We start from the raw sequence: 115,343 nt of genomic DNA on the forward strand, positions 1-115,343 counted from the left end.
GCGGGTGTAGTTTAGTGGTAAAACCTCAGCCTTCCAAGCTGATGATGAGGGTTCGATTCCCTTCACCCGCTCCAATTATTTATGGGCCTATAGCTCAGCTGGTTAGAGCGCACGCCTGATAAGCGTGAGGTCGGTGGTTCGAGTCCACTTAGGCCCACCATTTCATTATTCCGCAGTAGCTCAGTGGTAGAGCTATCGGCTGTTAACCGATCGGTCGCAAGTTCGAATCTTGCCTGCGGAGCCAATCATATGGGGAAGTACTCAAGTGGCTGAAGAGGCGCCCCTGCTAAGGGTGTAGGTCGGGCAACCGGCGCGAGGGTTCAAATCCCTCCTTCTCCGCCATATTATGGCCCATTGGTCAAGCGGTTAAGACACCGCCCTTTCACGGCGGTAACACGGGTTCGAATCCCGTATGGGTCATCTAAAAAAGACTATCATTTTTGATAGTCTTTTTTTATTGTACAAATTAGAATTAGTGGTCATTTTATTAAAAATATATTAAAAACATGACTAAATGAAGAGATTTAATTGAATGTGGAGCCAAATCGGAACTAAAATAAGCGGTTTTACATGTGAAAGAATGCTTCTACTTCTACGAGGGATATATTATCGACATTGCCCGCTTTATTATCGACTTTCCGACATATATTATCTACATTGAGCACTTTATTATCGACTTTCCCTATTATATTATCAACTTCTATACTCTTCTTTTCAGTTCAAATTTTTCAATACAATAAACGGAGGATTTGAGGGAACATCAGTCAGTGATCCTCGAAGAAAAAAATGCATCAACTATCTCTTAAATCTCCCCATTAATCTTCTCAAAGTATTCAATAACCCCGACCTCCTCATGCATGATTTCTCCATTATTGTCCATTAAAAAAGGTTTCATCCACCCTAAGCAAGTGACTGCCAGATTCCAACATCCATTCCTAATTGCTCCTTAATTCGACACGCCCATCCTTCTCACAACCAGCCAAAAACGATACATAATACCGGAATTCTTCTGCATTTCCCCGTAAATTTCACTTTTTTTAATTTAAAAACTTTCGACAAATTCCGCTATGAATTCAACACGTTTCCCCTATGTTCTTCCAATGTAAACCTTACCATTTAGTAATACTTTCCAAAAGTGAACCGTTTTATCATAAGTATGTAGGAAATTGTCGTAATTGAGCGACGATAATAAAGAGGATTTTGATGAAGTTGAAAGAAAGTAGTAAGTAGATTGAAAAATGTAGGTGAGATGATGAACGCAATGACCATATCAGATTATGATGTTTTTTTGTTTCATGAGGGAAATTTGCAGCAGGCCTATCAGTTTATGGGTTCACATGTGAGAAGAGATTCCACTGGGACCTATACAGAATTTTGCGTTTGGGCACCGAAAGCAAGACATGTTTCATTGGTTGGATCATTTAATCATTGGAATGGAGCCGGGTATGAACTTACACGGCGGAATAACGAAGGTTTATGGACAATTCGCATTGATGGGGATCTATCGGGTGAAACGTATAAGTACGAGATTACCACTCTATCAGGGTTGAAGAAACTGAAGGCGGATCCATATGGGTTTGCTTCTGAGAAGCGTCCAAATACTGCAAGCGTGGTGTATGAGCTGCAGGGATTTTCTTGGGAGGATGAGAAGTGGCTGGAGGATCGAGCCAGTTCGACGGTCTATGACAAGCCTATGGCAATTTATGAAGTGCATTTGGGCACATGGAAGAAGAAAGCTGGTAAATTTCTTTCTTATAAGGAATTAGCTCAGCAATTAATTCCTCATGTGAAAGAACAAGGATTTACACATATTGAGTTGCTGCCTGTCACGGAGCATCCGTTTGATCGTTCTTGGGGGTATCAGGGTACTGGTTATTATTCTCCGACTAGTCGCTACGGCTCACCTCATGAATTGATGGCGTTCGTAAATGAATGTCATTTACATAATATTGGCGTGATTCTGGATTGGGTCCCGGGTCATTTTTGTAAAGATGCCCACGGGTTATATGAATTTGATGGTTCGTTTGCTTATGAGTATGGAGAGGAACGGGACCGTGAGAATTATACGTGGGGAACGGCAAATTTTGATTTAGGCAAGGGGGAAGTGAGAAGCTTCCTGATTTCGAATGCACGTTTCTGGATGGATCTGTATCATATTGATGGTTTCCGGATTGATGCAGTGGCCAATATCATTTACTGGGCAAACCAGGGAGAGCTCGCTCCGAATGAGGGAGCCTTACAGTTTCTAAAAAACTTGAATAAGGCTGTTTTTGAGTATGACTCTTCGATATTGATGATAGCAGAGGATTCTACAGACTGGCCACAGGTGACGTCCCCTGTCCACTATGGAGGACTTGGCTTTAATTATAAGTGGAATATGGGATGGATGAATGACGTCCTTAAATATATGGAAACAGATACGTCTGAAAGAAGACATGTACATTCTCTTATAACATTTTCATTGTTATATGCGTATTCAGAGAATTATGTGCTTCCGTTTTCCCATGACGAGGTGGTACATGGGAAGAAGTCATTATTGAATAAAATGCCCGGTGATTACTGGCAGAAATTCGCTCAATATCGGCTGCTCCTGAGCTATATGATGGCTCATCCAGGTAAGAAGCTTCTGTTTATGGGAAGTGAACTTGCCCCGTTTTCAGAGTGGAAGGATTTAGAGGAGTTGGATTGGCATTTATTGGATTACGAATTTCATCACAAATTCAATTCATATTTTAAAGAGCTTATGCATTTATATAAAGGTGCTGAACCATTATTCCAAATGGATCATTGTTCAGAAGGCTTTGAATGGGTGGACGTGGATAATAGAGAACAGCAGATTTTCTCTTTTATCAGAAATGGGAAAGAGAAGGGAGATCATCTTGTAGTGATCTGTAATTTCAGCCCTCATGTGTATCACCAGTATAAGGTGGGTGTGAATAAGGTTTCTTCTTATGAAGAAATTTGGAATAGCGATGATGAACGATTTGGTGGATCACATCAGGTGAATCCGTTGCCTCTTACCGTGCACAATGAGTCGTACCATGGAAGAGATGGATATGTGGAAATGACAATCCCACCATACGCAGCCGTTTATTTAAAACCAATAGATTGAAAGGGGAGAGAAAAGGATGGGAAAAGGTAGATGTGTAGCGATGTTATTAGCAGGTGGAAAAGGGAGCAGGTTAAGCTCATTGACAAAGAGCCTGGCAAAACCAGCTGTACCGTTTGGAGGGAAATACCGCATTATAGATTTCACATTGAGCAATTGTACTAACTCCGGGATTGATACGGTGGGTGTCCTTACTCAGTACCAACCTTTAGTACTTAATTCTTATATCGGGATAGGAAGTGCATGGGATCTTGATCGTAAAAATGGTGGAGTGACCGTACTGCCGCCTTATGCGGAATCATCAGAGATGCGCTGGTATACGGGAACGGCAAGTGCAATCTATCAAAATATGAATTATCTTGAGCAATATGATCCTGAATATGTATTGATTCTATCTGGAGATCACATTTACAAGATGGATTACAGCAAAATGCTGGATTATCACATTGAGAAGAAAGCGGATGTCTCGATTTCTGTGATTGAAGTAGGCTGGGATGAGGCAAGCAGGTTCGGTCTTATGAACACAAATGAGGAAATGAGAATCACAGAGTTCGAGGAAAAACCGCCTTTTCCAAAGAGTAATCTAGCTTCGATGGGTATCTATATCTTCAATTATTCAGTGCTTAAAGATTATTTGGAGATGGATGAGCGTAATCCCGATTCCAGCCATGACTTTGGAAAAGATGTTATCCCTTTGCTTCTTGATGAGAAGAAGAAGCTGATGGCTTATCCGTTTAAAGGGTATTGGAAAGATGTCGGGACGGTTAAGAGCCTATGGGAAGCCAATATGGACTTGATTGATGAGGAAAATGAGCTGAATCTGTTCGATCACGATTGGAGAGTGTATTCGGTTAATCCAAATGAACCGCCTCAATATATTTCTGAAGAAGCTTCTGTGGAAGGATCTCTTGTGAACGAAGGTTGTACGATTGAAGGTACCATTCGCAAGTCCGTCCTGTTCCAAGGAACCACAGTGAAAAAGGGAGCGCATGTCAGTCGCTCAGTCATTATGCCGGATGCTGTCATTGGGGAAAACGCCTATATCGAGCAGGCAATCGTGCCGTCGAATGTCAAGGTTCCGAGCGGCCTATGCATTATGCCGGAAGAAGGATCGGATGAAATCATTTTGGTTACAGAATCATTCATTGAAACACTACTGGAACAAGAAAAAGTGTAAGGTTGAAGACCACATAACAACATAAGAGGAGGAAGTGTTTTGAAAAATACTATGCTTGGCGTTATTGATGCTACTAGTTACTATGATTCGTTGGAGGATTTACTGTTACATCGTTCATTAGCAGCCCTTCCGATTGCGGGCAGATACCGCCTGATCGACTTTGTGCTCTCCAATATGGTGAATTCAGATATTGGTTCCGTTGCGATTTTCCCTAAGTTTCAATACCGTTCCCTTATGGACCATCTTGGATCGGGGAAGAACTGGGATCTGAACCGGAAGCGTGATGGGTTGTTTTTCTTCCCTGCACCAGGCTTGGAAGCAAGTGAAGAGGGTGTGGGGTCATTTAATCACTTCGCCCATCACCTGGACTATTTTAATCGAAGCACACAGGAATACGCATTGATCAGCAATTGCTTTACGTTATGTAATATTGACTACCAACCGGTCCTTGAACGCCATATACGAATCGGCTGTGATATAACGGAAATGCGTCATAACGGAAACTCTTTAGACATGTACCTGGTGAAAACAAGTACACTCATTGACTTGATCCAGAAGCGACGTGAAACAGGCTATACATGTATGCAGGATGTCGTAGAGGACATGGATAGCGGCTTTAAGGTGTGCGGCTATGAGCATGATGGATTTGTTCAAACGATTGATTGCATTGAAGAATACTATGATGCCAGCATGAAGCTAATGAACTTATCATATTGGAAAGAGCTGTTCAAGAAAGATATGCCAATCTATACAAAGGTGAAGGATGAGCCGCCAACACGCTACACATCGGCTGCAAGTGTGAAAAATAGCATCATCGCCAATGGATGCTTCATCGAAGGCCAAGTGAAGAATTCTACGATGTTCAGAGCGGTGAAGGTTGGAAAAAATACAACGATTTCGGGCAGCATCATTATGCAGAAGAGCCAAATTGGAGATAACTGTGTACTAGAGAATGTGATCTTAGATAAAGATGTGAAAATCGAGGATGGCGTAAAGCTTATCGGAGATCCAAACAACCCAATAGTCATTCGCAAAGGGATGATTCAAGGAGCGCTGATGAATTCGTGAAAGTGTTATTTGTAGTATCCGAGTGTGTCCCTTTTATTAAATCTGGAGGCTTAGCGGACGTTGCAGGCGCCCTGCCTAAGGAGTTAAGAAGTTTAGGGACGGATGTCAGGGTGATTCTGCCTAAATACGGTGGAATCCCCCATGAGTTTCGTTCGAAAATGAAACGAAAGAAAGAGTTTTTCGTGTCAGTCGGCTGGCGAAATCAGTATTGTGGGATTGAAGAGTACACCGAAAGTGGAGTAACGTATTATTTTGTCGACAATGAATACTATTTTAATCGGGATCGTCTGTACGGATATTTTGATGATGGGGAGCGATTCGCGTATTTTACAAGAGCTGTCTTGGAAAGTATCGCTGTTCTTGATTTTTATCCGGATGTGATTCATTGTCATGACTGGCACACTGGCATGGTTCCGTTCTTGTTGAGAAGCGAGTATCAGGAGAGACCGGGCTATTCATTTATCCGCAGCGTGTTCACCATTCATAATCTGCAATTTCAAGGGATTTACCCTAAACAGGTGATGACTGACCTGTTAGGCATCTCCGAGAGGTATTTTCACCATGAATACCTCGAGTTTTATGGAAACATCAATTTCATGAAAGGGGCGCTCATTTCATCGGATTTTGTCACAACTGTGAGTCCTACATATAAAGAGGAAATCCTCACGCCATACTATGGAGAAAAGCTTCATAATATCCTTGGTCAACGGTATAACCAATTGTTGGGAATCCTCAATGGAATCGACGATGAAGTGTACAATCCTGATGAGGGGGAGTTTCCTTATTTCAGCGGCAATCTTCATGGAAAGAAGCAGGCAAAGCGCCATCTGCAAAAAAGTCTTGGACTGGAAGAGGACGAAGGAATCCCCCTTGTATCCATCATTTCAAGGTTAACGAACCAAAAGGGGCTTGAACTGGTCAGGGGCGTCTTTCATGAAATGATTCAGGAAAATGTTCAGTTTGTCCTGTTGGGAACAGGGGATTGGGAGTTTGAACAGTTCTTCAGGGAGATGGAATGGACGTATCCGGATAAGGTCAGGGTGCAAATCGGATTTAATGAGGAACTGGCAAAACAGATCTATTCTGCCAGTGATATATTCCTGATGCCTTCTAAGTTCGAGCCGTGCGGACTGGGTCAATTGATTGCCATGAGATATGGAGCCCTTCCGCTTGTCCGGGAGACTGGCGGATTGAACGATACGGTTGAATCCTATAATGAAGAAACGAAGACAGGGAACGGTTTTTCGTTTAAGAACTTTAATGCTCACGATATGCTCTACACGTATCGAAGAGCTCTATCGTATTTCTACGAAGATCCGGAAACATGGAATCATATTGTACGAACTGCAATGAATAAAGATTATAGTTGGGCCCAATCGGCCTTTAAGTATAATCAACTATATGCTGACCTGGTATCAAGGAGTGAAAGCCATGTTTTCTGATCCAATTGAATTTAAAGAAATGTTTCTGAAGAAGCTTGAAATGATGTATGGAAAGACGTTTCCTGAATCCACCAGTCAGGATCAGTTTTTTACATTAGGTCATCTTATACGGGAATACATCTCGATGAACTGGATTCATACGAATGAGCAGTACCGGTTCAGTAAACAAAAGCAGGTGTATTACTTATCGATTGAATTTCTCTTGGGACGCCTGCTTCGCCAGAACCTGATGAACTTAGGAATCTACGATATTGTGGATAAGGGATTAAAGGATTTAGGAATTGACCTTGCTGAAATGGAAGAGGTGGAGCACGATGCAGGACTCGGAAACGGTGGTCTGGGTCGCTTGGCTGCATGTTTCCTGGACTCATTGGCTTCCCTTAACTTACCGGGACATGGATATGGGATCCGTTACAAGCATGGATTATTTGAACAAAAGATTGTCAACGGTTTTCAGATGGAGCTTCCTGAGCAGTGGCTGCGTCATGGACATGTATGGGAAGTTCGAAAGTCAGATCTTACCGTCGAAGTACCTTTCTGGGGGAAGGTGGAGTCCTATACAGAAAATGATGTATTGAAGTTTCGCCATGTGGATGCAGAAGTAGTAGCCGCCGTTCCTTATGATATGCCTGTTGTGGGATATGAAACGTCGACGGTCAATACTCTGCGATTATGGAGTGCTGAACCTGCTGCCTATAAAGCCGGTAAAGATATGATGAAATACAAGCGTGATACTGAAGCGATCACCGAATTTCTTTATCCTGACGATACTCATGAGGAAGGGAAAATCCTGCGCTTGAAACAGCAATACTTCCTGGTATCAGCAAGCATCCGTTCTATTCTTGATTCCTACCTGTATCGTAACGGGGATTTGAAGGAGCTTCATGAAAACATTTCAATCCATATCAATGATACTCATCCTGTCCTCGCGATACCAGAACTGATGAGGGTCCTTCTTGATGAATATTCCTTTGAATGGGAAGAAGCGTGGAAAATCACGACGAATACATTTGCCTATACGAATCATACGACTCTATCAGAAGCATTGGAAAGATGGCCGATCCGTATTTTCCAACCCCTGCTCCCCCGCATTCACATGATCGTGAATGAGATCAACGAGCGATTCTGTCAGGAGTTGTGGAAGGAGTATCCCGGTGAATGGAAGCGGATAGAGGATATGGCGATCATCTCCCATGATGAAGTGAAAATGGCTCACCTGGCGATTGTAGGAAGCTTTAGTGTGAATGGAGTGGCAAAGATTCATACTGAAATCTTAAAGCTAAGAGAAATGAACTTATTCTATCAATATTATCCTGATAAATTTAATAGTAAAACAAATGGAATTACACATAGAAGATGGCTATTGAATAGCAACCCTTCTCTGTCGAATCTGATATCGTCTTCCATCGGGGATGGGTGGATTAAAGATCCAGGTAAGTTAGCGGACTTGAAAGAGTATCATCACGATACGGCGTTTCTTAAGGACCTGTATGATGTAAAACAGGAAAATAAACGGAAGCTTGCAGATCGAATATTTGAAAGTAATGGAATCGTCGTGGATCCTACTTCGATATTTGACATTCAAGTGAAGCGGCTACATGCGTATAAACGACAGCTCATGAATGTTTTACACATTCTTCACCTTTATAATCGTTGTGTGGAAGATCCAAGCTTTGATTTTCATCCGCGAACGTTCATTTTTGGAGCAAAAGCATCCCCGGGTTACTACTATGCGAAGAAAATCATTAAGTTGATTCACTCTGTAGCGGATCTGGTGAATGACCACCCGCTTGTAAAAGGGCGGATTAAAGTCGTATTCCTGGAAAATTACCGGGTATCATTAGCTGAAGAAATCATTCCCGCAGCTGATTTGTCTGAACAGATTTCAACTGCAAGCAAAGAAGCCTCCGGTACAGGAAATATGAAGTTCATGATGAACGGAGCCATGACCATTGGGACATTGGACGGGGCAAATATTGAGATTCTTGAGCAAGTAGGCAAAGAGAATATCTTTATATTTGGTTTAACAGCTGATGAAGTGATGAAATATCAGCATCACGGTGGATATTATGCAATGGAGTATTTTCACTATGATACCCGCATCAAGAGGGTGTTGAATCAATTGGTTGACGATACACTTCCTGATGCTGGTGACCATTTTGAAACCATTTATGACTCTTTATTGACGGAGAACGATCAATTCTTTGTCCTGAGGGATTTCGACTCTTATGTCAGGGCTCAAGAACAAGCAGGAAAAGCGTATGAAAATAAAGAGCATTGGTCAAGAATGTGCTTGCAGAATATTGCTAACTCCGGCTATTTCTCGAGTGACCGGACGATTGAGCAGTATGCGAAGGACATCTGGGGCATTGCACAAGGGAGTTTAATAAAGTAGAAAAAAGCTTGGGGAAATTTTCCCCAAGCTTTTTAAAATTATTTCTTCTTATCAGAAATATAACCGTCGCCATCTTTATACGGAATGTCACCTAATGTGGATTCCATATTGTTTTCATCCAGCATATCCTCATATTCTTCATGGGTTTTCGAAGGATATGCCTTGCGGTTGGAGCCTTCCATGTCGGTTCCGACAAAGGACTCGAAATCCTCTGTAAATCCTTCTGATGTGTCTTCATCCTGATACAATTCAGAATAGTCTTCATAATCCCCTTCGAAGTCAGAAGGAGTTTCGGATGTGCCGAAGCGGCCTACTTCCTGAAAGCTGTCATGGTCATCCCGGACATTTCCGTCTGTTTCGTGCCTGAATTCATTATCAACAGGCGGCTGCAGCACATCTTCTTCTACTGGTCTATCCTGGGGTGTCGATTGTTCCGGTGAATGGTCTTTACAATAGAGTGTGGTCGGAATGACTTCCAAACGCTCATAAGGAATTTCCTGACCGCATTCTTTACATTGTCCATATGTTCCTTGTTCGATCGCCTGCAGGGCATTGTGAATTTTATTTAGTTCCAGTTTGGCGTGATCATCTATGGCGAAATCCTTCTCCCGTTCATATAACTCTGTTCCCATGTCGGCAGGATGATTATCGTAAAGGGAGAGTTCACCTGAGTTATCACGTTCATTTGTATGGTGAAGATTATCTAAATCCTGATGTAAATGTTCTTGTAACTGTTTTTCCTGTTGAACCAATTCTTGTTTTAGTGTCTGTTTTTGGCTGTCTGTTAGCAATTTCTTCACATCCTTCATTATGTTCGCTTAAATAATGTACTAACCATACTTTATCCGAAAGTGGGGTTGTTAAAACATAAAAGGTTGTTTTATGTTGCTTTTTCAATTAGCGAGCGGTAGTTGATTTCCGCTCAAGATGCTCGCTTTCCGCGGGAGTGAGTTGAGCCTCCTCGGGCTTTGCCCTGCGGGGTCTCAACATTCCCGCTATTCCCGCAGGAGTCGAGCATCTTCCGCTCCAATCAACTTTCTATGCATAAGTCCAACTTTAATTATTGAAATTACCATATATTTAAAAAAATACATTTTTCAATGTGTATAATGGTCAATTTTTAGTGATGGAAGTACTTTTCTTATAGTTCTGGCACACAATCAACTATCAAACCGTTACTGTTTTTAGAAGATTTAGTACATTCAGGAATATAACAATCATTGTAAAAAGAGCATATAAAAAAGAGTCGAACCCTAAATGAAGAGTCGACTCACATTTTTTTAAAGCATATATGCAAGTAATAGTCCAATGGATAGCAGGAATCCAAAGATGGTATTCGTTTGTGCGGTGGCTTTCATGGCTGGCATCATTTCGATTGGCTGTGATTTTCCGATGAATCCTGTCGTGGCCTTGACGGCTTTCGGGATACTAAGAAAGGCAACGAACAGCCAAGGAGATGAAACGCCGGCAAGGACAAGCCCGATTATCCAGCCATAGGATACAACAAACATGCCGCCCAACAGGACGATGGCTCCTTTTCTTCCTAGAAGAATGGCGATGGTTTTACGGCCGTTTTCTTTATCACCGTCCAGGTCGCGGATGTTATTCGCTAATAGAATGGCGCCGACTAAAATAGATACGGGAACAGACAATAGGATGCTGTCACCATTGATATATTCAGTTTGAATGTAAAACGATATGAGAATGATCACTAGTCCCATAAAGAACCCTGCGACGATTTCTCCAAAAGGCGTGTAAGCAATTGGCATAGGTCCTCCAGTATAAAAGTACCCCGCTGCCATGCACACTATACCTATGAGTGCCAGCCACCATGTGCTATAAAGACAAATATAAATTCCTAATAAAAGGGCAATTCCGTACAGTGAAAAGGCGAGGTTTATGACCGTGGAGGGTTTGACCCCGTTCCGGACAATTGCTCCTCCGATACCTACAGAATGCTCTGTATCCAGGCCTCGCTTATAGTCATAATACTCGTTGAACATATTGGTAGCAGCCTGGATAAGCAAGCATGCAATAAGCATGGCTGCAAATAATGGTACGTTTACTGTAGTAAATTGAAGTGCAAGAACAGTGCCTAGTAAAACAGGTACAAATGCTGCTGTTAGTGTGTGTGGCCTTGTAAGCTGCCACCAGATTTTCCACCCTTTATCTGATTCCAAAACATTGGATGCTTGTTGTTCCATCATACTCTCTCCCTTACGCAATAAGGAATTTTCAGAAAACATTACAATTCCTTTACAGATTAAAGTGTAGGTAAAGGGAAGAGGACTGTCAATCATTTTCTTAAAATCCGCGAAGGTGCTATTTTCCAATAATTGAGTACTTTTACAACGCTTTTGGTTTCTCAAAAGGGGAAAAAGGGTTTATTATATAATAAGGATAAAAATTGTATCATGTCTTAAACTTCGTTGACACACCTTTAAGACAGGTGTATCTTATAATAAGTTTGAATATCGTACGTGATTTTGTTTGGGGGAATTCAATTGGTTACCATTCATAAAACCAAAATTGAAAAAGCATATGATACAGCCAAAATGAAGGCTAAACAAATACATCACCCCGTCCTTCTCAGCATAGTGGAGGAAGTAGATGCAGTGGATCCTCTTTCTTTTTATTATGGAGGAAGCTCTTTTATCGGAGAGCGTTTTTTATGGAAGGACCGTGATCATACCATCTCGCTGGTAGGGCTTGGAGCAGCTCATATCATGTCTGCAAATGATATAAATGACCGATTTTTTACGGTTGAGAAAGAGTGGAAGCGCTTAATTGAAGAGTCAGTGATTGTGACCGGGGAAGAATGGACAGGCACAGGTCCTTTGTTATTTGGGGGATTTAGCTTTGATCCGCTTAATGATATCGGGGAAGAGTGGGAGCAATTTTCGAACGGTGCGTTTCAATTACCGTTGTTTATGCTGACAAAGCCGGGGAAAACCAATTATTTAACGATGAATTTCATTTGTCATCCGGAAGAGTCGGAAGAAAGTTTATTTCATGACCTTTTCAGGATTAAAGAAGAGCTTCTTGAAAACGCGGGGATGCCAAATATACCTGAACAGCCCCGATGGCTGCAAAATAAGGATATGAAGCCTCAAGAATGGAAGGATTCTGTTCAAAATGTGGTGAATCGTTTAAAACAGGGCGAGATGGATAAAGTAGTGCTTGCTAGAAAATGTGAAGTGGCGTTTGATACGAAAGTGTCATCTGACTTTGTATTGGATAATTTGTGGAAGCAGCAGCCGGACAGCTTTGTTTTCAGTTTTGAAAGGGAAGAAAGCTGTTTTATTGGGGCCACACCTGAACGACTTGTCAAGAAAACAGGAGATGATGTTCTTTCCACCTGTTTAGCAGGATCGATTGCACGCGGGGATACGTTGGAAAACGACGAGAAACTGGGAACGGAGCTCCTCGAAGATGAGAAGAACCGTTACGAGCATCAGCTTGTTGTTGAAAGCATCCATGAGGCTCTTGCACCTTACTGTGAGTCGTTGACGATTCCATCATCGCCTCAATTGATGAAGCTGAAAGACATTCAGCATTTATATACTCCTGTCACAGGACAGGCATGTAAACATACATCCCTTTTGGAATTGGTGGGAAAATTACACCCGACTCCTGCATTAGGTGGAGTTCCAAGGGATAAAGCATTGCACGTAATCAGGGAAGAGGAAGAGATGGATCGAGGATTATATGCAGGCCCCGTAGGCTGGATCGATGCCTATGGAAATGGGGAGTATGCCGTTGCCCTTCGTTCGGGTCTCCTACAGGGAGATAAAGCCTATTTATATGCTGGGTGTGGAATTGTGGCAGACTCCGAACCTGAAAGTGAGTTTAAAGAAACACAAATGAAATTTCGACCGATGCTGAGAGCATTAGGGGGAAAAGTACATGATTGATGAACATCAGCAGAAGTTAACTCATTATTTAGCGGCATTTATTGAAGAATTGGTTGGAAATGGAGTAGACGAAGTAGTCATTAGCCCTGGCTCCCGTTCTACTCCTTTGGCTTTGTTATTCACCCATCATACTGAAGTGAAAACGTACATTAATGTAGATGAACGTTCTGCTGCTTTCTTTGCTTTAGGGGTTGCGAAAGCAAAGAAAAAGCCGGTCGCCATCCTCTGTACATCCGGAACGGCAGCAGCTAATTATTATCCGGCGATTATTGAAGCACGCTACGCGAAAGTGCCATTGCTCGTGTTGACGGCTGATCGTCCCCATGAGCTGCGGGAGGTAGGTGCCCCGCAAGCAATTGATCAGCTGGATCTATATGGAAAACATGTAAAATGGACAGTGGATATGGCACTGCCGGAAAATAGTCCGTCCATGCTTGAATATGCAAGGTCTTCAGCATCCAGAGGAATAGGACTTTCATTGGGAGAACCGAAAGGACCCGTTCACTTTAACTTTCCATTCAGGGAACCGTTAATTCCTGATTTAAAAAACGTTTCTTATTCAACAGATTCTAAAGCAAAAAGGGTCCTTCACGGAGAGAGAAGCCTGTCCCCCGCTGTCGCTCAAGAGCTTCAAGGGATACTCCGAAATAAAGAGAGAGGTCTGATTATTTGCGGGCCAGGGCTGAATAGTGATTCGATTGACTACATCGTTGAATTTAGTGAGCAATTCGGTTTTCCAATCGCAGCGGACCCCCTCTCCCAAATGAGGAGCGGTTCTCATTCGAAGGCACAAATTATCGATACCTATGATACGTTCTTGAAGATTGATGGAGTAAAGGAGAGCCTGCATCCTGAAATCGTGATTCGTTTCGGAGCAATGCCTGTATCAAAACCTCTCATGTTGTTTCTGAAAAGTCTTTCAGAAATCCCATACTGGATCGTAAGTCCGGGTGAAGAGTGGCAGGATCCCATATCGAAAGGGACGGAATACATCTATTGTGATGAGGGCTTATTCTGTCAAAGCATGATCATTGAGCCAAGCCGAGAGGGTTCTTATGATTGGATCAATCACTGGAAGAATGTGAATCATTCCACAAAGGAACTGCTTCTTAATGGTCATCATTCGTGGGATGAAGGAATGGCAGTAAGTGACCTTATTCAACATCTGCCTGAAAAGTCTAATGTATTTGTCAGCAACAGCATGCCGATACGGGACATCGATACGTTTTTCTTTAGTAATGATCGGTCAATCGGTATCTATGCCAATCGGGGAGCGAACGGAATTGATGGCGTGGTGTCGACAGCACTTGGGATGAGCACTTGCTCGGATTCCATGTATCTTTTGATTGGGGATCTTGCTTTCTTCCACGATTTAAACGGCCTTCTCGTTGGGAAAAAATATAAGCTGAATCTGACCATAGTAGTCCTTAATAATAATGGTGGGGGAATCTTTTCCTATCTTCCTCAAGCGAGTGAAGGTGAATACTTTGAAGAGCTGTTCGGCACGCCGATGGATCTGGATTTTTCTCATGCAGCCAAGCTTTACGAAGCCGGTTATTTCCGAGTGGAATCAGAAGAAGAATTTGCCAATGCTGTAACGGAAGCACAGCTCAGAAATGGCTTGAAAATCATCGAAGTGATGACGAACCGTGAAGAAAATGTAGCAAATCATCGTAATTTGTGGAATTTTGTTTCCCGGGAAATGATGAAGAAATATGAGGGTGAAAATCATTGATCCTGCAAGTGAATGATATTCGCTATTTTGTAGAAGTTAAAGGAGAAGGAGAGCCTTTGGTTTTTCTTCATGGTTTTACCGGGGATACGACAACATGGTCAGAAATCACCGATCAGTTATCTATTGCGTATAGGTGCATAACCATTGATTTGATTGGTCATGGCCGCACAGAATCCCCTGAAGATCCATCAAGATATACAATGGATCATGTATCAAGTGATCTTGATTCCATTTTGTCTGCACTTGAAGTGGACGAGGCGATCTTGATCGGCTATTCCATGGGAGGTCGGACGGCCCTTCACTTCACCATGAGCTATCCTCAAAAGGTGAAGACTTTGATTCTTGAAAGTGCCTCTCCCGGATTGAAAACGGGTGAAGAAAGAGTGGAACGGCGGAAAAAAGACCATGCGTTAGCCGACCGGATCATGAGAGAAGGAATGGAAGCATTTGTCGAACTTTGGGAGGAGATCCCTTTGTTTGCTTCTCAAAAAAGACTTACTGAAGATGAGCGTGCCGAGATTCGTAAGCAGCGCCTGAGTCAGTCTCCTTTAGGCTTATCAAATAGCTTGAAAGGAATGGGGACAGGGGCTCAAACCTCATGGTGGGACAAGCTTGGTCAGCTATCTCTTCCAGTCCATTTACTTGTAGGTGAGCTGGATCATAAGTTTGTTCATATTGCGGAAGAAATGAAAAAAATCAATCCGGACTTTCAAATCATGACAATTTCTAACACAGGTCATGCAATTCATGTGGAAGAACCGCGAAAGTTTGGTACAATAATAGAGGATCTACTGTTAACTACATAAAGGAGGAACAAACCAATGGCTTTTGAATGGGTTTCAGAAAGAAACTACGAAGATATTTTGTACGAAACATACAATGGGATCGCAAAAATCACGATCAATCGACCAGAAGTTCGCAACGCTTTTCGTCCTAAAACTGTAATGGAATTAATCGATGCATTTGCATATGCACGTGACGATTCCAAAGTCGGTGTCATCGTTTTAACAGGTGCTGGAGAAAAGGCATTCTGTTCAGGTGGAGACCAAAGAGTACGAGGACATGGCGGATACGTCGGGGAAGATGAAATTCCGCGACTGAATGTACTGGACTTACAGCGCCTGATCCGAGTGATCCCTAAGCCGGTCATCGCAATGGTAGCAGGTTATGCCATCGGAGGAGGACATGTCCTTCATGTCGTATGTGATATTACGATTGCTGCTGACAATGCAATCTTCGGACAAACTGGTCCTAAGGTAGGTAGCTTTGACGCCGGATACGGTGCAGGATATCTTGCACGCATCGTCGGTCACAAGAAAGCAAAGGAAATCTGGTACCTGTGCCGTCAGTATAACGCACAAGAAGCGCTTGAAATGGGTCTTGTCAATACAGTCGTTCCATATGAGCAGCTTGAAACGGAAACGGTTCAGTGGGCATCAGAAATGCTTGAAAAAAGTCCGACTGCCCTTCGTTTCTTAAAAGCTTCATTCAACGCAGATACAGATGGATTAGCGGGTCTGCAACAACTTGCAGGAGACGCTACACTTCTATACTACACAACGGAAGAAGCCAAGGAAGGCCGCGACGCATTCAAAGAAAAGCGTAAACCGGACTTTGGACAATTCCCTCGTTTCCCTTGATCTAAGGTGGCCTGATGAATCTTTATGGATTCGTCGGGCTTTTTTAAATAAAGGTTATAAAAAGCACAAACAAGAAAGGAATGGAGAATGACGGGATGACTACACAGCAACTGCCTAATTGGCTAAAACAAAGAGCGTTCTTAACCCCTGATCGAATGGCAATAAGTAATGGTGATGTTGAGTATACCTTCGGAGAGCTCTGGGAAAAATCAATTCACATCGGTGAGCAGCTTCATACCATAGTGAAATCTTCCAACCATCCATTTGTAGGACTCATGATAAAAAATAAAGTGGAATCTGTGTTGGTCGTTCATGCCATTCAACAGCTTGGATTCACGACTGTATTATTAAACAACAAACTGAGTTCGAATGAATTATCTTTTCAAATACAGGATATGGAGTTAACGACGGTCATTTATGACGATGAGTTTGAGGGGAAGCTGTCTTTTTTAGGGGAACACGTTGATGGAATACCATTTTCTCAATTGCTGCAAACAGCCCCTACACGCTTTAAAGTAAAGGATTATTTTCAGTTAGACCAAGCATGCTCGGTTATGTACACATCTGGTACGACCGGAGCACCCAAAGGAGTCCTTCAATCGTATGGAAACCATTGGTGGAGTGCCATTGGATCTTCTTTGAATCTCGGAATAAGTGAAAATGATGCCTGGCTTTGCTCGGTTCCTCTCTTTCATATAAGCGGATATTCGATCCTTATGAGAAGTGTGATTTATGGAATGAAGGTACGACTGTTTGAAACCTTCGACGTCGAGACCATCAATCATGAGCTTGAAAGTGGAAGGGTCACAATCATGTCGGTTGTAAGCAATATGCTTCAGCGTTTGATGAACGATGCAGGGAACCGAACGTATCACCCGAATTTCCGCTGTATGCTGTTAGGCGGCGGACCTGCACCACTTCCTTTACTTCAGGCTTGTAAGGATAAGGGAGTGCCCGTCTTTCAAACATATGGAATGACGGAAACGGCTTCTCAAATCGTGACGTTATCACCTGAATATAGTATGACGAAGCTGGGGTCAGCGGGTAAACCACTCTTTCCTTCAGAATTAAGAATCAAGAATGAAAAGGGTGCAGCTCAAGCAAATCAAGAGGGTGAAATTCTTGTGAAAGGCCCGAATGTGACGACCGGATATTACCAAAGAGAGGAAGCCAATGCGAAGAGCTTTGAAAATGGCTGGTTTCATACTGGGGATATCGGCTTTGTAGATGAAGATGGGTTCTTATTTGTATTGGACCGGCGATCAGACCTCATCATTTCCGGGGGAGAAAATGTGTATCCTGCCGAAATTGAAAGTGTGCTGTTGGGCTGTGAGGGAGTAGAGGATGCCGGGGTGGTTGGAATTCCAAATGACACATGGGGACAAATTCCCTGTGCGTTCATCGTTAAAAAAGAGCGTCTTACAAAAGAAGAGATCTTAAACTATTGCTCCGATAATCTGGCATCATATAAACAGCCGAAAAAAATAATCCAAGTAGATGAGTTACCACGAAATGCCTCGAACAAGCTGCTGAGAAGAGTGTTACGGGATCAATGGGAAAAAGGGCTGTATGCCGATGAAGATTAAATCCATTACCCTACACATCATATCGATGCCTTTGAAAAAGCCATTTGTGACACATCTGCAAACGGTTGAAAAACGGGAAGGGATCATCGTAGAGATTCAGGATGCCGACGGATTGATTGGGCTGGGAGAGGGAGTTGCTTTTTCCACTCCGTGGTATACAGAAGAAACCGTGAAAACATCCCATCATATGATCAAAGATGTATTAATTCCTTTAATGAACAGCCACCCATTTAAACACCCTAAAGAAATCGGAAGAAGATTCGAAGCTGTAAGGGGGAATTCAATGGCGAAGGCTGCACTTGAAATGGCTTTGTGGGATCTCTATGCCAGACAGCATAGCGTTCCTCTCTGGGAGATGATAGGGGGGACGCGTGCTGAAATTCTTGCTGGCGCCGTTGTGGGGGCCGACTCCGTGAAAGAGATGATCCATCAGGCTGAAGAACTTGTGCAAGAAGGATATCAACGCATAAAGCTGAAAATCTCTCCTGGAGCGGATGTGGAGATGGTGAAAGAGTTGAGGGACCATTTTCCTTCTCTTACGCTATTGGCTGATGCCAATTCAGCATACTCCCTTGAAGACAAAGCCCAACTACAGGCATTGGATGCGTATGGGCTGGAGATGATCGAACAGCCTTTGGGAGTTGACGATTTAGTGGAACACTCTCTTTTACAAAAAGAGTTGCAGACTCCGATTTGTTTGGATGAGAGCATCGTAACCACTCATGATATGAAGAGTGCCATCTATTTAAATAGCTGCGGAGTTGTCAATATCAAGCTTGGCAGAGTCGGAGGGTACACAAGTGCTTTGGAAATCTACCGGTTGTGCCAGGAGAATTACATCAAAGTATGGTGTGGGGGCATGATCGAGTTTGGGGTTTCCAGGGCTCATAATCTGGCCCTTGCCACTCTCGAGGGCTTCTCGATTCCCGGTGATATATCCTCTTCCTCGAAATATTGGGAAGAAGATATCATCACTTCTCCCATCGTTGTGAAAAATGGTGTGGCGGAACGCTTGGATGGTCCTGGGATAGGTGTGGAGTTGAACAGAAAACGATTAGGTCATGTGACAATAGGTAAAGAAATGTTTAACCAGTAATTACCCTCGATCAAAAAAAAGAATTTATCTATAAGCAGGTTCCATCTGGATCCTGCTTATTTCTCGTTCGATTGAATGATTAAAGGTGGCAACCAGTAGTTGCGGTGCAGTGCAACCAAGGTTATCTTTACTTTTTACATAGTGATGGAAATAATGAATGGTAGATGAATGAAAGGTGATTGGTAGAATGATCTTTGGAGAGAAGTTAAAAAGTGAGAGAAAGAGTAGAGGCTGGTCACAGGAAGAATTAGCAGAAAGGCTTTTTGTCAGTCGGCAATCGGTTTCTAAGTGGGAGACTGGTCAGAATTATCCAAGTATTGAAATCATCATTAAAGTAAGTGATCTATTCGGAGTGACAATCGATGAATTATTAAGGAGTGATGAGGAATTGACAGAGAAAGTAATCAAGGATAGTAAGCAATTGGCGCATCCAAAACTAAAGTCGATGTTTGAATTACTATTTTTAATTGGTGTTGTTTTATTGTTGGCCAAAATAGGAATTTTTCTTGTTAATAAATTTACTGCTTTTGATATACCTTTGATTGGAAATGCGATTATATGGAACTTTGGACCGTTGATTTTAATGATAGGAGGCGGGATCGGTACGGATGTTCTTAAAGAAAAATATAAGGAAGATTAAAGCGTGGGTTGAATAAACAAAAATGGTGAATGTTGTATTTTCCCAAAACCGGATCTATACTTAACCTATGAATTAAATCTTCATTACTATTAAGGAGGAATTATGAAACTAGGTGCATTTTCTGTAAGCTTAAGTGTTAAAGACATTAATAAATCAAAAGCATTTTATGAAAAACTTGGATTTCAAACTTTGGGAGGGGAAATGGCCCAAAATTGGCTTATCATGAAGAATGGAAGTACTGTTATCGGCCTGTTCGAAGGTATGTTTGACAAGAACATCCTGACCTTTAATCCAGGTTGGAACCAAAATGCCGAAAATCTTGATTCATTTACGGACATTCGGGATCTTCAAAAGCAGCTGAAAGAACAAGGGGTAAAAATATTGACTGAAGCAGATGAATCAAGTGAAGGCCCTGCAAGTTTCACGATTGAAGATCCTGATGGCAATCCTATTCTTGTGGATCAACACAGATAAAGATAAGGTTGAAAAGGAAAAGCTCAGAGGTGAATCTGAGCTTTTCCTTATGTTTATTAAAATGGATTCGTCGCCCACTGAAGAGACTGCTTGATAAAGATACGGGGGTGTAATTTTAGCTGAGAAACCATATGTTCCGCTAAATCCTCCGGCTGCATGTATTTGTCTTTGTCCACTTCATCGAGCTTATCCCCAAAGGTAAGATCCGTTGCCACCAGGCTTGGGTTCACAGTCATGACACGGATATTATGTGGTCGGACTTCCTGCATCAACGCTTCTGTCATCCCTTGAATGGCAAATTTCGAACCACTGTAAGCCGTGCTTTTTGCCGTGCCTTTTAATCCGCTGCTGGATGAAATAGTGATGACGTCTCCCCGGTTTTTCTCGATAAGCTGAGGGAGGACGGCACGCGTCACATGATACGTTCCAAATACATTGACCTCAAAGGTTCTCTTCCAATCTGCAGGATCGATTTCCAGAAAAGAGCCGTACGTTCCAATACCTGCATTATTGATCAGGATATCGGCTGGTCCGAGTTCATGTTTTAGTTTCGAAATGGCCTTTTCCACTTGCTCCATATCTGAGATATCAGCTACAGCCACACTGGCTTTCACACCAAGAGATCTTGCCTCCTCTGCCACTTGTTCCAGCGTACTTTGTGTACGTGCGATCAAACCGACATGAACTCCTTCTCGTGCAAGCTCTAATGTCGTTGCTTTTCCGATTCCCCGGGCAGCACCCGTAATATAAGCGATTTTACCTTTAATCGATTGTGCCACAATGGATCATCCTTTCAAATCAAATTTCTACCGTTAGTGTAAGGCCAAGGGAAAGGATAAGCAAATGATAAGAAAAATAGCTCCGAGAGTCTCGGAGCTATAGTGCAGTCATTCACTTTTTTGCCTCAAATATCGTTTATCATTCATAAACAAACTCCAAAAGTAGACAAAACCGGGAAACAGGATGATGAATCCGACAATATAGGTGATGAACACAGCCTTAAACGAGTTGGGATCCGTGAATCCGGACTGGATCGTGACTTCCGGGTAGATGATATAGGGCAGGTGTGCTTTACCGTATACATAGCTTGCCAGTACATATTGAAAAGTCACGGCGATGACAGCTACACGGGGCATTCCCTTCATACCCTCTTTGTTGGTGGGGAGAAATAATGCTCCCCCGGCAACCAGGAAGCCGATTAAGGAGACCCATAACAAAATCTGGTCTTCCATCATTCTTTCATAGATCCATGAAGCTTCATTTTTCATGGTGAACATAATGAAGAACGCCATTACCACAGAGATCGGACCGATGATCATGGCATCTCGCCGATACACTTTAAAAGCTTCGAATTCCTTGGAAGCTTTGGAGTAGTCAGCAAGAAGTAAAGATGAAAGGAACAACGTACTGGCAACGGCAAATCCGAAGAAGGCATATTCATGCGGACTCGTAAACAACTTCCCCAGAAGAAGCGTTTGTCCGTCTTCAAAATCGATGTAAGGTCCGTGAGAGATAGGAAGTACGCTGATAAGCAGACCTGGAATCAACAATCCTGTAATTCCAGTCACATAGGTCAGCGGCTTTCTGTAATCATCTGCCACGTGAGAGAATACCAGAAATGCACTTCGAAGAGCAAGAAGCAGCAGAATTAAACTTCCCGGGATGAGCAGCACCGTTCCTAATGAATAAGCAGCACCCGGAAACATACTATACACTGCGACTACCAGGGCAACGATGAATGTATTCGTCACCTCCCAGGTTGGTGACAGATACCGGTTGGCAATATTGGTTGCTTTTGTTTTGTCATGATTAATGTAGATCATCGACCAAAAGCCGGCCCCGAAATCCATCGTTGCCATGACGGCATAGATGAAGACGAATCCCCATAGTATCGTGATGGCAATCAATGCTTGTGTCATAACTTCACCTCCAATTCTTGCTGGTTATGTGGATAGAGGAATATCCTTATTCTTTCCTTCCGCTTTGTTGATGTCTTTTTCAGGCGGATTCCGTTTGAAGTAATACAATAGAACAAGAACGACGGACACGGCCAATATCGCATAAACCGATACGAACAGAACGAACAGTACGGCTAAGTTTCCTGACGTGGTAACTGAATCCTCTGTACTGAGAATGCGGTAAATCGTCCAAGGCTGACGTCCTGTACAGGCGAAAATCCATCCGAATTCGATGGCTAAGATCGATAGGGGGCCACCGGCTACAAACGACCACATCAACCATTTAGGGAACCGGTCTTTTTTCAATAATTTGTTCCATACGTAGGCAATGAGGGAAAGTAAAATGAGCAGGGAGCCGATTCCCACCATCGCGTTGAATAACGTATGAACGAAGAGAGGCGGCCAATATTCCTCAGGGAAGTCGTTTAAGCCGATAACTTCCGTATCGAAGCTGTTCCCGGCAAGGAAACTCAAGGCCCAGGGGATTTCGATCCCCCATTTTACTTCCCTCTCTACAGGATCCGTGAAGCCTCCAATGGAAAGTGGTGCATGGGTTTGGGTCTCAAACAAGCCTTCAGCTGCAGCCAGTTTCTCAGGCTGATACTCATGAAGCATTTGAGCCGATTCATGACCATTAATCGCCGTGAAGAAGGAGAAGACGCCTCCGACTAATAAACAAATCATAAGGGATTTTTGATGGAATTTATAAATCCTTGACCCAAATGATGTGCGGAGCATCTTAAATGCGGAAACTGTAGCAATCGTGAACGATCCCACTACATAAGCAGATAATGCTACATGGCCCGCAGTAACAAAAAAGCTTGGATTGAAGAAGGCTTTCCAAGGATCCACGTTGGTGATTTCTCCGTTCACCATTTCAAATCCGGCAGGTGTCCCTTCAAACGCATGTACATTTGTGATTAATACAGCTGAAGCCAGTCCACCGATGGCGACCAGGACAAGACTCACGATTCTCATCCAGGGAGCGATCCGATTCGCCGCATACACATAAATAGACATAAATAACGCTTCAACAAAAAAGGCATAGATTTCGATTTGGAAAGGCAATGCCATCACCCGCCCGATAACCTCCATGAATCCTGGCCATAGGAGCGACAATTGAACACCTGCAATCGTCCCTGTCGGAATACCTACCCCCAGCAGCACGGCGAACGCCTTCGTCCAGCGTTTTGCCATCACGGAATAATCCAGATCATTCGTCCGCTGATACATAATTTCTGCAACAAGAATCATTAACGGAATACCGACTCCGAGTGTGGCAAAAATGATATGAAAGGCCATTGTAGTGCCAAATAAGGAACGAGCAATTACTAATTCATCCATTCTCAAGTCTCCCTTACTAGTCTTTAACATTTCCTTATTGTCCACTTAATGGAAAATAATATTCATGATTTTTAGTAGGGGGAGAAAGTTTGATTGTTGATCTGAAATGCTGTTGGGGAATGTCGATTTTTGTAAGTTGATAATATAATAGGCAGAGTCGATAATATATGGGGGAAAGTCGATGATATAATCGGAAAGTCGATAATATAGCCGAAAATTTAATCGCAAAAACTAAAAAAGAGCAGCTCACCAGCTGCTCTCTCTCAAAAAGTTCTATTGTAATGCCTGTTTTAAAGTCTCGATGTTTTTATTCATGAGTGAAAAATAGTCTTCGTCATTGTTTCTATCTTCTTCGGTAAGGACAGATAGATTATGGAGGGTCAGGGCTTTTGCACCCAATTCGTTTTGAACGACTTCTGTTAAACGCGAAGAGACGTTTTGTTCAAAAAGGATGTATTGTACATTGTCTTCTTTCCCTTTTTCAATGATCTTCTTAAGCTCTTGCTGAGATGGCTCATCAGCCGTATTCAATCCGGCGATGGCTTCTTGATGCAGTCCGTAGCGTTCTTCCCAATAGCTGTAAGCAGCATGAGAAACGTAGAAGGTTTTCTTTGGCGCGCTTTCTGCCATGTCCTTAAATTCTGCGTCAAGCGCATCTAAATCTTTCGTTAATGCAGCGAGGTTCGCCTGGAAATCTTCCTTATGTTCCGGCATTTCTTTAGAAAGTGTATCTGCAATGGTTTTCGCCATTTCTTTAGAGTACACCGGGTCTAACCAGAGATGAGGGTCAACGTCATGGTTGTGCTCATCCCCGTGATCGTCCTCGTGAGAGTCGCCATGTTCTTCATGCTCTTCAGCACTTTCTTCACCATGATCTTCTTCATGGTTCAATTCAACATGTTCACTGGTCGGTACAACGACTACATCTTCGTTTTCTAGAATCGATTTCGATCCCTCAACGAATCCTTCAAGTCCCATTCCGATGTAGAAGAAAACATCTCCATCAGCCATTTTAATCATATCTTTTTGAGAAGGCTCGAACGTATGCTCATCGGCACCTGGAGGGTAAATGCTTTCCACCTCCACATGTTCCCCGCCAATTTTTTTCGTGAAATCCTCCAGTGGATACACGGTAGTGTACACTTCCAATTTATCTTTCTCTCCAGCGTCTTCCTGCTTAGAAGAAGCTCCGCAAGCGGACAATACTAAAATCAATAATAAAAATAAACTCATACGAATATAGTTCAAGAGGAATCCTCCTTTAAAGGTAATAGTTTAATAACTGTAATGATTACGATTTAGCACAAAGGTTATTTTACTACCGTTATGGGGAATAAGCAAGATATATGGATGGATTTTTAAATTTTTCTCTTTTAAAAAGGCTCTTTTCGCAAAGGTTGGGCTATTGTAGAGGAGAAAGTAATAGTTGATTTCCGCTCCAGGATGCTCGCTTTCCGCGGGGCTGGCGGTGAGCCTCCTCGGCTGCGCCTCCGGGGTCTCACCTGTCCAGCTATTCCCGCAGGAGTCGAGCATCCTGCAGCGAGGATCAACTTTCTGAGCATGTATCCTTAATGGAAAACAATTAAAACAAGAATTTTAGCAAACCATCTCATTTAAGGTAAGTAGAGATTGATTTTCCTTTTAAGGAAGAAGAATTATTTTTTTCTAGTTACTTTTTTTCTTGCACACCTTGAAGCTCTGTCATGAAAATTCTATTAAAGATGGTGAGGGGAACTGCGCAGACTCCTGCGGAAGTACGGGCGTGCCGAGACCCCGGAAGCGAAGCTGAGGAGGCTCGGCCGAACGTCCGCGGAAAGCGGAGTAGTTCCCCTCACCATCCAGCATAAACCTGGTTGACAGAGCCATTGCAGATTCTATGCTAGAAAACAACAATCTTTGTGAAAAGAGCTTTTTAAAAAAGAAAGACTACCTCCGGATAGGAGCTAGTCGGAATGATTCGTATTTTTAGATGGCCATTTTTCTGGCACGTGATCAATTCCACCAGGATGAAAAGGGTGGCATTTCATAATCCGCTTTATTGTTAACCATCCTCCACGTAACGCACCGAACCGACTCACTGCCTGCACGCCATAATGGGAACAGGTTGGATAGAATCGGCAAGTTGGAGGCTTGAGAGGAGAGATGACCCGTTGGTACACCTTAAATACAAATAACAATAACCTTTTCATAACACGTCTCCTGATTGATTTTCTTTTACTATATCAAAACTCTTTGGAGGATTAAAACGTTTTTGACTGAATGTCTTCCAATGTTCTTCACGATCGGTTCTTAAGAAGCTAATCATTAAGAATTTCCAATTAGAAAATATAGGTATTTATTTTAATTCAGATTAAGTTGATGAAATAACTATGAATTTACGTTATACTTATAATTAGAAACTAAATGGGAGTGATTTTAATGCCTTCAGTAGAAAGCTTTGAATTAGATCATAATGCAGTGAAAGCACCTTTTGTGAGACATTGCGGTGTCCATAAAGTAGGCAGCGACGGACTTATCAACAAGTTTGATATTCGTTTCTGTCAGCCTAACAAACAAGCGATGAAGCCTGATTCCATTCATACACTTGAGCATTTATTAGCCTTCACCATCCGTAAATATGCAGAGCCGTATGCTCATTTCGATATTATTGATATTTCTCCAATGGGATGCCAGACTGGCTACTATCTGGTTGTCAGCGGAGAGCCTAAAGTAGAAGAAATAATCGACCTCTTAAATGATACGATGAAAGAAGCGGTCGAGATTGAAGAAATTCCGGCTGCCAATGAAAAACAATGCGGCCAGGCGAAGCTCCATGATTTAGAAGGAGCAAAGAAATTAATGAAATTCTGGCTTAGCCAAAGTAACGAAGATCTAAAACAGGTTTTTGCATAAAAACATAAAAAAATCCACCGTTCTAAAGTAGAACGGTGGATTTTATTTTATCTCTCTTGCTTTTCTTCTTCTTGCTTCATTTTCTCCAAATGAGGATTATCTTCAAGTGGATCCACTGTATGTTTAACTGCTGTATAGGCTTTTGAAGTCGTAAGGGCACTTACGAATATCACTAAAATACATATAGCAACAGCGATGATCAGGACAAGAGTTACTGACATTATGCAACCCCCTTTTTTCACTATTTTACCATAGAAGATAGGGATGTTCATGGACAAAAATCAACATTTTTATGACGTAAACACGCAGGTTTATCTACTAATGACTAGTAATATTTGGTATCCTCAAAGGTGCATATGAATTTTTTATTAGTATGTACCAGCTTCGATAAACGAAACGAGGGGGAAATTACCATGGATGTTTCTTCAATGATGGGTAAGCAGGTTGCAGAGCTTCAACGAACACTCAGTATGAATTTATTGAAAAGTCAGATGGCGACACAAACGGCTCAAGTGACCGTAATGATGAAAGAAATGCAGGTCAGTCAGCCTGCGCCGCATCCCGTTAAAGGACATGTCCTTGATGTGAAGGGATGAAACGGGAAGAAGCCTTGTTCCGGGAAAGTTCGGAACAAGGCTTCTTCTTTCACCTTTTCAATTAATGAAGGCTCTTTTTTTCCAGTCTCACTCTTTCTTCGCTGTTGGACCATTTTTCTTTTAGTGTTTCAAATATGTATAAGCGGAAGAAGTATTGTAATTCTTCTGTTTCCATTTCTTGAATAAGTTCCAGTAGCTCGTTCCTAGAGGTATCTTCTAAGATTGTAAGGGCAATGAGGTCTAAGTCTTCGTCGGTACCTTTGATTCTTCCTCGGTACATTTCATAAATTTCTTCGATTAACTTCATGCGCTTCACCTCCCTTTCGTTCATTTTACCATGAACGTTTATGAATTACTCTACATATTATGCTAGGACAACTCTTATTTGTCTTTACCCTTTATAAGGCTTACTAACCATGGGCTCATCAAACGGAATTCACTCACTTTTTGACAAAATCTGCTATGAAAGCAGGTTTAGCCTTGGTATCAAATTCCTTGTTGCAAAGCCAACCATTAGAAAAAGGAGATGCTTTATTTGGAAAAAAGTATGCTGTTAGTTGGATCGGGACTGGGTGCAATGATTTTAAATTTATTTGGAGAATGGAATTCTCTGTTGACTATTTTGTTAATTGCCGTGACTTTGGATTATTTCACCGGGATGATTGCAAGTGGGATTGAAGGAAAGTTATCCAGCAAATTCGGTTTGAGAGGGATTGGTCGGAAAGTCCTGATTTTCTCTCTTGTCACGGTTGCCCACCTTATTGATACTATACTAACAAATCAACACTTTATTCGTAATGCCACGATAATTTTTTACTTATGTAATGAAATGATTTCGATCATAGAAAATGTAGGCCGTGCAGGAGTACCTGTACCGGAGTTTCTGAGGAAAGCGGTAGAGGTCTTAAAGAAGAAATCGAAGTGAATAGAATTTCGACAATTGAGGAAAATGAAGGGTAAGCACAGTGAAGGAGTGGGAAGATGAACGAAGAACGACACGATTATTATATTGAAGTAGCCACGGGTGAGATTTCAAGAAGCTCGACAGATTCGCCCTGGAACTTTAAGATATCTGCAACAGATGAAGAAATCACCCAGCTTAGGGAAGTGTTCGATTCCAATCACTCAGTCGATTGGCAGAACTTCTATCGTGCGCATGTCCCTTATATTCAATATCATTTTGACCGGGAAAATGATGCATATGATGAGAACCTCCATCAAGTGTATGAAATGATTCATCGTCTTGGAGATGATGAAGCGAAGAAATTCATCGAGAGTATAGGTATCTTGAATTCAGAGCCTCATGAGGATCCAGAGTAATGAATAAAAGTGTTGGTTCAGAAGAGATATCTGTGGACCAATGCTTTTTATTTATGGTTAGATGAAAGAAAGTGTGTACGGATGAGGTGAAATCAGATGGAACAGTTTATCGACGAAAATGGGAAGAGAGTAGAAATATCCTTTGAAAAGGGCAGGTTTCAACAAGAATCACACCATGTGCTGGTGCTATGTCGCTACAAAGAGAATTGGTTGTTAACACGGCATAAAAGAAGAGGTCTGGAGTTTCCTGGAGGGAAGAGGGAAAAAGGGGAAACCCTTGAGGAAGCTGCGGTACGTGAAACGTATGAAGAGACAGGGGGAGTGATCAAGGATCCAGTATGCATAGGGGAATATAAAGTATATGATCACTCACCATTTATTAAAACGATTTTCTTCGCTGAAGCTGAGGGTATCGTAAGCAAGGAAGATTATCTGGAAACAGATGGAGCCGTCCTTTGGAACGGTGATTTCTCCAACATTCATGACGATCCTTCCTTTAGTTTTATCATGAAAGATGAAGTGGTGGACTTGGCTCTCAAAAGAATAAGGGATCTCAACCTTATGATTTGATTAATTTCTTTTCGAGTTGTTCAACCAGCTTATACATAATGGTAGCAAATACGGCAATGACAAGCAGGGATAGCAGGACAAGAGTAAAGTTAAAGACTTGGAATCCATAAATGATCATATATCCGAGCCCCTTGGCGGAAACCAGGAATTCACCTACAATTACCCCGACCCATGATAAGCCCACGTTGACTTTCAATGTCGAGATGATGGTCGGGAAAGAGGCAGGGAGAATGACTTCTTTGAACATTTGCCCCCTTCTTGCTCCGAAGGTCTGCATTACCTTCAAATAATTCGGGTCCACTTCCCTGAAGGAAGTATACACAACAATCGTGGTGATGATGACGGATATGACGGTACCCATGGCGATGATGGATGTGAAGCCGGGTCCCAACCCCACAATTAATATCGGGCCGAGGGCCACTTTCGGCATGGCATTCAGTATTACAAGATAGGGGTCCAACACTTTAGAAAGAAATGGTGACCACCATAATAAAGCGGCTAATAGCGTCCCGAGTAAGGTGCCGAGAATGAATCCGATGATCGTTTCACCGAGTGTGACAGACAAGTTGGCAAGAAGGCTTCCGTCTCCCAGTTTTACGAGAAACAGTTTCCATATTTTTGAGGGTGAGCTGAAGATGAGGGGATCTATCCAGCTGTTTCGGCTCGCGATTTCCCAAAGCGAGAAGAATACAAAGAAAATAAGCGCTTGATAAAACCAGACCCATCGCTGTTCTTTCTTAATTGATTGGATGTATTCCAGGTGTTTTTGTTTAATCGATTCGTGATTCAAGTTTTTCAAGCTCCTTCCATATGGTTTGGAAAAATCCCGGGTATATCTCATGATTCCTCACTTCAAAGGGCATTAACTCTTTTAATGGTGGCGGGACCTCGAATATCTTGTGGATATATCCTGGTTTCGACCCGAATAGAATGATGCGGTCACTCATGGAGATGGCTTCGCCAATATCATGGGTCACAAGAATAGCGGTTTTGCCAAAATACTTTAATGTGGAGTACACCAGATCCTCTAGCTTCAATTTGGTTTGATAATCGAGTGCTGAGAAAGGTTCATCCAGGAGAAGTAATTGAGGTTCTGTGATGAGAGTTCGAATCAGCGCCACCCTTTGACGCATTCCTCCCGATAGTTCCCTTGGATAAGATGTTTCTACACCTTCTAACCCCATTTCAGCCAACATAGCACGTGCTTCTTTCCTCTTTTCTTCTGTAAGGGTCCCCATAATGGTCAAACCTAGAAAAATATTTTCTTCGATGGTCTTCCATGGAAACAGATAGTCCTGCTGCAGCATGTATCCCAGTTTCTCTTTCATTTTTCGAATAGGTTGTTGGTTTAAAAGAATCGTTCCTTCTGTCGGCCGGATAAGTCCTGCAATAATGGAGAGTAACGTGGTTTTCCCGCATCCACTCGGACCGATAAAGGAGACAAACTCACCTTCTTTTACTTCAAGCGTTATGTCTGAAAGGGCATGGGTGGCCGTTTTGGGTGAAAAGTAGGTGTGATGGATCGAATCTAAAGATAGAAAGTTCACTGTATTTAAGCCTCCATTTTCTTTTTTTCTATAAGTGAAGGGCTGACATGTGAAGTCAGCCCCGGACCGTTCTACTTTGCTGCTTTTTCAGCGATCGACGTGTTCACTAACGTTTCATGATCAACGGACTGTGGAAGCTCCCCTGCTTCATCCATGATGTTTTGGAGATTGTTCCACTCTTCTTCGTCAAGGATTGGATCTGTGGCGAAGGACCCTTGTGATTTGTAGCGATCAACAACCGTTTCAATTAATGAAAGCTCTGTGTCTTCAAAATAGGGCTCGATCACTTTCGCAATGTCTGCTGCACTGTTTTCCTCCACCCATGCTTGAGCTTTGTACAGAGCTTTCGTAAATTTCTCTACGGTTTCTTTGTTTTCTTTCATGTAGCTGTCTTTGGACATGAACGTTGTATAGGGAACGTGACCGGATTCTGTTCCAAAGGAAGCCACGATATGCCCTTTTCCTTCCTGTTCAAAAATGGATGCCGTTGGTTCGAATAGCTGAACGTAATCTCCTGTACCGGATGCAAAAGCACTCGCGATATTCGCGAAATCAATGTTTTGGATCAGGTTTAAATCGCTTTGCGGGTCGATGCCATTCTGCTTCAGGACAAATTCCCCAACCATTTGCGGCATACCGCCTTTACGCTGACCAAGGAAGGTGGTGCCCTTTAGCTGATCCCATTCAAAGTTCTCTACTTTTTCACGGGAAACAAGAAATGTTCCATCGGTCTGGGTTAATTGAGCAAAGTTAATGACCGGATCATCCGAACCTTGTGCATGGACGTAGATGGAGGTTTCTGAACCGACCAGGGCGATATCAGCACCGCCGGATAGCAAGGTGGTCATTGTCTTATCTCCACCCCAGGTAGTGGTCAGTTCAATGTCGAGCCCCTCTTCTTTGAAGAATCCTTTTTCGATTGCGACATATTCAGGAGCATAGAAAATCGAGCGGGTCACTTCTGCTACCCGAACTTTCTGTACGACATCTTCTTTTTCTCCACATGCTGTCAACCCGATTGTCAACATGCTTATGAGCATCACGGCAAAGCCGCTACGAAGCCATTTTTTCATTCAATATTCCTCCTTTAAGCTTTGTGAAACTCGTTTATCGATAGAATGGGGATGAGTGCATCTCTCTTTGCCTTGTTTATCTTTCCATATTAAAAGGGTAGGATGGTCATAAAGGCAGCGTCTTGTATCTTATCTTGATGATGAGATTTGCTAAAATATCCTATGTAGAGTACAAAAAATGTGTGAATACCCAATGCACGGTTTGAAAGGAAGAGAATATGAAAAACGGAACGATCGTGAAGAAAACATTGTTTCCTTCACCTAATCCTCGTGTTGAACTATATGAAATCACCTATTTATCCTCTGGTTTACGGGTAAAGGGGTTATTGGCTGAACCTGCCGGGACAGGGAAGTACGATGGGTTCCTTTATTTGAGAGGTGGGATCAAAGGTGTCGGCATGGTTCGGCCGGCGAGAATCGCTCAATTTGCTTCTCACGGATTCATTGTTTTTGCTCCCTATTACCGAGGTAACCTTGGAGGAGAGGGAAATGAAGATTTTGCGGGGGATGATCGTGAAGACGCCATTTCGGGTGTTGAATTGCTTAAACATTATCACAGAGTGGTCCCTAACCGGATCCATGTGTTTGGCTTTTCCCGTGGTGGGGTCATGGCGCTAATGACAGGCATCGAGCAGAGGGACGTCACATCCGTTGTTACATGGGGAGGCGTATCGGATATGTTCTTAACATATGAAGAACGTAAGGATCTCAGGAGAATGATGAAACGAGTCATAGGGGGAAGTCCCAATAAAGTACCGGAACGATACGAATGGCGTACCCCACTGTACGAATTAGAAAACCTTGAAGCTCCCGTATTGATCATTCACGGTGAAAAGGATCAGAACGTTTCAGTTGAGCATGCATATAGATTAGAAAAAAGACTGAAAGAGTTGGAGAAATCTGTTTCGTCCCGATACTTCAAAGAGTTTACGCATTATTTTCCACCACGAAAGAATCAACAAATCGTCTCCATGCTATGCACATGGATGAAAAATCAATAGACAGTGGTGTATTAAATAAAAGGCTCTTTTATGATCAAAGCTTGTAGCTATCATAATGAAGAAAGTAATAGTTGATTTCCGTTCCAGGATGCTCGCTTTCCGCGGGGCTGGCGGTGAGCCTCCTCGGCTTCGCCTTCGGGGTCTCACCTGTCCAGCTATTCCCGCAGGAGTCGAGCTTCCTTCCGCTCCAATCAACTTTCTAAGCATGTTTCTTTGAGAAAAAACAAAAACTTTTAGTAAACAACCCCTTTAAGGTGGAGGTAAATGATTTATAGAAGAATTCTGTTTTCTAATTAGATTGTTTTACGCTTTGTAGCTCTGTCACGAAAAATCTCTTGAAGATGGTGAGGGGAACTGCGTAGACTCCTGCGGAAGTACGGGCGTGCCGAGACCCCGTTCGGCTAAGCTGAGGAGGCTCGGCCGAACGCTAGCTGCAAGCGAAGCAGTTCCCCTCACCATCCAGCACATACTAATTGACAGAGCCTAGGCAGTTCTTATGTTAAAATAGGGCAAATAAAAAAAGGATTGAGGTCAAGCGAAATGGGCATGGGCTTGGAATTAAACACGATGATTGTGACAAAAGGAAAAGAAGTAAGGAAAGAAGAGAATCTGTTCGAGCTCCAAAAAGGTGGATATCGTCTTTATCCTATGCATATTCCGATAGATGTCAGAAAAACGAAACATAGTGATCCCAGTGGTTATGGAAGAATCGAAAAGATGGAGTGGACAGATGAGAAAACGACGATCCTTTATCGGTTGATTTCCTTGAATTCCACGAACTAAATAAAGGAGGGCTGTAAACATTCGCTTACAGCCCTCCTTTTATTGTATTTCCTCATATAAAATATAGCGATTATTCTCTGTCTGGGCGATCAGGTAGTTGCTGTGATCCTTCACGCTATAGATGGGTGTTCCTTTTTTCAGTGTATTTGCCGTGAAGTCATTAACAGGGTGATATTCACTATCAATCTTTTCTTTAATAGCCCCGAGCTTTTCATCCAGGACCAGCTTCTTCTCCTCAGAGACCTTCACATATTCCTTCTTGTTCACTACCATCATATCCCCGTATCCACATAATTCATAGGATGCAGGTTCTTTGTCGCCGCATGCACTTAATAAGAATACGCATAATATCAAAACAACCAATCGCTTCATGTTTTTCCTCCTTATCATTTCTTTACATACTCAAAAGATATTCAAGCTTGTACGTCAACATGTTTGTTTTTTTATTCAAAACTACATCAACTTTGAAATGGATATAGTGGTATAATGTTCCTTAAGTGAATAAACCCACGCAGAAATTAGGTGCTGATCTTTAGCATAAAGGGAATTCGGTGTGAATCCGAAGCTGTTTCCGCAACTGTAAGTGCTGACGAAATAAGAAGAACACCACTATTTGATCATTCAGATGGGAAGGTTCTTAGAGTAGGCTGACGCACGAGCCAGGATACCTGCCTTTTTTCCATCGTATTATACTCTTCGGAAGTTAAGGGTATGGTGCGGCTTTTTAGCATCTCTATTTTCATATGGATGACAACTGCCGGCCAATATTCTTGGGTGGTTTTTTTGTGTTTATGTACCCTCCCGGAAGATACGATAGGTGTTTCACAAACATCATTCAGAAAGGAGGAACTTACATATGGCAAATGATTTCCGCTACTTATGTTATCCCTATATGCGAGAGTCTGTTTCAACTGTAGATTTTGAGATCCGGACCGATTCACTGTCGACTAAAATCGGACTCGCGTCATCAATGACGGAACACTTACCAAAAGTGCACGACGATTTATTATATTTAGCTGAGATGGCGTACCATCTCAATGGCTCGGTGAGGGGAATGACGGCCATCATGGAAGAGGACTTGAATAAATTGAGCCAAATGTATGATCGTTATGTGTCGGAAGTCGAGGATCGTATCCAAACCTTTGTCCTTCCGCAAGGCTGTACAGCCGCATGTACGCTTCATACCTGTCGCAGTGAAGCGAAAAAGTCCGTCCGTGCCTTACATAAAGTCAGTACTGAGATGAAAGTGGAAAATATTTTATTTAAATACGCTCATTTACTGGCAAATGTCCTGTTTGTGATGGCTGTGTATGTGAATAAATGTGAAGGGATTGAAGAAATTCCTTTTGTGAGTAAATCGTATAGCGACAAAATATAGAAAAGCGGGGAAGATGAAATATGAAAAAATCATGGTTAAATAGTTTACTATTATCAATCATCCTGGTTGTTTTCGCAGGGTGCAGCAATGGGGAAGAAGTAACATCCACAAAGGAAGTCAAGCCTGAAAAGGAGTCTTATTCTGTGACCGATGACAGGGGAGAAGAAATTAGCTTTGAGAAAGTGCCGGAAACCGTTATTTCCTTACAGCCGAGTAACACAGAGATTCTCTTTGCCATAGGAGCCGGAGATAAGGTAATCGGGGCAACTGAATACGACAACTATCCTGAAGAAGCGAAGGAGATTAAAAGAGTGTCGGATTCCATGACGGTCAATGCTGAAGAGGTCATTGCACTAAAGCCGGAAGTTGTCATTGCTTATACCACTGGAGACGATGCCGGAGTGAAGCAGCTTGAAGAGGCGGGATTAAACGTATTCGTCATTCAATCTGCCCAAACCTTTGAAGATGTTTATGGGGATATTGAACAAATTGCAACGGTAATGGGAGTAGAGAAGAAGGGGAACGAATTGGTAGACGGCATCAAGCAACAGATTTCGGATGTGAAAGATAAAGTAAGCACGCTAAAGGAAAAAGAACAAGTATATTTTGAAATCAGTCCATCTCCTGATATCTATACAGCTGGAGCAGAAACATTTCAGCAGGAAATACTGGAAACGGCCGGGGTCGAGAATATCTTTGTAGATCAAAAAGGCTGGGTGAAAGTAGGAGAAGAAGAAATCATTAAACGTAATCCTAATATGATTTTGACGACAGTGGGGTATGTCGACGAGCCGACAGCTGAAATCAAGTCACGGGAAAGCTGGAAAGATGTAAAAGCAGTGAAAAATGGCCAGGTCTATTTCTTGGATTCAGACATTATGTCAAGACCGGGCCCACGTATTGGAGAAGCCGTTGAGCTTACAGCCAAAACGGTGTATCCGGAATTGTTTTCTGAATAAGATTGAATGTGAGATGGGGAAGACAATGATTTGCAAGAGGAATCATTGTCTTTTTCTGATAGATTGTTACTTTTTGTAGGTTTTGTAAAGCAAACATATTAGTACTGTCTTCTTTCTAAATAGCAACATATTTTTGCGGGGAAATCCTTATCATCACAAGTTCAACAATCTTCAACATTGTGTTAAAGTTAACCTAACATAATCACGTTAGGAGAATTCAATATGAGCAAACTGGAAGTCATAGTCTTGAATGAGGAGGATGCCAAAGTTGCAGAAGCATCCGGAGCAGATCGTCTTGAATTGGTGTCTGCCATACATGAGGGAGGATTAACTCCTGATTTACATGTGATAGAAAAAGTATTAAGGACTGTGTCGATTCCTGTTCAGATTATGATCCGTTTACATAGTAAATCTTTCTCGTATCAGTCTGATGAATTGCAAACCATGGCCGAACAAATTAGAACTATAGTTGAAATGGGAAGCCAGGGTATCGTTTTTGGCGCATTATCACATGAAGGTAAGCTTGATTCCCACGCTTTAAAGGAGATCGTACAAAATGCGAAGGGTCAATCGATTACTTTTCACCGCGCTATCGACCTGTCTCATGATCCAGTAGCCTTATGTAAAGGAATATTCCATTCAGGCTTAAACGTTGATCGAATTCTCACATCAGGAGGAAAATCTGAAGTGAGTAAGGGACTGGATACGATTGGTGAAATGAGGGAAATAGAGCAAATGGGAGGTCCCATTATCATGCCGGGTTCGGGTTTAACTGTGGAAAATATAGGCGAAATACACAGCAAGCTAAAAGCAAGAGAATATCATGTAGGATCAGGTGTCCGACATAATGGGTGCTATGACTTAGGGATAGACTCTGAAAAGGTAATGGAAATCAAACGTGTGATTATGTCCTAATTTGATTTGTTACTATACTACTATTGGAAAAAAGAATGAATCATGGTAAAAATAGTATGTAATACAATAGAATACTATCAATATTTCTACTAGGGGAGTCCGATACATTGCTTGGACTGAGAGGAGAACGCATAAGTTCTTTGACCCTTTGAACCTGATCTGGATGATACCAGCGTAGGGAAGTAGTACGGAAGCGTTTATTTGTGTTTTAAGGCGCTTACTACTTTTTGACATTTCGGGTTCTGATTATTCAGGACCCTTTTTTGTGTCTTCATGTCCTTTTGTAGAACAATGGGAAGCCTGACGCAGTAACTTCTAAGATCCAATCAAAAGGAGGAGAAGTTAAGTGGCAATCGAGTTAAAGACGCAATTTAAAAACAGTAAAAAAGTATATGTCGGAGGGTCAAGGCCAGACATACATGTACCGATGAGAGAAATAGAACTGAGTAGGACGAATGTTAATTTTGGCGTGGAAGAGAATGAACCGGTTCGTGTATACGATACAAGCGGACCTTATACAGATGAGCGTTACCAAGTCGATATTAATAAAGGGTTACCTTCTGTTCGCACAGAGTGGATCTTGGAACGTCAAGATGTCGCGGCTTACCCGGGACGTGAAATCGAGCCGGAAGATAACGGCTATAAAGGAGACGATCCTCGTGCAAACGTAGAGGCGTTCCCTACTATTAAACGTAACCCAATGCGGGCAAAAATGGGTCGTAATGTGACTCAAATGCATTATGCGAAAAAAGGAATTATCACACCGGAAATGGAGTTCATCGCTATCCGGGAAAATGTTGATCCTTCATTTGTAGTAGAAGAGGTAGCAAATGGCAGGGCCATCATTCCTGCCAATATCAATCATCCTGAATGTGAACCAATGATCATCGGTCGTCACTTTCATGTGAAAATAAACGCGAATATCGGAAACTCTGCCGTATCATCTTCCGTTGAAGAAGAAGTGGAGAAAATGACGTGGGCAACTCGTTGGGGTGCCGATGCCATAATGGACTTATCAACAGGTAAAAACATTCATACAACAAGGGAGTGGGTCATTCGAAACTCCCCTGTCCCTGTTGGTACGGTACCGATATATCAAGCACTTGAAAAGGTTAACGGGGTTGCTGAGAATCTTACATGGGGTGTGTACAGGGATACATTGATCGAACAGGCGGAGCAGGGTGTTGACTATTTCACCATTCATGCAGGTGTATTATTGAGGTATATTCACCTGACGGCTGATCGTACAACAGGCATTGTTTCCCGTGGAGGTTCAATCATGGCACAATGGTGTCTTGCCCATCATAAAGAGAACTTTCTTTATTCACATTTTGAAGATATATGTAAGATTTTAAAAGCCTATGATATCTCCGTTTCCTTAGGAGATGGTTTAAGGCCCGGATCAATTGCTGATGCGAATGATGAAGCACAGTTTGCCGAGCTTGAAACTTTAGGCGAGCTAACCAAAATTGCTTGGAAGCATGATGTACAGGTGATGATTGAAGGCCCTGGTCATGTACCGATGCATATGATTAAAGAGAATGTGGATAAGCAAATGGAAATCTGTCATGAAGCTCCTTTTTATACCTTGGGCCCATTAACGACAGATATTGCCCCGGGGTATGATCACATTACTTCCGCCATAGGGGCTGCCATGATCGGTTGGTTTGGAACAGCCATGTTGTGCTATGTAACACCGAAAGAGCATCTGGGATTACCGAATAAAGATGATGTGAGAGAGGGTGTCATTGCATATAAAATCGCTGCACACGCAGCGGATTTGGCGAAAGGGCATCCAGGGGCACAAGTAAGAGATAATGCCGTTTCTAAGGCTCGATTTGAATTTAGATGGAATGACCAATTTAATTTATCCCTGGACCCGGAACGTGCAAGGGAGTATCATGATGAAACACTTCCTGCAGAAGGGGCAAAAACGGCCCATTTTTGTTCAATGTGTGGACCGAAATTTTGTTCAATGAGAATATCACATGATATAAGGGAAATGAAGGAGAATAGCATTGATGACGCTCATAAGGAAATAGAAAAAGGATTGAAAGAAAAATCGAAGGAGTTTGTGGAAAATGGATCAAACATCTATCGATGAGCCTCTTTGTCATGTACTCAAATTGAAGAATGATATCATAAAGCTCAATCAGAGGGTTATCCAACTCGAAAAAGAAGTGAAGAGCATCCAGGAAAACTGCAGGCATGTCTTCTATGAAACGCATGTAACAAGATCTTGTATCATATGTCATTATGTAGAAAGTACCTATTATTAGAAACGTGTAAGTTATAGATTAAATTTCTTTTGACAGCTTGTATGGACCGTGCTACGATTATTACAAATTTCGGAATAGTAAATGAATATATATGTGTGACTCTTATTGAGAGAGGTGGAGGGACTGGCCCTGTGAAACCCGGCAACCATTCAACCGATGTGTTGAATAGGTGCTAATTCCTGCAAAGCAAATGGCTTTGGAAAATAAGAGAGGATTCTAATAAACATGAAGCCCTCTCTATCGCAAGAGAGGGCTTTTCGTTTTTATGAAAGAAAAATTAAATAAACAAATGCAATAGGTGCTGAGTCATGCTCAGCTAAAAGGGAAGACCGGTGAAAATCCGGCACGGTCCCGCCACTGTGATGGGGAGCGACTTATCATTCAACCACTATTTCTGTTGAAATGGGAAGGGATAAGGAGCTGTGAACCTAAGTCAGGAGACCTGCCTGTTGTATGCGCTTATGCTCTACGTGGATATAGAGAGGGGTGAGGAATACGTGTTGAGAATACAAATTGGTCTCAACTCTAGTTAGTGATACGTATGAATCTCTCTTTCATTTGAAAGAGAGATTTTTTTGTTGATGACAATCATATCAAGTATAAGGAGTGAGGAATGAATGAGTAAGGTGATCAGTTCCAATTTAGGTTATCCAAGGATCGGTGAAAAGCGTGAATGGAAAAAGACACTGGAACAATTTTGGGCAGGGAAGATTGAAAAGGATTCCTTCTTAGAGCAAATGGAAGAAATACGAGTCAACCATTTGAAGAAGCAATTAGATCAGGGGATTGATTTAGTTCCGGTTGGAGATTTCAGCTTATATGATCATGTGCTTGATACAGCCGTCATGTTCGGCTTGGTTCCCGAGAGGTTTCATTATAGTGGGGGTAAGGTCTCTCTTGATACGTATTTTGAAATGGCCAGAGGATCGAAGGACGCGGTGGCATTAGAAATGACAAAATGGTTTAACACCAACTATCACTATCTCGTGCCTGAACTTGATGGGATCATACCTCAGTTAGTGGAAAATCGTCCCCTGCATTTTTTTAGAGAGGCAAAACAAAAGCTGGGTATAGAAGGGAAACCGGTTATCTTAGGTCCTTTCACTTTTGTGAAATTGTCTAAGGGGTATGAAACCGGTGATTATAAAACTCTTGTTGCTCGATTTGTCCCTCTTTATGCTGAAGTACTGCGTGAATTACAGGAAGAGGGGGTAGAGTGGGTACAAATGGATGAACCGATCTTATGCACATCCATCGGGGATGAAGAGATGGATCAATTCAAGGAAGTCTATCAAACGTTTAAAGAATCCTGCCCCGGGTTAAAGATCATCCTTCAAACCTATTATGATAGTTTGGAAAGGTACCAGCGGGTGTTAGCACTCCCGGTAGACGGCATAGGGATAGATTTTGTGCATGATCGTGGTGAGAATTTGGCGGCGCTGAAAAAATTTGGTTTTCCTAAGGATAAATTCCTGGCTGCCGGCATTCTTGATGGCAGGAATATTTGGAGAAGTAATCTTGCTGATACCCATTCGCTTCTATCGTCCCTTGCGGGGGATGTTCCGGGTGATCGCTTGATCATACAACCATCATGCAGTTTACTACATGTACCTGTAACCGTGCAGAATGAAGAAACAATTGGTACACCTCTCATTGACGCTCTATCATTCGCTGATGAGAAATTACATGAAATCACTATTTTAACGAAGGGGATTCGTAAGGGAGCCGAGACAATAGAAGATGATATCTCTGAAAGTGAAACGGCGATAAGGAATTTAAACGAATCAACGCTGCGTAATAATAGGAAGGTGCAGGAAGAGGTTGAAGAATTGCATCCCAACAATGTCGGGAGAAAAGATCCTTTCCATTTTCGTAAACAGGAACAGGCCAAGTACTTTTCATTACCTTTTCTACCTACCACTACAATCGGCAGTTTTCCTCAAACCCAGGAAGTGAGAAGGCAAAGGCTGAAATGGAGGAAGGGAGATCTTTCTGAAGGGGAGTATCAGCAATATATTCAGGCAGAAATCAAACGTTGGATTGAAATTCAGGAACAAATCGGCCTTGATGTGTTTGTACATGGTGAATTCGAGCGGACGGATATGGTTGAATTCTTTGGTGAGAAATTAGAAGGTTTTCAATTTACGAAGTATGGCTGGGTACAATCATACGGTTCCAGATGTGTGAAGCCACCACTCATATATGGTGATGTGAAATTTAAAGAACCTATGACCGTTAGAGAAACGGTATATGCTCAATCCTTAACGGATAAACCGGTGAAAGGGATGTTAACGGGCCCGATCACAATTCTAAACTGGTCATTTGTTCGGAATGATGTATCACGTTATGAAGTAGCTAATCAAATCGCTTTTTCTCTTCAAAAAGAGATAGAGGAATTAGAAGCCAATGGCATTCGTATGATACAAGTTGACGAGCCGGCACTTAGGGAAGGACTGCCTTTAAAGAGTGAAAATTGGGAGGAATATCTCAACGCTGCCGTTTACGCTTTCAAATTGGCCACTTCATCAGTACAGAACCAAACCCAGGTCCATACACATATGTGCTATTCGGATTTTGAAGATATTATAGATGCCATCAGTGATCTGGATGCTGATGTCATCTCGATTGAAACCTCAAGAAGTCATGGGGAATTAATCCAAGTTTTTGAAGACAATACGTATGACAAAGGGATTGGACTGGGGGTATATGACATACACAGTCCCCGGGTGCCGAAGCGTGAAGAATTAATCCGTAATATACACCGGGCTCTTGAAGTGCTGGATGCCGATTTATTCTGGGTCAACCCGGATTGTGGTTTGAAAACACGTGGGATCGATGAGACGGTATCAGCTCTTAAAACCATGGTGGAAGCGGCGGAACAAGTGCGTGAAGAGATGCTCATGAAAAAGGAAGGATAATTGTCAATATGATCGAGTACCGATGATTACGTTCCTTTGATCCACCTTTTCAAAATGCAGGGCGCAGTTGAAAAGAATTGCGTCCTGCTCATAAGGAGATAAAAAGAAAATGCCATACATAGCCATAGGAAGAATCATTCAAGTATTTAATGAACATCAGCCAAATCGCACTATCCTATATTTGGTGAGTGATAAGGGGATCGATGAGTTCCCAAAAGGGAGGGTTTCATTAAAAACCGCTTTAGCATGGCAGGCGGAAGAAAAGATATGCAATGTCTATGCTCCCAGTTAAATTTTAGAGGGAGAAAAAAATAAGCTTCCCAAAATCCTTTGAATTGTGTTAACTTAATGTTATACATAGTTTACATACGCAAGGGGGATTTGAAAGTGAACGGAGAAAAACTAAGGGTGATCATTCACTGTGCCATCTTTGCTGCGATTACGGGGATTTTCGCTCAAATCGAGATTCCACTGCCACTCGTTCCAATCAGCGGGCAAACATTAGCAGTAGGAATTACAGCGACGATTCTTGGAAGCCGATATGGTGCGTTCGCCATGGTATGCTATGCAGCCCTCGGAGCAGTCGGTGTTCCTGTATTTGCAGGCTTCAGTGGAGGGGCACAGGTACTGGTCGGTCCTACGGGAGGCTATATTTTCGGCTTTATCATAGCGGCTTTCTTTACAGGCTTCATTCTTGAGAAAACAAAATTCACCATACCGATGGCGATGATTGCCAATACAGTCGGAATGATCATTACGTTGATCCTGGGTACCATTCAACTGAAATTCGTAGCCGACCTTAGCTGGAATCAGGCAATGGCAGCTGGGGTATATCCATTTATCGTTGTTGGACTTATCAAAGCATTCCTGGCCAGCTGGATTGGAATCACTGTAAGACAACGACTGGTTCAGGCGAGATTGATCGGGAATCGGAAAGCAGCAGCATAATGAAAAAAAGTTGACTCCTTGTTGGGAGTCAACTTTTTTATGACTAAAATTTATACATAGACCAATAGCCAATATCCTTGAATCCGATTCGCTTATAAATTTTTCCTGCTTCAGGATTATCATAGAATAGGCATAACTCTTTTCCTTCTTCTAGTACGTCACGACATAGCTTCGTCATGCACTCGGTGGCATACCCTTTTTTCTTATGCTCAGGATGTGTGCAGACAGCGACAATCATCGCAGACATACTGTTTTCGGCGGTTGTGGAAGCAGAAGAAACAAATTTACCGTCTTCTTCTACATAATAGCTTCTCGAAACACCGGCCTCCATGCTATGTTTTCTTTCTTCTACAGAAAAATCGCCACCACTAAATTCAGGGATGCTGTTCAATAGGTCCACAAGTTTAGGTAGATCAGTGAGGGTAGCCTGTTGTACATGAGGCAGGTCTTGTCGATCCATTGATTCCGTGTTGTCACATTTCGCATAGTGCATATGTCTTATTGATTTAATTTCTCTGGATAAAAAGGGTTCAACCTGCGTCACGATCCTTTTTAATCCAGAAACGATACTGTAGTCTTCAGTCTCATTAATGATTGCGGCAAACCCTTCCGCATCAAATTCCCCCATGGAAAAAGGGATGAAGTTTTCTCTGTACTTAAGGAGGATTCCCCTCAAATTCCCTTCCGCGTCAAAGTCGCCCCAGATTTTCTGGAATTCCTGTTCATATCCGAAGGCTTCGATGTCCCCGATAATAAACAAATTCTCAGCCGGCTGCTTATGAATGAGTTGCTGGCAAATATCATGATCTTGTTCTGTAAGCTGTCTGATCATCTTGGTTCCCCCCTGTAAATAATCATTATCATACCAAAATTAGAAATATTTAGTAAAGAGTTATTTTTAGGGGAATTTGATTAATAGACGATACAAATGATGTAAATTGAATAATTTCAGTTGGACTAACAGAAGTTATGAATAGCTACACTTTTCTTATGAAATACCATGCGTGGTTTTAAATTCATTAAAATAGGGAATCTTAGCATCAAACACAGTTACTAGGAGGGAAACTCATGCTTTGGACCATTATTGGAATTCTTTTAGTCCTTTGGTTACTCGGATTGATTTTTAAAATCGGAGGAGCCATCATCCATGTTTTACTTGTTATTGCCATTGTTGTCTTTTTATTTAACAGAATCACCGGGCGTAAAAAAGGATTATAACCATAACAAAGGTCCGTCCCTCAAAATAGAGGGACGGACCTTTGTTATATAGACTATTTTACGGCCGGGCCGCCTTTAAGTTCGATTTCAGATGGTACGTTTGAGAATTTCTTGAAGTTTTCGTTGAATTTGTGGGCAAGTTCTTTTGCCTTCACTTCATAGGCTGCTTCATTGGACCAGGTTTTCTTTGGTTGAAGCACTTCGTCAGGAACACCAGGAACGTGAACAGGGATGTTCAGACCAAAGATGTCGTCCGTTTCAGTTTCAACGTGAGTGAGTTCCCCTTCAAGAGCTGCTTGAATCATAGCACGGGTGTAAGATAACTTCATGCGGTTACCAACACCGTATTCTCCACCGGTCCAACCAGTGTTCACTAAGAATACTTGTGCATTGTGCTCATCGATTTTCTTCCCAAGCATCTCAGCATAACGAGTTGCCGGGAGTGGCAGGAATGGTGAACCAAAGCATGTCGAGAAAGTGGCTTGCGGTGAAGTGATCCCGCGCTCAGTACCTGCAAGCTTCGATGTATATCCGCTCAAGAAGTGATACATTGCTTGTTCTTTCGTCAGCTTGCTGATCGGAGGTAATACCCCGAATGCATCAGCGGTTAAGAATACAATGGTATTTGGATGTCCTGCAACACTTGGTTCAACGATGTTATCCATCGCTTGAAGAGGGTACGCAGCACGAGTATTTTCTGTTAACGTGTTATCCTCATAATCAGCGATGCGGGAATTGTCATCTAGAACCACGTTTTCAAGGACAGAACCGAAACGGATCGCATCAAAGATTTGTGGCTCCTTTTCACGTGTCAGACCGATACACTTAGCGTAGCAGCCGCCTTCGATATTGAATACACCGTTAGGAGACCATCCGTGCTCATCATCGCCGATTAAACGACGGTTCGGATCTGCGGACAATGTCGTTTTGCCTGTACCGGATAAACCGAAGAACAATGCCACATCTCCTTCACGTCCGACATTTGAAGAACAATGCATGGAAAGGATATCGGATTCTGGAAGTACGTAGTTCATGACAGAGAAGATCGATTTCTTCATTTCACCTGCATACTCAGTTCCACCTATTAGGACAATTCTTCTTTCAAATGATACAATGATAAATGTTTCAGAGTGAGTTCCATCTTCTGCTGGATCTGCCTTGAAGTTCGGGGCAGAAACGACGGTGAATTCTGATTGATGACCTTTTAGCTCTTCTTCTGTAGGGCGAATGAATAATTGGTGAGCGAAAAGATTATGCCAAGCGAATTCGTTGATCACTTGAATCGGTAGTCTATGTTTTGGGTCAGCACCTGCGAACCCTTTGAAAGAAAATACTTCTTCTTTTTCTTTTAAGTAATCTAATACTTTTGTATATAGTTTATCGAATGATTCTGAAGAGATTGGTTGATTGACAGAACCCCACTCAATCTTATCCTTCGTGGATGGTTCTTCTACAATGAATTTATCCTTAGGAGAGCGTCCTGTGTATTTACCAGTTTCTGCTCTGACTGCACCTGATGATGTTAAAGCGCCTTCATTTCGTTGAAGGACTTTTTCAACTAGTTGGGAAACAGATAATTGTTCCTGAATGTTTTGACCGTTAAGTAATTCTGTTAATTCATTAGACATGCTCACTGAATTCATTAGAACCCTTCCTTTATATAAATTTAATGATCTCGTTTGCTTCACAAAAATAGTATAACACAATTGAATCATTAGTCTATACTATTTATTCAATTTTATAATGTGTCTTCATATTGTCACATTTTTTGTCCGAAAATAGCTTGTACCTTCTTATATATATGAAGAAAAAATCATAATGTTTAGCCTCATTGCCTAATTAGGTTATTTTAAGAGGCCAAGATAGGTTTGAATCATGAAAAGACCAAGCTTGAATGGTTAAACATGTCACTAGAAAAAAAGTTGACACCATTTGTACGAAACGTTATCATAGTTCCTTGAACGGATACTCTTATCCTGAGCTGGTGGAGGGAGCAGACCCTATGAAACCCAGCAACCTGCTAAATAGTTAATGGATCTTATTCTTTTGAAACGATCCGATTAAGCGAAGGTGCTAAACTGAGGCAAGGTCCAAGAACCTTGAACGATAAGAGAGAAAAGGCGCGGCTATGATCTGAAACCTTTCCTCTAATGCTTTAATCATGAGGAAGGGTTTTTTCTGTTTATAGTGGATCAAATGCACATAATGCATGATTTTTTTATAAAAAAACCATGTTTACTTCATACTACTTAGGGAATGAGTACCGTATCTGTTTAATGTTTTGTTAGATCAAAGTCTAACAATTATGCTTAAGGAGGAACCTTGATGTCAACTAAACGTCGTCTGTTTACATCTGAGTCCGTAACCGAAGGACATCCAGATAAAATTTGTGACCAAATCTCTGATTCAATTCTTGATGCAATTCTTACAAATGATCCGAATGCTCGTGTAGCATGTGAAACGTCTGTTACGACGGGTCTTGTTCTTGTTGCGGGTGAAATTACAACGAGTACGTATGTCGATATTCCCAAAATCGTTCGTGAAACGATCCGTGAAATTGGCTATACTCGTGCGAAATATGGCTTTGATGCCGAGACATGTGCTGTATTAACATCCATCGATGAGCAATCTGCTGATATCGCTCAAGGTGTAGATCAGGCACTTGAAGCTCGTGAAGGTCAAATGACGGATGAAGAAATTGATGCAATCGGTGCAGGTGACCAGGGGTTAATGTTTGGATTCGCTTGTAATGAAACGAAAGAGCTTATGCCTCTTCCGATTTCCCTCGCCCACAAAATTTCCCGTCGTCTGACTGAAGTTCGTAAAGAAGAAATCCTTCCTTACTTACGTCCGGACGGAAAAACTCAAGTAACCGTTGAATATGATGAAAACGATAAGCCGGTTCGTATTGACACGATCGTTATCTCAACTCAGCATCATCCTGAAGTGACGCTTGAGCAAATCCAACGTAACCTAAAAGAATATGTCATCGATCCTGTTGTACCGAAAGAATTGATCGATGAGCAAACAAAATACTTCATCAACCCGACTGGTCGTTTCGTTATCGGCGGACCACAAGGTGATGCAGGGTTAACAGGACGTAAAATCATCGTTGACACATACGGCGGATACGCTCGTCACGGTGGCGGTGCATTCTCTGGTAAAGATGCAACGAAAGTGGACCGTTCTGCAGCCTATGCAGCACGTTATGTAGCGAAGAACATTGTGGCAGCAGGACTTGCTGAAAAATGTGAAGTTCAATTAGCGTATGCAATCGGTGTTGCTCAACCGGTATCCATTTCAATTGATACATTTGGAACAGGTAAAGTATCAGAAGACGTTCTAATTGACGTTGTTCGCAATAACTTTGATCTGCGTCCTGCAGGAATCATCAAAATGCTGGACCTTCGTCGTCCGATTTACAAGCAGACAGCTGCTTACGGACACTTTGGCCGTAACGATATTGATCTACCTTGGGAGCGTACGAATAAAGCGGAAGCATTAAAAGCGGAAGCGTTAAGCGAATAAGGAAAGATAGAGATAGAAGAGACCAACACTTATCAGGGTGTTGGTCTTTTTTTACGATATGGTACGACGGTGGGGAAGTTTGTTGTGCCGAATGGCAGGTATATCGAGATTATGGCAGATATATTTTGAAAATGGCAGTTGAATCCGAAACGGGGACCCGCCTGCAAGAAAATATTCCATGAGTATTCTCAGGAAGGTTGGGGTATCCCAAGTATAGGATATTAAAATGGGTTGATGCTTTTATAATATTGTCCTTTTTCTGCGTATTCTTTCGAAATTCGCTTCATTTCGCTAATGTCATGTTCATTTAACTCTCTCACCACTTTTGCTGGCCGACCGAATGCCAGTGTGTTGGGTGGAATGACTTTGCCTTGTGGAACAAGGCTTCCTGCCCCGATAAATGCTCCTTCTCCAATTTCAGCATTATCGAGAATGATCGACCCCATGCCGATCAATGCTTTCTTTCGGATTTTGCAGCTATGTAGAATCACTCCATGGCCTACGGTTACTTCATCTTCAAGAATAAGAGGGTTATTTGGGCTCTGATGAAGAATGGAATTATCCTGTATATTTACTTTATTACCGATTTTCGTTGGAGCGACGTCCCCTCTGATGACGGTGTTAAACCAGATGCTGGACTCTTCACCGATCTCCACATCCCCGGAAATGGTGACATAATCGGCAATGTATGCCGAGTGAGCGATGATTGGTTTTTTATCATAATATGGATAGAGCATTTTATACTACCCCTTTCAAGAATATTTACTATAATAATGGTAGCAGAATTCATTCACATAGAGAACTATTAAGGAGGAATTGCCATGTGGAAATGGGAAACAGATCAAGAAGCAAAGGCAGTCATCGTCATCGTTCATGGAGCAATGGAGCATCATGGTCGGTACGGGTGGCTCATTGAAATGTGGCGTGCAACAGGTTTCCATGTCATCATGGGGGATTTACCAGGTCAGGGGATGACTTCAAGAAGTAAAAGAGGACATATCGATTCGTTCGATGAATATATAGTTGAAGTGAAAGATTGGGTACAGGCGGCGTACCAATTTGAATTGCCTGTATTTCTGATTGGTCATAGTATGGGTGGGCTTGTTGCGGTCCGTATGCTTCAGGAATCCCATGTGAACCTGGCAGGGGTGATATTGTCCTCACCTTGTTTAGGCTTGGTCACGACCCCGTCAAAGCCGATCGAGCTCTTGTCCCACGGTTTAAATAAGATCGCTCCCATGGTGAAATTCCCATCAGGATTAACGATCGATATGGCAACGAGAAATGCAGATGTACGTGAAATTGACAGCAACGATTCACTCTATATCACCAAGGTGTCTGTCCGCTGGTACAGGGAGCTCGCCCAAGCGATAAAACTGGCTTTTGTAAACTTGGAAAAAATGCCTGACGTCCCTCTGCTCGTGTTGCAGGCTGGTGACGACAAAATCGTCGATAAAAAAGCAGTGAAAAAGTGGTTCAACGAACTGTCTTTATCTGAAATGCATTACAAAGAATGGCCGAAATGCTATCATGAAATCTATAATGAACCAGAAAGAGAAGATATCTTTGAGTACTCCAAAATTTTCATTGAAAGTCGTTTGAAAGCGCTAGGATACATTTTGTAAAAGAGGTGGTAAAGGTGTCCATACCAAGTGATCCCTTTTCGTTAATGACAAGAGTATACCGAAATGTTTTTCCGATTGTTCATAAAGAATTAGATGAGTGGAAAAGGCGGGCTGAATCGATCCCCAATCAGGAATTAAGAAGTCAGGCCCTTGCCAGTATCGAACATAAAACGTTTCACTGTGAAGGTGGATCGATCCTTTCCCTGCTGGCACTGGACAAGAAAGAAGAAACGATTCGATTCATCGTCGCCTATCAAACGATAAGCGATTATTTGGATAATCTGTGTGATCGAAGCGTTTCCCTGGATCCCGACGATTTTGCCCTTCTTCATCAATCCATGAAAGACGCCCTGACGGTGGGCGCTGTGCCTGTCAATTACTATGCTTTAAGGGCCGATCAGGATGACGGGGGGTATCTGAGGGATTTAGTGCTTACCTGTCAGTCGGTTCTTGAAGCATTACATCACTATGACAGCATCAAAAAGGATCTTATACAACTTTGTGAATACTACTGCGACTTGCAGATACATAAACATGTAAAAAAAGAAGAAAGGGTAGGAAGGCTGCAGAATTGGTTTGAAACTCACCGTTCGAACCTTCCGGAAATGAATTGGTACGAGTTTTCCGCCTGCTCCGGATCCACACTCGGTATCTTCTGTTTAGTGTCATACGCATGCCGGAGCGATTTTCAGCCGTCTCACACAGAAAAAATCAAACGTGGATATTTTCCATACATTCAGGGCTTACATATTCTTCTTGATTACTTCATCGACCAGGATGAGGACCAGGAGGGGGGAGATTTGAACTTCTGCTTCTATTACGAGGATGATGAGCATTTAAAGGAGCGGCTGTTACATTTCCTGCAAAAAGCAGACGAGCACACCCATGAACTGCCCCATGCCCATTTTCACCGGCTGATCAACAAAGGACTCATCGGCGTTTACCTGTCAGACGACAAGGCAAATAAACAAGAAAAAGTACAATCCTTCTCCAAACAATTCATCGCACAAGCCGGCTGGATCACCAGATTCTTCTACATCAACGGAAAAATCTACCGAAAATGGAGAAATCGTAGAAAAACATCCTAAAAAAGAGGGACGGACCTTCGACACCAGTGTCGAAGGTCCGTCCCTCTTTTTGTCTCTTTCATCAAACTTAAGTCGTATGAGTAAATACTAAATTCGACCTTTAATACCATATTTATACAAATAATATTCGTTGAGTTCTTTCGTATTACGACATAATACCCATCTGATTCTTATCGGAATATCATACTATTTATCTAAAAATCCATTATTTCGTAATACTAAATAACTAATGTATTCTGAAAAGATTTACTTTTCAGAATAATGAAGTATATTTTAATTAGTGTAAAAATTTAGTACATAAAAAGAGGGGGAATACTGTTTGAAATCTCGTAAAGTATTATCGATGGCCATGGTTGCGGCATTAAGTGTAGGAGCATTTGCTGTACCTGGATCAGCTGCAACCACAGTGCCTGAAAATGTGTTAGCGAAGCCGGCATTGAAACATGATCATAAACATGGAGGGCCTTTTGATTTAGGCATTGCGAATGACGAACGCCTGATTGAAATGCTGAAGGAAGAAGGCAAGATCAAGCAAAATGCGACAACCGCTGAAGCGGAAAAAGCATTGCAAAAGTTCCTGAAAGCGAAAGCGGAATCTGCTGAAAAAGAAGCGGAAGAAGGCGAACTAGAAGGTGAAGAAGCAGAAGTGAAGACTAAGCTTCAAAAAGAAATGAAGAATAACAGCTTGACTTCAGGTAAGGGAAATAAGCTTGGAAAAGCAAAGAAGAATGCACCGGCTTCTGTGGAAGAAGAAGCATATAATGGAGAGAAAAGAACGGATGAAGTATTAGTTCTATTAGTGGATTATCCCGATAAGCCACATAATTCTATGACAGCTGATGAAACTGATATGTATTACGAAGGTGATGATGCTTATTCCCGTGAGCATTATCAAGATATGTTGTTTGGTACAGGGGGTTGGACAGGCCCAGACGGTAAAAACTATGTTTCCATGAAGCAATATTATGAACAACAGTCAGGTGGAAGCTATTCTGTAGAAGGTGAAGTTGCAGGGTGGTATACAGCGAGTAAGCCTGCAGCAGCATATGGTGGAAATGATCCACAGCCTGACGGAAGTGATGTTGATGCTCGAGGTCTTGTAAAAGAAGCTTTAGCAGCAGCAGCTGCAGATCCTGATGTAAACCTTGCTGACTATGACAAATGGGATCGATATGATCTAGATGGTGATGGAGATTATCTTGAACCAGACGGACTTGTTGATCACTTAATGGTTATTCACTCTGGTGTGGGTGAAGAAGCAGGCGGCGGATCGTTAGGGTCAGACGCAATCTGGTCTCATCGTTGGAATTTAGGTGGTATTTTCCCAATCGAAGGTTCTCCGGCACCTGAAGTGGATTATTGGGGAGAAGGAACAATGTATGCTTACGACTACACTATCGAACCTGAAGATGGTGCTGTCGGGGTCATGGCCCATGAATTCGGTCATGATTTAGGTCTTCCAGATGAGTACGATACCCAGTACACAGGAACAGGAGAGCCGGTAAGCTACTGGTCCATCATGGCAAGTGGAAGCTGGGCTGGGGATATTCCGGGGACTCAGCCTACTGGATTCAGTCCTTATATGAAGGAAATGCTTCAGTCATCTGCAGTGGTGGATAATGAAGGTACTGAAGGTAATTGGTTAACGGGTACGGAAGTGAGCATGGGTGATGTTGATAGAAAAGGAGAAGAGGTTCTTCTTGACGAAGCAAACACAAAAGGTACAAACAACGACGTAGTGAAAGTCAACCTTCCTCAAAAAGAAACAGTCATCAATGAGCCGGCGAGCGGTGAATATGAGTACTTCTCAGGAAGTGCTGATGACTTACACAATTATTTAACTACTACTGTGGATTTAACGAATGCTACATCTGCTAAGTTCAATTTCAAAGCTTGGTATGACATTGAAACAGATTGGGATTATGCATATGTAACAGTGAACGGTGAACCGGTGGCAAGTGATATTACTACCGATACTAATCCTAACGACTCTAATCTTGGAAATGGAATCACTGGTTCTTCAAACGGCTGGATAGACGCTTCATTCGACCTTTCAGCTTATGCTGGACAAGAAGTTGAAGTAGCAATCGAGTATGTAACAGATGCTGCCGTTTCAAATCCAGGCTTATATGCAGATGATCTTTCTGTAGTAGTGGATGGACAAGAAGTATTGTTTGATGACGCTGAAGGCGACGCTAAATTCAATTTAGACGGCTTCACGAAAGACGACGGTATCAAACGCTCGGACCACTACTACCTACTGGAATGGCGCAGCCACAACGGTGTCGATGAAGGTCTTGCCAACATCCGCCGTGGTGCAAGCATAATGAAATATGATGGTGGTCTGGTAGTATGGTACGTTGACAAACAATTCAGCGAAAACTGGACAGGAGCTCATCCTGGAGATGGATTCGTCGGTGTTGTCGACGCAGACCAAAAGACAAACTATTGGAGTGATGGTACAGCTGGATCGACTCGTTACCAGGTTCACGATGCTGCATTCAGCTTGAATAAATCCGAGAAAATGTTCTTGGATTACTCTGATATTACTGGTATCACGATGAAAGACAACCACACCAAACGTAACCCATTATTTGACGACAGTGCGGATTACAGCAACAAAGGTATGGTAGACGCCGGACGTAATGTACCGAACTATGGATTGAAATTCCGTGTAATTGGAGAAAGTGCTGACGGAACAGTCGGTAAAGTGTTAATTTACAAAAAATAAGTAAGTAAAGGGTGACTGCCTTCCCGGCAGTCACCCTTTAAGCATGTTATTGGACATTTTTTACTTCTGAATTGATAATAATACTCACATCAATTAAAGGAGATGTCCATTTTGAAGCTCAGTGTATTAGATCAGTCACCCATTTCAGAAGGAATGAGCCCACAAGAGGCTTTACATCATACAGTACAATTAGCACAACATGTGGAGAAGTTGGGATTCGAACGTTTCTGGGTATCCGAGCATCATGATTCCACGGGACTTGCTGGTTCCTCACCGGAGGTCTTGATCGCTCACCTGGCACAGAATACATCAAGGATTCGTGTCGGTTCCGGAGGGGTTATGCTTCCTCATTACTCTTCATACAAAGTAGCGGAGAATTTCCGATTGCTTGAAGGGTTAAATCCGAATCGAATTGACTTAGGTTTGGGGAGGGCGCCTGGCGGAATGCCAATGGCAACGATGGCCCTGCACGACGGGAAGCCGAGGGACGTCAATCGTTATCCTGAACAAATCGATGACCTGCTGGGGTATTTAACCGATTCATTACCGGATACTCATCCCTATCAAGGATTAACGGCAGCTCCGATGATTGAAACGATGCCGGAAGTATGGATGCTCGGTTCAAGTCCATCCAGTGCGATGCTTGCGGCACAAAAAGGATTACCGTATACCTTTGCCCAGTTTATTAACGGGGAAGGCGGCCCTCAATATTCGCAGGCTTACAGAAATAACTTTGTTCCTTCCGAATACCTGAAGGAGCCGAAGAACATCGTAGCCGTGTTTGCCATCTGTGCTGAAACGGATGAAGAAGCAGAAAGAGTCGCATCCAGCATAGACTTGGCGATCTTGATGATTGAACAGGGCATGCGTTCAAACGGGACACCAAGTCCTGAAAAAGCGGCAGCTTATCAGTACACTCCATTTGAAGAAATGAGAGTGCGGGAAAATCGCAAACGCATGGTCGTTGGAAATCCTAAAAAAGTGAAAGAACAACTACTTTCACTCAGTGAACAGTACCAAACAGATGAAATCATGCTCGTCAGCATCACCTATGATTTCCAGGACAAACTCAAATCATTCGAATTAATCGCAAACGAGTTGTTATAAAAGTAGGGACGGACCTCGAAAGGTCCGTCCCTATTTTTATTGGCCAGCTGCAGGGCTTAGAGGCTCGAGGTCATAAGCCGAACTCACCAAAAAGGCAAAAATCAGCCTTTTCGGCAAGTCCGGTTTATGCTTGTCGCCTCTAGGCAAGCCCTTCCGCTTTTCTGTTTATCTCTTCTCCAATGCCACAATAAATGGAGGATTATTCAGCTGGTTCATGAATTGGTACCTCAGGACATGAACATAGTTTTGGTCCAGTCTTTCAACATAGCGAAGGATGTAATCCCTCTCTACCGCACCCTCAGGATGCCCGTGATAAATGACAAGGACGAGGATCCCTTCAGGTGCCATCATTTCCAGAATTTGATTCAAGGCGAGTATCGTCGTTTTCGGACGGGTAACGATATCCTTATCACCGCCCGGTAAGTATCCAAGATTAAATACTGCCCCTGTCACCTTCCCGTGATGCAATGGAGGAATGACGTTCATTACTGTCTCGTGCCCTTGGTGAAAGAGTGTCACCCGGTGAGCAAGATCATGGGTGATGAGCTGTTCTTTTGTGCTTTCTATGGCATCCTCTTGAATATCAAAACCGTATACACGGCCATTTTCTCCGACTAACCGAGCCAGGAATAAGGTGTCATGCCCATTCCCGAGTGTTGCGTCTATTGTAATGTCTCCTGGTTTGACAGCCCGTTCCAGAAGCTCTCTCGCAAAAGGTAAGATTCGATCTAATTTCATGCTTTCACATCCACTTTATAAAATTTTCCCTGCCAGCTGTCCCGGCGTTTAAGTTCATCGTCTATCGCGTTCAATACACTCCATTTGTTCACGCTCCACATCGGTCCGATCATCAGGTCGATAGGTCCGTCCCCCGTAATGCGGTGAACGATCATTTCAGGTGGAATGACTTCCAGCTGATCGCAAACCAGTTTTACGTAGTGATCGAAATCCATGAAGTCGAGCAGTCCTTTTTCGTATTGCTTGACCATGGGAGTTCCTTTCAGCAAATGCAAGAGGTGGATTTTGATACCTTGGACGTCAAGCTTGGCCACTTCACGTGCTGTTTCCATCATCATTTCTTCATCTTCTTGAGGAAGTCCGTTAATAATATGGGAACACACCCGTATACCGTGTTTTCTTAAATTATTGACTCCTTCGACATAGCATTGATAATCGTGGGCGCGATTAATCAATCCGGCGGTTTTTTCATGAACGGTTTGCAGGCCCAGTTCTACCCATAAATAGGTTCTTTCGTTCAATTCAGCTAAGTATTCGACCACATCGTCAGGGAGACAATCCGGGCGGGTGGCGATGGAAATACCTACAACACCATCTTGCCGGAGAACTGATTCATACTTCTCTCTTAGCACATCCACAGGTGCGTGAGTGTTTGTGAAGGCTTGGAAATACGCCATATACTTACCATCTTTCCACTTCTTATGCATTCTTCCTTTAATGTCGTTGAATTGCTTTTCTAAGGAGTCGACCCTGCTCCCCGCAAAGTCCCCAGAGCCTGAAGCACTGCAAAAGGTACAGCCGCCATGGGCGACCGTGCCGTCACGGTTCGGGCAATCAAAACCGCCATCCAAAGCAACCTTAAAGACTTTATGTCCAAAGTGATTTCGTAAATGGTAATTCCACGTATGATATCGTTTTAAATCTGTGGCATATGGAAATGGGTTTGTCTCGATGACAAACACCTCCTACGTTTCAATATGTGTAACAGTATGTATGACGCTCAAAAAGATTTTATCATGAACACGGGGTCAAATGTATCCTCCATAGAGAAATAGGCGAAGATTACCACTTCTGAAACGGGCAATCAGGTTCAAACTAAGATGGAGGAGAGTAAGGATGGGACCTTCCTCTTCTTTAGTCCAAACATCAAGGAGGTAGTCGTAATGGCAACAAGAAATTCGGTTGATGAATGCATTCAAAAGTGTGAAGATGCCATTCGTTACGCTCAAGAACAATATAAATCAGGGACACAGCAAGAGCATTACCATGATGTGGAGTACACTCAAGCCATGCAGCAGCTTGAAGAAGCGGTGAATGATGTGGCTCATTTGGCCAATAGTGCCAACTCTCAACAGCGTGAACAATTGCATCGCATGAGACTTCAGCTTCAGGCCTTACAAAATGAGATGATTTTGTTAGATCATGACCCTAATGTAGTAGGAGGTAAATTACATTGACCACACGTTCTGACAAAAAAAACCCTGAACAAAAGACCCGCAGTGATTTCCGTAATCTAGATACAGAATTCGGGGCTGAAAACAATCCTGTCAAAGCTGCGAAAAAGCGCTACGAAAAAAAGGGGCAGCCTGTTAAATCCGAACATCATAACGGAAAATAATGGACTGAAACCAGGTGCACAGTAAATAAGTGCATCTGGTTTTTTAATATATGAAAAAGGACATCTATTTTAAGAAATAATTCTTGCCCCCTTTCACAAAAAGGAGTAAAATCCTTTTGGGACTCGAAATAAAATGGTGGAAAGGGGGCAGAATCATGCCCAAATCATTATGGTTGCTTGTCATTGGAATGATGGTGAATGTGACAGGTGCCTCTTTTTTATGGCCTCTTAATACAATTTATCTACACGAGAATTTAGGGAAATCACTATCTGTAGCGGGAATTGTGCTGATGATGAACGCAGGAGCAAGTGTAATCGGAAATCTGATCGGGGGAACACTTTTTGATAAGTTTGGTGGATACCGCTCGATATTAGTAGGGATTTCCATTACTTTGACTGCTCTGGTCGGAATGAATATTTGGCATGGCTGGCCGCACTATGTGGTCTTCTTGACCATTGTTGGTTTTGGATCGGGAATCGTCTTTCCTTCCATGTATGCCATGGCAGGGTCAGTGTGGCCTGAAGGTGGCCGAAAAGCATTCAATTCCGTCTATGTGGCGCAAAATATCGGAGTTGCGGTTGGAGCTGCATTAGGTGGGTTCGTCGCCTCGTTTTCCTTTAACTATATATTCTTAGCGAATCTTAGTATGTATATCGTCTTTTTCTTCATTGCCTTATTTGGTTATCGAAGCATATCCGTAAGCGCTCATCAAACATCTGTATTGAATGAGTCTAAGGTGATTAGGGATAAATCGAAACTGAAAGCACTGCTTTTCATTTGTGTGGCCTATTTATTATGCTGGATGGGCTATGTACAATGGCAGTCCACCATAGCCACGTACACCCAGGAAATCAATATTTCCTTGAAACAATACAGCTTATTGTGGACGATCAATGGAGCACTGATTGTGCTTGCACAGCCATTTTTATCAAAAGCCATCAAGCGTTTTGAACATAATTTAAAGCTTCAAATCATGATTGGGACGATTATTTTCATGGTTTCGTTCGCAGTGGCTTCGACTGCCGATCAATTTCAATGGTTTGCCATTGCGATGATCATTCTGACAATCGGTGAAATGCTCATATGGCCGGCTGTTCCTACCATTGCTAACTCACTTGCTCCAAAAGGGAGAGAAGGATTCTATCAGGGAATCGTGAATAGTACAGCAACAGGAGGGAGAATGATCGGTCCGTTTATCGGAGGAGTATTAGTGGACGTATTCAGCATGCAGGTGCTGTTTATGACGTTGATCGCTTTCTTCATGGTCTCATTAATCATTACGAGTCAATATGACCGACCGTTGAAAAAAAATAAAAGCCCAGTCTCCGTTTCGGTTCAACAATAAAGAAAACCCCCAATGAGGATTCATTGGGGGTTATTCCATATAAAAAGGGCTCCCGTTTCCTACGGAAGCCCACTTGCAAAAAAATTGAGGCGAGAGATCAGCAAACGCCACATCGTTTGTTGTCACAAGGACGTGATCCCCGACTTACACAATTCAGCTCATCGCTATAATAGAATAGCATAGGACTAATAAGAAAACAAGACTATTTTACAAAAAATAATCTAATCGCTTAGATTATAGGAAGTTTTAGAAATATTTATAGTCGTTTCTAAGAAGCATTACTATAGAAAAATAGGAATGGAAAAAATCGAATAAAAACGTAACGATTGGATGCAGAACGTTAGGTTAAACCATTTTCTTGAGCCAATATTTTATGAGTGGACCCGTTTCCCCAAACACAGGGTCCAATGATGGACGCGGAACGTTCTTAATTTCAATTAAAACACTCGGCCGTTCACGCAATGAACCTTTTTTCAAATTATACTCGTCACCGTTCGGATAGGCACCTGCGACTTTAAAGTCGGGACTTGAATATAATTTCTTATGTCCGGTCCCGGCTGGAAGGATGATCACATCACCTTTATGGACCGTCACTTCTTCGCCCATTTTGCCACCTAATTGAACGGTTGCCTCACCTTCCATGACTCCTAATACTTCATGTGCATTACTATGGTAATGGTGGTAATCATATATGCCATTGGTCCAACTATTGAGCCATTGATTTCTGTTAAAGAGCTCTTCGGCGTCATGAGGATGATCAAGTGCATTCCGATAAATGAGTACGGGCAGGTCCGGGTTATTCGGGATGATTCCATCGTCTTCGAAATAAAATATTTTCAGTTCTGCGATTTTCATCCATTCATTCCTCCATTCATTGTTAAGAAGTTTCCCTAATTCCGTAAACATTAAACCGAATCTCCACTGGTAATTGAAAGATTTGCAAGCCGCTTACATTTTCGGGAACGACAGATAGTGTATGTGCTACTATAGATGTATATGTTCTCTTTCAAAAACAGAGGAGGCAGTGGAAATGAGCAGCTTATTAAAAAAGGTATCCGTCGAAATGATTGAAATCATTCTTGAGAACGCTTTCGAGTGGTTGGTCGTCGTTGATAACGAAGGCACGATTATCTATATAAATGACAATTACTGTCGCTTTCTTGAAGTTGAACGAGATAAAGCGATTGGCTCACATGTGACGAACGTCATCGAAAACACACGTATGCATATTGTTGCGGACAGTGGTAAAGAGGAAGTGGCAGACCTTCAATATATTAAAGGGAACTATATGATCGCCAATCGTATTCCGATTCGGGTTGATGGTAAAGTGATAGGAGCATTTGGTTCGGTGATCTTCCGGGACACGAGTGAATGGATGCAAATGAGTTCTCATGTAAAGAACATGATGTCTAAAATTCAAAGCTACATCCAGGATATCAATACAGGCGTGAAATACACACTGAATGATATTATCGGTGAATCACCTGGAATGAATGAATTGAAGGACAAAGCTCAAATGATTGCCCCCAGTGATATTTCAATCCTGATCAGAGGTGAGAGCGGAACGGGTAAAGAGCTGTTCGCCCATAGTATTCACCAGCTTAGCGAAAGAAGCGGGCAACCTTTCATTAAAGTAAACTGTGCCGTGATCCCGGAGCAGCTTCTGGAATCAGAGCTGTTCGGTTACGAAGAAGGAGCTTTTACAGGAGCGAAAAAGGGAGGTAAAAAAGGGAAGTTTCAGCTGGCTCATAAGGGAACACTTTTCCTTGATGAAATCGGGGACATGCCTCTCAATATGCAGGCTAAGCTTCTCAGGGCTTTACAGGAAGGGGAGGTCGAGGCAGTCGGTTCGAACCGTGTTCAACATGTGGATGTCCGCATCATCGCAGCCACGAACCGTCCCCTTGAAAAAATGATGGAAGAAAAGCGATTTCGAAGCGACCTGTACTATCGAATTAATGTAGTCCCCTTTCAAATTCCCCCTCTCCGTGAGCGGAAGGAAGATATCGAGAATTTGGCTGCCTTTTTCTTGGGAAAATCCACAAAATCATCAGGGAAACGGATCCAAGGGTTTGAAAACGAAGTGATGCAGATTTTTCGTTCCTATAGCTGGCCCGGGAATTTGCGTGAATTAGAAAATGTCATTAACGCTTCCACCTATTTGTCTAATGGAAGCTGGATCTCTCTTCAGTCACTGCCTTCTTATATGAAGGTTGGAAACTTTTATGATGTCGGCTCTAAAACATTAAAAGAAATCCTCGAAGAAACGGAGAAATCCGTATTGACTCAAAGTTTGCAAACTCATCAGGACGATAAACGAAAGGTTGCAGAGGCACTGGGAATAAGTAAATCAAGCATGTATGAGAAGTTAAATAAATATCAGCTTCTATAATATAGCTGTGCTGGCAGTCCGGAAATATGGAAAAAAGTCCATATTTCCGGACTGTTTTATTTTTAGTGTAAATATGTACATTTCGTGACTAAAATACCGGATTTGTCCAGAATCCTGGAATTCTTAAAATATGTGGGTGAGAAAAGGAGTGGATGATTAGTAATCTGAAAGTTGGCACAATTATTGCATGTATTCTATTTGAAAGTATTTTATGGAAAGGAGAGAAGAAGAGTAGATTAAAATGTAAACGATTTCATTTAATCATCTTTAGAGAACAAAGGGGGAAATATCATGTTAAGCATGATCGGTCTAATTGGAGGACTCATTTTATTAATCTTTTTAACGATGAGGGGCATGAACATATTGATTGTTGGTCCAATATCGGCTTTATTCGTAGCAGTGCTGAGTGGGATGCCGCTCTTTCCGCAGTTAGCGGGTGAAGGGGAAGCGAATCTCGTTTCAAACTATATGTCAGGTTTTACAAGCTTCGTCGCTGCCTGGTATCTGATGTTCTTATTGGGTGCCGTGTTCGGAAAAGTAATGGAAGATAGCGGGGCAGCAGATAGTGTCTCCCGGTTTGTAGTAGAAAAACTAGGGATGAAGTATGCCGTGTTTGCCATTGTGCTTGCCTGTGCCGTTTTAACATATGGGGGAGTCAGTCTCTTCGTTGTGGCATTCTCTGTATATCCTATGGCCGTTAGTTTATTTAAACAAGCGGATCTGCCGCGTCGTTTCATTCCTGCGGCATTAGCATTCGGGTCGGTCACGTTCACGATGACATCTGCAGGTTCACCGGAAATCCAAAACTGGATTCCGATTGAATATCTTGGTACGACACCTTATGCAGGCTGGGAAGTCAGCTTGATCGTCGCGGTCTTTATGGCAGTGTTTGGCTACTGGTGGTTAAAGCGTATGATCACCAAAGCAGTCAATAAAGGAGAGAAGTTCCATTCACGCGAAGAAGATCCGGTCATTGATGAAGGAAGACCACTGCCTAACCCTTTCATGGGATTGGTTCCATTATTAGTCGTCCTTATTCTGGCTTTCACTTTCCACGATTCTTTAAAACAATCAGCACTTATCATTGCCTTATTAGGTGGTGTGATTTCGGCTTACGTGTTAAATCGCAAATATTTCAAAGGCTTCTGGGGTGCTGTTTCCGAAGGTACGGTTGGAGCATTGATCGCCATCGGTAACACAGCGGCGGTCGTTGGATTCGGAGGAGTGGCCAAAGCTGTTCCAGCCTTCAGTACAGCCGTTGATGTCATGACGAATATTCCTGGATCCCCATTAATCGGTGGGGCCATCGCAGTCAGTGTGATAGCAGGGATGACCGGTTCGGCATCAGGTGGTCAAGCAATCGCATTGCCGATCCTCGCTCCACATTATGTTGATATGGGTGTGAATCCTGAAGCCCTTCACCGGGTAGTGGCGATATCTTCAGGAGCACTGGATTCATTACCGCACAATGGATATGTCGTAACGACGATCCGTTCGATCTGTAATGAATCACATGGAGAAGCGTATGGTGCGGTAGGAGCAGTAACCGTCATTGTCCCACTTATCGGTTTAGCATTAGCGATTCTTTTATTCTCATTTGGCGTAGGGATCTAAGAAAGGAGTATCATCATGGTTGAAAATAAAGTTGTATTCATAACAGGGGCAGCGCAGGGAATCGGCTTCGAAATCGGAAAAGAATTCGCTGCTGAGGGAGCCAAAGTCGTATTGACGGATCTGCAGGAAGGTTCCGTTCAAAAAGCTTCGGATGCCCTTGAGGCAGAAGGATATGAAGTTCTTGGAGTGCGATGTGACGTGACATCGGAACCCGATTTAAAAGAGGCAATCGCTAAAACGGTGGATCACTACGGGAAGCTGGACGTATTAATCAATAATGCAGGACTTCAACATGTGTCCCATATTGAAGAGTTCCCGACTGAGAAATTCGAACTTCTCATAAAAGTCATGCTGACCGCTCCTTTTGTCGCGATCAAGCATGTCCTGCCTCACATGAAGGAGCAGGGATCGGGACGGATCATCAACATGGCATCCATTAATGGATTAGTAGGCTTCTCCGGCAAAGCAGCCTATAATTCTGCCAAACACGGAGTCATCGGCTTGACGAAGGTAGCAGCATTGGAAGCGGCACAACATGGAATTACCGTAAATGCGGTTTGTCCGGGGTATGTTGACACTCCGCTGGTTCGAAATCAGCTGGGGGACCTTGCCAAAACGCGCAATATACCGTTTGAAAGAGTGATAGAAGAAGTCATCTATCCTCTCGTACCGCAGCGAAGGTTACTGGATGTAAAAGAAATTGCAGACTATACCATGTTCCTATGCAGTGATGCAGCGAAGGGAATCACCGGGCAGGCAGTTGTATTGGATGGAGGGTATACGGTTCAATAGCTAGGCGAAGGAGAAACGACCTTTTAGGAGGTCGTTTCATTTATTGGGTGAGGTTGAAATGGCGGTGGTTTATGGTGAGTCTGTTTTTGGGGAAAAACGTAAATCGGCTCGGTTTTTCGTCAAAGAGGACAAAATTTACCCGTGATCGTCACCTGGAATCTCATACAATTTAATAAAAAGTTAATAATCTCATCCATTAATCAACAATAGGCTTGCGCTTCTGTATATTTTTCACTAAAATAGTGAATACATATATTGTTTACCTATATCGAAACGTTGATCAGGAGTAGTAATGAAGGATTTCTGTCGTAGAGAGTTGACGGGTGGTGAAAGTCAACCAGAAGCATCATGAACTCGCCTGCTGAGTTGCAAGTGTGAACGAACAGTAAGACTTGCCGTTTTCCGCGTTAAGGATGAATGAAGCTGAGTGCGCGTACACTAATGTGGGTGGTACCGCGGGAGAATGTACATACAAACTCTCGTCCCAAATATTTATTTGGGATGAGAGTTTTTTTATTTTTAAAAAAAGAGGGGCACCTGCCTTTCGAATGACAATTAAAGGAGGATCTCAATATGAGTTTTAATCATAAAAGTGTTGAGACAAAATGGCAGCAGTATTGGGAAGAAAACAAAACGTTCAAGGCGACGGAAGATGAAGGAAAAGACAATTTCTACGCACTGGATATGTTCCCGTATCCATCAGGCGCAGGCCTTCACGTAGGACATCCGGAAGGGTTTACGGCAACGGACATCCTTTCCCGCATGAAGCGTATGCAAGGGTACAATGTCCTTCATCCGATGGGGTGGGATGCATTCGGTTTACCGGCTGAGCAGTATGCCCTTGATACAGGGAATGACCCGGCAGAATTCACACAAAAAAATATCGATACATTCCGCCGTCAAATTAAAGCTCTAGGTTTTTCTTACGATTGGGACCGCGAAGTCAATACAACAGATCCAGGCTACTACAAATGGACGCAATGGATCTTCACCAAACTTTATGAAAAAGGCTTGGCTTATGTGGATGAGGTTGCCGTGAATTGGTGTCCGGCACTTGGGACGGTCCTTGCCAATGAAGAAGTCATCGATGGGAAGAGCGAACGCGGAGGGCATCCCGTAGAGCGCCGTCCGATGAAGCAGTGGATGCTGAAGATCACCGCTTATGCAGACCGTCTTGTGGAAGACCTTGAAGATGTAGACTGGCCTGAGAGTATTAAAGATATGCAACGCAACTGGATCGGACGCTCTGAAGGAGCAGAAATCAATTTTACTATTGATGGGCATGATGAATCTTTCGATGTTTTCACAACACGTCCGGATACGATCTTTGGTGCAACATACGCGGTTCTTGCTCCTGAGCATCCGTTCGTCGCGAAAATCACAACGGACGAACAACGCTCGAAAGTGAATGAGTATATCGACAAGATCAAGTCAAAAAGTGATCTTGAACGTACAGATCTTGCAAAAGAAAAAACGGGTGTATTCACGGGCGCCTATGCGATCAATCCAGCTAACGGAAGCAAAATGCCGATCTGGATTGCCGATTACGTTCTAATGAGCTACGGTTCTGGTGCAATCATGGCTGTTCCTGCTCATGACGAGAGAGATTATGAATTTGCCAAAGAATTCGATCTTCCAATCGTGGAAGTGGTCGCTGGAGGCAACGTTGAGAAAGAAGCTTATACAGGTGACGGAGATCATGTGAACTCTGATTTTCTTGATGGAATGGGTAAGGTAGAGGCAATCACAAAAGCCATTTCCTGGTTGGAAGAAAAGAATATCGGAACGAAGAAAGTGACGTACCGTCTGCGTGACTGGTTATTCAGCCGTCAGCGTTACTGGGGCGAGCCGATTCCAGTCATCCATTGGGAAGATGGCACAACGACCACGGTTCCAGAAAGTGAGCTTCCACTTGTCCTTCCCAAGACGACTGAAATCAAACCGTCCGGTACAGGTGAATCTCCACTTGCGAACATCAGTGAATGGGTGAATGTTGAAGACCCTGAAACAGGTAAAAAAGGCCGCCGTGAAACAAACACAATGCCTCAGTGGGCAGGAAGCTGCTGGTACTATATCCGTTATATCGATCCACATAACGAAGAAGCCCTGGCTGATGCGAAGAAAATGGAAAATTGGCTGCCGGTCGATACGTATATCGGAGGAGCCGAACATGCGGTGCTTCACTTGCTTTATGCCCGTTTCTGGCACAAGTTCCTTTATGATATCGGCGTAGTGCCAACGAAAGAGCCGTTCCAGAAGCTATTCAACCAAGGAATGATCCTGGGTGAAAACAATGAAAAAATGAGTAAATCAAAAGGGAATGTTGTGAATCCGGATGAGGTGGTAGAATCTCACGGTGCAGATACCCTTCGTCTTTATGAAATGTTCATGGGTCCACTTGAAGCTTCCATCGCCTGGAGCACAAACGGACTGGACGGAGCCCGTCGCTTCCTTGACCGTGTATGGCGCCTGCTTGTCGAGGAGGATGGTTCACTTTCCTCGAAGGTGACAGATGCACCGAACAGTGACCTGGATAAAACGTATAATCAAACCGTGAAAAAAGTGACAGAAGACTACGAAGGGCTTCGTTTCAACACAGGAATTTCCCAGCTGATGGTATTCATCAATGATGCATACAAAGCTGACACACTTCCTAAGAATTATGTGGAAGGTTTCATTAAGATGCTGGCACCGATCGCTCCGCATATGACAGAAGAGCTTTGGAGCAAGCTAGGTCATGAAGGAACTCTTTCCTACGAAGCATGGCCGACATTCGATGAATCGAAGCTTGTCGACAACGAAGTCGAAATCGTTCTTCAAGTAAACGGTAAAGTGAAGGCGAAAGTCATGATCCCTCGAGATATGAACAAAGAGGATCTAGAAAAAATCGCCATGGAAAACGATGAAATCAAAAGCCAAATCGAAGGCAAAACCATCCGCAAAGTCATTGCCGTACCTGGCAAACTAGTGAACATCGTAGCCAACTAATATTGTGTCGAGTATGTTGAGGGACGGACCTTGAAATGCATCTGATTGGTAGGAAATACTATCAATTGGGGATTCTGTATTTCACCAAGGTCCGTCCCTCTTTTCTATTTAGGGGGGCGGACCTCTATATGGGCCGGAATTTGATCGCAAATCGCTTTAAATCAGCGTTTTATTGAGGTCCGTCCCTCTTTCAATCTGATTTTTTTGTTTGGGAGACGGGCTTTGGTATAATTGTGTTGAATGAATGACGAATAATGAGTGAATGATGAAAGGAAGTTGAGAAGAATGGATACAATTAAAACGATTACGACTGATGAGTTGGAGCAAAAGTTGAAAAATGGTGAAGATCTGCTTTTAGTGGATGTTCGTGAAGATGAAGAAGTGGCAGAGGGAGTGATTCCTGGAGCCAAGCATATCAAAATGGGTGAAATTCCTGAGTCACTTGATCAATTTGATAAAGACAAAGAGTACATCTTTATCTGCCGTTCAGGAAACCGCAGCGGAAATGTCGCTCACTACATGCAGGAACAAGGATATAAAGTGGTGAACATGGAAGGCGGCATGATGAACTGGGCTGGGGAGACAGCAGCGAAGAAATAATTGGTTTTTGGGAAGAAGCGCATCCTTTTTTTGAAAAGGGTGTGCTTTTTTCATGTATATAGTGAAAAATGGCTTCACTACAGAGTTCTATGTGGAATGTAAGGATGTTTATCAGCGAAATTCGAGATATATCAGCGGAATTTTCATTTTATCAGCGAAATCGACAATATATCAGCGAAATTCAAAATATATCAGCGAAATCAAAAAAATACCAAACTCAACGAAACATTCAATCCTCAATAAAAATCCCCCATTAATTGTTTGAAAATTAAATATTCTGACGATACTAATACCAATCAGAAATGGGGAGGGAGCTCCATGATTCAAGTGAAAGTCTTCGATTATGAGCATGAAAAAGATTTAGAGAAAGACATGAATCATTTTCTCAGTAAACTGGAAGATAAAAAAATCGTGGATATTAAATATCATGTAGCAGCATTGTCGGAGGAAGTGGAAGATCAAATTTATTGTTTCTCGGCCATGGTTGTTTACAGAAAATAAAAAAGGTTGATCGTACTGCAGATGCAGATGGGATCAACCTTTCTTTTTGTATTATACTTTTGCCGCATTAAAGCCTGCAAGTCTTCCGGTAACAAGGGCAGAAGTAATGTTATAGCCGCCGGTATATCCGTGGATATCAAGCACTTCCCCACAGAAGAAGAGTCCGTTCATCTTTTTCGAAGCCATCGTTTTTGGTTCGATTTCTTTAATGGAAACACCGCCGCCCGTAACAAACGCCTTATCAATGGACAATGTTCCGTTCACATTGAAGGTGAATTGTTTTAACAACTTGGTAAACTGTCGGATCTTCTCTGAGGAGATATGATCTCCTTTTTCATCGTGATCGATTTCTGCACGGTCCAGTAAAAATAACAGGTATCTCTCAGGAACCAATCCTTTGAATATATTCTTCGCAGCTTTCTTTCCATCTTCTTTCACCTGTTTATGGATAGACTGGAATAGCTGTTCTTCATTTTGATCAGGCATTGAATCGATCTGCATGGCAACATGGGTCAGGTTCCATTTCTTCATGGCCTTTACCACATATTGACTGCAACGGAGAACGGCCGGTCCGGAAATTCCTAAATGGGTAAAGATCATATCCATTTTATGCGTGATGATTTTTTTCCCCTTAGGATTTAATACGCTCAACTCAACGCTGCGCAATGAAAGCCCTTGAAGCTCTTTCTTTTTAACAAAAGGCTCGTCCGACGTAAGGGGAACCTCGGTCGGGAACAAGTCGGTAATCGTATGCCCGGCTTTTGTTGCCCATGGATACCCATCGCCCGTCGATCCGGTATGAGGGACGGACTTGCCTCCAACCGCGATGACGACAGCCTTTGCGGCGATCGTTTCGCCGTCTTTCAAGAGGATCCCGACCGTCTCGCCGTTTTCGTACAGAACTTCCTCCACGCTTGTGCTCGTCCGGGTATCCACCTTTAACTCCTTCATGCGTTTCAATAAGGCTTCCACAACATCCATGGCCCGGTTCGATACAGGAAACATCCTGCCGTGATCTTCCTCTTTTAATTGTATCCCCAGCTTCTCAAAGAAAGCGATGATATCTTCATTATTGAACTCGGAAAAGGCACTATATAAAAATCGTCCATTTCCCGGAATATGCTTAATGATTTCTTCTATGGGAAGTCGATTGGTCACGTTGCAGCGGCCGCCTCCGGAAATCGCGAGCTTTCTTCCAAGTTTCGTTCCTTTATCTACAAGAAGGACGTTCGCTCCGTTTTCCCCGGCTGCGATACTGGCCATCAATCCGGACGGTCCTCCACCTATGACAATCACATCGTATTTCTTTACCATTTTTCCACCAACTTTTAGTTTTGCTCTTTCGTTTCTCAAAAGAAGTTTCTCCTTATTTTAAATGGGATGGGTTTTAAATACAACATTCGAAAAAAATTGTCATTCGATTCGTACAGTAGTAAACTACTGATAGTGTGTAAATTTTCAAGTTGGATTTTATTTTGTTTGTTTAATGAGCAACAAGATATATAGAGAGGGATACTATGTCATCTAAATTAATAAGAGGGACGTTTATATTAACGTTAGGGACCTTTATTTCGAAGTTTCTGGGTCTTTTTTATGTTATACCGTTTGATGATTTGTTAAAAGGTCATGAAGAGGGGGCTTCCCTTTATCAATATGGTTATGTACCGTATACAATCTTTCTGACTGTAGCGACTGCAGGTGTGCCCCTGGCCGTTTCAAAATTCGTTTCAAAATATAATGCCATAGGTGAATATGCCGTAGGACGAAGGCTGTTTAAGTCAGGTTTGGTGCTGATGACGCTGACGGGGATTGTTTCGTTCCTCATTATGTATGCATTTGCGCCTATATTCGCAGAAATGACAATCAAGAGTGATGAACAGGTGATTTCGGTTGCACAGGTGACGACCGTCATTCGGGCAGTGAGTTTTGCACTGATCATCATTCCGTTTATGAGCTTGATCAGGGGCTTTTTCCAGGGACATCAATCCATGGGGCCGACAGCGGTTTCCCAGGTAATCGAACAAATTGTCCGGATTGTTTTCTTACTGGGCGGGATTTATGTAGTATTAAACATTTTAGATGGGTCTGTGACAACCGCCATTGCTGTAGCGACATTTGCAGCATTTGTCGGGGGGCTGGCGAGTCTCGGGGCATTGATTTGGTATTGGTTTAAACGAAAGCCTCATTTAGACGAGCTCCTAGAGGAAGATCGCGGTCAGGAAGAGGTTTCATTACGATCGATGTATAAAGAGATCATCGCCTATTCGATTCCGTTTATTTTTGTAGGACTTGCCAACCCGTTATTTCAACTGGTTGATCAGATTACTTTTAATACTGCGATGTCTGCGATTGGTAATGCAAAAGTTTCCGATCATGCCTTTGCCGTATTGAACTTCTATACTCATAAACTTGTGATTATTCCAGTGTCCTTGGCAACCGCCTTTTCTATGACGCTGATTCCGTTGATTACGACGTCTTATACAAGCGGCGACCGGAAAACGATGCGTAGAAACATCGACCAAACGTTTCAAATTCTATTGTTTTTAACAGTACCGGCAGCTTTGGGAATTGCGCTATTAGCTGAGCCAACGTATACGATGTTCTATCACAGTGATGAATTAGGAACTTCTATTTTAAGATCATATGCACCTGTTGCGATTCTCTTTGCATTATTTGCTGTTACGGCAGCGATTCTTCAAGGAATTGACGAGCAGAAATTTACTATCTTCAGCTTGCTTGTCGGTCTGCTACTCAAGCTTGTCCTGAACATACCGTTGATTCGCTTGTTCGAAACTCAAGGTGCTGTCATCGCCACTGTGATTGGGTATGCAGTAGCGATTCTAATCAATTTATATGTCATCAAGAAATACGCGAGATATCAATTCAGACTGATTATGAGAAGAACCATGTTCATAGGAGCACTGAATGCCGTCATGGCAGTGGTGGTATTGGTGTTATATCGTATACTGGTTCAATTCCTCAATCCTGAGTCCGGATTCCAATCGATTCTTCTCGTTGCTATATGTGGCGGGGTGGGAGCACTTGTTTACTTCTACTTAAGCTTAAGAAGTAAATTGGCAGATCGTTTATTCGGGGATAAAATCACGAGGATTCGCAGTAAACTTCGCATAGGGTAAAAGGAAAAGGGATGATACATGCCGATCATCCCTTTTTTTATTGAATGGACAGTGAGCCCTGCTTCTATTTAAGCGGTCATGCACTTTTCATCAATCATTGTAATAGGAGAGGGCTAATTATTATAATACCCAAGTTGTCTTTCAAGTCGCTCTACTTTTCGTTCCAAGCGGTCGACTTTGCGGTCCAGACGCTCATATTGTCTCTCAAGCCGGTCTAACCGGTCGTTGACGCCGCCGCCATACCCTTGACCAGGAAAACCTGGATATCCCTGTCCGCCGCCTCCAGGAAGTGGAATAGGGATCAATAATCCACCTGATCCTTGTTGTCGATATGGATACATATGCTTCACCTCATTTATTTTTATCAAAGTTGCTTACCTGTAGTAGCCTATGTTAAGAATAGAAACATGAATGGGTAAGTGCCTATGGACTGGTCAAATCACTAATAAAACCAACATTAAAGAATAAGAACTCAACATAAACGGAGCGTGATTAACGTGAGAATAGATAAAATGCTTGCCAATATGGGTTACGGCAGCCGGAAAGAAGTAAAGAAATTATTAAAGGATAGCGGTCTTCAAGTCAATGGAGAGGTCATTAAAGATGGAAAGGTGCATATCAATACGGAAAAGGATACAGTGATGTTGTATGGAGAGCAGGTTGAGTATCGTGAATTCATCTACCTTCTCATGAATAAGCCGCCTGGAGTCATCTCAGCAACTGAAGATGGACAGGATGAAACCGTCATTGATTTGCTTCAATTGGAAGATCAAATATTCAATCCATTTCCTGTCGGAAGACTCGATAAGGATACAGAAGGATTCCTTCTCATTACGAATGACGGTCAATTATCCCACCAGCTCCTTTCTCCGAAGCGCCATGTTCCGAAAACGTATTTTGCCGTGATTGACGGTGAAGTGACAGAAGGGGACGTAGAAGCCTTTAAAAGTGGAGTCACGTTGGATGATGGCTATGAAACTAAGCCGGGGGAATTGACGATTCTAAAATCAGGCCTGACTTCTGATATTGAATTGACGATCACTGAAGGGAAATTTCATCAGGTGAAAAGAATGTTCGAAAGCGTAGGAAAGCGCGTCATATATCTAAAGCGTTTAACGATGGGACCGCTTGAGCTTGATAAAGATCTGGAGCTTGGTGAGTACCGTGAGCTGACCGAAGAGGAAGTAACACTACTAAAAGAATACAAGCCTGAATAAAAAAACGGGGCAGCACCCTTCGGTAAAGGTGCTGCCCCGTTTCGTTGTTTGAAAAGTCATTTTAGTCCGCTATTCGATCTGCTCCAGCGACAAGGCAGTCGACGCTTTTCTATGTGTCCAGCTCCAGGGCTTAGAGGCTCGAGGTCATAAGCCAAACCTGCCAAAAAGGCAAAAACCCGCCTTTTCGGCAGGTTCGTCTTATGCTTGCGCCTCTGGGCTAGCCCTTCCGCTTTTCTATGTGTCCAGCTCCGGCGGCTAGTCACTCGAGGTCATAAGTCAAGAACACCAAAAAGGCAAAGGGCGCCTTTCCGGCGTTCTCGTCTTATGCTTGTCGGGCCTGAACGAGCCGCCTCCGCTTTTCGTTTAAGAAGTCATCTTCACTTTCTTCTCTGTTGTTGTCCATTGACCCCGACTTGGGCTTTGCACCAAGTCATTATACGCTAACACGTTGAGATCTCTTTGTATGGTGCGAGGAGTAATGCCAAATTCGTCTACAAGATCTTGAGTTGTTACAGTACCTTTCTGTTTAATGTACATGTACACAGCTTTGATTCTAGTTAGCATACGATTGGTTGAAGGTTTCAAAGAACCACTCCCTCATCATTTTTCCAAAGGCAAAGACTACATGCGTCGTTTGTGCACCTCACGTGCTACCATATGTACTATGCGCTTTAGACAACCCCTTTTCTACATATAAAGTTTACTCATAAGATGTCAGACAATTACATTGTACTCCTAATCCGACAAAATTTCAAAAACATTGTCCAAATTTACAAACAATTTACGTAGTAACTTGATGGTTGTATTCCTAGAATATGAAGAAAATGCTAAATATATGTATTTTTTATCTTTTTATTAATATTGATGTTGTTAAGAGTGAGAGAGTACCCGAGTTGAAGCCAATTGCCTTCGAATCATCTAATATACTCATTGAACAGAGCAAGAGCGCATACATCGGTTATTCACCGGATTCTCTCTGTTTGGATTTCCCCATGAAACAGTATAAAATGAGAGTAGAAGTAAATACATATAAGCAGGTGGATACGAATGAGTATTAATTGGACGAATGAAGTGGAGAAGCGGAAGGACGATTTGCTTAAGGATCTGCAGCAATTCCTGCAGATTAAAAGTGTGCTGGATGAAGAGAATGCGACGGAGGATGCACCACTGGGGAGAGGCGTGAAAGAAGCGCTGGACTATTTATTGACCCTTGGTGAGAAAGACGGTTTCATCCCTAAGAATGTGGACCATCTTGCCGGACATTTAGAGTTTGGTAATGGAAGTGACCTTCTCGGTATCCTTTGTCATGTGGATGTTGTGCCTGAAGGGGATGGATGGAGTTTCGATCCTTATGGCGGAGAGATAAAAGACGGTAAGATATATGCCCGTGGAGCAATCGATGACAAGGGTCCTACAATGGCTGCCTATTATGCCATGAAAATCGTAAAGGATCTTGATCCCACCTTCAATAAGCGGGTCCGGATGATCATTGGAACAGATGAAGAAAGCGACTGGAGATGTGTAGAGCATTATTTCAAAAAAGAAGAAATGCCTACAATGGGATTTGCCCCTGATGCAGACTTCCCGATCATCCATGCAGAAAAAGGGATCGCCGACTATGATTTAGTCCAAATAAAACCGGCGGATGTGTCTCAAACAGGCATCAAGGTCCTGTCTTTTGAGTCCGGCCGACGCTACAACATGGTTCCTGACTATGCCAAAGCGGTACTATTGGTCGATGAGGATCACACAAAATGGGTTCAAAACTTTGAAATTTTCACAAAGGAAGAAAACATCAAAGGCAACTATTACATCGAAAACGGCGAGCTTGTTTTTGAAGTCGAAGGTGTTTCTTCACATGGAATGGAGCCTGACAACGGGAAGAATGCGGGTCTCTACTTAGCCGCATTCTTATCACAGCTGCCACTATCTTCCCAAGGAAAAGAGTTCTTTGAGTTCACGACCAAGCATTTCTTTAAAGATTCAAGAGGGATCCAACTCGGTGTAAGCTACCGTGACGATATTACGGGAGATTTAACTATCAACGTAGGGAAGCTGCGCTATTCAGATGCTGATGGCGGGCGATTAGGATTAAACATGCGTTATCCGGTTACGTTTGAGATGGAAAAAGGAAAGGCAATCATTAAGAACATAGAAGGCTATTCGATTGAAAACTTCTCAGATAGTAAACCTCATCATGTGTCTAAAGAGGATGAACTTGTTCAAACACTGAAGAAAGTATATGAGGATCAAACCGGTGAGAGAGGCGAGTTATTAAGCATCGGTGGAGGGACTTACGCCAGAAGCTTAGAGGCAGGCGTAGCCTTTGGGGCATTATTTCCCGGCCGTGAAGATATTGCTCATCAGAAAGATGAATATATGTATATAGAGGATCTCCTGAAAGCAACGGCTATTTACGCACAGGCTATCTATGAATTAGCATGTGAATCTTAAGAGAGACAAGGGGAGAGCAGAATGAACACAGTATTTGTAAATGGGGAATTTATCGATCGTGCCGATGCGAAGATTGATATTGAGGATCGCGGTTATCAATTCGGGGATGGAATCTATGAAGTGATTCGCGTATACGGCGGAAACACGTTCACGATGAAGGAGCATATGGAGAGACTTTATCAAAGTGCTGAAAAGATGAAGCTGTCCATTCGGTATTCAGAAGAAGAACTGACTGCACATCTTCTGGAGCTTATCGATTCCAATCAAGTGAAAGACGGGATTGTTTATTTGCAAGTGACCCGCGGTGTGTCTTCCCGTCAGCACCATTTTCCTTCGAAAGATGTAATGGGAAGCGTCGTTGCCTATACGAAGGATTTTCCTGTTCCTCTTCACCAGATGGAGCAAGGTGTAACAGCTAAGCTGATCGAAGATATCAGGTGGCTGAGATGTGATATTAAGAGCTTGAATCTTCTCGGAAACCTGCTGGCAAAAGAAGAAGCTGCATCTGAAGGTCATTTTGAAGCTATTTTGCATCGAGGGAATACTGTGACGGAAGGCTCCTCTTCTAATGCATTCATGGTGAAAGATGGAGTCATCTACACGCATCCCGTAACAAACTTGATACTCAATGGTATTACGAGAAGAGTCATTGAAGATTTATGCAGAAGAAATAATATCTCTTTTCAAGAAGAGACGTTTCTTGTCCCTGATCTTCTCGAAGCGGATGAAGTATTCATCGCAAGTACGACTTCAGAAGTCATGCCCGTCATTAAGATCGATCAACAGGTGATCGGAAATGGGAAACCCGGTTCTGTAACCAAAAAGCTGCAGGCACTGTTTAGTGAAAGAAAAAGGGAACAAAGCCCGGTAAAATAATTGGAGGCTTTAAATGAGATTGATTTGTTCACAACCATTTATGAAGACCGAACGAAGAATAGAAGACAACCAGCAATTCACGGTAGAGACAGAGGAGCATCTTTATTTATACAGTGATCGAATCGAGACTCCTACGAGAAGCTTCACCATCAAGGACGTGATGGATGTGACAAGCAAACCATTGTCAGCTTTCTATACTTTTTTGTATCTTCACACGATTGAAGGAGTGTGGACGTTTGTTGTTAAGTCATCTCCTGAACAATTCATCACGCAGTATCATAAGGTTAAATGATCATAAGAAAGAGGCTGCGCCGTCATGGGCGCAGCCTCTTTTGGTTATCGTCCGGCTAGAGGAGCAAGTCGATACCGCTTTTGTAATTAAAATCTGAACAGGTCGCTTGATAGATATCTTTCTCCTGTATCGCAGGCAATGCACACGACTACATCATCAGGTGATAACTTCTTCGCCACTTCAATGGCTGCATAACAAGCGGCCCCTGATGAAGGCCCTACGAGGATACCTTCTTCACTTGCCATTCTGCGGGCAATATCGTAGGCATGCTCGTCTTCGATTTTGTGGATTTCATCGTAGACACTGGTATTCAGTATTTCTGGAACAAATCCTGGACTAGTCCCTACTAACTTATGCTTCCCGGGCTTTCCTCCAGAAAGAACTGGGGATCCCGCCGGTTCCACGACATGAACGGCGAGGTCCGGATAATGCTCTCTTAACACTTCACCTGTTCCTGTAATCGTTCCGCCCGTTCCGGCAGTCGCTACAAATGCAGATAAGGGCTTGCCGATTTCTTTCATGGCTTCCACAATCTCGAGGGCCGTCGTCTTTCGATGGGCATCCGGGTTCGCATCGTTTTCAAACTGCATCGGCATGAAGCTATTTGGGATTTGCTCTGTTAATTCTTTCGCTTTTTCGATAGCGCCTGGCATTTTGTCATCTCCAGGTGTTAATACTACTTCAGCTCCGTATGCTTTTAACAGATTGATACGCTCTTGAGTCATCGTATCGGGCATGACCAGTATTGCGCGATATCCCCTTGCTGCTGCATTCATGGCAAGGCCGATACCCGTGTTTCCGCTTGTGGGCTCTATGATGGTCGATCCTTCTTTTAATAAGCCTTCCTTTTCTGCTTTAACGATCATTTGAAAGGCTGCACGGTCCTTCACGCTTTTACTCGGGTTATAGAATTCCAATTTAACATATACATCCGCTCCGTCAGCAGGATTGAGTCGATTCAATTTGACCAGGGGGGTGTCCCCGATCAGTTCAGCTATATTTTGTACAACTTTCATGGTCAACTTCCTTTCAGAAAACGTTCTTCTTCTATCGTACTAATTCATATAAGTCTTATCAAATAAATGAGCTTTGTATTTCATTTTTATTGCATTTCCTTCTAGTCATTCTCTCTCATGACACATTTTGCTAAAATGGTAGTAACGAATGAAAGGACGAGTGATATGTTGAAAGTTCACTATTTCTTTGCACTATCTCTATCTCAAGAAACGAAACACTGCATACAAAAGTGGACGCAGCCAATGAAGGATGAGGGTTCTTTTCAGAGCTGGGTGCACCCGCAGGACTATCACATCACATTGGCCTTTTTGGGAAGTGCGGATGAACTTCAACCCGTGATCCATAAAGTGGACGCGCTTGATTGTCCTTCATTTTCATTAACCCTCGATCACTACGGTACTTTTGGAAAAAGTGATTCACCGAGAATTCTATGGTTGGGCGCTCAGCCTTCTGAAATCTTACAGCGGGTTCGGGGCAGAGTGTATGGTGTGTGTGAAGATGCGGGCTTTCAATTAGATAAGAGACCTTTCTCTCCACATATCACCGTGGGGCGAAAGTGGAATAGAGATTTTCCTTTTACTTCCGAGTGGTTGAATTCGTTTCAGCCGCCTGACACCCATTTATTCACTGCAAGAGAAATCGTGTTATATCGAACGCACGTAGACCGTCTGCCTAAGTATGAAGCCATTTATACCAAACCGTTACATGCAAATTGACCGTCATGAAAGGACCGATCCATATGGCACAGCTGATTAAACTTCAAGATTACGTTTCCAGGTACGAAACGGATTTATATAGATATCCTTCCCAATTTGTCCGATTAAAAAAGCAGCAATGGGAAAAAATGAAACAACATTGGGAAAACGGTGAACTCCCTCCAGCTTCCCCGATCGTTAAGGAGGAAGAACAGGAACAGGAAAGGAACTCCATGAAGGAGAAGCTCTTTTCACTGTTCAAAAAGAAAGAGGAAGAAGAGGAGCTCTCAAGCTCCATTCAGGCAAATGATGAAGAAATCGCATTTGAAATGGAATCACATCACGATATCTCTACGGAGGAAGAATTGAAGGTTTCCTTCCTGGACCTTGTATTTGATTTTCAGTTGAGGTGGGCAAGCTCCACGATCATGGAGAAATCCTATGTAGATAACAGCTATCATTATGACGAACGATTACGCTACCTGCTTCAGCGTTTTCCAGATAACATATTCGTGTTGTACAACCCGGTATTGAAAATTAAACATGCCCCTGTAGAACTCGAAACCATATTGATCACCCCAACAGGGATCTGGTGCTTAACCTTTCTCGAATTTGAAGAGGGAACTGCCTACATCGGTTCAGGAGAACGTTTCTGGTTGAAAAAATGGGGAGATCTAGAGACGAAGGTATTAAACCCTCTAATCGGACTGAGAAGGATGGAGGGAATACTCCATCAAATCATTCAATATGCAGGTGTTGACCTTCCGATTCATAAAGGCGTGATAAGCAGAAATGGATACATAGATTACCCACAGGCCCCGATGGGCATTCAGTTTCTTGACAAACGTCTCCACAACGAATGGTTTCAGCAGCAGCGCTCAAGCTCTTCTCCGATCAAGAGTGTCCAGCTGAAAGCGGCACAAGCCATCATGGAGTATTGCCAAACTACTTCATTTAAAAGGCTTCAGTGGGGAGAGCATGCTGTTGAATCAGATGAGAACCAACAATGAGGACGATTTTTATCGTGAATCCTTCAGCAAAGAATCATCACTCCTTATCTTCGTGGAATCAATTTAGTCAAACCATCGATATTCCACATGAGATTTTTTTGACTGGTCAACCCGGTGACGTGAAGAAGATCGTTTCAAGTGTTGTCAATCAATCTCCAGACGACTGGCTCCTGGTAGTGGGAGTAGGTGGTGATGGGACCATGAACTCTGTGGTGAGTGGAACAATCGGTTTTGACAAGGTCGTTATAGGGTATATTCCATCAGGAAGTGGTAATGATTTTGCAAGGGGCTATAATTGGCCTAACAATAAAAAACAAGCATATACCTTAATAAAGGAAGGTATAAAAGAAGAGGACATCGTGACCTTGGATTCAGGTCAATTTACCATGAACAGCGGACCAAATGGGTATTTCGTGAATAATATAGGGATAGGATTTGACGCGGAAATTGCCCGTAAGGCCAATCGTTCATCCTTTAAGAGGTGGTTGAACAAATGGTCCCTTGGACAACTGATCTATCCTATCCTTCTTTGTAAGGAAGCGTTTACGTATAAACCTTTTTCCCTTTCGATAGATGTGGATGGAAAAGAGCAGGTATTTCACAAAGTATGGTTTGTGACAGTTTCGAATCAGCCTTTTTTTGGTGGAGGAATGAAGATCGCCCCACAGGCTTGTCCTGATGATGGATCTATCGATATGACCCTTGTCCATGGGTTATCGAGGTGGAAATTACTCCTGGTCTTTCTATCTGTCTTCTTCGGAAAACATACGGCTTTTAACGAAGTCAGCACGTGTACGGGAACAACGATGAACATCCGATCGGGTCAGGATGTACCTGTGCACGCAGATGGAGACACAATTGAAGAACTGAAGAAGGGGAATGAATTGAAGGTGCACGTTCTTCCATTAAGTTGGAAAATGTTAAATAGAAGTGGGTGGCAGAAGTGTTAGTCATTAGCAGACATTACGATGCGTTCTTAGATACGTTCAATACGGTTACATTGATTCTTCCATACGATTATCATGATGGGAATTCCAGTCACTTCTCTCTCATTAAAGGCAGTGAAAAAATAGCTCTTCATATTGAAGAAAAGATTCCCCTCAATGATGCGATGAAATATGTCACGACGATTCAGAGTGAGAAGGTTGTCCTGGGTGAAGTCTATGAAGTTGTCGATGAGCATAACACAAAGACAGACCTCCAAATCGGAGCGGTCATAAGGACCGAAGAGTTTGATCAACGTTTTTATTACGACGGGGATGACCTTGGTGTTACATACCAAGAGGGGTGCACCGTGTTTAAAGTATGGTCTCCGACGGCAACAGAGGTAAGACTTAAGCTGAAATCCCCTGATGATGAAGAAATCCAGTACCCATTCGAGAGAGTTGAGAAAGGCGTATGGGAATGTAAGGTGAATACCGATGTAGATCGCTATTATTATACAATTCTAACGTGTATCAATCTGGTTTGGGATGAACTGATTGATCCATATGCTAAATCGATTTCATACGACAGTGAGTGGGGATGTGTTGTGAACCTTGGACGAATTGAGGGACCTTCTTCCTTGGCACCGTTACCTTCACCTACAGATGCTGTCATTTATGAATTGAATGTCCGTGATTTCTCAGCACAAAAAGAAAGCGGCATGAAATTCGCAGGGAAATATCGTGCCTTTACAGAAAAAGGGACTTCTACCCCGAAAGGATTCAGTAGTGGAATTCAGTATTTAAAGGAGCTGGGCATCACCCATGTTGAACTGCTTCCTGTCAATGATTTCGATGGGGTGACGGATCACCCTTCCGATAAAAGCTACAATTGGGGATATAACCCTTTGTTTTTTAATGCGCCGGAAGGGAGCTACAGCTTAAAGCCTGAAGATCCCTATGAGCGGATCAATGAACTGAAAAGCGTGATTAATAGCCTTCATGAAGAAAATATCAGGGTTATATTGGATGTGGTATACAACCACGTGTTCATTCGGGAGGATTCATCTTTTGAAAAGCTTGTTCCCGGGTATTTCTTCCGTCACGACGAAAATGGTTTACCTTCAAATGGGACGGGAGTGGGAAATGATTTTGCTTCCGAACGCCTGATGGCCAGGAAATTCATCGTTGATTCGATTCTTTATTGGATAAAAGAGTACGGTGTCGACGGCTTCCGTTTTGACCTGATGGGAATTCTTGATACTAAGACCATGACGACAATCCGAGAAGAAGTGGATAAGGTTTTGCCTGGAGCGATCATCATAGGAGAAGGCTGGGACCTGAACACCCCCCTGCCCCCGCATCAAAAGGCCAACCTGCGTAACGCCCATCAGCTTCAAGGGATCGGTCAATTCAATGACTGGTTCCGGGACACCATTAAAGGAAGTACGTTTAACTTATATGATAAAGGGTTTGCTCTCGGTCACGGACACTTGGAACAAAAGGTGGAACTCGTCCTGACTGGAAGTGTCGGGATGAAAAATGGGGAAAGAGGGCTCTTTAAAGAGCCGACCCAATCCGTTAACTATGTGGAATCCCATGATAATCACACCCTTTGGGATAAAATGAAAGCTTGTTTAAATGAAGATGAAGAAACCCTTATGAATCGCCATAAATTAGCAACCACGATGGTACTGCTATCTCAAGGGATCCCTTTTATTCATGCAGGACAGGAATTTTACAGGACGAAAAAGGGAATTGAAAACAGCTACAATTCTCCTGTTGAAATTAATCAATTAGACTGGACGAGAAGAGAAGAATTCGATGATGTCGTTCAATACGTGAAAGCACTGATTCAAATCCGTAAAAGTCACGGTGCCTTCCGATTTCAAAACAGCGGACTGATCCGGGAACATGTGGAAGTCTCTCATAGCATCGAAAATCTTGTTGTGGTCCGCTATCAGAATGTCCACCCGTATGGCCCGTGGAACGATATCTTCATGGTCTTCCATTCAGATTTGAAGAAGTGTCAGTATTCCCTCCCGGAAGGAAAAGATTGGATTTGTTTGTCAGACGGAAATAGGGCAAATGTAAGCGGTCTTTATGGGGTAGAAGAGCGAACTATAACCCTTGAACCTGTCTCTTCCTATGTGTTTGTAAGGTAGCAGTTCATTCCAGTGCTTGACGAAAACGCAAGATGACGATAAAATCTTAAACAGATGGCTATTGATTGTATTGCCCAATAGCTGTCTTTTTTATTTTATAAGACTTTTTTGATGCAGTGAATGAATCCAAACTTTAACGTAACTGAACATATAAACATGACAAAGGACCAATAGAAGGTGAATATATTGGAACACTTATTTGACCAAGATTGGGAAATAGTCCCCGCAGGCGGTGCTACTGGAGAAGCGTTCTTTGCTCAGTACCAAGAGCAAAGGTTATTTCTGAAACGCAATTCCTCTCCTTTTGTGGCTGTATTGTCTGCAGAAGGAATCGTACCCAAGCTAGTTTGGACAAAAAGACTAGAAAACGGGGATGTCATAACGGCACAACACTGGTTAAATGGGAGAGAATTAAAGCCGGAAGAGATGAAGGATGAACGGGTGGCAAGGCTGCTTAACAAGATTCATTCATCAAAGCCGCTTTCAACCATGCTTGAGCGGTTGGGAAAAGAGCCGTTTCAGCCGGAGCATATGCTCACGGAAGTGGAGACAGGCTTAGAATTCGATCTTCTTTCATTGCCTGTTATTAGAGAGGCGCTATTATTTCTTCAAAAAGAGCTCTTGGAAGTTCATCAGGAAGAATATGTAGTCTGTCACGGTGATGTCAATCATAACAACTGGCTGCTGTCTGATTACAACCAGTTGTATTTAATCGATTGGGACGGGGCGATGATCGCCGACCCGGCCTTTGACATAGGTCTATTATTATACTGGTATATCCCTGAAGACCAATGGGAGAGCTGGCTGACTCAATATGGTGTTGAGTTAACCGATAACTTAAAGCTGAGAATGAAATGGTATGTGATCGCCCAAACGATATTATCCATTCAGTGGCATAAAGGAAAAGCCCGTTTCCACGAAATGAATCACTGGATTGAATATCTGCACAAAGTCATTTGATTTTTTAAGAGTAGTTGTTCATATCCGTAACCCATTGGGACAAGTTTTCTTGATTGGACGTAATATGGTTGGATAAGTCAGCTGAGGATATCCCGCTTTGACTATACTGATAAATTTCCTGCAGGACAGGCTTTACGTTTTCGTGAATATCAGCATTAACCATTAATGACTTCACCAATCGTTCAACTTGCTCACATTCAGAAACCGAACCGCAGCAATCCGCACTGTGATTGCTTAAAATATCTGATAATAACTGCATTTGATTCTGTGAATTTAAAGGCATAGAGTACACCCTTTCATTTTCGTCTGCAAAGATTTAAAGAAACACGTACTTTTTCAGCCCTCCAAAATGACCAGACCCGAAAAAGGAATTCACTAATAGTGTGTGAATTCCTTTTTCAATTATGCGCGCTTTTTGAGGGACGGACCTGGAGTGGGTATATCAGCCAGAAGATCTGAAGCGGGATTGGCTCTATTTTGGCTCTTGCACAGGACGGATAGTCGTGGTATGTTTTTTTCGATAATAAAAAAAGAGGTGTCTACATGCGTTTACGTAATAAACCGTGGGCTTCTGAGAAAATCAGTGACAATCCACAGTATGTTGTGGCAGAACCCCAGGAGATAAAAGGTCAATGGAATAAAGAATTTGGCAATGACAATCCTATTCACATCGAAGTAGGAACTGGAAAAGGTCAATTTGTCACGGAAATGGCCAGAGCCAATCCGGACGTTAATTATATTGGAATCGAGTTATATGAAAGCGTCATTGTAACAGCTCTTGATCGTTTGATTGAAGCCGGACTTCCCAACGTCAAGCTGTTAAATGTCGATGCAAAGAACCTGACTGAATACTTCGCATCAGAAGAAGTAAGTCGAGTGTACTTGAACTTCTCTGATCCATGGCCGAAAAACAGACATGAAAAACGTCGACTGACGTATAAAGATTTTCTGAAGCTGTATGAAGATGTACTGATCAAAGACGGAGAAATCCACTTTAAGACAGACAATCAAGGCTTATTTGAGTACTCATTAAAGAGCTTCTCATGGTATGGTCTGCATCTGAATTTCCTGAGTCTTGATCTTCATGAAAGCGATTTTGAAGGAAATATCATGACTGAATATGAAGAGAAATTCTCAGCCAAAGGTCAAAGAATCTACCGGGTCGAAGCCCAATATCAAAATCAATAAGTATTATTTAATGGCCCTGCAATTTTGCGGGGCTAATTTTTTTAGCTCTTTTGGTAAAGTTTTTTACAGGTTCTGTTCAATCATATACAATCACAAATCGACCACTACTTTCTTTGAAAAGTAAGTAAAATGAGGAAAGACAGGCTAAATCCTCTGTGAGTAATCACGATAAACATATGACTAACAACTGTTTTTTGACCTATCATAATGAGGTTAATTTTGTGCTCCCTTGTAGACAGTTTGCTTTAGGGAACAAACTGTCTACAATAGACTTTTTTTGTCATTCTGTCCGTCATTATGCAGTGAGAATATAGAACCACAGAGTGGATTGCAGCGGAAGGCACTTTACTCCTGCGGGAAATAGAGGAAAGGTCGAGACCCCGCAGGGCAAAGCCCGAGGAGGCTCGACTTCCTCCCCGCGGAAAGAAAGTGCCTGGAGCGGAAAGGAACGGACCATGTTTTTACACTGCCACCGCCCGCCCCATGGAAAGCGAGCATCCACCTATAAGTTGTCCATAAATTCTGATAAAATAAAAGGGCATGAACAAAGGAGGAGTCAAAATGGAAACGTTGAAAGTTGGAGATCTAACGGTGCACTGGCTGAATGGAGGCGTCACTCACATGGATGGGGGAGCTATGTTCGGAGTGGTCCCAAAGCCTCTTTGGTCAAAAAAATATGCCGTGAATGACTTGAATCAAATCGAGTTACGAACAGATCCGCTCTTTTTTAAATGGGAAGGTAAGAATGTATTAATTGAATCAGGTATTGGTAAAGGGAAGCTGAATGAGAAACAAAAACGTAACTATGATGTGCATGAAGAATCGGATATCGAGGCATCCCTGGGAGCACTGGGCTTGAAGCCAGATGATATTGATGTGGTATTGATGACTCACATGCATTTCGATCATGCTTGCGGTTTAACAAAATATGAAGGTGATACTCTTGTACCAGTATTCCCGAATGCAACCATTTACACCTCCCAAGTGGAATGGGATGAAATGAGAAATCCGAATGTGCGCTCCCGTAATACATACTGGAAAGAAAATTGGGAGAGTATTCAATCCCAAGTGGAAACGTTCGAAGGAGAAAAGGAAATACTTCCTGGAATCACAATGGTGCATACGGGAGGTCACAGTGACGGGCATTCGATTATCCTTTTAGAGCATAAAGGGGAGAAGTTCATTCATATGGCGGATATCATGCCTACTCACGCGCACAAAAATCCACTATGGGTACTGGCTTACGACGACTATCCAATGACGTCCATCGATGCCAAAGACAAGTGGATCAATCAAGCGATTGAAGGAGAGTACTGGTTCCTATTCTATCATGATGCGGTATATAGAGGGATCAAGTGGAATCGAGATGGAGAAATCGTTGATCACGTACTGAGGGAAAAATAATGTATAGAAAAAGGATGGTCCCAAGGCATTTTGGGATCATCCTTTTTAATAATGCTGTTATTTTTTTTTAAGATAAAGGATACACATCCACAACAGTGCCCGTATACGCATCTGCTAAAAACTCATATTGCTCCAGCTCACCGTCTCTTCTTCTGGATACCCCACCTTTATAGACCTTCGTTATGACCGAGTGCTTCTGATAGTCTTCGGGCTTCATTCCGATCCAGGATCCATCGATGTTCCCCTCTTTTTTGAATGAAAGCTTTACGTCCCTTAATACTTTTTCGGCAGAAACCATGTTTGAATCATCCAGTTTTTCTTTAAGAAAATATCCGCCTACTGCTCCGATTCCGATTCCGATCATGAAAGATTTCCAGTTCATTTTTATTCCCTCCACAGGCAATGAGTATTTGATGTTTAGAGATAACATACTATCCACTATCTCCCTGGTGATTCTCGATTATTTTCCATCTATAGGTACATTCTATCAAAGAAATAATAAAAAAGAGAACTCCTTTTCTTCTCAATTGGTGGTAAGACGTTCGAAAGTTCTGTAAAATAAGATTATACATAAAGTAGATTTTATATAAAAGGGGCATATGACATGAAACAAGATACGTTGGAACTTTTTAAAACATTGACTGAATTGCCGGGAGCACCCGGTAATGAGCATGCGGTCCGTAAATTTATGAAAGAACAATTGTCTCAATACTCAGATGACATTGTCCAGGATCGCCTGGGTGGGGTGTTTGGAGTGAAAAAAGGCAATGATCAGGATCCTGTTGTGATGGTTGCAGGGCATATGGATGAGGTAGGGTTCATGGTCACGTCTGTTACGGATAATGGAATGATTCGTTTTCAAACCCTTGGAGGCTGGTGGAGCCAGGTGATGCTTGCTCAGCGTGTTCAAATCATCACGGATAATGGCCCGATTACGGGTGTGATCGGAAGCATCCCTCCTCATCTGCTCGGAGAAGAACAGCGTAGAAAGCCGATGGAAATCAAGAATATGCTTATTGATATCGGTGCTGATGACCGGGACAATGCAATGGAAATCGGGATTAAACCAGGACAGCAGATCGTACCGATTTGTCCGTTTACTCCAATGGCGAATGAGAAAAAAATACTTGCGAAAGCTTGGGATAACCGCTATGGATGCGGATTGTCCATTGAGCTGTTAAAAGAGCTGCAAGGTGTGACACTTCCCAACACCCTATATTCCGGAGCCACGGTTCAGGAGGAAGTGGGATTACGCGGTGCCCAGACAGCAGCCAATATGATTAATCCTGATATTTTCTTTGCCCTTGATGCGAGTCCGGCAAATGATATGTCAGGGGACAAAAATGAATTTGGCCAATTAGGGAAAGGTGCTCTCCTTCGCATTCTTGATCGTTCAATGGTTACTCACAGAGGCATCAGGGAATTCGTTCTTGATACAGCTGAATCAAATGACATTCCTTATCAATATTTTGTTTCTCAAGGCGGAACCGATGCCGGAAGAGTACATATGTCAAATGAAGGGGTCCCAAGTGCAGTTGTTGGTATCTGTTCAAGATATATTCACACACATGCATCCATAATCCATGTAGATGATTATGCGGCTGCGAAGGAACTGATTGTCAAATTAGTGAAGCAATGTGACCGTTCCACAATTGAATCCATTAAATCAAACGGCTAATTCACGTTTCTAAAAAAATATATTAAAAAGACTGTCTCATTTATGAACTTCTTGAGACAGTCTTTTTATAGGGCTCTTTTCGTAAAGTTTTCTTGCTATTGTAGAGGAGAAAGTAATAGTTGATTTCCGCTACAGGATGCTCGCTTTCCGCGGGGCTGGCGGTGAGCCTCCTCGGCTGCGCCTCCGGGGTCTCACCTGTCCAGCTATTCCCGCAGGAGTCGAGCATCCTGCAGCGAGGATCAACTTTCTGAGCATGTATCCTTAATTGAAATCAATAAAAACAAGAATTTTAGCAAACAACCTTATTTAAGGTGAGTAGAGATTGATTTCCCTTTTATTAAAGAAGAATTATTTTTTCTAGTTACATTGTTTTCTTGCTCACCTTAAAGCTCTGTCACAAAAATTCTCTTAAGGATGGTGAGGGGAACTGCGCAGACTCTTGCGGAAGTACGGACGTGCCGAGACCCCGTTCGGCTAAGCTGAGGAGGCTCGGCCGAACGCTAGCTGCAAGCGGAGCAGTTCCCCTCACCATCTAGCTCACGATAATGGACAGAGTCTTGCAGAGCTTATGTTAAAAATCAACAATCTTTGAGAAAAGAGCGTTTTATAGAGACAAAAAGGGACTGAATCTCCCATAGAAATGAGGTATCAATTTGTTGAAAATAGGAATTGGAACGACAAATCCAGCAAAGGTACAAGCCATTCAAAAGGCTTTTAAGGAACACTATGAGGACGTAGAGTTCGAGTGTTTCAAAACTGAATCGAATGTAGGTGAGCAGCCAATCTCTGATCAAGAGACCATTGAAGGTGCGTTAAATCGTGCCAAGAACATATTGAGGGCAACAGAGGGCGATATTGGGATCGGTCTTGAAGGAGGAGTGACGGAATCACTTTACGGAATGTTTGTCTGTAACTGGGGGGCACTCGTGGATCGGAGCGGCAACGAAATCATTGGTGGAGGTGCCAGAATCCTCCTTCCTAAAGAAATCAGCAGTCGGTTAAAGGGAGGGGAAGAGCTGGGACCCTTGATGGATGAGTACACTCAAACCTCCGGGATAAGAAAGAAAGAGGGCGCAGTCGGTGTGTTTACGAATGGACTCATTACGAGAGAGGCTATGTTTCTCCACGTGGTTCAGCTATTAATAGGTCAGTGGCAGTTGAGAAACAAAGAGCAGGACAAATAATCGATAGACTTTTGCCCTTAGAGGGTACTTGGCCCATACCAAATTTACCTGTTATTCATAGGATGGAGTATATCAGACTTTATTTTATCTGATAAATTCTTTCTAAGGAGGTAAGAATTTATGGGATGCCATTATTGTAATGACCGAGTTGGGGGTCGTCGTGATGACCGTCGGGATGACAGAAGATGCTGTGACTGGAATAAGTTGCTTTTTGGTGACAGAAGAAGATGTGACCGCAGAGATGATGATGATGATCGTAGAAGATGCCGCAGAAGAAGAGATGATGATGACAATAGAAGATGTGGTTGTCATAGAAGAAATGATATCTTTGGGACGGAAGATAATCGTAGAAGAAGACGAAATAGAAAATGTGGCTGTGGCTCTTACTAAGAGTTAGAATGGAACTCCGTTTTGAAGCGGAGTTCTTTTTTTCTTAACAGACATTGAGGAAGAAAATCCTTAAAGGTAAATAAAACCCCCTGAAACCATTCAGGGGGTTTTATCAATTATTTTACACCTTTCATATATTCCTGAATCTTAGGTGAAAGCAGGAATAGAGCAATACTCAATATGATTGCCATACCTCCGATTGCCCCGAAGTACAGCGTTTCTGTTTCTGGTGTGTAGAAACGGACAAGTTGTGCATTCAACGCCTGTGCAGCAGCTGAAGCTAAGAACCAAAGACTCATCGTTTGAGCAGAGAAGGCTTCTGGAGCTAATTTGGTTGTGGCAGAAAGACCGACTGGTGATAAGCATAGCTCACCAAGTACAACAATCAAATAGCTAAGCACTAGCCATAAAGGACTTACTAGTGAATCTTCTCCTCCGAAGTATGCAGGTAATAGAATTACTAAGAATGATAAACCGGCAAACAATAGACCGAATGAAAACTTCTTCGGAATCGATGGTTGACGATCACCAAGTTTAACCCACATCCAGGCAAATACTGGAGCTAATAGAATGATGAATAACGGGTTTAACGATTGGAACCAGGCTGGAGATATGCTGATTCCCATGAATTCAAGCTCAGTTCGCTTATCTGCGTATACTGCAAGGATGGTTGATCCCTGTTCTTGAATCGCCCAGAACATAACCGCTGCGATAAATAATGGAATATAAGCGATGACTCTTGAGCGTTCAGTTTGTGTTGTTTTCGGACTATAGTACATCACGATAAAGTAAATAGTTGGAACGACGATACCGAAGATACCTACCAAATTAATAAATACGTTTAATGTAAATAGGCCTGCAGGAATTGTAATACCTAATATGATGGCAAGACCAACAACAACTAATCCTGCAATTAAACCATATTTCTTCTTCTCAGATGGTGCAAGCGGGTTTGGAACATAGGTACCGGCAAGACCAAGATTCTTTTTCTTTGTTGCCATAAATACGACAAGACCTAAGAACATTCCGATGGCTGCAACCGCAAATCCCCAATGGAATCCTTTTGTTTCCATAAGCTTACCGACAATCAGTGGAGCAATGAAGGCACCCAGGTTGATACCCATATAGAAAATACTGAAAGCTGCATCGCGGCGAGTGTCACTTTCGCTGTACATTTCACCGACAACTGTTGAAACATTCGGCTTTAATAAACCTGTTCCGACAACGATCAATACCATCGAAACAAAGAACATGGCTAAGCTTCCTGGAAATGATAAAGCAATATGACCAAACATGATGAATATTCCACCGTAGAAGACGGCTTTCGAAGTTCCGAATATTCTATCTGCCAACCAGCCTCCGATTACCCCGGACATATATACAAGTGAACCATAAATCGACATGATTGCTAAAGCTGTGTTTTGCTCTAGGCCCAGACCGCCTTTTGAAACCTCATAGTACATGTAGAATACGAGGATGGCACGCATTCCGTAATAGGAAAAGCGCTCCCAAAATTCTGTGAAGAATAAAGTGAATAATCCCTTCGGATGTCCAAAGAAACCTTTTTGAGGGACACTATCCACAATTTTCTGTTTATTCATTGATGACATGTTACTACCTCCCTTATTCTTTTACTATAATATTTTAATATTTTCATAAAGTCAAAAAAAGTTTATAAATTGTTAATAATAACATAAAATGTCTTTAAATTTCCAATATTAAATTATTTTGAAATAGTAAAAAAGTTCCTGGGAGTTTTGTAATGAATATAAAAAATACGCATGCCGTCCAAATAGGACGGCATGCGTATTTTCATGATTTTATTCTGTTTCAAAAACGTATGATAACGCCTTGATTGCCTGATCAATGTTTGTCACGGTGACATTTGACTTGTTTGAAAGTTCTTTTAAGGGATGATGAAGTTCTTCAGGACGAATAAGAATCAGCGGCTTTCCAAGTGTGATGGCGGTGCTCGCATCCATAGCAGTATTCCACTGTTTATATTTTTCTCCAAACAGGGCAATCACCACATCGGACTTTTTCATCAGTAACTCTGTTCGAAGATTGTTAATACTCGAAGCTGCCTCATCTCGAAGTATTTTATTGGGTTGTTCACCAAGAATTTCTTCCCCGATTGCATCGGAACGTTCGTGATTTTCCATCGGACCGACGAAAGATAGAGGGAGACGAAGCTCTTCTGCTTTCTCTTTAAGCTCGTTTCTCCAAGAACTATGTATTTCCCCTGCCAGATACACTGTGAATTCCATGTATTTCACCTTCCTGTTTTTAGTCATTTTATCATAAATACCCGATGTAAGTTAAAAATAACCTGATTTCCCATTAAAAAGGCAGGATTTCTTATTGGAAGGGTTGTCAATGGGACTTTGTGAGGGTATCATAAGCGTAGGTCCTAAGCATGAAAGGGAGGATAAGTATAGGATGAAAATCAAACAGACAGTCATTTTCTTTATTCTTGTGCTTATTTTAGCCGGATGCAACACGACGATCGATCAAGAAAAAGAAGAGACAGCCAAAGTGGTGGAAAACACATTAAGTTCAAATGAAGCAGCTAAAGAAGAGGCTGGAAACATTACCTTTTATCTTCCATTTGGAGCCAAAATAGAAAAAGAATCGCCCAATAATATCATTATTTCAAAAAGCTCTGATACTTTTATACTTTTCACAAACCCTCAAGAAAATAAGGATAGTGAACTTCTATATAAAATGGCCATTAGTGACAATGAAAATCTCTTGAAACATGGGACTTTTAAAGAGGACAATCGCTTAGGATACTATGTCATTAAGGAACTGCCCGATACAGAAGAATACGAACTTATTGTTGGAGTGGGTGGAACAAAGGTAACGACACAAGCGGAATTAGATGATCTGGCAGATCATGCAGAGATGATGATGAAAATGGCAGCTTCAGTTAAACATAAATCATAACGTTAAGACCGATTTTCCGCTTAGGCGGAAAATCGGTTTTTTTAGGCTCTTTTTCAAAGATTGTTGTTCAATCACTTAGGATCTGCCAGGACTCTTTCAATCAGTATGCGCTTGATGGTGAGGGGAACCGCTCCGCTTTCCGTGGACGCTCGGCCGAGCCTCCTCAGCTTAGCCGAACGGGGTCTCGGCACGCCCGTACTTCCGCAGGAGTCTACGCAGTTCCCCTCACCATCTTTAAGAGATTTTTAGTGACAGAGCTACAAGGTGTCAAAAAATAATCTATTTAGAAAGTTGAATTATTCTTCTTTAATAAGACTAAACCTCTACTCAACTTAAGAAGGTTGTTTGCTAAAAGTTTTTGTATTATTGATTTCTTATAAAGAATCATGCTCAGAAAGTTGATTCTCGCTGCAGGATGCTCGACTCCTGCGGGAATAGCTGGACAGGTGAGACCCCGGAGGCGCAGCCGAGGAGGCTCACCGCCAGCCCCGCGGAAAGCGAGCATCCTGTAGCGGAAATCAACTACTACTTTCTACTCTAAGATAACCACAATCTTTGCGAAAAGAGCCAATTTTATTATACGTGAATAGGTACGCTTGATTAAAAGGAGAATAGAAGGAAATTGAATGCTGGGTAAAGGAAAATATATAGACAAAACAAACAAGTGTCTTTACACTAGTAAAAGGAAGAAGGTTAACACAGAGGGGAGAAATCAAGTGAGAGAATTCTTAAAGAGTAAAGGCATTACATTATCTGCAAAGGTGTATTTCATAGATGCGTTAAGTTATATGGCGTTAGGGTTGTTCAGTTCACTGATCATCGGATTAATCATTAAGACGATCGGGGAACAGCTTCCAATTCCCCCTGGTTTGAGTGAATTTTTCATAGAGATGGGCGGTCTGGCGATCAGCTTGATGGGTCCTGCGATCGGGGTAGCCATCGCCTTTGGTCTTGGGGCACCACCGCTTGTCTTGTTTGCTGCGGTTGTTACGGGAGCAGCAGGCGCGAGCTTAGGTGGACCGGCGGGAGCTTATGTAGCAGCTGTCATATCAACGGAAATAGGTAAGTTAGTCAGTAAAACTACGAAAGTCGATATCATTGTCACTCCATTCGTCACCATCTTTTCAGGGTTTACGATAGCTTACTTTATCGGACCGGGAATTGCCGACTTTATGAGCATGTTTGGCAGCTGGATCAGCTGGGCGACTGAGCAACGTCCTATAACTATGGGGATTCTGGTTGCTGCCCTCATGGGTCTTGCTTTGACAGCCCCGATTTCGAGTGCGGCCATCGCCCTTATGCTTGAATTGAATGGAGTCGCTGCGGGAGCCGCAACGATTGGATGTGCTGCTCAAATGGTAGGATTTGCTGTCATCAGTTACCGGGAGAATAAGGTGGGTGGATTATTGGCTCAGGGAATAGGTACTTCCATGCTTCAAGTGCCTAATATCGTCCGAAATCCCCGCATACTCATTCCTCCCACAGTTGCCGGAATGATATTGGCGCCCATTGGAACCACGATATGGTTGATGGAAAACAATGCTGCCGGAGCCGGAATGGGAACAAGTGGATTTGTCGGTCAAATCATGACATTTAAAACGATGGGATTCACCTGGGATGTAACATTGAGAATCCTTCTGTTGCATTTTGTTGGACCTGCATTCATAAGCCTGTTAATATCTGAATATATGCGTAAACTAGGTTGGATCAAACCTAATCAAATGACGATTGAAACAGGGGGCAAATAAAATGCGTAAACTTGAATCAGTGGAAGAGTTTCACCAGTTGAAAGAAAGCGGCAAGCATGTATTTATGTTTTCAGCGGACTGGTGTCCGGATTGCAGGATCATCGAGCCGATCCTCCCGGAAATCGAGAGCCAATACTCAGAGTACACATTCCTATACGTAGATCGAGATCAATTCATTGATCTGTGCATTGAATTGGATATCTTCGGAATTCCAAGCTTTCTGGCATACGGAGACGGCCGTGAACTTGGACGATTTGTTAATAAGGACCGTAAAACAAAAGAACAAATCGAGAACTTCATGAATACATTATCTTCATAATAGGATGAAAAGGGATCACCTTATTTTGGGATCTCTTTTCTTTTTGCCTGAAATGAAACAGGTTCCTTTTGTATTCTAAGCATTTTGATGTAAAATGTTATAAGTGAATGCATCAGCAATTGATCGATACTTTCTATTATAATAGTACCACCAAAGGAGGATCAGATTTGGACATAAAAAAGCTAAAAGGTATACTCCAGGAACGATTAGAGAAACCGAATCGTACGTTTACATATGATCGAGATAAGGATTCACTTAGAATTGAGAACACTGATACGAAAAAGGGCATCAACGTCGCCCTGCCACCGATTGTATCCAAGTGGAAAGAAAACAATAAATCCATTATCGATGAAGTGGTGTATTACGTGGAAGAAGCTTTAAACGTAATGGGTACTCGAGCAGACCTTGGGAATAAAGAGAAAAAAGTGTTTCCAGTGATCCGTTCCACTTCTTTTGCCACAGAATCCAATGAAGGGGTTGCCCTGGTTACAGATGATCATACAGCTGAAACACGTATCTATTATGCTGTTGACCTTGGGAAAACCTACCGCCTATTAGATGAAAATATGCTAAAGGCTGAAGGATGGTCTCACGAGCAAATGAAGGAGACCGCCTTATTCAATGTCAGAAGCTTACCAACTGAAATGAAGAAAGATGAAGTTGCAGGAAATATCTTCTATTTTCTAAATAATAATGATGGATATGATGCAAGTCGTATTTTGAATGATGCTTTCTTAAAGCAGGTAAGCAAGGATGTTCAAGGTGAAATGACTGTATCCGTACCTCATCAGGATGTTTTGGTCATCGGGGATATTCGCAATGAAACGGGCTATGATGTTCTTGCTCAACTGACGATGAGCTTCTTTACGACAGGGAATGTTCCGATTACGGCACTGTCCTTTGTGTACGAAGAAGGAGAACTGGAGCCGATCTTCATTCTGGCAAAAAATCGCAAAAAGGAAAGGGAGAAGAAATAATGAACGTATTTTATAACATAGAAGGTATTGGTGATACCCTTATCGTTACAATGCATCCAGGGTTTGAGGGAGAAGTTCTACATGAAAGAAAAGAAGATGCTGCACGTTTGTTTGATGAGAAAACAGGGAAAACACTTGGGTATAACCTATTCCATGCATCAAAGTATATGGATTTAAGTGAAGTGGGACCTGTCGAAATGAATGAAGAGAAGCTCCAATCGATCAACGAAGCCATCAAGAAGAACGGTTTCGATGAAGTATTGGAAGCAGACTTTTCACCAAAATTCGTGGTAGGGTATGTGTCTGAAAAAGAGAAGCATCCAAATGCAGATAAATTGAACATCTGTACAGTGGATGTTGGGGATGAAACCTTGCAGATCGTGTGTGGTGCTCCTAACGTTGACAAAGGACAAAAAGTCGTTGTTGCGAAAGTTGGCGCTGTCATGCCAAGCGGAATGGTCATCAAGGATGCAGAACTTCGCGGAGTGGCATCATCAGGCATGATTTGTTCTGCCAAAGAACTGGCACTTCCAGATGCCCCCCAAGAAAAAGGGATCCTCGTTCTTGAAGATACTTACCAAGTTGGTCAACCATTCACAGCTTAAAAATATATACCTGGGTCCGGAGTATGGGCTCAGGTATTTTTGTTTTTATTTATGTTAGAAGTCGTATGATTGAAAACTAATGGAAACTTGTTCATAGTAGTTTTTCATTAAGGTTTTCTTACTGAGTACTGGGACTTGACGGGATCAATCATAAGTTGATTGGAGCGGAAGGTGCTCGACTCCTGCGGGAATAGCGTGAAAGTTGAGACCCCGCAGGGCAAAGCCCGAGGAGGCTCAACTCACGCCCCGCGGAAAGCGAGCACCTGAAGCGGAAAGCAACAACTACTGGCTTAGTAACACAGCTCTGAAATTAGCCTTGCAAAATTCGTATTACATTCTCTTTACACCTATGTTTGTTTCGACACAATTCTTTAACAATTCTCTTATTCTATCGAAATGACTCGAATTTTTCTCTTTAACTGATAAAATATAAATAAGTATGAAAGAAAGAGTGATGTTTGTGAGCTGGATTAAAAAAATGTTTGGTAAATTATCAGATAATGATGATCAATTTGAAGAATTTTATGATGAAAACAATGATGAAGTTCAGCATGTTGAACGTAAAAAGGCTGAACGTAAAAATATAGTAGGGCCCAACCATTCACGTGATGTAGAAGCAAGGATGACGTATCAATATCCTAAAGGGACTTTTCGCTTTCCCCTCATATCGGATGGAGAAAATATAGAGCGTCCACGAACGAATAGAAATCGAAGAAGTCAGGAGAAGGAAGAGCCGCCTAAGGAACAAAAGGAAAAGAGTCAGGACCACGCTTCTAAAAATAGAAAGTGGAAAGAAGAAAAACCATCGGCTAAAGTCCAACCGAAGAAATCTCCTAAAGTGGAAAAGGGAAACAGCAGGCCGTTCACCCCTACAGAAATCCCTTCACCCATTTATGGTTTTAGAGGACGACCGGTAAAAAAGGAAAACCAGGTAGAGTTCGAGCTTAAGAAATTTTTACATAATGAAGAAGACAACAAAGAGGCTGTGATTGATCATGAGACTCTATCTGTAGTAGAGAGTTCAATTCCCGTGGAACAAGAATCAGAATCCATTGTCGAAGTTGAACCAGCTGAATCCGAAAAAACTATTAGCGATGAACCTGTTGCGATGATGATGAATTTCCCTGAAGAACAACGTGATGAATCCCAGGTTGAAGATACTCTATTGGTTGAAGCTGAAGATAACAATGAACCAATTCCAGTTGAAAATTCTGATCTAAAAGTGGAGCTTACTGAAGAAGTTTCCCAGAAATCAAATGAACGTGTTTCACTTATCTCTGAAATGGAACAACCAACCCAGGAGTTGGAGTATTCATCACATAAAGAGAAAGAGCTTAATGACTCTGTGCAGGAAGATCCACCACAGCAACCTGTCCATGCTGCACGTGAAGATGAAGGAAATGAAGAAGATGTCCAGGAACCCGTTCATCCTGTTCAAGAAAAACCGGTTCAAGAACCAGTTGCACAAAGTGGATCTACGATTGAGGAGAAACGAGTAGAGGAAGTATCAGAACCTGCACGTTCCCAACAAGCGCCGAGGGAGAAAGAACCGCAGAGACGTAAGAGGTCTCATCTTCCTTTTAACGTATTGATGCTGAAACAGGATAAGCGACAGTTAGATACGCGAAACCGATCAGCACGTAATGAATCGACTCCCATCCGCAAGGAAAGTGAGAGCAAAACATTAAATAAGACTGAAGCAGAACCGGAGATGAGGGAACAACCTGTCCTGGAAGTAAAGCAGGAAAAAGTGGGAGAATCGGCATCCATACATCATCCTGAACAGAAAGCATCTCAACAAAGTTCTGTTCAGGGAGAAGAGGCGGTAAAGAGTTATAGCGAGTTAAGCTCATCTTCTAAAAGGACAAGAGACTATGTCTTTCCTGAAATGGATTATCTGATGCCTCCCGTATCAAAGGAAATGAGCGAAGAGTGGCTCGATTCACAAAGAATATTACTGGACGAAACCCTTCATAACTTTAACGTGAGGGCAAAAGTGGTGAATGTCACACAAGGCCCATCAGTCACGAGGTTCGAGGTTCAGCCTGAACCTGGCGTGAAGGTGAATAAAATTACCAATCTATCAGATGATATTAAGCTGAGCCTGGCTGCAAGGGATATCCGAATGGAAGCCCCTATTCCCGGTAAGCATACGATTGGTATTGAAGTGCCTAACCGGGAGAGCCGTCCTGTCTGCATTAGTGAAGTGATTGCAAGTCCTGAGTTTCAAGAGCCGTCTTCCCCTCTGACCGCCGCTCTTGGTCTCGATATTTCCGGACAGCCGATCGTGACTGATTTAAGCAAAATGCCACATGGACTCATCGCCGGTGCTACCGGATCGGGTAAAAGTGTATGTATCAACTCGATACTCGTGAGTCTCTTGTACAAAGCATCACCGGATGAATTGAAGATGCTTCTCATTGATCCGAAGATGGTAGAGCTTGCTCCCTATAACCGGATCCCACATCTCGTCAGTCCGGTCATAACAGATGTGAAGGCAGCAACTGCAGCTCTTAAATGGGCTGTTGAGGAAATGGAAAGAAGATACGAGTTATTCGCTCATACAGGTGTAAGGGATATTAAACGCTTCAATGAACTGGCTAAACGGAATAAACAATACAGTGATATGCTCCCGTATTTAGTCATCGTCATTGATGAGTTAGCTGACCTGATGATGATGTCGCCTGCAGATGTTGAAGAAGCGATTTGCCGGATCGCCCAGAAGGCACGTGCATGTGGGATTCATTTAATCATTGCGACCCAACGTCCATCAGTCGATGTCATTACAGGCTTGATCAAAGCGAATGTACCGACACGAGTGGCGTTTTCCGTATCATCAAGCGTGGATTCAAGAACGATCATCGATGGAAGCGGGGCTGAAAGGCTTCTTGGGAAGGGAGATATGCTCTTTCTGGAAAATGGTTCATCGAAGCCGGTCCGCCTGCAGGGAACCTTCGTGTCAGATGACGAAATTGATGACATCATCAATCATGTAAGAGAGCAAAGAGAACCGGATTATCTCTTCCAACAGGATGAATTGATCAAGAAAGCACAGGTTACCGAGGAAGAAGATGAATTATTTTTAGAAGCCTGTGAATTTGTCGTCGACCAGGGGGGTGCCTCTGCATCGGGCTTGCAGCGCAGATTCAGAATCGGTTATAACCGTGCGGCAAGATTGATGGAAATGATGGAGAGTAATGGAATTATTTCAGAGTCCAGAGGCAGTAAACCAAGGGATGTCCTGATTTCCGAAAGTGAATTGGAGACTCTGGCATAGACTAGTAGAATCATTTAATACATGGTATTCTGTTTATATGTGTCCTTTTCGGATTCAGTAAACAGAATACCTATTTTTGTGTAGGAAGAGCCATAAGGAGCTTTAGTGATGAAAGAAATAGAATTGAAACTTCAAGGAAAACTCAACAGATTGACCAATCATACATTTAAGTTTGACGAAAGAATCAAGGATGGCTGGTTTTCAGCGGTTTATTTCTTGAAAACGAAGGAAATTGCCAAAAAGTATAAACCGGATGCCGTTGTCACCATGCAATTCTTTCAAAAGAATCATGCCGTTATTTGTGGAACGGATGAAGTGATTGCACTTCTGCATAGTTTCGCTGATAACCCGGAAAATCTTGAAATCCATTCCTTAAAAGATGGAGATCAAATCTCACCATTTGAAACCGTTCTGACCATCAAGGGCCGTTATCAGGACTTTGGCTATTTAGAAGGAATCATTGATGGTATCCTGGCAAGAAGAACATCGGTGGCGACGAGTGTTTACAACGTAATGAAAGCTGCCTCTATTTCAGGGAAACAAAAACCTGTCATCTTCATGGGTGATCGGGATGATCACTTTACTCAGCAGGCCGGGGATGGATATGCAGCATTTATTGGTGGATCCACAGCTCAGGCTACCCATGCCATGAACGAATGGTGGGGAAAGAAAGGGATGGGGACAATGCCCCACGCCCTGATCCAATTATTCAATGGGGATATCGTAGAAGCCACCAAAGCTTATCAGGAAACATTTCCTGAAGACGAGCTCATTGCCCTGGTAGACTACAATAATGATGCCATTACAGACTCATTAAAGGTAGCACGGGAGTTTGGCCCTGAATTAAAAGGGGTAAGGGTAGATACATCAAGAATGATGATCGATAAATACTTCCTTCGTAATCAACATGTGCTTGGAACATTTGATCCAAGGGGAGTAAACATGCAGCTGATTAACGCATTAAGACATGCCTTGGATGAAGAAGGATTCCACCACGTCAAGATTGTCGTGTCAGGTGGATTTAATGAGGATCGTATTCGTCAGTTTGAGGAAAATAAAGTTCCAGTCGATATGTATGGAGTGGGAAGCAGTCTTCTGAAAATCCATGTCGGGTTTACGGGAGATAATGTCGTGATTGACGGTTCCCCTGAAGCAAAGGCAGGAAGAAAACTCCGTCCAAACCCCCGTCTGGAAAAAGTAGAATTCGAATAGGTGAGAGGATGCAAGAACCAGATAGCCTTTTAAATCTAGAGAAATATAGACAAAAAAAGCAGAGAATGGCAGAGGACCATATAAAAGACCTCTATAGAAAAGCGTATGAGTACGCTTTGAAGGAAACGAACATCAGAGAAAAGGTACGGGCCAAGATGATTTTCTCAAAGCGTTTCCTTACACAAGATGACATCCACATGGATGAGGAAGTCGAACAGCTGTTTCAGGAATGGTTTTTGTTTGATTATAAGACCATTAAAGGTCAAACACTGTTCTTTCAATTTCTTCAGTCCCATTTTCTGCATGAATCAGTCAAACTGCTCGGTGCCATCGTGCTGACTGCAGCTTGGGAACCCATCATCATTAGAAAAATCGATACTCTGAACGAAGAAGCTGCATTTACATGTCAGAATGTCATTCAGGATGAAGAAGTTTCTGTTAAAACAAACCTTGATTGCAAGAAAAAGGGAATTCGTGAGGGCGGGGTCTATTTCGTGAGGAAAGTCCCGTTAGTAACTCATCAGTGGATCTTAGGTCCCGTTTTCCCCGTCAAATCAGAGGGGATTTTATCAGACGTGAAAAATCATTATGGTCAAATGAATCAAAAAACTGGTGTATTATGGAGAACATATTTAAAAGAAGAAGCACCAAACTTCATTATCCGCAGTCTTTCATAGCTTGTGCATGGTCAGGGATTTTAAAAAATGATATAATGTTTCAAGTTGAAGAAAGTTCGCTTTTTTCTATACTAAATATCAAAAGCTTAAGACCGATAGCAAAATAATATTCATTTCATATAATGCTTTTAGATAGACGATTGTTGGAGGTTCTATTATGACTATAAATCATTTCGTAGGAATTAAGGGGTCGGGCATGAGTGCATTAGCCCAAATACTCCACGATATGGGCTACGAGGTCCAAGGATCTGATGTAGATAAATATTTCTTTACTCAGAAAGCTCTGGATGAATCAAATATAAAAATTCTCCCTTTCCAAAAAGAAAACATTGGAGGGGATATGCATGTGATCGCAGGAAATGCATTTCCTGATACACATGAAGAAATTCAGGCAGCTGTAGAGCAAGGTCTACCCCTCACTAGATATCATAAATTTCTTGGAGACTTCATGCAGAAATTTACAAGTGTAGCGGTAACCGGAGCACACGGAAAAACGTCTACAACCGGATTGTTGGCACATGTCATCAGTGGTGCAAAGCCAACATCCTTCCTGATCGGGGATGGAACGGGGAAAGGGGAAGCGGATGCTCAATACTTTGTCTTTGAAGCGTGCGAATATCGCCGCCACTTCCTGTCTTATTTTCCTGACTACGCCATCATGACAAATATTGACTTCGATCATCCCGATTATTTTGCCAATGTGGATGACGTTTTCTCTGCCTTCCAGGAGATGGCGATGCAAGTGAAAAAGGGAATCATCGCATGTGGAGATGACGAACAGTTACAGAAAATCCAGGCTCAAGTGCCAGTCGTATTTTATGGCTTCGCCGAGGAGAATGACTTCCAGGCGAGAAACGTATCAAGGGACAGATCCGGCACTTCATTCGATGTGTTTGTCCGTAATGAATTTTATGCGGCATTCAAAATCCCGACATTCGGTGACCATAACATCATGAATGCTTTATCCGTCATTGCCATCTGTCATTACGAAGAGCTTGATACATCTATCGTCCAGGAAAGATTAAGCTCATTCAAAGGGGTTAAACGCCGTTTCTCTGAAAAAGAAGTGGGCAACCAGATCCTGATCGATGACTACGCTCATCATCCGACTGAAATTAAAGCAACCGTAGATTCGGCAAGACAGAAATATCCTGAAAAAGAAATTATCGCTGTCTTCCAGCCTCACACTTTCACACGTACGCAAACCTTCCTTTCTGAGTTTGCCGAAAGCTTGAGTCTTGCTGACAAAGTGTATTTATGTGAAATATTCGGTTCCGCAAGGGAAAATCATGGGAAACTTTCGATCAACGATCTTGGAAGCAAGATCGAAGGATGCGAAATTATAGACGAACAAGATACGACTGCCCTATTAAAACACGACAACAGCGTGCTTATTTTCATGGGAGCAGGAGATGTACAAAAGTTCCAACAGGCGTATGAAAAAACGCTGGAGGAACAGGTAGCAGAAAATTAATATGGAAAAACCGGTTCTTAAGGGAGCCGGTTTTTTCTTTCTTTCATCCTCAGACAAAAAAGTCACCGTCATGAATCATGACGGTGACTCTTCAGTCTTACTTCAAATTCTCAGGATTCAGCACTTCAAGTTCTTCAATGACAAATCGTCCGTCTTTTCGAATCAATACATCATCGAAGTAGATTTCACCGCCGCCGTACTCAGGGCGCTGTATCATCACCATATCCCAGTGAATGTTCGAGTGGTTTCCATTGTAGGCTTCTTCGTAGCATTCGCCTGGCGTAAAGTGGAAGCTGCCATCAATCTTTTCGTCAAATAAAATGTCCTGCATCGGATGCTGGATGTACGGATTCACACCAATGGCGAATTCACCTACGTATCTTGCCCCTTCATCCGTATCAAAGATTTTGTTTATTCGGTCTGTATCGTTTGCAGTAGCTTCTACAATCTTACCTTCTTTGAATGTCAATTTTACGTTTTCAAAGGTAAACCCATTATAAGGTGACGGTGTATTGTAGGAAATGATTCCATTAACTGAATCCTTTACAGGTGCACTATATACTTCTCCATCGGGAATGTTCAGGCGTCCCGCACATTTCACTGCAGGAATGTCCTTGATTGAGAATGTAAGGTCCGTCCCTTCTCCGACAAGGCGGACTTTATCCGTATTGTTCATGAGCTCAACCAGGTTATCCATGGCTTTGTCCATCTTGCTGTAGTCCAGGTTGCAGACATCGAAGTAGAAGTCTTCGAATCCTTCTGTGCTCATGTTGGCAAGCTGTGCCATGGATGAAGTAGGATAGCGGAGTACGACCCACTTTTTCTTAGGGACGCGAATTTCTCTATGTACTTTTTTACCAATTGTATTTCCATGGATCTTCATCTTTTCATCAGGTACATCCGATTGTTCACTGATATTATCACCTGAGCGCAAACCGATATACGCATCCATCTGTTCCATGACATTCGCTTCAAAGCTTGCAATCATGTTGTATTGTTCTTCTTGGGCGCCCATCAATAATGCGCGGTCGACTGCGTGATCTTTGATGGATACGAAAGGATATCCCCCTGCTGCATATGCTTCCTTAACGAGTGCTGTTACAAGCTCACGTTGTAAACCGAAGTTTTCGATCAATACTTTCTCTCCAGGCTGTAACTGCACGGAGTATTGAATTAAATTTTTTGCGAGTTTTTCAATGCGTGGATCTTTCATTGGATCTTCCCCCTTTTATGTGGTCTCTATTATTGTACCCTAAAACAAAAATGGATGAGAGAAACAAAATGTGAAATGATAAATCAAGAAATATTTTTTATTTTTTCATGCAGGAGAAATCATGCGAAAGGAAGAAATACTAGTATAATGTTTATTTGTTTATCATAAGGGTAAAGAATTTCTATACATGGAGGTGTGGCATATGGAAATCATTCTTTATCTAAGCGTGGCTGTAATAGCAGTTGCATTTTTTATTTTAGTTATGAGTGTAATGAAGACCTTGAAGTCTTTAGGATCTACCCTCGACAGTGTTTCGACTACATTGACGGGTCTTGAGAGCCAGCTTCAGGGAGTAACAAAAGAGTCTACTGAATTACTACATAAAACAAATCTATTAGCTGAGGATATCCAGAAGAAATCTGAGGATCTGAACACTGTTGTTTATGCAGTAAGAGATGTAGGGCATTCCATCCAGAACCTTAATAACTCGGTTAAGAAAGTTAGTACTTCCATTTCAACTGAACTTGAACGTAATCAAGGGAAAATCTCACAGGTTGTTCAGTGGGGGAATGCCTTTATCGAGTTAAAGGACAAATGGAAACAAAAACAGGAAAAACAGCCAAGTCAACCTGATGCAGCTGTTCAAAACCAAGCATCTAAAGAAGTTCGATCTCGAGAAAAATTGATTAAAAGAGCAAGATCTTATAACAATTAGAGAGGGGAATTTTAAATGACACAACAGTACAATCAAAACCAGAACCAAAACCAAACAAACGACAGCAACAACATCAACTCAAAAGACTTCATGATCGGAACACTGATCGGAGGAATCGTTGGGGCGGCAACAGCTCTTCTACTGGCTCCTAAATCAGGTAAAGACCTTCGTCATGATATCAACGAGCAGGCTGGCGTACTGAAAGAAAAGACAGGTCAGTGGAAAGACACGGCTGTAGAAAAGAGCAATGAGCTTGCTGCAGTAGCAAAAGAAAAATCATCTGCACTTTCAAAATCAGTACAGGAGCAATCCAACAATGTGGTTGGAAAGCTGAAAACATACCGCTCTAATAATAACGAGCTTCAAGAAACAAACGATGAACTTCAAGCTGTTGCTGTAGGTGAAACAACACCTGTTGAAGAGACAGAAGATGTAAATCAAAAGCTCGAAGAAACAAAAAAGGCATTTGACGAAACTGAAAAAACATACAATCAATAATAATTGATTCCAAGGGCGGTGAAGTGATATGATTACTTCACCGTTTTTTTTGTTGAAATAAAAATGCATTGAGGCACGTCTGTCTCCGGCAATTTAATAATGCACATTTTATTGTAAGGGAGTATGAATGATATGCAGAAGATTGAAACCGTTCAAGAGTTTGAACAGCTTTCCGAAAAGAATTCCCGCTTCTTTTTTATGAAGCACAGCTTAACATGCCCTGTGAGCTCAAATGCTTTCAGTGAATACCAAGCCTTCCTGAATAAGCATGAAGAGGAAGACGGCTACTATTTAGCCGTTCAAGAGTCAAGGGAACTATCCAATCATATTGCCGAAAAATACGGCATCAAGCATGAATCACCCCAAGCCTTCCTGTTTATTGAAGGAAAACCGGGCTGGAATGCTTCACATTGGAATATTACCGAGAATGAATTGAATAAGTTGTAGGGAAAGGACTCTGTTTTGACAGGGTCTTTTTTATTGGCTCTTTTCGTAAAGATTGTTGTTTTTAACATAAGGATCTGCTTGAGCTCTGCCAATCACCATCTTTAATAGATTTATTGTGTGCAGAGCTTCAACATACGTAATAAAACCATGTAAATAGAAGGAATAATTCTTCTTTTATAAAAGGGAAATTAATCTCTAATCTTAAGTAAGGTTGTTTGCAAAAATTCTTGTTTTTATTGATTTCCCTTAAGGATACATACTCAGAAAGTTGATTCTCGCTGCAGGATGATCGACTCCTGCGGGAATGGCTGGACAGTACGAAAAGCGGAGGGGCTTTGCCCAGGGGCGACAAGCATAAGACGAGTCTGCCGGAAAGGCGTTCTTTGCCTTTTTGGCAGACTTGGCTTATGACCTCGAGCCCCTAAGCCCCGTAGCTGGACAGGTGGAGACCCCGGAGGCTCACCGCCAGCCCCGCGGAAAGCGAGCATTCTGGAGCGGAAATCAACTACTACATTCTTCATTAAGATAACCACTAACTTTGCGAAAAGAGCCTTTTTATTTGTCCGGATTAATGATTTCTTTTGGGATTACTAATAATTTTTGGTAATTCCCTCACACGTGTTTACTTTCCATAATACAGGGAATTTACTCTATAAGAATAAAATTTATTGATAGTAAATTAGGAGGAACGATTCATGACTCAGACTGTACCTTATAATACTCAAACGAGCAATACGACTAATACGACTGCGATGAACGGCACTTCCAGTGAGAAGAATGGTAAGTTATTAAAAGGCATGGTAGTGGGAGCTGTAGTAGGCGGCGCACTGGCTATGCTTGATAAAACAACGAGAAAAAGAGTATCATCCAGAACATCCAATGTGAAAGACTCCACAATGGGGATGGTGGCAAAGGTAAGGGAGAATCCATCGGGAGTTATGAACGACTGGCAGGATCGCCTTAAAACGGCTTCCACTGTATTGAAGGATGCGATCAACGACGCACAGAGCCTTTATGAAAAGGTGAATGATGATGTGATCGATCAAGTGAATCAAGTAAAGGAAGATTCTTCAGAAATTATCGCTACAACGAAGGAAGCGGCAGAGGAATTGAAGGATATAGGCGGTAAAGTGAAAGAAGCAGGTGAGGAAGTGACAGGGGAATCAACCTCTTCAGTAAACGGTACACAATCTTCAACAAGCTCTACTTCTACAAGTGATAACAATATCCATCCAACTAATCGTGCGAGCAGCGTACCTGGACAAGTTGGATCATAATACAAAAAAACTGGCGTAAATGCCAGTTTTTTTGTTGTCTGCTATTCTTTCATTCAGCGTGAGGACTGAGGCCAGACGATTTCGAGTTCGTCCCCCTGTTGAATTTCTTCATAAAAGGTGGTTTCCTCTCCGTTTTTCAAGAGTAAGAAGCTCCCATTCGCATGAGAAGGCATGGTGATTTCAACAGTATTAAATAAGTCCTGGAAGATAAAAGAGCTTACTTGTTGTTCTTCAATTTCAATCGAATCCCCGGCAATTAACCGATCGTCCATTTCAAGCCCGCTGCCATTTCGATAAACACGGCTGCTCTCTTTCATAAGCTCTACTTTCTTTCCGTTAAAAGTAATGACGATAGAAGCCCCTGCAGTGAGCTGTTTCTTGGCAAGAATCTCCTTTACCGTTGGAGTAAAGCCTGGTTTATATGAAATGATATCGCCCTGTTGAATCTTTGATGATAGCTTCGCTTCAATACCGTTGATGAACAGCTTTCCACTATAAACAGGGAAGAAGGTGTCTTTTCCATTGATGGAAATACGATAGGGCTTAGTGCTTTCTAACCACTCTTCATACCCTGAATGCTTCAACACATCAAAGAGTGATTCCATCAATTCGATCCGGATACAATCACGGTCCTGAATGGTATCATCAAGGGATGCAGGTTGATTGTTTCTGTAAACGAGTGGAGCTAGTAAGAATGGGTTCTCATCTATCACAATCTGTTTTGAAGTAGAGGAGTCTAATAAATCTCCAATCGTTACACTTGGTGAAGACCCGTTCTCTCCTTTGTGAACAATGATAATATCGTTATTGTTAATTTTTTCATCCAGTGCACTGGGCTGACCATTTTTTTCAATAAGAGGCGCCTGACCATGACCTCCTGGTATGGTTATATCTTGACCATTGACTGTTACAAAGAAACCATTACCCGGACCCCCGTGCCATTTACTTAGTTTTAAGCCTGCGGCCAAAATACAGTCCCCGACTGTTAAGTCCTTTACTTCAAATAATCGGACCGGCTGATTGTTCACGTGGGCTGAGACGTATTGGACCGGTGTCTGTTTAGCTGCAATGGCGATTCCGATAGGCGTAACGAGCTCTGGTCCTGTCGTTACTTCATCCAATATGGTTATATTCTGAATCGCTTCCACGCCTCTTACTGCGACCCGGTTGTGTGGAAGTTGTAAGGATGAGGCTAATTTGCCCGGCAGCTCAGGTGTTAAGCTGCCTCCTCCTACAAGCATGACGGCTTGTGGAGGCTTTCCATTGTTCAACCGGAGAATCTCCTTGGAAATCTCCCCGGCTAAACGATCTACTGCTGGAGCAATTCTTTCAACAACCTCCAGTGCTGGGAAACTCGTTTCAAAGCCAAGAATATCGGTAACAGTAATCTCCTTTCTGGACTGAAGCTCTCTCTTTGCCTGCTCGGCTAGAGGAAAGTCCAACAATAGTTCATTGCTGATGGCTTCTGTTATTTCATCGCCGGCTGTCGGAACCATTCCATAGGCAATGACAGTGCCCAGATTTGTAATTGCGATATCGGATGTTCCTGCTCCGATATCAACGAGGGCTACATTGAGTCGTCTCATGGATTCTGGAATCAGTACATTAATCGCAGCGATAGGCTCCAAGGTTAAGGCATCCATTTCAAGACCAGCGCGATTCAGTGCCGCAATTAAGGATTCAACTACTACACGTGGAAGAAAGGTTGCGATAATCTCGACGGTGGCATCTTCCCCCTGCTGATCGATGAGACTTCCGATTTCCTCACCATCCAAACGGTAAAAAAGGACAGAATAACCAACACAGTAATAGTGATAGCCCTTCGTATCATTTTCATTTTCAGCAGCCAATGCTTGAGCCTGCTGGACAGCGCTTAACTCGAGATGGAGGATATCGTTTTTTTGAAGAAGAGGCTTTCCTGTTATAGTTAATGTGGAAGATGCGGTTGCTGTTTTCAGGGCTCTTCCGGCAGCTGCGACACACACTTTATGAAGAGGGCCGTGTTTCTTCTCCAATTTCTCTTTAATGGAGCTAATGACTTCGGCGACTGCTGGAACGTCATGAATCTGACCATCCAGCATGGCTCTCTTTTTATGTTCTTCTACTAAAATATCTGAAACTTGAAATATTCCGTTTATTTCTTCTAAAATGATCCCTACGACCGATCGGGTTCCGATGTCCAATGCAAATATTTTTTGCGTATTTTTCAATTAGTGTTCACCCACTTTAACCTATTCTCATACAATACTAAAATACTTTAGCGCTTAAAAGCGTCTAATTAATAAAGAATTTTATCGTGACATTTTCGATATGTTCTATTATAATAAGTTTCAATATCAAAAATGTATCATACTTTCTTAAAACTATAACAGTTTTTACGTATGAACAGGATAAAAAAAGAAAGGGTGCTGTATTGTGAGTAATCAAGAGCTCGATCAATTACGAAAACAAGTAGACGAGATGAACTTAAAACTATTAGACACCATTAATGAACGTGCTAAACTAGTTCAGGAAATCGGGCGTGTCAAGGAGACTCAAGGAGTATACCGCTATGATCCTGTTCGTGAAAGAGGAATGCTTGATCTGATCAAAGAAAATAATAATGGTCCATTTGAACATTCGACCGTTGAACATATTTTTAAAGAAATCTTTAAAGCCGGTTTGGAGCTTCAAAAAGACGATCACCGTAAAGCACTGCTTGTTTCCCGTAAAAAGAAACCGGATGATACGATCGTAACGATCAACGGAGATTCAATTGGAGACGGAAAGCCTCACTTCATTTTCGGTCCATGTGCGGTTGAATCTTACGAGCAAGTAGCAGAAGTGGCAAAAGCCGTCAAAGCAAAAGGACTTAAATTGCTTCGAGGCGGAGCGTTCAAACCGAGAACGTCACCTTATGACTTCCAGGGCCTTGGGATCGAAGGATTAAAAATTCTTAAAAAAGTGGCGGATGAATATGATTTGGCTGTCGTAAGTGAAATCGTAAACCCAGCCGATATCGAACCCGCATTGGAATACATTGATGTGATTCAAATCGGTGCGAGAAACATGCAAAACTTCGAGCTGTTAAAAGCAGCAGGAGCAGTGAAGAAGCCCGTATTACTTAAACGCGGTTTAGCTGCAACGATCGATGAGTTCATCAACGCTGCTGAATATATCATTTCACAAGGAAATGGAGACATCATCCTTTGTGAGCGTGGAATTCGCACGTACGAAAAAGCGACAAGAAACACATTGGACATTTCGGCTGTCCCAATTCTTAAGCAAGAAACGCATCTGCCAGTATTCGTAGATGTAACACACTCAACCGGACGCCGAGATCTGTTGCTTCCAACGGCGAAAGCAGCACTTGCCATCGGTGCAGATGGTGTAATGGCTGAGGTTCATCCTGATCCTGCCGTTGCCTTATCCGATTCTGCCCAACAAATGGACTTAGATCAATTTGATCATTTCTATCAGGAGCTGTTAAAAGGAAGAACGATCGAAGTATAATATATAAAAGAGAAGGGTTGGATCCTATATATGGGGTTCAGCCCTTTATTTTTGAATTTCTGCTGTCATTGTGGGGGTTTTTTATAAGAAAAGCCTTTTTTATTACTTATGAGCAGCATAAGGACCAAATAATGAATGAATTTCAGGTGAATCATCCGAACTTGATTGAGGATATCAGCGGAATTTTCATTTTATCGGCGAAATTCTTATTTTATCAGCGAAATCACAAATTTAACGGCGAAATACCATATATATCGGCGAAACGCATCCTCTTCTACAGTAAGCCTGTATTCTGGTAGTCGCTCTTTCTGCATGCTATAATCAACTTTTTATCAAGATAAGGCGGAGTCGTTGCACGAATATAGAGACTATCGTATGATTATCATGGTAATTGCAGATAAATAACCTATATACATTGAAAAAACACTAACGTGAATATAAATATGTGCATTTTTTAACAAACTATTGTAATCGCTTTTTTCTTTAGGTTTATTTAGTGTAAAATAAGATAAATAAATGAGTAGAAGAGTAAAGGAGAGTTAGCTATGAACGTTACAATATATGATGTAGCAAGAGAAGCAAATGTTTCCATGGCAACCGTTTCACGTGTTGTCAACGGGAATCCCAATGTAAAGCCGGCAACAAGAAAGAAAGTACTGGAGGTCATTGACCGCCTTGGATACCGTCCGAACGCAGTAGCAAGGGGACTTGCAAGTAAGAAGACAACAACGGTCGGAGTCATCATTCCGGATATCTCTAATATTTTCTATGCTGAATTGGCACGTGGTATTGAAGATATCGCAACGATGTACAAATACAATATTATCTTAAGTAACTCTGATCAAAATGCGGAGAAGGAGCTTCATCTCCTCAACACGATGCTTGGTAAACAAGTGGACGGAATTCTGTTCCTTGGCGGGCACATTTCAGAGGAACATGTTCAGGAATTCGAACGTTCCCCTGTTCCAATCGTATTAGCTGGAGCAGTGGAAGAAACAAACAAGGTTCCTTCCGTTAATATCGACTACAAAGCGGCTTCCTACGATGCTGTTACGGAATTGTTGGAAAAAGGGCATAAGCGTATCGGATTTGTAAGTGGTCCTTTCCACGATACAATCAACATGAAGTTTAAATTAGAAGGGTATCGTGAAGCCCTTGCCAAAGCCGGAGTTGAATATAGTGACGACCTGGTTGTTGAAGGTGAATACACGTATGATTCAGGACTTGAAGCATGGCAGAAGTTTTCTGAGCTTGAGGACAAGCCGACCGCTATATTCGTCGGAAATGACGAGACGGCCCTTGGAGTCGTTCACGGTGCCCAGGATCAAAACGTGTCCATCCCCGATGAAGTTGAAGTAATCAGTTTTGATAACACAAGACTGGCGCTTATGGTCAGACCACAGTTAACTTCCGTTGTTCAGCCTTTATATGATATCGGGGCTGTGGCGATGAGATTATTAACGAAATATATGAACAAAGAAACGGTCGAAGAATCCACAGTAGTTCTTCCTCATCGAATCGAACATCGGAACTCAACAAAATAAGAAGTTTGTCGATATAAAAGATAAAGACAAACAGAACTTAATTTTGTAGGGAGAGTCAAAATGAAAAAGCTTGATGTTCTTACACCGATCGGGGTTGTAGTAGGGTTTCTATTCGTCGCTTTTGCCATCATTACGAACGCTGGTATTACAGGCTTCAGTTCCTTTATAGATCTGCCGTCCATGTTTGTTGTCATAGGCGGTTTGGTCGCTGCCATGCTTGTCAGCTTCTCTATTAAGGAATTGAAGCAATTGGGGAAAGTGATGAGAGAATCCTTTCGTGACGAGGAATACGATCTTCAGGGCCTCATTCGCACGTTTGTGACACTATCAGAAAAAGCGAGGCGTGAAGGCCTTCTCTCACTAGAGGCGGAAGTGGAAGAGGTCGAGGATCCTTTCATTCGAAAAGGGGTCCTGTTAGCCGTCGATGGAATTGAGCAGGACGTGATTGTGGATATCATGAATGCCGAGATCATCGCTTTAGAAGAGCGGCATCGTAAAAATAAAAGTTTACTGGACAAGGCGGGGGAGTATGCACCTGCCTGGGGGATGATCGGGACCTTGATCGGTCTCGTACTGATGTTAAAGAATTTAAATGATCCATCGTCATTAGGGCCTAATATGGCCATCGCCTTATTAACGACTCTATATGGATCGATCCTTGCAAATCTTGTCTTCTTACCTATGGCATCCAAATTAGCGATGAAAACAGAAAAAGAAGTGTTTATGAAACAAATCGTGATTGAAGGTGTCGTTGGGGTACAATCCGGTCAAAATCCGAAAATATTGGAAGAGAAACTGAGAGTGTTCTTATCCAATGAGGAACTGGAGATGTACTCTGCTGGCAGGAAGCAAGAGGAGGCAACATTCCATGATGCGTAGACGAAGACAACCGTCTCAGCCTACGGGGGCACCAAAATGGATGGTAACCTTTTCTGATCTCATCACTCTTATTCTCGTATTCTTTATTTTACTATTTTCCATGTCTCAAATCGATATCGTGAAATTCAGGACCATCGCTGATTCCTTTCAGCAGCGTCAAATACTGGAGTTTTACCCTTCTGTCATTCCATTTGAGAATCCTTCAGCTGAACCTGAAATGGAGAAGGAGAAAACCCAGCCTCAAAGCAGTGAGGAAACCGACAAAGAGTTGAATCAGCTTTTAGCCGATATTCAGAGCTACTTGAATGAAAATAAACTTAGTGACGTTGTAGTGGCCACAAGAACCGAGCGTGGAGTCGTGCTTGTCCTTCAGGAGCAAGCACTGTTCGCTTCAGGTGAAGCAACGGTCCTTGAGGACGCTTATCCGTTCTTGAATAAGGTGGGCGATCTTTTATCGAGGATCCCAAACTTCGTGAAAGTGGAGGGACATACAGATAATCGTCCCATCGGTACATATCGTTTCCCATCAAACTGGGAGCTGTCCTCTGCAAGGGCAAGCAGTGTGATCCGGTATCTGGTTCAAACCGAAAACTTAGATCCGAAGCGCTTCATTGCCGTCGGGTATGGGGACACACGACCCATTGCACCCAATGACACAAGTGAAAATCTTCAAAAAAACAGGCGTGTGGAAGTGATCATAACAGATCCTGCATATGAGGAACAATAAAAACCAAGGACTTCTCAATGGGATGAGAGGGACTTGGTTTTTTTCGTATTCTCGCCTTATGCTTGTCGGGCCTGAGCGAGCCGCCTCCGCTTTTCGGTTGTCCAGCTCCGGCGGCTAGGCCCTCGAGGTCATAAGTCAAGAACACCAAAAAGGCAAAGGACGCCTTTCCGATGTTCTCGCCTTATGCTTGTCGGGCCTGAACGAGCCGCCTCCGCTTTTCTGTTTAGCTCCCCGGTTTTTGCCTCAGCTGTTGCCGAATGGAATAAAGGGCTTTCTCTACGGTTTGTTTATTCTTCTCGGTGATTTCGCCTTTTCTCGGAATCGGCTTATAAATGTCAGGTCTATCCCACCATTCATTTGGCAAGGTGACCCCTGCTTTACTTTGCCAGCGTTCTGTCCATTTCCCAGGGAAGGAAGAGGCAAGGTCCATTCGACCGGTCATCTGCATCCAAATCATGCTCCAGGCCCTTGGGACGACTCTCCAAATGTCATAACCGCCACCACCAACGGCAATCCATTTACCATCGCAATACTCATGAGCAAGCTCATGGGCGATACGAGGGATTTCCCGGTATATATTCATGGTAGCCGAAAGGTGGGTGAGTGGGTCATAATAATGGGCATCTGCCCCGTTTTGAGTCAAAATGACGTCGGGTTTGAAGAATTCAATGACTTCACGAAAGGACGTTTCGTAAGCTTCGAGCCACGACTCATCCTCTGTAAAGGCATCGAGGGGGATATTGAACGAATACCCATATCCTTTTCCGTGACCGCGCTCATTGATATTGCCTGTCCCCGGGAAGAGGTAGCGGCCCGTCTCATGGATGGAAAGGGTACACACGTCCGGGTCATCGTAAAAGGACCACTGAACGCCATCTCCGTGATGGGCATCTGTATCCACGTATAGGACCCGGGCCCCGTACTTTTCCTGCATGTAGCGGATCGCCACCGAACTGTCGTTATAAATACAGAAGCCTGATGCTTTCCCTTTGAAACCATGATGCAGACCACCACCGAGATGAAGGGCATGCTTCGCTTTTCCCGTCATGACAAGATCAACGGCCGTTAACGTACCGCCTACCAAATAAGCACTCGCTTCATGCATTCCTTGAAACATCGGGGTATCTTCAGTACCAATTCCAAACCCTTCTGCCTGATCTTGAGAGAGTTGGCCGACACTCGCTCTTTTGACGGCGTTTACATAATTGGGATCATGATTAAGAAATAACTCTTCATCGGTAGCCATTCGTGGTGGAACGATTTCATCTGATTGAAGAGCATTTGCTTCTTTGAGTAAATCCATCGTCAGGGTCAATCGGGTTTGATTGAAGGGATGCTCATCAGAGAACCGATACCCGAGGAGTTCGTCTGAATAGATGAAAATAGCATCTTTTGTCATGAGGAGATTCCTGGCATGTTTGGCCATAACACGTCATATCCTTCTTTCTTTAGATCATTGATCACATTCATCGGATTCATCGTTCTTACTCTGAACACAAGGATTTTGAACTGCTCGTCCTTTTTATCCGGATAGACAAGTACACTTTGAATATTGGAGTTATTCCTTCTGATGATACCTGCTACCTCGTAAAGAATGCCCGCTTTATGTGGGACTTTCACTTCGATTTGAGAGCCGGGCTGATGGGCTCCCGTCAGTTGAATGAGCGTGTACAGCAGATCGGTTTCAGTAATGATTCCGACCAGCTTCTTTTCCTTCAAGATTGGGAGGCAGCTGATCCGGTGCTCATAAAAGAGAGCCGCAACCTCTTCAACAAAATCGAGAGGATGACCCGTGATCACATCTTTCTTCATGATCAATTCAAGCGGATTCTGCAATTCATTGCCAGGGGACTCATCATGAAAAATAGATGGGGTGCCGTCTTTTACATCACGGTCACTCACGATCCCGATCACTTCCATATCATGATTGGTAATCGGGATATGCTTGATCTTCTTCTCCCGCATTAATTTTATGGCTGTTTCAATTGTATCGTCTGCCTTTAAAGTTTCGACTTTCGTTTTCATAATTTCTTCTACAATCACGTTCTCCACCCCTTTAGAAAACTTGTCAGAATTCCATTAATACATAAAACGATTCATAAACCTCAGTTGATCAAATCGTTGGATGGAATCCGGGTCCACTCTTGTACCGATTCTCGCCATTAAACAATTAGCTGGATGGGAACTGATTTCAGGGTCATCCGTTGCGTAATATTCCAACCCGCCGGCGTTCATCATTTTTTCCATTACTTTCCGATATTCCCACACGTTCAGGCCGGTCCCTTTTAAATCCCAGTGCCAATAATATTCAGTCGTAATGATGATGTAGTCTTCCATATGATCATCCATCATGGAAACCTTTAATAGATTTTTTCCGACTGAAGCCCCGCGGAATTTAGGAATGACTTCTATTGCTCCAAGCTCAATCAGATTATCCATTTTCCCCTGAGACCAGCGTTCAAGGGGATCAGGATATAAATATGTAACATATCCGACAATCGTATGATGATCTCTCGCGATCAGGATTCGTCCTTCTGGTAAACTGGCAATCTCTACAAGGGCTTTATGCTGCTGGGCAGGGGGTCTGAAAGCGACCAAGTCCTCGTGAAAGTCAAGCCTTGATAATTCTTCAGCGGAAATCGGACCTTCAATAATGATATTTCCCTTTGTTGTTTTCAATTCTGTTGCATTATAGGTTTTTTTCAATTTCATCTGGACACCACCTAAAGATATTCCTCAAGTCCATTATACATGAAATTAAAAAATGTATAGCGCTTTCACAAAATTTTCAGGCGTTTGAAGCGGTGATATTATTCTGCAATACCTATCTGGGACAGGGGTTTGAAGTGTTTTTATTCTGATTACAGCTAAGAGGTTATAGTGGCAGATTTTTTAAAAAATTGAGAAAATATTAAATTTATACTATAATAAGATTGTAATTTCTTACATAAGGGGGATGCGGTATATGAAAGTGGAAGCGTTACCAGTAACGAAGGGAAACTATAATCTTGAAAGCTATGAAAATACGTATGAATCATTTGATTGGAAAGATGTCGAAAAAGAATTTTCATGGTCGGAAACAGGACGTGTCAATCTGGCTCATGAAGCAATCGACCGACATGCAGTATCTTTCAGGAAAAATAAAGTCGCTCTTTATTACCGAGATGCAGAACGTGATGAAAAATATACGTACTCTGATATGAAGAAGATGTCGAACAAAGCAGGAAATGTATTGAAACGTTTTGGGGATGTTGAAAAAGGTGACCGTGTCTTCATCTTCATGCCGAGATCACCGGAATTGTATTTCTCCGTATTGGGTGCGATCAAGCTGGGTGCCATCGTAGGTCCTCTGTTTGAAGCTTTCATGGAGGGAGCCGTTCGTGATCGTCTGGAGGATAGTGAAGCTAAGGTACTGATCACGACCCCTGAGCTTTTGAAGAGGGTCCCGGTAAGTGAACTTCCAAACCTAAAGCATGTTTTCTTAATTGGGGATGAGGTACAGGAGGACGATGTCCATGTTGACTTTATGTCCAAATTTGCTGAAGCTAGCGATAAACTGGCAGTGGAATGGGTAGACCGGAACGATGGGTTGATCCTTCACTATACGTCAGGGTCCACAGGAAAACCAAAAGGAGTCCTTCATGTCCATAACGCTATGATCCAACATTATCAAACTTCCAAATGGGTACTCGACCTTCAGGAAGAGGATGTGTATTGGTGCACAGCTGATCCGGGCTGGGTCACAGGGACTTCATATGGAATCTTCGGTCCGTGGCTGACAGGTGCCTCGAACGTCATTGTAGGGGGACGCTTCAAGCCGGAGAACTGGTATAAAACGATCGAGGATTATGGAGTAACGGTTTGGTACAGTGCTCCAACCGCCTTCAGGATGTTGATGGGTGCAGGGGATGAAGTCGTGAAACAATTCGACTTAAGCTCGCTTCGCCATATCCTGAGCGTAGGAGAACCGCTGAATCCGGAAGTTGTCCGCTGGGGAATGAAAGTATTCAATCTGCGCATCCATGATACTTGGTGGATGACGGAAACAGGCGGTCAATTGATCTGTAACTATCCGAGCATGGA

Annotated in this window: 107 protein-coding genes, 5 tRNA genes, 5 riboswitches and 1 other annotated feature (1 of these 118 running past the window's edge); of the genes, 80 read left to right on the plus strand and 32 right to left on the minus strand. The window is 42.6% G+C overall.

All coding sequences use genetic code 11. The features are described 5' to 3' along the window. From RSX31_RS07900 to RSX31_RS07945, 10 genes are all read left to right on the plus strand, one after another. Positions 1–74, plus strand: a tRNA-Gly gene (locus tag RSX31_RS07900). A gap of 9 nt (positions 75–83) precedes the next feature. Next, a tRNA-Ile gene (locus RSX31_RS07905) sits at positions 84–160 on the plus strand. A 9-nt stretch (positions 161–169) separates the two neighbouring features. After that, positions 170–244: transfer RNA gene (locus RSX31_RS07910), tRNA-Asn, on the plus strand. Positions 245–251: 7 nt separating this feature from the next. Beyond that, a tRNA-Ser gene (locus RSX31_RS07915) sits at positions 252–342 on the plus strand. 6 nt (positions 343–348) lie between these two features. Further along, a tRNA-Glu gene (locus RSX31_RS07920) sits at positions 349–420 on the plus strand. Positions 421–1,231: 811 nt separating this feature from the next. After that, on the plus strand, positions 1,232–3,112 hold the full coding sequence (gene glgB / locus RSX31_RS07925) for a 1,4-alpha-glucan branching enzyme (RefSeq protein ID WP_397548081.1): 1,881 nt from the start codon (positions 1,232–1,234) through the stop codon (positions 3,110–3,112). Between the two features lie 16 nt (positions 3,113–3,128). Continuing rightward, positions 3,129–4,286, plus strand: a complete 1,158-nt coding sequence (locus tag RSX31_RS07930) for a glucose-1-phosphate adenylyltransferase (protein ID WP_148996186.1) — start codon at positions 3,129–3,131, stop codon at positions 4,284–4,286. A gap of 39 nt (positions 4,287–4,325) precedes the next feature. Further along, the gene (locus tag RSX31_RS07935; protein ID WP_148996185.1) at positions 4,326–5,354 is read left to right on the plus strand and encodes a GlgC family sugar phosphate nucleotidyltransferase; all 1,029 of its coding nucleotides are present in this window, start codon (positions 4,326–4,328) and stop codon (positions 5,352–5,354) included. Then, complete coding sequence (gene glgA / locus RSX31_RS07940; protein WP_315634203.1) at positions 5,351–6,796, plus strand: glycogen synthase GlgA; 1,446 nt, start codon at positions 5,351–5,353, stop codon at positions 6,794–6,796. Before RSX31_RS07935 ends, glgA begins: the two co-directional genes overlap by 4 nt. Next, positions 6,786–9,191, plus strand: a complete 2,406-nt coding sequence (locus RSX31_RS07945; RefSeq protein ID WP_315634204.1) for a glycogen/starch/alpha-glucan phosphorylase — start codon at positions 6,786–6,788, stop codon at positions 9,189–9,191. Before glgA ends, RSX31_RS07945 begins: the two co-directional genes overlap by 11 nt. A 38-nt stretch (positions 9,192–9,229) precedes the next feature. On the opposite strand, the gene RSX31_RS07950 is transcribed toward RSX31_RS07945, so the two are convergent. After that, positions 9,230–9,991 carry a TraR/DksA C4-type zinc finger protein gene (locus RSX31_RS07950; RefSeq protein ID WP_397541052.1) on the minus strand — a complete coding sequence of 254 codons (762 nt, stop codon included), beginning with the start codon at positions 9,989–9,991 and terminating at the stop codon, positions 9,230–9,232. 480 nt (positions 9,992–10,471) lie between these two features. Beyond that, the gene (locus tag RSX31_RS07955) at positions 10,472–11,395 is read right to left on the minus strand and encodes a 1,4-dihydroxy-2-naphthoate polyprenyltransferase (protein WP_315634205.1); all 924 of its coding nucleotides are present in this window, start codon (positions 11,393–11,395) and stop codon (positions 10,472–10,474) included. Between the two features lie 300 nt (positions 11,396–11,695). On the opposite strand from RSX31_RS07955, the gene RSX31_RS07960 reads away from it, so the two are divergent. The 8 genes from RSX31_RS07960 (at position 11,696) to RSX31_RS07995 (ending at position 20,276) form a co-directional block, all read left to right on the plus strand. Beyond that, a complete protein-coding gene (locus RSX31_RS07960; protein ID WP_315634206.1) occupies positions 11,696–13,105 on the plus strand; it encodes an isochorismate synthase in 1,410 nt (469 codons plus the stop codon). After that, positions 13,098–14,840, plus strand: coding sequence for a 2-succinyl-5-enolpyruvyl-6-hydroxy-3-cyclohexene-1-carboxylic-acid synthase (gene menD, locus RSX31_RS07965; protein ID WP_315634207.1), 1,743 nt, complete (start codon positions 13,098–13,100; stop codon positions 14,838–14,840). The genes RSX31_RS07960 and menD overlap by 8 nt, the downstream gene beginning before the upstream one ends. A 2-nt stretch (positions 14,841–14,842) precedes the next feature. Then, entirely contained in the window at positions 14,843–15,646 is an 804-nt protein-coding gene (gene menH / locus RSX31_RS07970; protein ID WP_397548087.1) for a 2-succinyl-6-hydroxy-2,4-cyclohexadiene-1-carboxylate synthase, read from the plus strand. 15 nt (positions 15,647–15,661) lie between these two features. Beyond that, a complete protein-coding gene (menB, locus tag RSX31_RS07975; protein WP_148971361.1) occupies positions 15,662–16,480 on the plus strand; it encodes a 1,4-dihydroxy-2-naphthoyl-CoA synthase in 819 nt (272 codons plus the stop codon). Between the two features lie 95 nt (positions 16,481–16,575). Next, a complete protein-coding gene (locus tag RSX31_RS07980) occupies positions 16,576–18,066 on the plus strand; it encodes an o-succinylbenzoate--CoA ligase (protein WP_148971362.1) in 1,491 nt (496 codons plus the stop codon). After that, positions 18,056–19,162 carry an o-succinylbenzoate synthase gene (gene menC, locus RSX31_RS07985; protein ID WP_397548088.1) on the plus strand — a complete coding sequence of 369 codons (1,107 nt, stop codon included), beginning with the start codon at positions 18,056–18,058 and terminating at the stop codon, positions 19,160–19,162. Before RSX31_RS07980 ends, menC begins: the two co-directional genes overlap by 11 nt. Positions 19,163–19,349: 187 nt before the next feature. Next, positions 19,350–19,802, plus strand: coding sequence for a helix-turn-helix domain-containing protein (locus RSX31_RS07990; protein WP_282138954.1), 453 nt, complete (start codon positions 19,350–19,352; stop codon positions 19,800–19,802). A gap of 102 nt (positions 19,803–19,904) precedes the next feature. After that, on the plus strand, positions 19,905–20,276 hold the full coding sequence (locus RSX31_RS07995) for a VOC family protein (protein WP_148971364.1): 372 nt from the start codon (positions 19,905–19,907) through the stop codon (positions 20,274–20,276). Between the two features lie 56 nt (positions 20,277–20,332). Here RSX31_RS07995 and RSX31_RS08000 read toward each other — a convergent pair whose 3' ends face one another. From RSX31_RS08000 to yidD, 5 genes are all read right to left on the minus strand, one after another. Further along, positions 20,333–21,055: a 3-ketoacyl-ACP reductase gene (locus tag RSX31_RS08000; RefSeq protein WP_315634210.1), complete on the minus strand. Its 723-nt coding sequence runs from the start codon at positions 21,053–21,055 to the stop codon at positions 20,333–20,335. Positions 21,056–21,163: 108 nt separating this feature from the next. Next, on the minus strand, positions 21,164–22,195 hold the full coding sequence (locus RSX31_RS08005) for a cytochrome d ubiquinol oxidase subunit II (RefSeq protein ID WP_148971366.1): 1,032 nt from the start codon (positions 22,193–22,195) through the stop codon (positions 21,164–21,166). 24 nt (positions 22,196–22,219) lie between these two features. Beyond that, a complete protein-coding gene (locus RSX31_RS08010) occupies positions 22,220–23,578 on the minus strand; it encodes a cytochrome ubiquinol oxidase subunit I (protein WP_315634211.1) in 1,359 nt (452 codons plus the stop codon). Between the two features lie 273 nt (positions 23,579–23,851). Further along, entirely contained in the window at positions 23,852–24,826 is a 975-nt protein-coding gene (locus RSX31_RS08015; RefSeq protein ID WP_262372722.1) for a metal ABC transporter substrate-binding protein, read from the minus strand. A gap of 695 nt (positions 24,827–25,521) precedes the next feature. Continuing rightward, positions 25,522–25,767: a membrane protein insertion efficiency factor YidD gene (gene yidD / locus RSX31_RS08020; RefSeq protein ID WP_148971032.1), complete on the minus strand. Its 246-nt coding sequence runs from the start codon at positions 25,765–25,767 to the stop codon at positions 25,522–25,524. Positions 25,768–25,996: 229 nt separating this feature from the next. Between yidD and RSX31_RS08025 the strand changes: the two genes are divergently transcribed. Next, positions 25,997–26,470 carry an S-ribosylhomocysteine lyase gene (locus tag RSX31_RS08025; protein WP_148971031.1) on the plus strand — a complete coding sequence of 158 codons (474 nt, stop codon included), beginning with the start codon at positions 25,997–25,999 and terminating at the stop codon, positions 26,468–26,470. 47 nt (positions 26,471–26,517) lie between these two features. On the opposite strand, the gene ytzI is transcribed toward RSX31_RS08025, so the two are convergent. Beyond that, positions 26,518–26,691 carry a YtzI protein gene (gene ytzI / locus RSX31_RS08030; RefSeq protein ID WP_148971030.1) on the minus strand — a complete coding sequence of 58 codons (174 nt, stop codon included), beginning with the start codon at positions 26,689–26,691 and terminating at the stop codon, positions 26,518–26,520. Between the two features lie 192 nt (positions 26,692–26,883). On the opposite strand from ytzI, the gene RSX31_RS08035 reads away from it, so the two are divergent. Continuing rightward, positions 26,884–27,066 (plus strand): hypothetical protein, encoded by a 183-nt coding sequence (locus RSX31_RS08035; RefSeq protein ID WP_148996174.1) that lies wholly within the window; start codon positions 26,884–26,886, stop codon positions 27,064–27,066. 61 nt (positions 27,067–27,127) lie between these two features. Here the strand turns inward: RSX31_RS08035 and RSX31_RS08040 are convergent, their stop codons facing one another. Further along, a complete protein-coding gene (locus RSX31_RS08040; protein ID WP_044340349.1) occupies positions 27,128–27,373 on the minus strand; it encodes a DUF6154 family protein in 246 nt (81 codons plus the stop codon). Positions 27,374–27,601: 228 nt separating this feature from the next. Between RSX31_RS08040 and RSX31_RS08045 the strand changes: the two genes are divergently transcribed. The 3 genes from RSX31_RS08045 to ytkD all read left to right on the plus strand — a co-directional run bounded on the left by RSX31_RS08045 (position 27,602) and on the right by ytkD (position 28,956). Then, positions 27,602–27,991, plus strand: a complete 390-nt coding sequence (locus RSX31_RS08045) for a phage holin family protein (protein WP_262371988.1) — start codon at positions 27,602–27,604, stop codon at positions 27,989–27,991. Between the two features lie 56 nt (positions 27,992–28,047). Further along, positions 28,048–28,386, plus strand: coding sequence for a hydrolase (locus tag RSX31_RS08050; RefSeq protein WP_148971029.1), 339 nt, complete (start codon positions 28,048–28,050; stop codon positions 28,384–28,386). Positions 28,387–28,482: 96 nt separating this feature from the next. Beyond that, positions 28,483–28,956, plus strand: a complete 474-nt coding sequence (ytkD, locus tag RSX31_RS08055) for an RNA deprotection pyrophosphohydrolase (RefSeq protein ID WP_148996173.1) — start codon at positions 28,483–28,485, stop codon at positions 28,954–28,956. On the opposite strand, the gene RSX31_RS08060 is transcribed toward ytkD, so the two are convergent. The 3 genes from RSX31_RS08060 to RSX31_RS08070 form a co-directional block, all read right to left on the minus strand. Then, a complete protein-coding gene (locus RSX31_RS08060) occupies positions 28,946–29,746 on the minus strand; it encodes an ABC transporter permease (RefSeq protein ID WP_262371987.1) in 801 nt (266 codons plus the stop codon). The genes ytkD and RSX31_RS08060 overlap by 11 nt on opposite strands. After that, positions 29,727–30,503, minus strand: coding sequence for an ABC transporter ATP-binding protein (locus tag RSX31_RS08065; RefSeq protein WP_148996171.1), 777 nt, complete (start codon positions 30,501–30,503; stop codon positions 29,727–29,729). Before RSX31_RS08065 ends, RSX31_RS08060 begins: the two co-directional genes overlap by 20 nt. A 71-nt stretch (positions 30,504–30,574) precedes the next feature. Next, positions 30,575–31,576, minus strand: a complete 1,002-nt coding sequence (locus RSX31_RS08070) for an ABC transporter substrate-binding protein (RefSeq protein ID WP_315634212.1) — start codon at positions 31,574–31,576, stop codon at positions 30,575–30,577. 218 nt (positions 31,577–31,794) lie between these two features. Here RSX31_RS08070 and RSX31_RS08075 point away from each other — a divergent pair, with 218 nt between their 5' ends. Both RSX31_RS08075 and RSX31_RS08080 read left to right on the plus strand, forming a co-directional pair. Beyond that, on the plus strand, positions 31,795–32,577 hold the full coding sequence (locus RSX31_RS08075; RefSeq protein WP_148996169.1) for an alpha/beta hydrolase family protein: 783 nt from the start codon (positions 31,795–31,797) through the stop codon (positions 32,575–32,577). Between the two features lie 540 nt (positions 32,578–33,117). Next, positions 33,118–33,360 carry a DUF2584 domain-containing protein gene (locus RSX31_RS08080; protein ID WP_148971023.1) on the plus strand — a complete coding sequence of 81 codons (243 nt, stop codon included), beginning with the start codon at positions 33,118–33,120 and terminating at the stop codon, positions 33,358–33,360. A gap of 39 nt (positions 33,361–33,399) precedes the next feature. On the opposite strand, the gene RSX31_RS08085 is transcribed toward RSX31_RS08080, so the two are convergent. Next, positions 33,400–33,732, minus strand: a complete 333-nt coding sequence (locus RSX31_RS08085) for a hypothetical protein (RefSeq protein ID WP_315634213.1) — start codon at positions 33,730–33,732, stop codon at positions 33,400–33,402. Between the two features lie 131 nt (positions 33,733–33,863). Next, positions 33,864–34,050: riboswitch (cobalamin riboswitch) on the plus strand. Positions 34,051–34,216: 166 nt separating this feature from the next. Here RSX31_RS08085 and RSX31_RS08090 point away from each other — a divergent pair. From RSX31_RS08090 to RSX31_RS08120, 7 genes are all read left to right on the plus strand, one after another. Beyond that, the gene (locus tag RSX31_RS08090) at positions 34,217–34,738 is read left to right on the plus strand and encodes a hypothetical protein (RefSeq protein WP_315634214.1); all 522 of its coding nucleotides are present in this window, start codon (positions 34,217–34,219) and stop codon (positions 34,736–34,738) included. Between the two features lie 20 nt (positions 34,739–34,758). Then, a complete protein-coding gene (locus tag RSX31_RS08095; RefSeq protein ID WP_148996167.1) occupies positions 34,759–35,697 on the plus strand; it encodes an ABC transporter substrate-binding protein in 939 nt (312 codons plus the stop codon). A gap of 222 nt (positions 35,698–35,919) precedes the next feature. Further along, positions 35,920–36,612 carry a copper homeostasis protein CutC gene (locus RSX31_RS08100; RefSeq protein WP_315634215.1) on the plus strand — a complete coding sequence of 231 codons (693 nt, stop codon included), beginning with the start codon at positions 35,920–35,922 and terminating at the stop codon, positions 36,610–36,612. Positions 36,613–36,693: 81 nt separating this feature from the next. After that, positions 36,694–36,810: riboswitch (TPP riboswitch) on the plus strand. A gap of 148 nt (positions 36,811–36,958) precedes the next feature. Further along, entirely contained in the window at positions 36,959–38,716 is a 1,758-nt protein-coding gene (thiC, locus tag RSX31_RS08105) for a phosphomethylpyrimidine synthase ThiC (RefSeq protein ID WP_315634216.1), read from the plus strand. Positions 38,717–38,990: 274 nt separating this feature from the next. Continuing rightward, positions 38,991–39,101, plus strand: a riboswitch (SAM riboswitch). A 69-nt stretch (positions 39,102–39,170) separates the two neighbouring features. After that, a riboswitch (cobalamin riboswitch) is annotated at positions 39,171–39,355 on the plus strand. 153 nt (positions 39,356–39,508) lie between these two features. Then, positions 39,509–41,809 carry a 5-methyltetrahydropteroyltriglutamate--homocysteine S-methyltransferase gene (gene metE, locus RSX31_RS08110; RefSeq protein ID WP_315634217.1) on the plus strand — a complete coding sequence of 767 codons (2,301 nt, stop codon included), beginning with the start codon at positions 39,509–39,511 and terminating at the stop codon, positions 41,807–41,809. Positions 41,810–41,918: 109 nt separating this feature from the next. Then, positions 41,919–42,101 (plus strand): hypothetical protein, encoded by a 183-nt coding sequence (locus RSX31_RS08115; RefSeq protein WP_315634218.1) that lies wholly within the window; start codon positions 41,919–41,921, stop codon positions 42,099–42,101. An 89-nt stretch (positions 42,102–42,190) separates the two neighbouring features. Further along, positions 42,191–42,757, plus strand: coding sequence for a biotin transporter BioY (locus RSX31_RS08120; protein WP_397548082.1), 567 nt, complete (start codon positions 42,191–42,193; stop codon positions 42,755–42,757). Between the two features lie 43 nt (positions 42,758–42,800). On the opposite strand, the gene RSX31_RS08125 is transcribed toward RSX31_RS08120, so the two are convergent. Beyond that, positions 42,801–43,589, minus strand: coding sequence for a GNAT family N-acetyltransferase (locus tag RSX31_RS08125; protein WP_315634220.1), 789 nt, complete (start codon positions 43,587–43,589; stop codon positions 42,801–42,803). Positions 43,590–43,825: 236 nt separating this feature from the next. Between RSX31_RS08125 and RSX31_RS08130 the strand changes: the two genes are divergently transcribed. Continuing rightward, entirely contained in the window at positions 43,826–43,975 is a 150-nt protein-coding gene (locus RSX31_RS08130) for a lmo0937 family membrane protein (RefSeq protein WP_113969836.1), read from the plus strand. A 53-nt stretch (positions 43,976–44,028) separates the two neighbouring features. On the opposite strand, the gene pckA is transcribed toward RSX31_RS08130, so the two are convergent. Then, positions 44,029–45,618 carry a phosphoenolpyruvate carboxykinase (ATP) gene (gene pckA, locus RSX31_RS08135; protein WP_315634221.1) on the minus strand — a complete coding sequence of 530 codons (1,590 nt, stop codon included), beginning with the start codon at positions 45,616–45,618 and terminating at the stop codon, positions 44,029–44,031. A gap of 325 nt (positions 45,619–45,943) precedes the next feature. Further along, positions 45,944–46,088: riboswitch (SAM riboswitch) on the plus strand. 212 nt (positions 46,089–46,300) lie between these two features. Here pckA and metK point away from each other — a divergent pair. After that, positions 46,301–47,503, plus strand: coding sequence for a methionine adenosyltransferase (gene metK / locus RSX31_RS08140; protein WP_148996160.1), 1,203 nt, complete (start codon positions 46,301–46,303; stop codon positions 47,501–47,503). A 221-nt stretch (positions 47,504–47,724) separates the two neighbouring features. Here metK and RSX31_RS08145 read toward each other — a convergent pair whose 3' ends face one another. After that, positions 47,725–48,240, minus strand: a complete 516-nt coding sequence (locus RSX31_RS08145; protein ID WP_315634222.1) for a gamma carbonic anhydrase — start codon at positions 48,238–48,240, stop codon at positions 47,725–47,727. A gap of 84 nt (positions 48,241–48,324) precedes the next feature. On the opposite strand from RSX31_RS08145, the gene RSX31_RS08150 reads away from it, so the two are divergent. From RSX31_RS08150 to RSX31_RS08165, 4 genes are all read left to right on the plus strand, one after another. Beyond that, positions 48,325–49,128, plus strand: coding sequence for an alpha/beta hydrolase (locus RSX31_RS08150; protein ID WP_315634223.1), 804 nt, complete (start codon positions 48,325–48,327; stop codon positions 49,126–49,128). A gap of 14 nt (positions 49,129–49,142) precedes the next feature. Beyond that, positions 49,143–50,216, plus strand: coding sequence for a tetraprenyl-beta-curcumene synthase family protein (locus tag RSX31_RS08155; RefSeq protein WP_148996159.1), 1,074 nt, complete (start codon positions 49,143–49,145; stop codon positions 50,214–50,216). A 319-nt stretch (positions 50,217–50,535) separates the two neighbouring features. Beyond that, positions 50,536–52,947, plus strand: a complete 2,412-nt coding sequence (locus RSX31_RS08160) for an immune inhibitor A domain-containing protein (RefSeq protein WP_449619199.1) — start codon at positions 50,536–50,538, stop codon at positions 52,945–52,947. A gap of 102 nt (positions 52,948–53,049) precedes the next feature. Continuing rightward, positions 53,050–54,054: an LLM class flavin-dependent oxidoreductase gene (locus RSX31_RS08165; protein ID WP_315634224.1), complete on the plus strand. Its 1,005-nt coding sequence runs from the start codon at positions 53,050–53,052 to the stop codon at positions 54,052–54,054. Between the two features lie 165 nt (positions 54,055–54,219). Here RSX31_RS08165 and RSX31_RS08170 read toward each other — a convergent pair whose 3' ends face one another. Both RSX31_RS08170 and RSX31_RS08175 read right to left on the minus strand, forming a co-directional pair. Beyond that, on the minus strand, positions 54,220–54,792 hold the full coding sequence (locus RSX31_RS08170) for a class I SAM-dependent methyltransferase (RefSeq protein WP_315634225.1): 573 nt from the start codon (positions 54,790–54,792) through the stop codon (positions 54,220–54,222). After that, positions 54,789–55,754: a TIGR01212 family radical SAM protein gene (locus RSX31_RS08175; protein ID WP_315634226.1), complete on the minus strand. Its 966-nt coding sequence runs from the start codon at positions 55,752–55,754 to the stop codon at positions 54,789–54,791. The genes RSX31_RS08170 and RSX31_RS08175 overlap by 4 nt, the downstream gene beginning before the upstream one ends. A gap of 201 nt (positions 55,755–55,955) precedes the next feature. On the opposite strand from RSX31_RS08175, the gene RSX31_RS08180 reads away from it, so the two are divergent. From RSX31_RS08180 to RSX31_RS08190, 3 genes are all read left to right on the plus strand, one after another. Then, a complete protein-coding gene (locus RSX31_RS08180) occupies positions 55,956–56,249 on the plus strand; it encodes a YtzC family protein (RefSeq protein WP_113969827.1) in 294 nt (97 codons plus the stop codon). Further along, a complete protein-coding gene (locus RSX31_RS08185; protein WP_315634227.1) occupies positions 56,246–56,410 on the plus strand; it encodes a glycogen biosynthesis protein GlgD in 165 nt (54 codons plus the stop codon). Before RSX31_RS08180 ends, RSX31_RS08185 begins: the two co-directional genes overlap by 4 nt. A 155-nt stretch (positions 56,411–56,565) precedes the next feature. Further along, complete coding sequence (locus RSX31_RS08190; RefSeq protein ID WP_315634228.1) at positions 56,566–57,756, plus strand: MDR family MFS transporter; 1,191 nt, start codon at positions 56,566–56,568, stop codon at positions 57,754–57,756. Positions 57,757–58,101: 345 nt separating this feature from the next. On the opposite strand, the gene RSX31_RS08195 is transcribed toward RSX31_RS08190, so the two are convergent. Further along, a complete protein-coding gene (locus RSX31_RS08195; RefSeq protein ID WP_315634229.1) occupies positions 58,102–58,611 on the minus strand; it encodes a cupin domain-containing protein in 510 nt (169 codons plus the stop codon). Between the two features lie 175 nt (positions 58,612–58,786). Here RSX31_RS08195 and RSX31_RS08200 point away from each other — a divergent pair, with 175 nt between their 5' ends. From RSX31_RS08200 to RSX31_RS08225, 6 genes are all read left to right on the plus strand, one after another. After that, positions 58,787–60,148, plus strand: coding sequence for a sigma-54 interaction domain-containing protein (locus tag RSX31_RS08200; RefSeq protein WP_315634230.1), 1,362 nt, complete (start codon positions 58,787–58,789; stop codon positions 60,146–60,148). A 291-nt stretch (positions 60,149–60,439) separates the two neighbouring features. Then, positions 60,440–61,762 (plus strand): GntP family permease, encoded by a 1,323-nt coding sequence (locus RSX31_RS08205; RefSeq protein ID WP_113969822.1) that lies wholly within the window; start codon positions 60,440–60,442, stop codon positions 61,760–61,762. A gap of 15 nt (positions 61,763–61,777) precedes the next feature. Then, positions 61,778–62,554 carry a 3-hydroxybutyrate dehydrogenase gene (locus RSX31_RS08210; RefSeq protein ID WP_315634231.1) on the plus strand — a complete coding sequence of 259 codons (777 nt, stop codon included), beginning with the start codon at positions 61,778–61,780 and terminating at the stop codon, positions 62,552–62,554. A gap of 267 nt (positions 62,555–62,821) precedes the next feature. Continuing rightward, positions 62,822–63,044 (plus strand) — a binding site (T-box leader). Between the two features lie 83 nt (positions 63,045–63,127). Beyond that, positions 63,128–65,542 (plus strand): leucine--tRNA ligase, encoded by a 2,415-nt coding sequence (gene leuS, locus RSX31_RS08215; RefSeq protein WP_315634232.1) that lies wholly within the window; start codon positions 63,128–63,130, stop codon positions 65,540–65,542. Positions 65,543–65,827: 285 nt separating this feature from the next. Beyond that, positions 65,828–66,142: a rhodanese-like domain-containing protein gene (locus RSX31_RS08220; RefSeq protein ID WP_148970998.1), complete on the plus strand. Its 315-nt coding sequence runs from the start codon at positions 65,828–65,830 to the stop codon at positions 66,140–66,142. Positions 66,143–66,460: 318 nt separating this feature from the next. After that, positions 66,461–66,643: a sporulation protein Cse60 gene (locus RSX31_RS08225; RefSeq protein WP_113969818.1), complete on the plus strand. Its 183-nt coding sequence runs from the start codon at positions 66,461–66,463 to the stop codon at positions 66,641–66,643. A gap of 51 nt (positions 66,644–66,694) precedes the next feature. Here RSX31_RS08225 and RSX31_RS08230 read toward each other — a convergent pair whose 3' ends face one another. Beyond that, positions 66,695–67,957: a BaiN/RdsA family NAD(P)/FAD-dependent oxidoreductase gene (locus RSX31_RS08230; protein WP_315634509.1), complete on the minus strand. Its 1,263-nt coding sequence runs from the start codon at positions 67,955–67,957 to the stop codon at positions 66,695–66,697. Between the two features lie 203 nt (positions 67,958–68,160). Here RSX31_RS08230 and RSX31_RS08235 point away from each other — a divergent pair, with 203 nt between their 5' ends. Next, complete coding sequence (locus RSX31_RS08235) at positions 68,161–69,780, plus strand: putative polysaccharide biosynthesis protein (RefSeq protein WP_148970997.1); 1,620 nt, start codon at positions 68,161–68,163, stop codon at positions 69,778–69,780. Between the two features lie 113 nt (positions 69,781–69,893). On the opposite strand, the gene RSX31_RS08240 is transcribed toward RSX31_RS08235, so the two are convergent. After that, a complete protein-coding gene (locus tag RSX31_RS08240) occupies positions 69,894–70,121 on the minus strand; it encodes a hypothetical protein (protein ID WP_148970996.1) in 228 nt (75 codons plus the stop codon). Between the two features lie 150 nt (positions 70,122–70,271). Between RSX31_RS08240 and RSX31_RS08245 the strand changes: the two genes are divergently transcribed. Then, the gene (locus RSX31_RS08245; RefSeq protein WP_315634510.1) at positions 70,272–70,997 is read left to right on the plus strand and encodes a pseudouridine synthase; all 726 of its coding nucleotides are present in this window, start codon (positions 70,272–70,274) and stop codon (positions 70,995–70,997) included. A 363-nt stretch (positions 70,998–71,360) separates the two neighbouring features. Here the strand turns inward: RSX31_RS08245 and RSX31_RS08250 are convergent, their stop codons facing one another. Next, positions 71,361–71,582, minus strand: a complete 222-nt coding sequence (locus RSX31_RS08250) for a DeoR family transcriptional regulator (protein WP_044340309.1) — start codon at positions 71,580–71,582, stop codon at positions 71,361–71,363. 462 nt (positions 71,583–72,044) lie between these two features. Here RSX31_RS08250 and pepV point away from each other — a divergent pair, with 462 nt between their 5' ends. The 3 genes from pepV to RSX31_RS08265 are packed head-to-tail and all read left to right on the plus strand — an operon-like array spanning position 72,045 to position 74,619. After that, entirely contained in the window at positions 72,045–73,451 is a 1,407-nt protein-coding gene (gene pepV, locus RSX31_RS08255; RefSeq protein WP_315634233.1) for a dipeptidase PepV, read from the plus strand. A gap of 21 nt (positions 73,452–73,472) precedes the next feature. Further along, positions 73,473–74,327: a D-amino-acid transaminase gene (gene dat, locus RSX31_RS08260; protein ID WP_315634234.1), complete on the plus strand. Its 855-nt coding sequence runs from the start codon at positions 73,473–73,475 to the stop codon at positions 74,325–74,327. Between the two features lie 13 nt (positions 74,328–74,340). Further along, positions 74,341–74,619, plus strand: a complete 279-nt coding sequence (locus tag RSX31_RS08265) for a hypothetical protein (RefSeq protein ID WP_148970992.1) — start codon at positions 74,341–74,343, stop codon at positions 74,617–74,619. Positions 74,620–74,705: 86 nt separating this feature from the next. On the opposite strand, the gene cysK is transcribed toward RSX31_RS08265, so the two are convergent. After that, positions 74,706–75,635, minus strand: a complete 930-nt coding sequence (gene cysK, locus RSX31_RS08270; protein ID WP_315634235.1) for a cysteine synthase A — start codon at positions 75,633–75,635, stop codon at positions 74,706–74,708. A 165-nt stretch (positions 75,636–75,800) separates the two neighbouring features. Between cysK and thpR the strand changes: the two genes are divergently transcribed. From thpR to RSX31_RS08295, 5 genes are all read left to right on the plus strand, one after another. After that, a complete protein-coding gene (gene thpR, locus RSX31_RS08275; RefSeq protein ID WP_315634236.1) occupies positions 75,801–76,352 on the plus strand; it encodes an RNA 2',3'-cyclic phosphodiesterase in 552 nt (183 codons plus the stop codon). 23 nt (positions 76,353–76,375) lie between these two features. Next, positions 76,376–77,341, plus strand: a complete 966-nt coding sequence (locus tag RSX31_RS08280) for a nuclease-related domain-containing protein (RefSeq protein WP_148996147.1) — start codon at positions 76,376–76,378, stop codon at positions 77,339–77,341. Beyond that, complete coding sequence (locus tag RSX31_RS08285) at positions 77,338–78,291, plus strand: diacylglycerol/lipid kinase family protein (protein WP_315634237.1); 954 nt, start codon at positions 77,338–77,340, stop codon at positions 78,289–78,291. The genes RSX31_RS08280 and RSX31_RS08285 overlap by 4 nt, the downstream gene beginning before the upstream one ends. Further along, a complete protein-coding gene (pulA, locus tag RSX31_RS08290) occupies positions 78,285–80,429 on the plus strand; it encodes a type I pullulanase (protein WP_282138933.1) in 2,145 nt (714 codons plus the stop codon). The genes RSX31_RS08285 and pulA overlap by 7 nt, the downstream gene beginning before the upstream one ends. A gap of 186 nt (positions 80,430–80,615) precedes the next feature. Then, on the plus strand, positions 80,616–81,389 hold the full coding sequence (locus RSX31_RS08295) for a phosphotransferase family protein (protein WP_315634238.1): 774 nt from the start codon (positions 80,616–80,618) through the stop codon (positions 81,387–81,389). A gap of 4 nt (positions 81,390–81,393) precedes the next feature. On the opposite strand, the gene RSX31_RS08300 is transcribed toward RSX31_RS08295, so the two are convergent. Continuing rightward, on the minus strand, positions 81,394–81,672 hold the full coding sequence (locus RSX31_RS08300; protein ID WP_148970985.1) for a YtzH-like family protein: 279 nt from the start codon (positions 81,670–81,672) through the stop codon (positions 81,394–81,396). A 260-nt stretch (positions 81,673–81,932) separates the two neighbouring features. Here RSX31_RS08300 and trmB point away from each other — a divergent pair, with 260 nt between their 5' ends. Together trmB and RSX31_RS08310 are read left to right on the plus strand one after the other, a co-directional pair. Continuing rightward, complete coding sequence (gene trmB, locus RSX31_RS08305) at positions 81,933–82,577, plus strand: tRNA (guanosine(46)-N7)-methyltransferase TrmB (protein ID WP_315634239.1); 645 nt, start codon at positions 81,933–81,935, stop codon at positions 82,575–82,577. Positions 82,578–83,138: 561 nt separating this feature from the next. Next, positions 83,139–83,981 (plus strand): YtnP family quorum-quenching lactonase, encoded by an 843-nt coding sequence (locus tag RSX31_RS08310; RefSeq protein ID WP_315634240.1) that lies wholly within the window; start codon positions 83,139–83,141, stop codon positions 83,979–83,981. Between the two features lie 67 nt (positions 83,982–84,048). On the opposite strand, the gene RSX31_RS08315 is transcribed toward RSX31_RS08310, so the two are convergent. After that, positions 84,049–84,363 carry a hypothetical protein gene (locus RSX31_RS08315; RefSeq protein WP_148970982.1) on the minus strand — a complete coding sequence of 105 codons (315 nt, stop codon included), beginning with the start codon at positions 84,361–84,363 and terminating at the stop codon, positions 84,049–84,051. Between the two features lie 222 nt (positions 84,364–84,585). Between RSX31_RS08315 and RSX31_RS08320 the strand changes: the two genes are divergently transcribed. The 3 genes from RSX31_RS08320 to RSX31_RS08330 all read left to right on the plus strand — a co-directional run bounded on the left by RSX31_RS08320 (position 84,586) and on the right by RSX31_RS08330 (position 87,240). Continuing rightward, positions 84,586–85,659, plus strand: a complete 1,074-nt coding sequence (locus RSX31_RS08320) for a M42 family metallopeptidase (RefSeq protein ID WP_315634241.1) — start codon at positions 84,586–84,588, stop codon at positions 85,657–85,659. 653 nt (positions 85,660–86,312) lie between these two features. Continuing rightward, complete coding sequence (locus RSX31_RS08325; RefSeq protein WP_315634242.1) at positions 86,313–86,843, plus strand: DUF84 family protein; 531 nt, start codon at positions 86,313–86,315, stop codon at positions 86,841–86,843. A 139-nt stretch (positions 86,844–86,982) separates the two neighbouring features. Then, positions 86,983–87,240, plus strand: coding sequence for a hypothetical protein (locus RSX31_RS08330; protein WP_148970980.1), 258 nt, complete (start codon positions 86,983–86,985; stop codon positions 87,238–87,240). A 109-nt stretch (positions 87,241–87,349) separates the two neighbouring features. Here the strand turns inward: RSX31_RS08330 and RSX31_RS08335 are convergent, their stop codons facing one another. Both RSX31_RS08335 and RSX31_RS08340 read right to left on the minus strand, forming a co-directional pair. Next, complete coding sequence (locus RSX31_RS08335; protein ID WP_315634243.1) at positions 87,350–88,843, minus strand: peptide MFS transporter; 1,494 nt, start codon at positions 88,841–88,843, stop codon at positions 87,350–87,352. Positions 88,844–89,053: 210 nt separating this feature from the next. Continuing rightward, entirely contained in the window at positions 89,054–89,500 is a 447-nt protein-coding gene (locus tag RSX31_RS08340; RefSeq protein WP_315634244.1) for a YtoQ family protein, read from the minus strand. 172 nt (positions 89,501–89,672) lie between these two features. Between RSX31_RS08340 and RSX31_RS08345 the strand changes: the two genes are divergently transcribed. From RSX31_RS08345 to murC, 9 genes are all read left to right on the plus strand, one after another. Then, positions 89,673–90,179 carry a hypothetical protein gene (locus RSX31_RS08345; RefSeq protein ID WP_315634245.1) on the plus strand — a complete coding sequence of 169 codons (507 nt, stop codon included), beginning with the start codon at positions 89,673–89,675 and terminating at the stop codon, positions 90,177–90,179. A 716-nt stretch (positions 90,180–90,895) separates the two neighbouring features. After that, entirely contained in the window at positions 90,896–91,927 is a 1,032-nt protein-coding gene (locus RSX31_RS08350) for a PTS transporter subunit IIC (protein WP_315634246.1), read from the plus strand. Between the two features lies 1 nt (position 91,928). Further along, positions 91,929–92,246, plus strand: a complete 318-nt coding sequence (locus RSX31_RS08355; RefSeq protein ID WP_148970975.1) for a thioredoxin family protein — start codon at positions 91,929–91,931, stop codon at positions 92,244–92,246. A 167-nt stretch (positions 92,247–92,413) separates the two neighbouring features. Next, a complete protein-coding gene (locus RSX31_RS08360) occupies positions 92,414–93,223 on the plus strand; it encodes a DUF1444 domain-containing protein (RefSeq protein WP_315634247.1) in 810 nt (269 codons plus the stop codon). Next, positions 93,223–93,828 carry a YtpR family tRNA-binding protein gene (gene ytpR, locus RSX31_RS08365; RefSeq protein ID WP_315634248.1) on the plus strand — a complete coding sequence of 202 codons (606 nt, stop codon included), beginning with the start codon at positions 93,223–93,225 and terminating at the stop codon, positions 93,826–93,828. Before RSX31_RS08360 ends, ytpR begins: the two co-directional genes overlap by 1 nt. Before the next feature lie 460 nt (positions 93,829–94,288). Continuing rightward, a complete protein-coding gene (locus RSX31_RS08370) occupies positions 94,289–97,105 on the plus strand; it encodes a DNA translocase FtsK (protein ID WP_315634249.1) in 2,817 nt (938 codons plus the stop codon). A gap of 108 nt (positions 97,106–97,213) precedes the next feature. Beyond that, positions 97,214–98,317 (plus strand): nicotinate phosphoribosyltransferase, encoded by a 1,104-nt coding sequence (locus RSX31_RS08375; RefSeq protein WP_148970972.1) that lies wholly within the window; start codon positions 97,214–97,216, stop codon positions 98,315–98,317. 8 nt (positions 98,318–98,325) lie between these two features. Then, positions 98,326–98,994, plus strand: coding sequence for a hypothetical protein (locus tag RSX31_RS08380; protein WP_315634250.1), 669 nt, complete (start codon positions 98,326–98,328; stop codon positions 98,992–98,994). A 157-nt stretch (positions 98,995–99,151) separates the two neighbouring features. Next, the gene (gene murC, locus RSX31_RS08385) at positions 99,152–100,468 is read left to right on the plus strand and encodes a UDP-N-acetylmuramate--L-alanine ligase (protein ID WP_315634251.1); all 1,317 of its coding nucleotides are present in this window, start codon (positions 99,152–99,154) and stop codon (positions 100,466–100,468) included. Positions 100,469–100,565: 97 nt separating this feature from the next. On the opposite strand, the gene RSX31_RS08390 is transcribed toward murC, so the two are convergent. Then, positions 100,566–101,681, minus strand: coding sequence for an aminopeptidase (locus RSX31_RS08390; RefSeq protein WP_315634252.1), 1,116 nt, complete (start codon positions 101,679–101,681; stop codon positions 100,566–100,568). Positions 101,682–101,883: 202 nt separating this feature from the next. Between RSX31_RS08390 and RSX31_RS08395 the strand changes: the two genes are divergently transcribed. The 4 genes from RSX31_RS08395 (at position 101,884) to RSX31_RS08410 (ending at position 104,618) form a co-directional block, all read left to right on the plus strand. Then, positions 101,884–102,396 carry a DUF948 domain-containing protein gene (locus tag RSX31_RS08395; protein ID WP_148970968.1) on the plus strand — a complete coding sequence of 171 codons (513 nt, stop codon included), beginning with the start codon at positions 101,884–101,886 and terminating at the stop codon, positions 102,394–102,396. A 15-nt stretch (positions 102,397–102,411) separates the two neighbouring features. Further along, the gene (locus tag RSX31_RS08400) at positions 102,412–102,894 is read left to right on the plus strand and encodes a YtxH domain-containing protein (RefSeq protein ID WP_148970967.1); all 483 of its coding nucleotides are present in this window, start codon (positions 102,412–102,414) and stop codon (positions 102,892–102,894) included. Positions 102,895–103,026: 132 nt separating this feature from the next. Further along, positions 103,027–103,341 carry a bacillithiol system redox-active protein YtxJ gene (ytxJ, locus tag RSX31_RS08405; protein ID WP_315634253.1) on the plus strand — a complete coding sequence of 105 codons (315 nt, stop codon included), beginning with the start codon at positions 103,027–103,029 and terminating at the stop codon, positions 103,339–103,341. Positions 103,342–104,036: 695 nt separating this feature from the next. Next, entirely contained in the window at positions 104,037–104,618 is a 582-nt protein-coding gene (locus RSX31_RS08410) for a YtxH domain-containing protein (RefSeq protein ID WP_315634254.1), read from the plus strand. Between the two features lie 53 nt (positions 104,619–104,671). Here the strand turns inward: RSX31_RS08410 and RSX31_RS08415 are convergent, their stop codons facing one another. Next, positions 104,672–106,828: a cell division FtsA domain-containing protein gene (locus tag RSX31_RS08415; protein WP_315634255.1), complete on the minus strand. Its 2,157-nt coding sequence runs from the start codon at positions 106,826–106,828 to the stop codon at positions 104,672–104,674. Between the two features lie 205 nt (positions 106,829–107,033). Here RSX31_RS08415 and RSX31_RS08420 point away from each other — a divergent pair, with 205 nt between their 5' ends. The 4 genes from RSX31_RS08420 to motS all read left to right on the plus strand — a co-directional run bounded on the left by RSX31_RS08420 (position 107,034) and on the right by motS (position 111,260). Further along, positions 107,034–108,110, plus strand: coding sequence for a bifunctional 3-deoxy-7-phosphoheptulonate synthase/chorismate mutase (locus tag RSX31_RS08420; RefSeq protein ID WP_148970963.1), 1,077 nt, complete (start codon positions 107,034–107,036; stop codon positions 108,108–108,110). Positions 108,111–108,655: 545 nt separating this feature from the next. After that, complete coding sequence (gene ccpA / locus RSX31_RS08425; RefSeq protein ID WP_148970962.1) at positions 108,656–109,654, plus strand: catabolite control protein A; 999 nt, start codon at positions 108,656–108,658, stop codon at positions 109,652–109,654. Between the two features lie 60 nt (positions 109,655–109,714). Then, entirely contained in the window at positions 109,715–110,533 is an 819-nt protein-coding gene (motP, locus tag RSX31_RS08430; RefSeq protein ID WP_315634256.1) for a flagellar motor protein MotP, read from the plus strand. Then, positions 110,523–111,260 (plus strand): flagellar motor protein MotS, encoded by a 738-nt coding sequence (gene motS / locus RSX31_RS08435; protein ID WP_315634257.1) that lies wholly within the window; start codon positions 110,523–110,525, stop codon positions 111,258–111,260. Before motP ends, motS begins: the two co-directional genes overlap by 11 nt. A gap of 223 nt (positions 111,261–111,483) precedes the next feature. On the opposite strand, the gene RSX31_RS08440 is transcribed toward motS, so the two are convergent. Genes RSX31_RS08440 through RSX31_RS08450 form a run of 3 tightly spaced genes read right to left on the minus strand, consistent with a single transcriptional unit; the run spans position 111,484 to position 113,972 of the window. Continuing rightward, a complete protein-coding gene (locus RSX31_RS08440; RefSeq protein ID WP_315634258.1) occupies positions 111,484–112,659 on the minus strand; it encodes an acetoin utilization protein AcuC in 1,176 nt (391 codons plus the stop codon). Further along, positions 112,656–113,303: an acetoin utilization AcuB family protein gene (locus tag RSX31_RS08445; protein ID WP_148970958.1), complete on the minus strand. Its 648-nt coding sequence runs from the start codon at positions 113,301–113,303 to the stop codon at positions 112,656–112,658. The genes RSX31_RS08440 and RSX31_RS08445 overlap by 4 nt, the downstream gene beginning before the upstream one ends. A gap of 36 nt (positions 113,304–113,339) precedes the next feature. Next, positions 113,340–113,972, minus strand: coding sequence for a GNAT family N-acetyltransferase (locus RSX31_RS08450; RefSeq protein ID WP_148970957.1), 633 nt, complete (start codon positions 113,970–113,972; stop codon positions 113,340–113,342). 253 nt (positions 113,973–114,225) lie between these two features. Here RSX31_RS08450 and acsA point away from each other — a divergent pair, with 253 nt between their 5' ends. Then, positions 114,226–115,343, plus strand: the 5' portion of a protein-coding gene (gene acsA / locus RSX31_RS08455; protein WP_315634259.1) for an acetate--CoA ligase. It continues 601 nt past the right edge of the window; the window shows 1,118 of its 1,719 coding nt (coding positions 1–1,118); its start codon is at positions 114,226–114,228; its stop codon lies off the right edge, out of view.

It is taken from the genome of Rossellomorea yichunensis (genome assembly GCF_032337515.1).
Taxonomy (GTDB): Bacteria; Bacillota; Bacilli; order Bacillales; family Bacillaceae_B; genus Rossellomorea; species Rossellomorea yichunensis.

Excerpts from the sequence above, each read along its gene's own strand:
- pckA (WP_315634221.1), bottom strand. The coding sequence starts at position 45,618 with ATGAATTCAGTGAGCATGTCTAATGAATTAACAGAATTACTTAACGGT.
- RSX31_RS08005 (WP_148971366.1), bottom strand. The coding sequence starts at position 22,195 with ATGACACAAGCATTGATTGCCATCACGATACTATGGGGATTCGTCTTC.
- motP (WP_315634256.1), top strand. The coding sequence starts at position 109,715 with ATGAAAAAGCTTGATGTTCTTACACCGATCGGGGTTGTAGTAGGGTTT.
- metK (WP_148996160.1), top strand. The coding sequence starts at position 46,301 with ATGTCAACTAAACGTCGTCTGTTTACATCTGAGTCCGTAACCGAAGGA.
- RSX31_RS08170 (WP_315634225.1), bottom strand. The coding sequence starts at position 54,792 with ATGAAATTAGATCGAATCTTACCTTTTGCGAGAGAGCTTCTGGAACGG.
- RSX31_RS08180 (WP_113969827.1), top strand. The coding sequence starts at position 55,956 with ATGGCAACAAGAAATTCGGTTGATGAATGCATTCAAAAGTGTGAAGAT.
- ytpR (WP_315634248.1), top strand. The coding sequence starts at position 93,223 with ATGAACGTATTTTATAACATAGAAGGTATTGGTGATACCCTTATCGTT.
- RSX31_RS08230 (WP_315634509.1), bottom strand. The coding sequence starts at position 67,957 with ATGGTAAAGAAATACGATGTGATTGTCATAGGTGGAGGACCGTCCGGA.
- RSX31_RS08220 (WP_148970998.1), top strand. The coding sequence starts at position 65,828 with ATGGATACAATTAAAACGATTACGACTGATGAGTTGGAGCAAAAGTTG.
- ytxJ (WP_315634253.1), top strand. The coding sequence starts at position 103,027 with ATGCAGAAGATTGAAACCGTTCAAGAGTTTGAACAGCTTTCCGAAAAG.
- RSX31_RS08145 (WP_315634222.1), bottom strand. The coding sequence starts at position 48,240 with ATGCTCTATCCATATTATGATAAAAAACCAATCATCGCTCACTCGGCA.
- RSX31_RS08085 (WP_315634213.1), bottom strand. The coding sequence starts at position 33,732 with ATGAAGCGATTGGTTGTTTTGATATTATGCGTATTCTTATTAAGTGCA.
- RSX31_RS08080 (WP_148971023.1), top strand. The coding sequence starts at position 33,118 with ATGGGCATGGGCTTGGAATTAAACACGATGATTGTGACAAAAGGAAAA.
- dat (WP_315634234.1), top strand. The coding sequence starts at position 73,473 with ATGAACACAGTATTTGTAAATGGGGAATTTATCGATCGTGCCGATGCG.
- RSX31_RS08025 (WP_148971031.1), top strand. The coding sequence starts at position 25,997 with ATGCCTTCAGTAGAAAGCTTTGAATTAGATCATAATGCAGTGAAAGCA.
- RSX31_RS08225 (WP_113969818.1), top strand. The coding sequence starts at position 66,461 with ATGATTCAAGTGAAAGTCTTCGATTATGAGCATGAAAAAGATTTAGAG.
- RSX31_RS08345 (WP_315634245.1), top strand. The coding sequence starts at position 89,673 with ATGAAAATCAAACAGACAGTCATTTTCTTTATTCTTGTGCTTATTTTA.
- RSX31_RS07995 (WP_148971364.1), top strand. The coding sequence starts at position 19,905 with ATGAAACTAGGTGCATTTTCTGTAAGCTTAAGTGTTAAAGACATTAAT.
- RSX31_RS07955 (WP_315634205.1), bottom strand. The coding sequence starts at position 11,395 with ATGGAACAACAAGCATCCAATGTTTTGGAATCAGATAAAGGGTGGAAA.
- RSX31_RS08130 (WP_113969836.1), top strand. The coding sequence starts at position 43,826 with ATGCTTTGGACCATTATTGGAATTCTTTTAGTCCTTTGGTTACTCGGA.
- motS (WP_315634257.1), top strand. The coding sequence starts at position 110,523 with ATGATGCGTAGACGAAGACAACCGTCTCAGCCTACGGGGGCACCAAAA.
- RSX31_RS08395 (WP_148970968.1), top strand. The coding sequence starts at position 101,884 with ATGGAAATCATTCTTTATCTAAGCGTGGCTGTAATAGCAGTTGCATTT.
- RSX31_RS08210 (WP_315634231.1), top strand. The coding sequence starts at position 61,778 with ATGGTTGAAAATAAAGTTGTATTCATAACAGGGGCAGCGCAGGGAATC.
- RSX31_RS08280 (WP_148996147.1), top strand. The coding sequence starts at position 76,376 with ATGGCACAGCTGATTAAACTTCAAGATTACGTTTCCAGGTACGAAACG.
- RSX31_RS08050 (WP_148971029.1), top strand. The coding sequence starts at position 28,048 with ATGAACGAAGAACGACACGATTATTATATTGAAGTAGCCACGGGTGAG.
- RSX31_RS08335 (WP_315634243.1), bottom strand. The coding sequence starts at position 88,843 with ATGTCATCAATGAATAAACAGAAAATTGTGGATAGTGTCCCTCAAAAA.
- RSX31_RS08095 (WP_148996167.1), top strand. The coding sequence starts at position 34,759 with ATGAAAAAATCATGGTTAAATAGTTTACTATTATCAATCATCCTGGTT.
- RSX31_RS08240 (WP_148970996.1), bottom strand. The coding sequence starts at position 70,121 with ATGTATCCATATCGACAACAAGGATCAGGTGGATTATTGATCCCTATT.
- RSX31_RS07990 (WP_282138954.1), top strand. The coding sequence starts at position 19,350 with ATGATCTTTGGAGAGAAGTTAAAAAGTGAGAGAAAGAGTAGAGGCTGG.
- RSX31_RS08380 (WP_315634250.1), top strand. The coding sequence starts at position 98,326 with ATGCAAGAACCAGATAGCCTTTTAAATCTAGAGAAATATAGACAAAAA.
- RSX31_RS08200 (WP_315634230.1), top strand. The coding sequence starts at position 58,787 with ATGAGCAGCTTATTAAAAAAGGTATCCGTCGAAATGATTGAAATCATT.
- RSX31_RS08410 (WP_315634254.1), top strand. The coding sequence starts at position 104,037 with ATGACTCAGACTGTACCTTATAATACTCAAACGAGCAATACGACTAAT.
- ccpA (WP_148970962.1), top strand. The coding sequence starts at position 108,656 with ATGAACGTTACAATATATGATGTAGCAAGAGAAGCAAATGTTTCCATG.
- RSX31_RS08235 (WP_148970997.1), top strand. The coding sequence starts at position 68,161 with ATGTCATCTAAATTAATAAGAGGGACGTTTATATTAACGTTAGGGACC.
- RSX31_RS08315 (WP_148970982.1), bottom strand. The coding sequence starts at position 84,363 with ATGAACTGGAAATCTTTCATGATCGGAATCGGAATCGGAGCAGTAGGC.
- metE (WP_315634217.1), top strand. The coding sequence starts at position 39,509 with ATGAGTAAGGTGATCAGTTCCAATTTAGGTTATCCAAGGATCGGTGAA.
- RSX31_RS08310 (WP_315634240.1), top strand. The coding sequence starts at position 83,139 with ATGGAAACGTTGAAAGTTGGAGATCTAACGGTGCACTGGCTGAATGGA.
- murC (WP_315634251.1), top strand. The coding sequence starts at position 99,152 with ATGACTATAAATCATTTCGTAGGAATTAAGGGGTCGGGCATGAGTGCA.
- RSX31_RS08125 (WP_315634220.1), bottom strand. The coding sequence starts at position 43,589 with ATGATCAGACAGCTTACAGAACAAGATCATGATATTTGCCAGCAACTC.
- RSX31_RS08115 (WP_315634218.1), top strand. The coding sequence starts at position 41,919 with ATGCCATACATAGCCATAGGAAGAATCATTCAAGTATTTAATGAACAT.
- leuS (WP_315634232.1), top strand. The coding sequence starts at position 63,128 with ATGAGTTTTAATCATAAAAGTGTTGAGACAAAATGGCAGCAGTATTGG.
- RSX31_RS08450 (WP_148970957.1), bottom strand. The coding sequence starts at position 113,972 with ATGAAATTGAAAAAAACCTATAATGCAACAGAATTGAAAACAACAAAG.
- ytzI (WP_148971030.1), bottom strand. The coding sequence starts at position 26,691 with ATGTCAGTAACTCTTGTCCTGATCATCGCTGTTGCTATATGTATTTTA.
- RSX31_RS08150 (WP_315634223.1), top strand. The coding sequence starts at position 48,325 with ATGTGGAAATGGGAAACAGATCAAGAAGCAAAGGCAGTCATCGTCATC.
- RSX31_RS08375 (WP_148970972.1), top strand. The coding sequence starts at position 97,214 with ATGAAAGAAATAGAATTGAAACTTCAAGGAAAACTCAACAGATTGACC.
- RSX31_RS08010 (WP_315634211.1), bottom strand. The coding sequence starts at position 23,578 with ATGGATGAATTAGTAATTGCTCGTTCCTTATTTGGCACTACAATGGCC.
- RSX31_RS07930 (WP_148996186.1), top strand. The coding sequence starts at position 3,129 with ATGGGAAAAGGTAGATGTGTAGCGATGTTATTAGCAGGTGGAAAAGGG.
- RSX31_RS08100 (WP_315634215.1), top strand. The coding sequence starts at position 35,920 with ATGAGCAAACTGGAAGTCATAGTCTTGAATGAGGAGGATGCCAAAGTT.
- menD (WP_315634207.1), top strand. The coding sequence starts at position 13,098 with ATGATTGATGAACATCAGCAGAAGTTAACTCATTATTTAGCGGCATTT.
- RSX31_RS08355 (WP_148970975.1), top strand. The coding sequence starts at position 91,929 with ATGCGTAAACTTGAATCAGTGGAAGAGTTTCACCAGTTGAAAGAAAGC.
- menC (WP_397548088.1), top strand. The coding sequence starts at position 18,056 with ATGAAGATTAAATCCATTACCCTACACATCATATCGATGCCTTTGAAA.
- RSX31_RS08400 (WP_148970967.1), top strand. The coding sequence starts at position 102,412 with ATGACACAACAGTACAATCAAAACCAGAACCAAAACCAAACAAACGAC.
- RSX31_RS08075 (WP_148996169.1), top strand. The coding sequence starts at position 31,795 with ATGAAAAACGGAACGATCGTGAAGAAAACATTGTTTCCTTCACCTAAT.
- RSX31_RS08090 (WP_315634214.1), top strand. The coding sequence starts at position 34,217 with ATGGCAAATGATTTCCGCTACTTATGTTATCCCTATATGCGAGAGTCT.
- trmB (WP_315634239.1), top strand. The coding sequence starts at position 81,933 with ATGCGTTTACGTAATAAACCGTGGGCTTCTGAGAAAATCAGTGACAAT.
- RSX31_RS08330 (WP_148970980.1), top strand. The coding sequence starts at position 86,983 with ATGACCGAGTTGGGGGTCGTCGTGATGACCGTCGGGATGACAGAAGAT.
- RSX31_RS08265 (WP_148970992.1), top strand. The coding sequence starts at position 74,341 with ATGAGATTGATTTGTTCACAACCATTTATGAAGACCGAACGAAGAATA.
- menB (WP_148971361.1), top strand. The coding sequence starts at position 15,662 with ATGGCTTTTGAATGGGTTTCAGAAAGAAACTACGAAGATATTTTGTAC.
- RSX31_RS08190 (WP_315634228.1), top strand. The coding sequence starts at position 56,566 with ATGCCCAAATCATTATGGTTGCTTGTCATTGGAATGATGGTGAATGTG.
- RSX31_RS08070 (WP_315634212.1), bottom strand. The coding sequence starts at position 31,576 with ATGAAAAAATGGCTTCGTAGCGGCTTTGCCGTGATGCTCATAAGCATG.
- pepV (WP_315634233.1), top strand. The coding sequence starts at position 72,045 with ATGAGTATTAATTGGACGAATGAAGTGGAGAAGCGGAAGGACGATTTG.
- RSX31_RS08440 (WP_315634258.1), bottom strand. The coding sequence starts at position 112,659 with ATGACAAAAGATGCTATTTTCATCTATTCAGACGAACTCCTCGGGTAT.
- RSX31_RS08340 (WP_315634244.1), bottom strand. The coding sequence starts at position 89,500 with ATGGAATTCACAGTGTATCTGGCAGGGGAAATACATAGTTCTTGGAGA.
- RSX31_RS08390 (WP_315634252.1), bottom strand. The coding sequence starts at position 101,681 with ATGAAAGATCCACGCATTGAAAAACTCGCAAAAAATTTAATTCAATAC.
- RSX31_RS08320 (WP_315634241.1), top strand. The coding sequence starts at position 84,586 with ATGAAACAAGATACGTTGGAACTTTTTAAAACATTGACTGAATTGCCG.
- RSX31_RS07945 (WP_315634204.1), top strand. The coding sequence starts at position 6,786 with ATGTTTTCTGATCCAATTGAATTTAAAGAAATGTTTCTGAAGAAGCTT.
- ytkD (WP_148996173.1), top strand. The coding sequence starts at position 28,483 with ATGGAACAGTTTATCGACGAAAATGGGAAGAGAGTAGAAATATCCTTT.
- RSX31_RS08165 (WP_315634224.1), top strand. The coding sequence starts at position 53,050 with ATGTCCATTTTGAAGCTCAGTGTATTAGATCAGTCACCCATTTCAGAA.
- RSX31_RS08195 (WP_315634229.1), bottom strand. The coding sequence starts at position 58,611 with ATGAAAATCGCAGAACTGAAAATATTTTATTTCGAAGACGATGGAATC.
- RSX31_RS08035 (WP_148996174.1), top strand. The coding sequence starts at position 26,884 with ATGGATGTTTCTTCAATGATGGGTAAGCAGGTTGCAGAGCTTCAACGA.
- cysK (WP_315634235.1), bottom strand. The coding sequence starts at position 75,635 with ATGAAAGTTGTACAAAATATAGCTGAACTGATCGGGGACACCCCCCTG.
- RSX31_RS08300 (WP_148970985.1), bottom strand. The coding sequence starts at position 81,672 with ATGCCTTTAAATTCACAGAATCAAATGCAGTTATTATCAGATATTTTA.
- yidD (WP_148971032.1), bottom strand. The coding sequence starts at position 25,767 with ATGAAAAGGTTATTGTTATTTGTATTTAAGGTGTACCAACGGGTCATC.
- thpR (WP_315634236.1), top strand. The coding sequence starts at position 75,801 with ATGTTGAAAGTTCACTATTTCTTTGCACTATCTCTATCTCAAGAAACG.
- RSX31_RS08040 (WP_044340349.1), bottom strand. The coding sequence starts at position 27,373 with ATGAAGTTAATCGAAGAAATTTATGAAATGTACCGAGGAAGAATCAAA.
- RSX31_RS08285 (WP_315634237.1), top strand. The coding sequence starts at position 77,338 with ATGAGGACGATTTTTATCGTGAATCCTTCAGCAAAGAATCATCACTCC.
- RSX31_RS07980 (WP_148971362.1), top strand. The coding sequence starts at position 16,576 with ATGACTACACAGCAACTGCCTAATTGGCTAAAACAAAGAGCGTTCTTA.
- RSX31_RS08205 (WP_113969822.1), top strand. The coding sequence starts at position 60,440 with ATGTTAAGCATGATCGGTCTAATTGGAGGACTCATTTTATTAATCTTT.